The 115343-nt window shown below is 41.9% G+C and carries 106 protein-coding genes, 1 tRNA gene, 1 other RNA gene and 1 pseudogene (1 of these 109 running past the window's edge); 54 read left to right on the top strand and 55 right to left on the bottom strand.

From position 1 onward, the window contains the following. The 4 genes from ftsY to rpoH all read left to right on the top strand — a co-directional run. On the top strand, positions 1-1040 hold a 1040-nt coding region (gene ftsY / locus PR833_RS12950; RefSeq protein ID WP_272526194.1), incomplete at its 5' end, for a signal recognition particle-docking protein FtsY. A 6-nt stretch (positions 1041-1046) separates the two neighbouring features. Then, on the top strand, positions 1047-1712 hold the full coding sequence (gene ftsE / locus PR833_RS12955) for a cell division ATP-binding protein FtsE (RefSeq protein WP_004925727.1): 666 nt from the start codon (positions 1047-1049) through the stop codon (positions 1710-1712). Continuing rightward, on the top strand, positions 1705-2682 hold the full coding sequence (gene ftsX / locus PR833_RS12960; protein ID WP_004925722.1) for a permease-like cell division protein FtsX: 978 nt from the start codon (positions 1705-1707) through the stop codon (positions 2680-2682). Before ftsE ends, ftsX begins: the two co-directional genes overlap by 8 nt. A 206-nt stretch (positions 2683-2888) precedes the next feature. Then, positions 2889-3767 (top strand): RNA polymerase sigma factor RpoH, encoded by an 879-nt coding sequence (gene rpoH / locus PR833_RS12965; protein WP_272526195.1) that lies wholly within the window; start codon positions 2889-2891, stop codon positions 3765-3767. 81 nt (positions 3768-3848) lie between these two features. On the opposite strand, the gene PR833_RS12970 is transcribed toward rpoH, so the two are convergent. Further along, a complete protein-coding gene (locus tag PR833_RS12970; RefSeq protein ID WP_004925713.1) occupies positions 3849-4235 on the bottom strand; it encodes a VOC family protein in 387 nt (128 codons plus the stop codon). A 4-nt stretch (positions 4236-4239) separates the two neighbouring features. After that, positions 4240-4644, bottom strand: coding sequence for an aspartate 1-decarboxylase autocleavage activator PanM (panM, locus tag PR833_RS12975; protein ID WP_272526196.1), 405 nt, complete (start codon positions 4642-4644; stop codon positions 4240-4242). Between the two features lie 505 nt (positions 4645-5149). Here panM and PR833_RS12980 point away from each other — a divergent pair. The 5 genes from PR833_RS12980 to livF all read left to right on the top strand — a co-directional run bounded on the left by PR833_RS12980 (position 5150) and on the right by livF (position 10020). After that, complete coding sequence (locus tag PR833_RS12980) at positions 5150-6259, top strand: branched-chain amino acid ABC transporter substrate-binding protein (protein ID WP_004925706.1); 1110 nt, start codon at positions 5150-5152, stop codon at positions 6257-6259. A gap of 89 nt (positions 6260-6348) precedes the next feature. Beyond that, positions 6349-7275, top strand: a complete 927-nt coding sequence (gene livH / locus PR833_RS12985; protein ID WP_014657532.1) for a high-affinity branched-chain amino acid ABC transporter permease LivH — start codon at positions 6349-6351, stop codon at positions 7273-7275. After that, positions 7272-8555, top strand: a complete 1284-nt coding sequence (locus PR833_RS12990) for a high-affinity branched-chain amino acid ABC transporter permease LivM (protein WP_004925698.1) — start codon at positions 7272-7274, stop codon at positions 8553-8555. The genes livH and PR833_RS12990 overlap by 4 nt, the downstream gene beginning before the upstream one ends. Beyond that, the gene (livG, locus tag PR833_RS12995) at positions 8552-9319 is read left to right on the top strand and encodes a high-affinity branched-chain amino acid ABC transporter ATP-binding protein LivG (protein WP_171830702.1); all 768 of its coding nucleotides are present in this window, start codon (positions 8552-8554) and stop codon (positions 9317-9319) included. The genes PR833_RS12990 and livG overlap by 4 nt, the downstream gene beginning before the upstream one ends. After that, a complete protein-coding gene (livF, locus tag PR833_RS13000; RefSeq protein WP_004925693.1) occupies positions 9319-10020 on the top strand; it encodes a high-affinity branched-chain amino acid ABC transporter ATP-binding protein LivF in 702 nt (233 codons plus the stop codon). Before livG ends, livF begins: the two co-directional genes overlap by 1 nt. A gap of 48 nt (positions 10021-10068) precedes the next feature. Here livF and PR833_RS13005 read toward each other — a convergent pair whose 3' ends face one another. After that, complete coding sequence (locus PR833_RS13005) at positions 10069-11010, bottom strand: hypothetical protein (RefSeq protein WP_272526197.1); 942 nt, start codon at positions 11008-11010, stop codon at positions 10069-10071. Positions 11011-11503: 493 nt separating this feature from the next. Here PR833_RS13005 and hutU point away from each other — a divergent pair, with 493 nt between their 5' ends. The 7 genes from hutU to PR833_RS13040 all read left to right on the top strand — a co-directional run bounded on the left by hutU (position 11504) and on the right by PR833_RS13040 (position 20802). Then, complete coding sequence (hutU, locus tag PR833_RS13010; RefSeq protein WP_272526198.1) at positions 11504-13171, top strand: urocanate hydratase; 1668 nt, start codon at positions 11504-11506, stop codon at positions 13169-13171. A 52-nt stretch (positions 13172-13223) separates the two neighbouring features. After that, a complete protein-coding gene (locus PR833_RS13015) occupies positions 13224-14408 on the top strand; it encodes a CaiB/BaiF CoA transferase family protein (protein ID WP_014657538.1) in 1185 nt (394 codons plus the stop codon). Beyond that, positions 14405-15544: an acyl-CoA dehydrogenase family protein gene (locus PR833_RS13020; protein ID WP_004925677.1), complete on the top strand. Its 1140-nt coding sequence runs from the start codon at positions 14405-14407 to the stop codon at positions 15542-15544. Before PR833_RS13015 ends, PR833_RS13020 begins: the two co-directional genes overlap by 4 nt. A gap of 265 nt (positions 15545-15809) precedes the next feature. Continuing rightward, the gene (locus PR833_RS13025; RefSeq protein WP_004925674.1) at positions 15810-17276 is read left to right on the top strand and encodes a purine-cytosine permease family protein; all 1467 of its coding nucleotides are present in this window, start codon (positions 15810-15812) and stop codon (positions 17274-17276) included. 110 nt (positions 17277-17386) lie between these two features. Beyond that, positions 17387-18142: an electron transfer flavoprotein subunit beta/FixA family protein gene (locus tag PR833_RS13030; RefSeq protein ID WP_272526199.1), complete on the top strand. Its 756-nt coding sequence runs from the start codon at positions 17387-17389 to the stop codon at positions 18140-18142. A gap of 14 nt (positions 18143-18156) precedes the next feature. Then, complete coding sequence (locus PR833_RS13035; protein WP_272526200.1) at positions 18157-19107, top strand: electron transfer flavoprotein subunit alpha/FixB family protein; 951 nt, start codon at positions 18157-18159, stop codon at positions 19105-19107. Between the two features lie 12 nt (positions 19108-19119). Then, positions 19120-20802: an electron transfer flavoprotein-ubiquinone oxidoreductase gene (locus PR833_RS13040; RefSeq protein ID WP_272526201.1), complete on the top strand. Its 1683-nt coding sequence runs from the start codon at positions 19120-19122 to the stop codon at positions 20800-20802. Positions 20803-20914: 112 nt separating this feature from the next. Here PR833_RS13040 and PR833_RS13045 read toward each other — a convergent pair whose 3' ends face one another. After that, positions 20915-21631, bottom strand: coding sequence for a UTRA domain-containing protein (locus PR833_RS13045; RefSeq protein WP_004925662.1), 717 nt, complete (start codon positions 21629-21631; stop codon positions 20915-20917). 1177 nt (positions 21632-22808) lie between these two features. On the opposite strand from PR833_RS13045, the gene PR833_RS13050 reads away from it, so the two are divergent. Beyond that, on the top strand, positions 22809-24212 hold the full coding sequence (locus PR833_RS13050) for a tryptophanase (RefSeq protein ID WP_014657544.1): 1404 nt from the start codon (positions 22809-22811) through the stop codon (positions 24210-24212). A 64-nt stretch (positions 24213-24276) separates the two neighbouring features. Further along, complete coding sequence (locus tag PR833_RS13055; RefSeq protein ID WP_072502757.1) at positions 24277-25524, top strand: aromatic amino acid transporter; 1248 nt, start codon at positions 24277-24279, stop codon at positions 25522-25524. 140 nt (positions 25525-25664) lie between these two features. Here the strand turns inward: PR833_RS13055 and fis are convergent, their stop codons facing one another. From fis to acuI, 11 genes are all read right to left on the bottom strand, one after another. Further along, complete coding sequence (gene fis / locus PR833_RS13060; RefSeq protein ID WP_004258438.1) at positions 25665-25961, bottom strand: DNA-binding transcriptional regulator Fis; 297 nt, start codon at positions 25959-25961, stop codon at positions 25665-25667. Positions 25962-25985: 24 nt separating this feature from the next. After that, entirely contained in the window at positions 25986-26951 is a 966-nt protein-coding gene (gene dusB, locus PR833_RS13065) for a tRNA dihydrouridine synthase DusB (protein WP_014657558.1), read from the bottom strand. Positions 26952-27268: 317 nt separating this feature from the next. Beyond that, positions 27269-28153: a 50S ribosomal protein L11 methyltransferase gene (gene prmA / locus PR833_RS13070; RefSeq protein WP_004925579.1), complete on the bottom strand. Its 885-nt coding sequence runs from the start codon at positions 28151-28153 to the stop codon at positions 27269-27271. Between the two features lie 17 nt (positions 28154-28170). Continuing rightward, positions 28171-29634 carry a sodium/pantothenate symporter gene (gene panF / locus PR833_RS13075; RefSeq protein WP_004925575.1) on the bottom strand — a complete coding sequence of 488 codons (1464 nt, stop codon included), beginning with the start codon at positions 29632-29634 and terminating at the stop codon, positions 28171-28173. After that, the gene (locus tag PR833_RS13080) at positions 29624-29866 is read right to left on the bottom strand and encodes a YhdT family protein (RefSeq protein WP_004925572.1); all 243 of its coding nucleotides are present in this window, start codon (positions 29864-29866) and stop codon (positions 29624-29626) included. The genes panF and PR833_RS13080 overlap by 11 nt, the downstream gene beginning before the upstream one ends. A 141-nt stretch (positions 29867-30007) precedes the next feature. Beyond that, positions 30008-30310 carry a DUF202 domain-containing protein gene (locus tag PR833_RS13085; RefSeq protein WP_036943047.1) on the bottom strand — a complete coding sequence of 101 codons (303 nt, stop codon included), beginning with the start codon at positions 30308-30310 and terminating at the stop codon, positions 30008-30010. 8 nt (positions 30311-30318) lie between these two features. Further along, positions 30319-30675, bottom strand: coding sequence for a YidH family protein (locus PR833_RS13090; protein WP_004925566.1), 357 nt, complete (start codon positions 30673-30675; stop codon positions 30319-30321). Between the two features lie 139 nt (positions 30676-30814). Next, the gene (accC, locus tag PR833_RS13095; protein WP_272526202.1) at positions 30815-32161 is read right to left on the bottom strand and encodes an acetyl-CoA carboxylase biotin carboxylase subunit; all 1347 of its coding nucleotides are present in this window, start codon (positions 32159-32161) and stop codon (positions 30815-30817) included. 12 nt (positions 32162-32173) lie between these two features. After that, a complete protein-coding gene (accB, locus tag PR833_RS13100) occupies positions 32174-32650 on the bottom strand; it encodes an acetyl-CoA carboxylase biotin carboxyl carrier protein (RefSeq protein ID WP_004925558.1) in 477 nt (158 codons plus the stop codon). 39 nt (positions 32651-32689) lie between these two features. Then, a complete protein-coding gene (gene aroQ, locus PR833_RS13105; protein ID WP_004925554.1) occupies positions 32690-33133 on the bottom strand; it encodes a type II 3-dehydroquinate dehydratase in 444 nt (147 codons plus the stop codon). 231 nt (positions 33134-33364) lie between these two features. Continuing rightward, positions 33365-34348: an acrylyl-CoA reductase (NADPH) gene (acuI, locus tag PR833_RS13110; protein WP_272526203.1), complete on the bottom strand. Its 984-nt coding sequence runs from the start codon at positions 34346-34348 to the stop codon at positions 33365-33367. Between the two features lie 632 nt (positions 34349-34980). On the opposite strand from acuI, the gene PR833_RS13115 reads away from it, so the two are divergent. The 11 genes and pseudogenes from PR833_RS13115 (at position 34981) to PR833_RS13165 (ending at position 47280) form a co-directional block, all read left to right on the top strand. Beyond that, positions 34981-36024 carry a rod shape-determining protein gene (locus PR833_RS13115; RefSeq protein ID WP_014657562.1) on the top strand — a complete coding sequence of 348 codons (1044 nt, stop codon included), beginning with the start codon at positions 34981-34983 and terminating at the stop codon, positions 36022-36024. An 87-nt stretch (positions 36025-36111) separates the two neighbouring features. Next, complete coding sequence (gene mreC / locus PR833_RS13120) at positions 36112-37080, top strand: rod shape-determining protein MreC (RefSeq protein ID WP_004925539.1); 969 nt, start codon at positions 36112-36114, stop codon at positions 37078-37080. A 39-nt stretch (positions 37081-37119) separates the two neighbouring features. Further along, positions 37120-37608, top strand: coding sequence for a rod shape-determining protein MreD (gene mreD / locus PR833_RS13125; protein WP_004925536.1), 489 nt, complete (start codon positions 37120-37122; stop codon positions 37606-37608). Positions 37609-37648: 40 nt separating this feature from the next. Continuing rightward, positions 37649-38236 (top strand): annotated as a pseudogene (locus PR833_RS13130) (Maf family protein). Then, complete coding sequence (gene rng, locus PR833_RS13135) at positions 38233-39702, top strand: ribonuclease G (protein WP_004925530.1); 1470 nt, start codon at positions 38233-38235, stop codon at positions 39700-39702. The pseudogene PR833_RS13130 and the gene rng overlap by 4 nt, the downstream one beginning before the upstream one ends. A 22-nt stretch (positions 39703-39724) precedes the next feature. Then, on the top strand, positions 39725-43519 hold the full coding sequence (gene yhdP / locus PR833_RS13140) for an AsmA2 domain-containing protein YhdP (protein ID WP_071821175.1): 3795 nt from the start codon (positions 39725-39727) through the stop codon (positions 43517-43519). After that, on the top strand, positions 43519-44373 hold the full coding sequence (gene nit1, locus PR833_RS13145) for a deaminated glutathione amidase (protein ID WP_004925524.1): 855 nt from the start codon (positions 43519-43521) through the stop codon (positions 44371-44373). The genes yhdP and nit1 overlap by 1 nt, the downstream gene beginning before the upstream one ends. A 5-nt stretch (positions 44374-44378) precedes the next feature. Beyond that, a complete protein-coding gene (gene tldD, locus PR833_RS13150; RefSeq protein WP_014657565.1) occupies positions 44379-45824 on the top strand; it encodes a metalloprotease TldD in 1446 nt (481 codons plus the stop codon). Between the two features lie 14 nt (positions 45825-45838). After that, on the top strand, positions 45839-46324 hold the full coding sequence (locus tag PR833_RS13155) for a ribonuclease domain-containing protein (RefSeq protein WP_040132454.1): 486 nt from the start codon (positions 45839-45841) through the stop codon (positions 46322-46324). Between the two features lie 12 nt (positions 46325-46336). Further along, positions 46337-46624 carry a barstar family protein gene (locus PR833_RS13160; protein WP_004925519.1) on the top strand — a complete coding sequence of 96 codons (288 nt, stop codon included), beginning with the start codon at positions 46337-46339 and terminating at the stop codon, positions 46622-46624. Between the two features lie 59 nt (positions 46625-46683). Beyond that, a complete protein-coding gene (locus PR833_RS13165; protein ID WP_113532846.1) occupies positions 46684-47280 on the top strand; it encodes an RBBP9/YdeN family alpha/beta hydrolase in 597 nt (198 codons plus the stop codon). Between the two features lie 41 nt (positions 47281-47321). On the opposite strand, the gene PR833_RS13170 is transcribed toward PR833_RS13165, so the two are convergent. Continuing rightward, complete coding sequence (locus tag PR833_RS13170; protein ID WP_014657568.1) at positions 47322-48905, bottom strand: hypothetical protein; 1584 nt, start codon at positions 48903-48905, stop codon at positions 47322-47324. A gap of 172 nt (positions 48906-49077) precedes the next feature. Further along, positions 49078-49410, bottom strand: a complete 333-nt coding sequence (locus PR833_RS13175) for a low molecular weight protein tyrosine phosphatase family protein (RefSeq protein ID WP_004925512.1) — start codon at positions 49408-49410, stop codon at positions 49078-49080. A gap of 490 nt (positions 49411-49900) precedes the next feature. Between PR833_RS13175 and PR833_RS13180 the strand changes: the two genes are divergently transcribed. Further along, positions 49901-51457: a leucine-rich repeat domain-containing protein gene (locus PR833_RS13180; protein WP_181710224.1), complete on the top strand. Its 1557-nt coding sequence runs from the start codon at positions 49901-49903 to the stop codon at positions 51455-51457. A gap of 56 nt (positions 51458-51513) precedes the next feature. On the opposite strand, the gene yjgA is transcribed toward PR833_RS13180, so the two are convergent. Further along, positions 51514-52059 (bottom strand): ribosome biogenesis factor YjgA, encoded by a 546-nt coding sequence (yjgA, locus tag PR833_RS13185; RefSeq protein WP_004925504.1) that lies wholly within the window; start codon positions 52057-52059, stop codon positions 51514-51516. A gap of 173 nt (positions 52060-52232) precedes the next feature. On the opposite strand from yjgA, the gene pmbA reads away from it, so the two are divergent. After that, entirely contained in the window at positions 52233-53573 is a 1341-nt protein-coding gene (pmbA, locus tag PR833_RS13190) for a metalloprotease PmbA (protein ID WP_014657572.1), read from the top strand. Between the two features lie 196 nt (positions 53574-53769). On the opposite strand, the gene rnk is transcribed toward pmbA, so the two are convergent. The 11 genes from rnk to kdsD all read right to left on the bottom strand — a co-directional run bounded on the left by rnk (position 53770) and on the right by kdsD (position 61603). Then, the gene (rnk, locus tag PR833_RS13195) at positions 53770-54180 is read right to left on the bottom strand and encodes a nucleoside diphosphate kinase regulator (RefSeq protein ID WP_004925498.1); all 411 of its coding nucleotides are present in this window, start codon (positions 54178-54180) and stop codon (positions 53770-53772) included. A gap of 188 nt (positions 54181-54368) precedes the next feature. After that, a complete protein-coding gene (npr, locus tag PR833_RS13200; RefSeq protein ID WP_004925495.1) occupies positions 54369-54641 on the bottom strand; it encodes a PTS phosphocarrier protein NPr in 273 nt (90 codons plus the stop codon). Further along, the gene (gene rapZ / locus PR833_RS13205; RefSeq protein WP_004925493.1) at positions 54641-55492 is read right to left on the bottom strand and encodes an RNase adapter RapZ; all 852 of its coding nucleotides are present in this window, start codon (positions 55490-55492) and stop codon (positions 54641-54643) included. Before rapZ ends, npr begins: the two co-directional genes overlap by 1 nt. A 168-nt stretch (positions 55493-55660) precedes the next feature. Beyond that, positions 55661-56128, bottom strand: a complete 468-nt coding sequence (ptsN, locus tag PR833_RS13210; protein WP_004925489.1) for a PTS IIA-like nitrogen regulatory protein PtsN — start codon at positions 56126-56128, stop codon at positions 55661-55663. A 260-nt stretch (positions 56129-56388) separates the two neighbouring features. Beyond that, on the bottom strand, positions 56389-56676 hold the full coding sequence (hpf, locus tag PR833_RS13215; protein WP_004925485.1) for a ribosome hibernation promoting factor: 288 nt from the start codon (positions 56674-56676) through the stop codon (positions 56389-56391). 22 nt (positions 56677-56698) lie between these two features. Then, positions 56699-58144 (bottom strand): RNA polymerase factor sigma-54, encoded by a 1446-nt coding sequence (gene rpoN / locus PR833_RS13220; RefSeq protein WP_272526204.1) that lies wholly within the window; start codon positions 58142-58144, stop codon positions 56699-56701. 45 nt (positions 58145-58189) lie between these two features. Further along, positions 58190-58915, bottom strand: a complete 726-nt coding sequence (lptB, locus tag PR833_RS13225) for an LPS export ABC transporter ATP-binding protein (protein WP_004925481.1) — start codon at positions 58913-58915, stop codon at positions 58190-58192. Between the two features lie 5 nt (positions 58916-58920). Beyond that, complete coding sequence (gene lptA / locus PR833_RS13230) at positions 58921-59469, bottom strand: lipopolysaccharide ABC transporter substrate-binding protein LptA (protein WP_004925478.1); 549 nt, start codon at positions 59467-59469, stop codon at positions 58921-58923. Continuing rightward, positions 59453-60046 (bottom strand): LPS export ABC transporter periplasmic protein LptC, encoded by a 594-nt coding sequence (lptC, locus tag PR833_RS13235; RefSeq protein ID WP_004925475.1) that lies wholly within the window; start codon positions 60044-60046, stop codon positions 59453-59455. Before lptC ends, lptA begins: the two co-directional genes overlap by 17 nt. A gap of 15 nt (positions 60047-60061) precedes the next feature. Further along, positions 60062-60622: a 3-deoxy-manno-octulosonate-8-phosphatase KdsC gene (gene kdsC / locus PR833_RS13240; RefSeq protein WP_272526205.1), complete on the bottom strand. Its 561-nt coding sequence runs from the start codon at positions 60620-60622 to the stop codon at positions 60062-60064. A 12-nt stretch (positions 60623-60634) separates the two neighbouring features. After that, positions 60635-61603, bottom strand: a complete 969-nt coding sequence (kdsD, locus tag PR833_RS13245) for an arabinose-5-phosphate isomerase KdsD (protein WP_014657575.1) — start codon at positions 61601-61603, stop codon at positions 60635-60637. Positions 61604-62086: 483 nt separating this feature from the next. Here kdsD and mlaF point away from each other — a divergent pair, with 483 nt between their 5' ends. The 7 genes from mlaF to murA all read left to right on the top strand — a co-directional run bounded on the left by mlaF (position 62087) and on the right by murA (position 66963). Next, positions 62087-62890, top strand: a complete 804-nt coding sequence (gene mlaF / locus PR833_RS13250; RefSeq protein ID WP_004925466.1) for a phospholipid ABC transporter ATP-binding protein MlaF — start codon at positions 62087-62089, stop codon at positions 62888-62890. Positions 62891-62896: 6 nt separating this feature from the next. Beyond that, positions 62897-63679, top strand: coding sequence for a lipid asymmetry maintenance ABC transporter permease subunit MlaE (gene mlaE / locus PR833_RS13255; RefSeq protein WP_004925463.1), 783 nt, complete (start codon positions 62897-62899; stop codon positions 63677-63679). Between the two features lie 3 nt (positions 63680-63682). Continuing rightward, on the top strand, positions 63683-64192 hold the full coding sequence (mlaD, locus tag PR833_RS13260) for an outer membrane lipid asymmetry maintenance protein MlaD (protein WP_004925461.1): 510 nt from the start codon (positions 63683-63685) through the stop codon (positions 64190-64192). Between the two features lie 34 nt (positions 64193-64226). Then, a complete protein-coding gene (gene mlaC / locus PR833_RS13265) occupies positions 64227-64853 on the top strand; it encodes a phospholipid-binding protein MlaC (protein WP_004925458.1) in 627 nt (208 codons plus the stop codon). 4 nt (positions 64854-64857) lie between these two features. Next, complete coding sequence (gene mlaB, locus PR833_RS13270; RefSeq protein ID WP_004925456.1) at positions 64858-65148, top strand: lipid asymmetry maintenance protein MlaB; 291 nt, start codon at positions 64858-64860, stop codon at positions 65146-65148. A gap of 140 nt (positions 65149-65288) precedes the next feature. Next, complete coding sequence (ibaG, locus tag PR833_RS13275) at positions 65289-65543, top strand: BolA family iron metabolism protein IbaG (protein WP_004925453.1); 255 nt, start codon at positions 65289-65291, stop codon at positions 65541-65543. Between the two features lie 157 nt (positions 65544-65700). Further along, positions 65701-66963 carry a UDP-N-acetylglucosamine 1-carboxyvinyltransferase gene (gene murA / locus PR833_RS13280; protein ID WP_004925449.1) on the top strand — a complete coding sequence of 421 codons (1263 nt, stop codon included), beginning with the start codon at positions 65701-65703 and terminating at the stop codon, positions 66961-66963. A gap of 94 nt (positions 66964-67057) precedes the next feature. On the opposite strand, the gene degS is transcribed toward murA, so the two are convergent. The 3 genes from degS to zapG all read right to left on the bottom strand — a co-directional run bounded on the left by degS (position 67058) and on the right by zapG (position 70545). After that, a complete protein-coding gene (degS, locus tag PR833_RS13285; protein ID WP_004925447.1) occupies positions 67058-68122 on the bottom strand; it encodes an outer membrane-stress sensor serine endopeptidase DegS in 1065 nt (354 codons plus the stop codon). 187 nt (positions 68123-68309) lie between these two features. Beyond that, positions 68310-69704 carry a Do family serine endopeptidase gene (locus PR833_RS13290; RefSeq protein WP_164457004.1) on the bottom strand — a complete coding sequence of 465 codons (1395 nt, stop codon included), beginning with the start codon at positions 69702-69704 and terminating at the stop codon, positions 68310-68312. A gap of 436 nt (positions 69705-70140) precedes the next feature. After that, positions 70141-70545 carry a Z-ring associated protein ZapG gene (zapG, locus tag PR833_RS13295; protein WP_004925439.1) on the bottom strand — a complete coding sequence of 135 codons (405 nt, stop codon included), beginning with the start codon at positions 70543-70545 and terminating at the stop codon, positions 70141-70143. 221 nt (positions 70546-70766) lie between these two features. On the opposite strand from zapG, the gene zapE reads away from it, so the two are divergent. The 5 genes from zapE to sspB all read left to right on the top strand — a co-directional run bounded on the left by zapE (position 70767) and on the right by sspB (position 74789). Continuing rightward, positions 70767-71900 carry a cell division protein ZapE gene (zapE, locus tag PR833_RS13300; RefSeq protein WP_272526206.1) on the top strand — a complete coding sequence of 378 codons (1134 nt, stop codon included), beginning with the start codon at positions 70767-70769 and terminating at the stop codon, positions 71898-71900. Positions 71901-72176: 276 nt separating this feature from the next. Then, on the top strand, positions 72177-72605 hold the full coding sequence (gene rplM / locus PR833_RS13305; RefSeq protein ID WP_004925433.1) for a 50S ribosomal protein L13: 429 nt from the start codon (positions 72177-72179) through the stop codon (positions 72603-72605). Between the two features lie 15 nt (positions 72606-72620). After that, complete coding sequence (gene rpsI / locus PR833_RS13310) at positions 72621-73013, top strand: 30S ribosomal protein S9 (RefSeq protein WP_004258235.1); 393 nt, start codon at positions 72621-72623, stop codon at positions 73011-73013. Positions 73014-73647: 634 nt separating this feature from the next. Further along, the gene (sspA, locus tag PR833_RS13315) at positions 73648-74289 is read left to right on the top strand and encodes a stringent starvation protein SspA (protein ID WP_004925425.1); all 642 of its coding nucleotides are present in this window, start codon (positions 73648-73650) and stop codon (positions 74287-74289) included. 8 nt (positions 74290-74297) lie between these two features. Further along, positions 74298-74789, top strand: a complete 492-nt coding sequence (gene sspB / locus PR833_RS13320; protein WP_014657579.1) for a ClpXP protease specificity-enhancing factor — start codon at positions 74298-74300, stop codon at positions 74787-74789. 1166 nt (positions 74790-75955) lie between these two features. Here sspB and PR833_RS13325 read toward each other — a convergent pair. Together PR833_RS13325 and gltB are read right to left on the bottom strand one after the other, a co-directional pair. Next, positions 75956-77371 (bottom strand): FAD-dependent oxidoreductase, encoded by a 1416-nt coding sequence (locus tag PR833_RS13325; protein ID WP_004925414.1) that lies wholly within the window; start codon positions 77369-77371, stop codon positions 75956-75958. A gap of 10 nt (positions 77372-77381) precedes the next feature. Continuing rightward, positions 77382-81845, bottom strand: a complete 4464-nt coding sequence (gene gltB / locus PR833_RS13330; RefSeq protein WP_040132450.1) for a glutamate synthase large subunit — start codon at positions 81843-81845, stop codon at positions 77382-77384. A 961-nt stretch (positions 81846-82806) separates the two neighbouring features. Here gltB and arcB point away from each other — a divergent pair. The 3 genes from arcB to mtgA all read left to right on the top strand — a co-directional run bounded on the left by arcB (position 82807) and on the right by mtgA (position 86770). Beyond that, the gene (gene arcB / locus PR833_RS13335; RefSeq protein ID WP_272526207.1) at positions 82807-85152 is read left to right on the top strand and encodes an aerobic respiration two-component sensor histidine kinase ArcB; all 2346 of its coding nucleotides are present in this window, start codon (positions 82807-82809) and stop codon (positions 85150-85152) included. A gap of 233 nt (positions 85153-85385) precedes the next feature. Next, positions 85386-86036 (top strand): isoprenoid biosynthesis glyoxalase ElbB, encoded by a 651-nt coding sequence (gene elbB / locus PR833_RS13340; RefSeq protein ID WP_014657583.1) that lies wholly within the window; start codon positions 85386-85388, stop codon positions 86034-86036. An 8-nt stretch (positions 86037-86044) separates the two neighbouring features. After that, positions 86045-86770, top strand: coding sequence for a monofunctional biosynthetic peptidoglycan transglycosylase (mtgA, locus tag PR833_RS13345; RefSeq protein ID WP_053109775.1), 726 nt, complete (start codon positions 86045-86047; stop codon positions 86768-86770). A 60-nt stretch (positions 86771-86830) separates the two neighbouring features. On the opposite strand, the gene dolP is transcribed toward mtgA, so the two are convergent. The 4 genes from dolP to PR833_RS13365 are packed head-to-tail and all read right to left on the bottom strand — an operon-like array spanning position 86831 to position 90214. Then, positions 86831-87406: a division/outer membrane stress-associated lipid-binding lipoprotein gene (gene dolP, locus PR833_RS13350; RefSeq protein ID WP_004925393.1), complete on the bottom strand. Its 576-nt coding sequence runs from the start codon at positions 87404-87406 to the stop codon at positions 86831-86833. A 9-nt stretch (positions 87407-87415) separates the two neighbouring features. Further along, positions 87416-88006: a DnaA initiator-associating protein DiaA gene (diaA, locus tag PR833_RS13355; protein WP_004925390.1), complete on the bottom strand. Its 591-nt coding sequence runs from the start codon at positions 88004-88006 to the stop codon at positions 87416-87418. A gap of 20 nt (positions 88007-88026) precedes the next feature. Then, positions 88027-88410 carry a YraN family protein gene (locus tag PR833_RS13360; protein ID WP_004925388.1) on the bottom strand — a complete coding sequence of 128 codons (384 nt, stop codon included), beginning with the start codon at positions 88408-88410 and terminating at the stop codon, positions 88027-88029. 49 nt (positions 88411-88459) lie between these two features. Continuing rightward, positions 88460-90214 carry a penicillin-binding protein activator gene (locus tag PR833_RS13365; RefSeq protein ID WP_036943084.1) on the bottom strand — a complete coding sequence of 585 codons (1755 nt, stop codon included), beginning with the start codon at positions 90212-90214 and terminating at the stop codon, positions 88460-88462. Between the two features lie 60 nt (positions 90215-90274). Here PR833_RS13365 and rsmI point away from each other — a divergent pair, with 60 nt between their 5' ends. The 3 genes from rsmI to PR833_RS13380 all read left to right on the top strand — a co-directional run bounded on the left by rsmI (position 90275) and on the right by PR833_RS13380 (position 92974). Continuing rightward, positions 90275-91150 (top strand): 16S rRNA (cytidine(1402)-2'-O)-methyltransferase, encoded by an 876-nt coding sequence (gene rsmI, locus PR833_RS13370; RefSeq protein ID WP_036943087.1) that lies wholly within the window; start codon positions 90275-90277, stop codon positions 91148-91150. A gap of 49 nt (positions 91151-91199) precedes the next feature. Further along, an RNA gene (gene rnpB, locus PR833_RS13375) (RNase P RNA component class A) lies at positions 91200-91572 on the top strand. A 229-nt stretch (positions 91573-91801) separates the two neighbouring features. Beyond that, positions 91802-92974: a tetratricopeptide repeat protein gene (locus tag PR833_RS13380; RefSeq protein ID WP_004925379.1), complete on the top strand. Its 1173-nt coding sequence runs from the start codon at positions 91802-91804 to the stop codon at positions 92972-92974. 592 nt (positions 92975-93566) lie between these two features. On the opposite strand, the gene dagF is transcribed toward PR833_RS13380, so the two are convergent. The 10 genes from dagF to PR833_RS13430 all read right to left on the bottom strand — a co-directional run bounded on the left by dagF (position 93567) and on the right by PR833_RS13430 (position 102555). After that, positions 93567-94307 carry a 2-dehydro-3-deoxy-phosphogluconate aldolase gene (gene dagF / locus PR833_RS13385; protein WP_272526208.1) on the bottom strand — a complete coding sequence of 247 codons (741 nt, stop codon included), beginning with the start codon at positions 94305-94307 and terminating at the stop codon, positions 93567-93569. 1 nt (position 94308) lies between these two features. After that, on the bottom strand, positions 94309-95421 hold the full coding sequence (locus PR833_RS13390; RefSeq protein WP_004925369.1) for a DgaE family pyridoxal phosphate-dependent ammonia lyase: 1113 nt from the start codon (positions 95419-95421) through the stop codon (positions 94309-94311). After that, a complete protein-coding gene (locus tag PR833_RS13395) occupies positions 95405-96544 on the bottom strand; it encodes an amidohydrolase/deacetylase family metallohydrolase (RefSeq protein WP_272526209.1) in 1140 nt (379 codons plus the stop codon). Before PR833_RS13395 ends, PR833_RS13390 begins: the two co-directional genes overlap by 17 nt. Before the next feature lie 25 nt (positions 96545-96569). Then, entirely contained in the window at positions 96570-97220 is a 651-nt protein-coding gene (locus PR833_RS13400) for a DUF4310 family protein (RefSeq protein WP_004925362.1), read from the bottom strand. 2 nt (positions 97221-97222) lie between these two features. Continuing rightward, on the bottom strand, positions 97223-98014 hold the full coding sequence (locus PR833_RS13405) for a DUF4311 domain-containing protein (protein WP_014657591.1): 792 nt from the start codon (positions 98012-98014) through the stop codon (positions 97223-97225). A 27-nt stretch (positions 98015-98041) separates the two neighbouring features. Beyond that, complete coding sequence (locus tag PR833_RS13410; RefSeq protein ID WP_004925357.1) at positions 98042-98338, bottom strand: DUF4312 family protein; 297 nt, start codon at positions 98336-98338, stop codon at positions 98042-98044. Further along, a complete protein-coding gene (locus PR833_RS13415; protein WP_004925354.1) occupies positions 98338-98703 on the bottom strand; it encodes an SFCGS family glycine-rich protein in 366 nt (121 codons plus the stop codon). Before PR833_RS13415 ends, PR833_RS13410 begins: the two co-directional genes overlap by 1 nt. 18 nt (positions 98704-98721) lie before the next feature. Continuing rightward, positions 98722-99060 carry a transcriptional antiterminator gene (locus tag PR833_RS13420; RefSeq protein WP_004925351.1) on the bottom strand — a complete coding sequence of 113 codons (339 nt, stop codon included), beginning with the start codon at positions 99058-99060 and terminating at the stop codon, positions 98722-98724. Between the two features lie 648 nt (positions 99061-99708). Further along, a complete protein-coding gene (locus tag PR833_RS13425) occupies positions 99709-101670 on the bottom strand; it encodes a BglG family transcription antiterminator (RefSeq protein WP_004925345.1) in 1962 nt (653 codons plus the stop codon). A 183-nt stretch (positions 101671-101853) separates the two neighbouring features. Then, positions 101854-102555 (bottom strand): pirin family protein, encoded by a 702-nt coding sequence (locus PR833_RS13430; protein WP_004925342.1) that lies wholly within the window; start codon positions 102553-102555, stop codon positions 101854-101856. Positions 102556-102691: 136 nt separating this feature from the next. On the opposite strand from PR833_RS13430, the gene PR833_RS13435 reads away from it, so the two are divergent. After that, positions 102692-103588 carry a LysR family transcriptional regulator gene (locus tag PR833_RS13435; RefSeq protein WP_004925339.1) on the top strand — a complete coding sequence of 299 codons (897 nt, stop codon included), beginning with the start codon at positions 102692-102694 and terminating at the stop codon, positions 103586-103588. A gap of 94 nt (positions 103589-103682) precedes the next feature. Here the strand turns inward: PR833_RS13435 and PR833_RS13440 are convergent, their stop codons facing one another. The 5 genes from PR833_RS13440 to PR833_RS13460 form a co-directional block, all read right to left on the bottom strand. Further along, a complete protein-coding gene (locus PR833_RS13440; RefSeq protein ID WP_004925336.1) occupies positions 103683-104078 on the bottom strand; it encodes a DoxX family protein in 396 nt (131 codons plus the stop codon). 231 nt (positions 104079-104309) lie between these two features. Further along, entirely contained in the window at positions 104310-104609 is a 300-nt protein-coding gene (locus PR833_RS13445) for a YqjK-like family protein (RefSeq protein ID WP_014657593.1), read from the bottom strand. Continuing rightward, entirely contained in the window at positions 104602-105000 is a 399-nt protein-coding gene (locus PR833_RS13450) for a phage holin family protein (RefSeq protein WP_004925329.1), read from the bottom strand. Before PR833_RS13450 ends, PR833_RS13445 begins: the two co-directional genes overlap by 8 nt. Before the next feature lie 5 nt (positions 105001-105005). After that, on the bottom strand, positions 105006-105311 hold the full coding sequence (locus tag PR833_RS13455; RefSeq protein WP_004925327.1) for a DUF883 family protein: 306 nt from the start codon (positions 105309-105311) through the stop codon (positions 105006-105008). 259 nt (positions 105312-105570) lie between these two features. Continuing rightward, the gene (locus tag PR833_RS13460) at positions 105571-106239 is read right to left on the bottom strand and encodes a DedA family protein (protein ID WP_004925324.1); all 669 of its coding nucleotides are present in this window, start codon (positions 106237-106239) and stop codon (positions 105571-105573) included. Between the two features lie 623 nt (positions 106240-106862). Here PR833_RS13460 and PR833_RS13465 point away from each other — a divergent pair. After that, complete coding sequence (locus PR833_RS13465; RefSeq protein ID WP_036943093.1) at positions 106863-107822, top strand: TerC family protein; 960 nt, start codon at positions 106863-106865, stop codon at positions 107820-107822. Between the two features lie 273 nt (positions 107823-108095). Beyond that, a complete protein-coding gene (gene sstT, locus PR833_RS13470) occupies positions 108096-109349 on the top strand; it encodes a serine/threonine transporter SstT (RefSeq protein ID WP_036943096.1) in 1254 nt (417 codons plus the stop codon). 84 nt (positions 109350-109433) lie between these two features. On the opposite strand, the gene PR833_RS13475 is transcribed toward sstT, so the two are convergent. Next, positions 109434-111455: an NADPH-dependent 2,4-dienoyl-CoA reductase gene (locus PR833_RS13475; RefSeq protein WP_272526210.1), complete on the bottom strand. Its 2022-nt coding sequence runs from the start codon at positions 111453-111455 to the stop codon at positions 109434-109436. Positions 111456-111704: 249 nt separating this feature from the next. On the opposite strand from PR833_RS13475, the gene PR833_RS13480 reads away from it, so the two are divergent. After that, a complete protein-coding gene (locus tag PR833_RS13480; protein ID WP_272526211.1) occupies positions 111705-112301 on the top strand; it encodes a GNAT family N-acetyltransferase in 597 nt (198 codons plus the stop codon). A 371-nt stretch (positions 112302-112672) separates the two neighbouring features. Next, positions 112673-112749: transfer RNA gene (locus PR833_RS13485), tRNA-Ile, on the top strand. A gap of 1938 nt (positions 112750-114687) precedes the next feature. Here PR833_RS13485 and PR833_RS13490 read toward each other — a convergent pair. Beyond that, positions 114688-115343 carry the 3' portion of an MFS transporter gene (locus tag PR833_RS13490; protein ID WP_272526212.1) on the bottom strand. The gene runs 532 nt beyond the window's last position, so the window shows 656 of its 1188 coding nt (coding positions 533-1188); its start codon lies beyond the right edge, outside the window — the gene reads right to left on this strand; it ends in the stop codon at positions 114688-114690.

Consider the following 115343-nt stretch of genomic DNA (forward strand, 5'->3'; position numbering starts at 1 on the left):
AACGTCAGCGCCAAGCAGAAGAACAAGCTAAGCTGGAAGCTCAAGATATCGTCGCGTTACGCGATGAGGTTCTGAGTGAGCAAGAAGAGCCGAAACAAACAGAGCAAGAAAAACCTAAAAAGGAAGGTTTTTTTGCTCGATTAAAGAAAGGGCTACTGAAAACACGTCAAAATTTAGGCTCAGGTTTTCTTGGGTTATTTACTGGCAAGAAAATTGATGATGATCTTTTTGATGAATTAGAAGAACAATTATTGATTGCCGATGTGGGTGTTGATACAACACGTAAAATTATTGATAACCTGACCGCTCACGCAAGCCGTAAAGAGCTAAAAGATGCAGAGGCGCTATACAGTAAATTGCGTGAAGAAATGTCTGATATTTTAGCGGGAGTGGATAAACCGCTAGTCATTGAAGACAAGAAACCCTATGTTATTCTTATGGTTGGGGTCAATGGTGTTGGTAAAACGACCACGATTGGTAAATTAGCTCGCCAATATCAATCTGAAGGTAAAACCGTCATGTTAGCGGCAGGGGATACTTTCCGCGCGGCGGCTGTTGAGCAATTACAAGTTTGGGGGGAACGTAACCGTATCCCTGTTGTTGCGCAACATACTGGCGCCGATCCTGCATCAGTCATTTTTGATGCAATCCAATCAGCTAAAGCTAAAGGCGTGGATGTTCTGATTGCAGATACTGCTGGGCGTTTACAAAACAAAGCACATCTGATGGAAGAATTGAAAAAAATTGTCCGAGTGATGAAAAAACTGGATGAAGAAGCGCCACATGAAATTATGCTAACACTAGATGCAAGTACTGGACAAAATGCTGTCAGTCAGGCAAAACTTTTTAATGATGCTGTAGGTCTGACAGGTATCACATTGACTAAACTCGATGGCACAGCAAAAGGTGGTGTGATCTTCTCCATTGCTGATCAATTCGGTATTCCTATTCGTTATATCGGGATTGGTGAGGGTATTGAAGACTTACGTCCATTTAAAGCCGATGACTTTATCGAGGCTCTATTTGCCCGAGAGGAATAATTTTCGATGATTCGCTTTGAACACGTCAGTAAAGCTTATCGAGGTGGCCGGCAGGCTCTCCAAGGGGTAGATTTTCATCTACAACCAGGGGAAATGGCTTTTCTTACTGGTCACTCAGGAGCTGGTAAAAGTACGCTACTGAAGCTTATTTGTGGTATTGAGCGCCCGAGTGCTGGGCATATATTGTTTAATGGCCATGATATTAGTCGTTTGAAAAATCGGGAGATCCCTTTTTTGCGTCGGCAAATTGGGATGATTTTTCAAGATCATCATCTGTTATTTGATAGAACGGTGTACGACAATGTTGCAATGCCATTGATCATTTCGGGCGCAAGTTCCGAAGATATTCGCAGACGAGTTTCAGCAGCATTGGACAAAGTGGGTCTACTTGATAAAGCGAAAAATTTTCCAATTCAGTTGTCGGGTGGTGAGCAGCAGCGAGTTGGGATTGCGCGTGCTGTCGTAAACAAACCAACCATGTTACTTGCGGATGAGCCAACGGGGAACCTTGATGGTGAACTATCAGAGGGGATCATGCGGTTATTTGAAGAATTCAACCGTGTTGGAGTGACGGTTCTCATGGCAACCCATGATGTTGCTTTGATTGAGAGGCGTAATTACCGTGTACTGACTCTGAGTGAAGGGAGAATGATCGGAGGTCAACATGGCTAAACACGTTCGCAAATCTAAGTCTGAACGCCCTATGCAATCAAAAAGTAAGGCATTGAAAGGTGGGTGGCGTGAACAATGGCGCTATGCTTGGTTGAATACATTGGCGGATATGTTAAGACAGCCGTTAGCAACCTTTTTAACGGTGATGGTCATTGCGATTTCTCTGACCTTACCAAGCCTTTGTTATATTGTCTGGAAAAATGTGGCCCAAGCAGCTGCTCAATGGTATCCAACACCACAATTAACTGTTTACCTTGATAAATCACTGGATGAACAAGGTGGGCAAAATGTGGTAACTCAGTTGCAAGCGCTTGATGGGGTAGAGCACGTAAACTACTTATCTCGCGACCAAGCGATGAGTGAGTTCCGTAGTTGGTCTGGTTTTAGTACCGCCTTAGACATGCTAGAGGAAAACCCATTACCTGCTGTGGCAATTATTACGCCAAAATTGGATTTTCAAAGTTCTGAAGTGTTAACAACACTGCGTGATCGAGTAAGCCAAGTTAATGGCATTGAAGAAGTTCGTATGGACGATAGCTGGTTCTCTCGGCTGGCGGCATTAACACAACTTGTCGGGCAAGTCGCTTCGGTGATTGGTATTCTAATGATCATTTCACTATTCCTTGTTATTGGTAATAGTGTGCGTTTGAATATTTTTGCGCGTCGAGACACCATCAATGTGATGAAGCTCATCGGTGCGACAGATGGCTTTATTATGCGGCCATTTTTACACGGTGGCTTGTTAATGGGGGCACTGGGCGCGGTAGTATCGCTGATTATGTCAGCGCTACTGGTGTGGAAGTTATCCGATGTTGTAGCACAAGTTGCGAGTGTTTTTGGTACGCAATTTCATATAGAAGGCTTGCTATGGGAGGAATCTTTATTAGTGATCCTTATGTCAGCCATGATTGGTTGGGTGGCAGCTTGGCTAGCGACAGTCCAGCACTTACGTCATTTTACGCCTGAATAATCCTTTTTATCGGCATAGTTTATCGCTATGCCGATAAAAATGGCACAGCTTGGGAACTTTTGAAGTCTTGATTTGTCTGATATTAACCTGTCGCTATCGCACAAGTAGAATTTATTTAACTCAGTAAAACTGGTAAACTACGGTTTTCTAATCTTATATATCGCATCAAATTAATCTCTTTTCTTTATTTTTCAAAGAGGATCTGAATGACCAAAGACATGCAATCATTAGCACTTGTTCCGCAGGGAAGTATTGAAGCTTATATGCGGGCTGCCAATGCTTATCCTATGCTCACCGCTGAGGAAGAAAAGGAACTTGCTGAACGGCTGCATTACCATGGTGATCTGGATGCGGCAAAGCAACTGATCTTATCGCACTTACGTTTTGTGATACATGTTGCTCGTAGCTACGCAGGTTACGGTTTACCGCAAGCAGATTTAATTCAGGAAGGGAATATCGGCCTGATGAAAGCAGTGCGTCGGTTTAACCCTGAAATTGGTGTTCGCCTAGTTTCCTTTGCGGTCCATTGGATCAAAGCTGAAATTCATGAATACGTGTTGCGCAATTGGCGTATCGTTAAGATCGCGACAACAAAATCGCAGCGTAAGTTATTTTTTAACTTGAGAAAAAATAAAAAGCGTCTCGGTTGGTTTAATCAAGATGAAGTTGATATGGTGGCTAAAGAGCTGGGCGTGAGTACCAAGGATGTACGTGAAATGGAATCACGCATGGCGGCTCAAGATATGGCTTTTGATATATCTGATGATGATGATAGCGGTGATTTAGGGCAACCTATTGCCCCCGTACTGTTCTTACAAGATAAATCATCTGATTTTGCAGGCTCTATCGAAGAGGACAATTGGGAAAGTCACGCAACAGATCGGTTAGCCGACGCATTAGATTCATTAGATGAGCGTAGCCAAGATATTATTCGTGCTCGTTGGCTAGATGATGATAATAAGACAACATTACAGGAATTAGCCGATAAATATGGCGTTTCTGCCGAACGAGTCCGTCAGCTCGAAAAAAATGCCATGAAAAAATTGCGTGCCGCAATGGAAGAAGGCGAAGAAGAGAGTTATTAAAATCGATTTCCTTCCTGATTCACTGTTACTGCATTTATTGTCGCCGCCACGCGCGGGGCAATAAATGCAGAATACGCAGTATCATTCACTGTATAATTCTAAGGGGAGTCCATCCGGATCGGCAAAAAAAGTAAACCTTTTTTGTGTGTAGGGATCGATTCGTGGTGCTTCACAATCAACATTATGCTGCTTTAAATATTCAATCCATCCGTCAAGATCGTCCACACTAAACGCCAAATGCCTCAAACCACAAGCTTCAGGGTAACTTGGTCTAGCTGGTGGCGTAGGAAAACTAAATAATTCAATTTGGTATTGGTTGCCGAGCGCTAAATCTGCTTTCCATGAATCAGACTCTGCTCGATAATGCTCTTCTAATAAGGTTAATCCAAGAATTTTGCAGTAAAAATGTTTACTGGCAGCATAATTGGAGGCAATGATGGCAACATGGTGAATCCGCTTTAATTTCATAGTATTAAACTCGTTTTTCCCATCGATGACTTTCTTGTGTTGGTGTGAAGCGACAAGCTAATAAAAATTGCTCCATCACGATTTTATCCGCATCTAAAACCCCCTCTAAGCTGAAATACCAATGGGTTATTTGAGGCTCTTGTCGGCATATTTCGTCGAGTAAATAGAGCCCTACGCCACGGCGACGAGTGACCTCGCGCACTAAAAAATCGTAGATAGTACCTGTGTGTTGTTCTCGATGAATTTTGGCTGCGGCTAATAGGCGATCATTAAAGCGTGCCGCATAGATTTTTTGCTCTGATTGGCATTGATGAGCAAGTTGGTCTGGCTTCTGGTCAGGCCAGATTTTGTACAGGTCAAGATATTGTTGCTCAGTAGGATTGACCAAAGGAATGATTGTTAATTTCATAATTTTTCTATCTATATTAGTGAGACACCAAGCTGTAACTCATTGATTATTGCTGCTGTATGTAATCACATAGCCATGTTTGTCATTAAGGATATGCTTAATGGCTACCAAGCTGCAACTCGCATTATTTAGAGTATGCCCTTTGCTTATTTTTCATTCATACTCATCGACAGAGTGATCTGTAACCGATTTTTTGATTTTAGAGATGAAGATTTTGTCTTGGTTGATCTTCCGAGTTTAGCTCGGATTAATTTAAATTTAACTAGAATATAACACTGGCATTTACCAAAAACCCACGTAATAACATTAGATTTTTATTCTGCTGATTATGTAATTACCTGCCATATACATTTGCTATTTAGCATATTTATCTTGTTTAATGTCATGAAATATATAGCCTTATTGGCTATGTTTTTAAATATTAGGCATTCGATAATGCCAATCATAATAATTGACTATAAATCAAACACAAACATGCAGAACCACAGAAGATGGGGACGACAGAATGAAAAAAATGAATAAAATGTTACTGGCAGGATCGATTGCGATGGTGTTTAGCCAGCCGATATGGGCTAAAGAGGTGAAGATCGCAGTTGTTGGTGCTATGTCTGGCCCTGTTGCCCAATATGGCGACATGGAGTTCACTGGTGCTCGCCAAGCAGTCGCTGATATTAATGCAAAAGGTGGGATCAACGGCGATACTTTAGTTGCAGTTGAATATGATGATGCTTGTGACCCAAAACAAGCTGTCGCTGTTGCTAACAAAGTGATCAATGATGGGATTCGTTATGTTATTGGTCATCTCTGCTCTTCTTCAACACAACCTGCATCCGATATTTATGAGGATGAAGGGATTATCATGATCACGCCGGCTGCAACCAATGCTGATCTAACCACGCGTGGTTATCAAATGATCATGCGTACAACAGGTCTAGATTCAGACCAAGGCCCTACCGCAGCGAAATATATTGTCGATGAGATCAAACCAAAACGTATCGCTGTTGTTCATGACAAACAGCAGTACGGTGAAGGTTTGGCGCGCTCTGTCCGTGAAAATCTAAACAAAGCGGGCGTTAAAGAAGTGATGTTTGAAGGGATCACCGCGGGCGATAAGGACTTTTCTGCACTGGTAGCCAAACTGAAAAAAGAGAATGTGGATTTTGTCTATTTTGGTGGCTACTACCCAGAAATGGGGCAAATTTTACGTCAAGCGAAGCAATCGGGTTTGAATATTCGCTTTATGGGGCCAGAAGGAGTAGGTAACTCATCACTTTCAAATATTGCTGGGGAAGCTTCAGAAGGGATGTTAGTAACATTGCCTAAACGCTATGACCAAGTCCCAACTAACAAACCTATTGTGGATGCGATTAAAGCGAAAAAAGAAGATCCAACCGGTCCGTTCGTTTGGACTACGTATGCGGCAATTCAAGGCTTGACGACAGCAATGGAGCGTACAGGGAGCCGAGAGCCAGAAGATTTGGTTAAGGATCTAAAAGCAAATCCAGTCGACACAGTGATGGGGTCATTGACTTGGCAGCCTAATGGAGACCTGAAAGGTTTTGAATTTGGCGTATTTGAATGGCATGCGGATGGTACATCCACTGCAGTGAAGTAATTTCACTATTCAGACGCTGAACCGGGAGTTGGCTTACCAACTTCCGGCTCCTGCCCTGTTTAGGGATGGTAGTATTAAAGGATAGTCCTATGTCAGATCAAATTCTTTATTTTATCCAACAACTCCTCAATGGCTTAACCTTGGGCAGTACCTATGCATTGATAGCGATTGGCTACACAATGGTTTATGGCATTATTGGTATGATCAACTTTGCTCATGGTGAAGTTTACATGATTGGTAGCTATGTCTCCTTCATTGTCATCGCTGGGCTAATGATGCTAGGTATTGATGTTGGTTGGATCCTTATTGCTGCGGCATTCGTGGCTGCGATTGTTGTTTCAAGCTCCTATGGTTGGAGTATTGAACGCGTCGCATACCGGCCTGTTCGCCATTCAAAAAGGTTGATTGCACTTATCTCTGCAATTGGAATGTCAATTTTCCTACAAAACTATGTCAGCTTGTCACAGGGATCACGTGATCTGGCATTACCGAGTTTGATCACAGGTCAGTGGGTATTAGGCGAAAGCGATGGCTTTGAAGCGAGCATTACAAAAATGCAGCTGACCATTTGGGTGGTTACCTTACTTGCTATGTTGGCATTGACCCTATTTATCCGCTATTCCCGTATGGGAAGGGCGTGTCGTGCCTGTGCTGAAGATTTAAAAATGGCAAGTTTATTAGGCATTAACACAGACCGAGTGATTTCATTAACTTTCGTGATTGGTGCCACAATGGCAGCGGTAGCGGGAGTACTACTTGGGCAGTTTTATGGGGTCATAAACCCTTATATCGGTTTTATGGCTGGAATGAAAGCCTTTACCGCAGCCGTACTGGGGGGAATTGGTAGTATTCCTGGCGCTATGCTAGGAGGCATCATTCTCGGTGTTGCGGAAGCAATGACATCGGCTTATTTAAGCACGGAATATAAAGATGTTGTGTCATTTGGTTTATTAATTGGTGTATTGCTGATCATGCCAACCGGCATTCTGGGGCGCCCGGAGGTCGAGAAAGTATGAGAAAAGAAAATTGGATTAATGCCATTGTCGCGTCTGTGATGTTCTTTATTCTCTCTGTCTTTATGATGGGTCTGCAATTGACACTTGATGGCACGAAACTGGTTGTTTCAAGTGGTGATTCGGTACGCTGGAATTGGATTTTTGCAGGGATTGCAGTGATCTTTATTTTTCAGCTAATACGCCCTTCATTGGTGAGAGTGTGGCAAGGTGTTCCGAAACAATCGTGGTCTATACCTGATTTTGATGGCTCGACAGCGAGGCAAAAGATCCTTGCATTAGTTATTGTTATTGCTGCAATTATTTGGCCTTTTGTTGTTTCTCGAGGTAGCGTCGATATTGCGACATTAACCTTAATTTATGTGATGTTAGGCCTTGGTTTAAATGTGGTTGTCGGGCTATCAGGCTTACTGGTTTTGGGGTATGCAGGGTTTTATGCAATAGGTGCTTATACTTTTGCATTATTAAACCATTATTACGGGTTTGGCTTCTGGGAAAGCCTACCTATTGCTGGGTTAACAGCGGCCTTAGCTGGGTTTTTATTGGGGTTCCCTGTATTGCGGCTAAGAGGCGATTATTTGGCGATTGTCACCTTAGGTTTCGGTGAGATTGTGCGTATTTTATTGCTCAATAACACGGAAATCACGGGAGGACCAAACGGGATTAGCCAGTTGCCTAAGCCAACGTTGTTTGGTTTAGAGTTTAGCCGCACAGCAAAAGAGGGTTGGGATACTTTCCATAATTTCTTTGGCCTTGATTACAACGCAGGCGATAGGATTATTTTCCTCTATTTTGTGGCTCTGCTGCTGGTGCTATTAACGCTGTTTGTGATCAATCGATTATTACGTATGCCTTTAGGACGGGCTTGGGAAGCATTACGGGAAGATGAAATCGCCTGTCGCTCTTTAGGTTTATCACCGACAAAGATCAAGTTAACCGCCTTCACGATCAGTGCTGCCTTTGCTGGGTTTGCGGGAACGCTTTTCGCGGCTCGCCAAGGCTTTATCAGCCCTGAATCATTCACTTTCGTTGAATCTGCTTTTGTACTAGCCATTGTCGTGCTCGGAGGGATGGGCTCACAAACATCGGTGATATTAGCGGCGATTATACTGGTTGTCTCAAGAGAAATGATGCGTGATTTGAATGCTTACAGTATGTTGCTATTAGGGGCATTGATGGTGCTGATGATGATTTGGCGTCCACAAGGGCTATTACCAATGAAACGTCGCCAAATGAAGCTAAAAAATAGCGAGCAAGTCGCCAGTGAGGGGGAAAAAGTATGACTCCTCTATTACAAGTCAACGGTCTAACCATGCGTTTTGGTGGGCTATTAGCGGTAAATAACGTTGAGCTGAGCTTAAATCAAGGTGAAATCGTTTCCTTGATTGGGCCAAATGGTGCAGGAAAAACGACAATTTTTAACTGCTTAACCGGGTTTTATAAGCCAACTGGCGGCTCAATTCTATACCGAGAAAAGCATTTGGAAGGCTTATCGGGTCAGGCGATCGCTCGGCTTGGGGTGATCCGAACTTTTCAGCATGTACGCTTATTCAAAGAAATGACCGTGATTGAGAATCTGTTAGTTGCTCAACATCAACATTTGAAAAGTGGTATTTTCTCCGGGTTACTGAAAACGCCAGCCTTTCGACGAGCGGAATCAGAAGCGATCGACAATGCAGTAAAGTGGCTTGAAAGGGTCGAGTTATTGCAATTTGCTAACCGTCAAGCTGGTAACTTAGCGTATGGTCAACAGCGTCGGTTAGAGATAGCTCGCTGTATGGTGACACGGCCTGAAATTCTTATGTTAGATGAACCCGCGGCCGGCCTAAACCCGAAAGAAACTGATGACCTTGATGAGTTAATTGCTGAGTTACGCTCTCATCACCAAGTATCTATCTTATTGATTGAACATGATATGAAGCTAGTGATGGGAATTTCAGATCGCATTTATGTGGTGAACCAAGGCACGCCTTTGGCGAATGGAACACCTGATCAAATTCGTCAGCACCCTGATGTGATCAAAGCTTACTTGGGGGAGGCTTATTGATGTTAGAATTTAAACAAGTTTCTGCCCATTACGGAAAAATTCAAGCATTACATCAAGTGAGCCTGAATATTCAAAAAGGGGAGATCGTCACATTAATCGGTGCTAATGGTGCGGGTAAAACGACGCTACTGAGCACATTATGCGGTGACCCGCGAGCCTCAGAAGGGCAAATTCTCTACCGTGATGTCGATATTACTCAGTTGCCGACCGCGAAAATTATGCGTGAAGATATTGCATTAGTACCCGAAGGTCGCCGCGTTTTTTCACGAATGACCGTCGAAGAGAATTTAGCGATGGGGGGCTTTTTTGCTAATCGCCAACAATATCAAGAGCGCATAGAGCGCGTTTATACGCTGTTCCCGCGTTTGCATGAGCGCCGTAGTCAACGCTCTGGCACCATGTCTGGTGGTGAGCAGCAAATGTTAGCGATTGGTCGTGCACTGATGAGTCAACCTGAGTTGTTGCTACTTGATGAACCATCATTAGGTCTAGCGCCAATCATTATCATGCAAATCTTTGATACCATTTTGCAACTGCGCGAAGCGGGAATGACTATTTTCCTTGTGGAGCAAAATGCCAATCAGGCATTAAAACTGGCTGATCGCGGCTATGTTCTTGAGAATGGGCGTATTGTATTGGAAGATAGTGGTAAAGCGTTACTCGCTAATGAAGCAGTACGTAGTGCCTACTTAGGCGGCTAAACAATCCCCCTTCATATCCTCTATTGGATACTGAAGGGGCTTAATAGTTTAAGGTATTTTTATTAATGTCGGATTGGTTTCGAGTTCAATCTTTATGGTGAGCTTATCTAGATTATCAAATTTTAACGTATGATCTTTATTCACGTTGAAACAAGTTGCTCTCTTTATCTCAATAATAGATCCGGAAATTAATCGTTGAGGCTCAATTTGTTCAAGTTGATAACGGCAATGGGATGTTATTAAATATCCATTTTCCGTTATTTCGATTTGGACTGTTCCTTTATTCTCTCTTTGAGAGATATTGATTTTATCACGGTTTTGATTTGTGTTATATATATCGATATAAGCGTTTAAAATATGCTTTTGGTTCGCAATGTTACATAGATGACTAATGTGCTCAGGTGGTAATTTTTTAAAAGCATAATAAATGTCATTTATTGAATCTAATACAATTGACGAGCCATTCTCTGATTTGAAAATAATCTTCATTGCACCTATATCACGGGATATCTGCTCAAGGCATGAAATCTTATCTTCTGATTTTATTGTTATTTTTGAATTTTCATCCTCTATAATTTCATCCCCTTTACCCCACCGCCTTATCTGATAGTTTAATGCAGCAATCAATTCATTTTGTGTCATCATAATATCTGTTTTATCTTGATTTTCCTCATTGAAATAAGAGGAGATCTCTTTGTTAAATTCAATAGTAACTTTTTGGTTATCTAATGATAATGACTTTAAACTTAACTTTGTATCGGGTTTATTTGCTATATTCTCTGGTAGGTGAAAATATTGATTAATAAAATCAATGGCAGATTCTTCATCCGTGATTTTAGGTTGCCAATGTGTATTTTCAGCTTGGTTTATTTTTGAAGTTTTAAAAGGAAAAGAGTGATCACTATTTTTTACTTTAGCTATTTTTGATTCATGAGTGTGATCGTTATTGAGCCAAGAAGTAAGGCTATAAAATGGATTTTTAATCTTCATAAGTTATCACCAATAAAATTTATTTGCGATAACTTACAATAGGTTTGATGCGAAAGATTGCAATAATCGAGCATCCTATCGCTCATAGTGGGCTTTTCATGACTAGTTTATGTGAAGCGTCTCGCATTTCAGCTATTTACTTGTTTCTGCATATTAAATTAGTTGTCTATACATCTTCCTTCGAATAAACAGCAAGCTATCACTCATTGTATAGCTCATCACCTCCCTAGCTATCTAATCTTTGTGCAAAAATTCAAATTTAAATGTATATACTTTGTGAATTAAATGTATATATATTTAAAGACAACAAGATAAATGATTTGATAAAAATGATAGAAAATTAGTGCTGAGATAACTTCAACTGATTGAATATCAATAAGTTGAAGGAGGTTTGAAATCAATAAATCTATCAGTGAAAAAATAATGACTAATGAGAAATATCATTGATTGTTACAAAAAAGTTACATAAAAAGGATAAATAGGGGATACACCGATGCTAAACCGTACTGACTCTACACGCGTTATCCGCTCCCCACGTGGCAGCGAAAAAACTTGCAAAAGCTGGCTGACAGAAGCCGTGTATCGCATGATCCAAAATAACTTAGATCCGGATGTTGCTGAGCATCCGCAAAGTCTAGTGGTGTATGGCGGAATTGGACGTGCTGCTCGTGATTGGGAATGTTATGACAAGATTTTAGAAGTATTGAAAACGCTTGAAGATGATCAAACGTTATTAGTGCAATCAGGCAAGCCTGTTGGTGTTTTCCCGACTCACCCTGATGCCCCCCGCGTATTAATTGCTAACTCAAATATCGTCCCTCATTGGGCGAATTGGGAACATTTCAATGAGCTAGATAAAAAAGGCCTAATGATGTATGGCCAAATGACGGCTGGCTCTTGGATCTATATTGGTTCACAAGGCATCGTACAAGGGACCTATGAGACTTTTGTATCTTTAGCTAAGCAACATTTTAATGGTGATCCAGCCGGACGTTGGATCCTAACGGGAGGACTCGGTGGAATGGGGGGCGCACAACCTCTTGCTGCGACCATGGCCGGCTTCAGTATGATTGCTGTTGAATGTGATGAAAGCCGCATTGATTTTCGTTTAAGAACACGTTATGTCGATAAAAAGGCCACTTCATTAAATGAAGCGCTGCACTATATTGAGGAAGCGAAACAGAGCGGTAAGCCAGTTTCAGTTGGCTTATTAGGTAATGCTGCCGATGTTTACAGCGAATTGGTAAAACGTAACATTACCCCAGACTCAGTAACTGACCAAACGAGCGCGCACGACCCCGTTCATGGCTACTTACCTCAAGGTTGGACATTGGCGCAATGGCGTGAAAAACAACAGACTGCTGCCGATGAAGTGACTAAAGCTGCGAAGAAGAGTATGGCAGTACAGGTTGACGCTATGCTGACTATGCAAAAACGTGGCTCAGCAGCCTTTGACTATGGTAATAACATTCGTCAAATGGCGAAAGATGAAGGTGTGAGTAATGCCTTTAATTTCCCTGGCTTCGTTCCTGCCTATATTCGCCCTCTATTTTGTGAAGGAATTGGCCCATTCCGTTGGGTGGCATTATCGGGTGATCCAGAGGATATCTATAAAACAGATCAAAAAGTAAAAGAGCTGATCCCAGACGATAAACACTTGCATAACTGGCTGGATATGGCCCGTGAACGCATCGCATTCCAAGGGCTGCCTGCTCGTATTTGTTGGGTTGGCTTAAAAGATCGTGAAAGATTGGGTCGAGCATTTAATGAAATGGTGAAAAATGGCGAGTTAAAAGGGCCTATTGTGATCGGTCGTGATCACTTAGATTCAGGCTCTGTAGCAAGCCCACATCGTGAAACCGAGTCGATGAAAGATGGCTCTGATGCAGTCTCTGATTGGCCTTTACTCAATGCGCTATTGAACACCGCGGGAGGAGCGACATGGGTGAGTTTACATCACGGTGGTGGTGTCGGAATGGGCTTTTCACAACACGCGGGTGTCGTGATTGTCTGTGATGGCACTGATGCCGCGGATAAACGTCTAGCACGAGTTTTACATAATGACCCAGCAACAGGGGTGATGCGCCATGCTGATGCGGGTTATGACATCGCAATACATTGTGCAAAACAGCAAGGTCTGAATTTGCCGATGGTCAAGTAGCACCTTTGGCCTGCCTCAGATTAGGGGCGGCCTTATTTAGAAGGGGATCAGTATGAATACGATGTCAAAGCCAAAAAGAGTAGGGCCATTATCAGGGATCAAAGTTATTGATCTAAGTCGCGTACTTGCCGGTCCTTATTGCACAGGCATGATGGCCGATTTAGGGGCTGAGGTGATCAAAATTGAGGTGCCTGATCATGGTGATGATAGCCGCCATTTGGGGCCGTTTATTGATGGTGAGAGCGTTTATTACGGGCTGATTAATCGAGGCAAACGCAGTATTGAGTTAGATCTAAAATCAGAGACTGACCGCGAAATCCTTTATCAGTTAGTCAAAGAGAGTGATGTCGTCGTTGAGAATTTTCGACCGGGGGTAACCGCGAGGTTAGGCATTGATTTTGACAGCCTAAAACAGCACAACCCAAAATTGATTTACGCCAGTATTTCCGGATTTGGTCAAGATAGCCCACTGGCTAATTACCCCGCTTATGACATTGTGGCACAAGCGATGTCAGGGTTAATGAGTGTGACAGGCTTTCCGCAAACAGGCCCAACCCGTAGTGGAGAATCGATAGGTGATGTTTGCGCTGGCATATTCGCTGCTTGGGCGATCAGTAGTGCACTATTTGCACGGGAAGCTCACCAAGAAAAAGCACAATATATTGATGTTGCTATGGTTGATGTGCTGCTAAGTATGCAACTAACAGGGTTATCTAACCTATTTGCAAATGGTACAGCGCCCAGCTTAGTGGGTAATCGACACCCTGTATCCACACCGTTTGATACTTATCAGGCACAGGATGGTTTAGTGGTTATTGCTATCGCCAGTGAAAAGTTATTTCAGCGTTTTTGTGAGTGTATGGGGAAACCTGAATTACGCAATGACCCTCGTTATAAAGACGATCCTACAAGAACGCTTTATCAGGCTGAACTTCGAAAAGAAATCGAACGTTGGACATCACAAAGAACGGTCGAAGAAGTTTGTGATTTGCTGCTAAACGCTGGGGTTCCTGCTTCGCCAATCCATGATTTGCAGCAGGCAACTCAGAGCGAACATGCAAAGGTACGTGCTGTTCTTACTCATCTTGATGATGGGGGAACACCATTAGTGTCTCAACCTGTTTTCTTTAATGGGTACAAACCTCATGTGACGCAAAGGGCACCTAGCTTAGGTGAAGCGAATGCTGTTTATAAATCGGCAAATCTCACAATAAAAAATGCGGAGACAATACAATGAGCTTTCAAATTGATGAAACAGAACAAGCAATTGTAGATGCTGTTGAAAAGGTTTGCCGGGATATTCTGCAAGCAAATGCGCAGCGTTACGATGAAACAGAAACCTTTTGTGCAGAAAGCCTAGCAGCACTGGGTGAAATGGGCTGCTGGGGGATCAACTTACCGGAACAATACGGCGGTTTTGGCATTGGCAGTATAGCAATGAGTATGATCGTGGAAGCAGTGGCAGCGGCTTGTGCATCAACATCATCGGCTTTAACGGCACACTTTCTCGCAACAGACTCAATTTTGATTGGGGGAACGGAGGAGCAAAAACAGTATTGGTTACCGAAAGCGGCAAGCGGTGAAATGCTAGGGGCGTTTGGCCTAACAGAGCCAGCGGCGGGATCAAACCCTGCTGACATGCGTACTATCGCGACCCGTGAAAATGGTGGTTGGCGAATTCGTGGCAATAAACACTACATTACCAATGCCAAAGAAGCTGATTTTATCGTGTTATACGCCAAAACGAATCCAGAAGCCGGCGCTCGTGGCATTAGTGCATTTATGATCCCAAAGGGAACTGAAGGCGTCGAGTTTTCTTCACCTGAGAAAACGATGGGGCTACGTGGGAGCACAATCTATGAACTAGCTCTGAATTGTTGGCTGCCTGAGTCGGCGCTATTAGGTGAAGAAAATAAAGGTTTCCATACCGCAATGGAAGTGTTGGATAAAGGTCGCGTGGAAGTTGCGGCGACTTCATTAGGTATTGCTCGTGCTGCCATGGAATGTGCCTTAAATTGGGTGAAAGAGCGCCAAATCGGTAAAAAGCCATTAGCGGCTTACCAAGGAACACAATGGCGACTTGCAGATATGCATACTCAATTAGAAGCCGCGCGTATGTTGACATGGCGTGCTGCGGAGTGTCGAGATTCAGGCGAACGTTTTAGCTTGCAATCGGCAACAGCAAAATTATTTGCCGCGGAGTGTGCTGGTTTTGTTACCGATGCAGCATTACAGCTTCATGGTGGTTATGGCTATATTCGGGATCTACCTTTGGAACGCTATGTACGTGATGCAAGAATTTTACGTATTTTTGAAGGTACTTCAGAAATCCAAAAAATCATTATCTCACGTGCGGTTTTAGATGCTGTTTAATGTGAGATAGGGAAATGCGAGTGGGCAGACAGGGTCCACTCGTAATGAGTAAAAACTGCAATAGGATGAACGACCTGATAACAGGATCATGGAATTAAAAACACAACAACAACCAGGTTTAAGAATGTATTTCAATTTTTAATGGCGGGTAGTTTATAAAACAACAATAACATCCGTCTTAACGTCTCATGGCTGTATCCTACGACAACCATTGCGACAAATTGGTCCATTCTTTAAGCCAAGCCTTGCTTAAAGAGGAGTTACCATGACAGTTTCAAACGACATAATCGCAGATAAAAAACATCGGCAGGATAATGTTCCTTTAATCGAAGCACGCTCTATTGACTATATCCCTGAATCAGAACGGCATGGCACATTATCAAGTCAATTTACTCTCTGGTTTGGGGCAAACTTACAGATTACCGCTATCGTGACTGGGGCACTCGCTGTCGTGTTAGGTGGCGATGTATTTTGGTCATTAATTGGTTTGTTTATCGGGCAACTACTTGGTGGTGCAGTGATGGCACTGCATGCTGTTCAAGGGCCAAAGCTAGGGTTACCACAGATGATCTCAAGCCGTGTTCAGTTTGGTGTCTATGGCGCGGTGATCCCGATCCTTCTAGTGTGCATGATGTATGTTGGCTTTTCAGCGAGTGGCACAGTATTAGCGGGTCAGGCCGTTGGGCAATTGCTCAATGTTAGTGATTGGGTCGGTATCTTGATCTTCGGTGCTGTGATCATCGCGATTACGATCTGTGGCTATCGTATCATCCATATGCTAGGTAAAGCGGCCAGTGTGATCGGTGTAGTTGCATTCTTTTATCTATTTTTCCGCTTGTTTTATATGAATGACGTTTCGGTTTTATTAGAAAACCGTCATTTCACGTGGACCAATTTCTTACTTGCAATGTCACTCTCAGCATCATGGCAAATTGCATTTGGCCCTTATGTTGCCGATTACTCTCGTTATCTACCTACCAAAACGCCGACAATCAAAGCGTTCTTAGCAGTAGGTTCGGGAACGGTGATTGGCACTCAAGCATCTATGATCCTAGGCGTCTTCGCTGCTGCTTTAGCCGGTAACGCATTCGCAGGTCATGAAGTGGCTTATATTGTTGGTCTGGGTAGCACAGGGCTTATTGCCGCGCTGCTCTATATCAGCATTTTCTTTGGTAAGGTGACGATCACTGCACTAAACGCGTACGGTAGCTTTATGTCGATGGCAGCCATCTTCTGTGGTTTCCGTGGCAAGCAGCAAATTTCTCGCAGGCAAAGGCTGTTTTTCATCATATTGATGGTCAGCTTCTCAACGGCTCTGGGCTTAGCTGGGCAACATTCATTTCTAAAACTATTTTCAGCTTTCTTACTGTTCTTACTGGCATTTTTTACCCCATGGAGCGCAATCAACCTTGTTGACTACTACTGGGTAACGAAAGGTCGTTATGACGTGCCTCAGCTATCGAACCCGAATGGTCGTTATGGGCGCTGGAATAAAGTTGGCATCATCACTTATGTGATTGGCGTTATGATTCAATTGCCTTTCATTGCGACAGGTTTCTACACCGGACCATTAGTAGAGAAGCTGGGAGGCGTTGATATCTCATGGATTGTGGGCCTCGTTGCCACCAGTATTATCTACTATGCTGCGATTAAAATATGGCCAATGTCCGTTGCAGATAGGCTAATACTGCCGTCGTCAAATGAAATACTGGACAGCAAATCAGCTAATTAACAAATCACGTTAAAACAAAAATAAGAGGGGATGATAGCAGTGAATATTCACTGCTAAGGCTCCCCTCAGCCTGAAAAACACTTTCTGGCAGAGAGTAATTAGGAGTAATTATGAAAATTTTAGTGGCTGTTAAAAGAGTTATTGACCACAACGTCAAAGTACGAGTGAAAGCAGATGGTTCAGGCGTCGAATTAACGAATGTCAAAATGGCAATCAACCCGTTTGATGAAATTGCCGTTGAAGAAGCGGTGCGCCTAAAAGAAGCTGGAAAAGCGGATGAAGTGGTTGTTGTATCAATCGGTGATGCTCACTCACAGGAAACGTTGCGTAGCGCGATGGCGATGGGTGCCGACAGAGCCATTTTGGTTCAGAAACCGAGTGATTTAGTGTTAGAGCCACTGGATATTGCTCGCTTATTGCAGCAGGTGGTGGTTTCAGAGCAGCCGGACTTAATTTTGCTTGGAAAACAGGCTATTGATAATGACTGCAACCAAACAGGGCAAATGTTGGCTGCACTTCTTAAGTGTGGGCAAGCGACGTTTGCTTCCTTGATTGAAATTGATGGTACATCACTGCAAGTCACTCGTGAAATTGATGGTGGATTAGAAACATTAACATTATCGTTACCAGCGGTAGTGACAACCGATTTACGTTTAAATGAACCTCGCTATGCAACCCTCCCTAATATCATGAAAGCAAAGAAAAAACCGCTTGAAGTGCGCGATATTTCAGCGCTGGATTTTACGCCATTAGGGCAAGTAAAAACATTGATGGTTACGGAGCCGAAAAAACGTACAGGACAATGCACATTATTTAATGATGTCAAAGCATTAGTCAGTGAACTGCAAGCTAAAGAAGTTATCTAATCGGGGAGAGCGCCATGAGCCAATTATCAGTATTAGTTGTGGTAGAACATGACAACCAAACTATTAAATCGTCAACATACCATAGCGTGACAGCGGCTAAACAGATCCTTGCAGGGCAAGGGCAATTGCATCTACTCGTTGCTGGTAGCCAATGCGCTAGGGTTGCAGAGCAGGCGGCTAGCATTGCAGGGGTCGAAAAAGTGATCCTTATCGACCATGTAGAGCTTACTCATCAACTCGCAGAAACTGTGACTGACTCAGTGATTTCGATAGCTAAACATTACAGTCACTTAGTTTTTCCCGCGACCACTTACGGTAAAAATGTTGCTCCACGTGTAGCGGCAACGCTAGGTGTTGCACAGATTTCCGATATTACTGACGTTATTGATGCACAAACCTTTGTGCGTCCTATTTATGCGGGCAACGCATTAGCCACAGTACAAAATAATGGGAACCAAGTGGTGTTAACAATTCGTAGCTCTGCTTTTTCTGCTACGACGGAAACTCAGCCGGCGGCTGCCATCGAAGATTATTGTGCAAACAGTTTTAACCCATTATCTCAACTGAAAAGCCAATCTTTAACCCAAATGAGCCGTGCTGAGCTTAGTTCGGCAAAAGTGGTGATATCGGGGGGAAGAGGGCTAAGTTCTGGTGAAAACTTTGCTTTACTTGAAACCATTGCCGACAAATTAGGGGCTGCGGTTGGGGCATCAAGGGCTGCTGTTGATGCAGGTTATGTGCCGAATGATTATCAGGTTGGACAAACAGGTAAGATTGTTGCCCCCGATCTCTATATTGCCGTTGGAATTTCTGGGGCGATCCAACATATTGCTGGCATGAAAGAGAGCAAGGTGATCGTCGCAATCAATCAAGATCCAGAAGCTCCTATTTTCCAAGTTGCGGACTACGGCATTGTTGGTGATCTGTTTGAGATCTTACCTGAATTAGATAAAGCATTAGCCTAATTAGGGGGAAATATGACTATCGACAATAGTGTCAATATCAATGAGGCTCCAGAGCGCGAATCGATGGAATTTGATGTCCTGATTGTCGGTGGTGGACCTGCGGGACTATCTGCGGCAATCCGCTTAAAGCAACTTGCCTTAGAAAAAAACAGTGAATTATCTGTCTGTCTGATCGATAAAGGTGCTGAAATTGGAGCGCATATTCTATCGGGTGCCGTGATCGACCCCCGTGCCCTTGATGAGCTACTACCCGACTGGCAGCACTTTGTCTCCAGTGACTTAACGGCAGTCACTGAAGATCGCTTTTTGCTCCTAAAAGAGCATAAAGCGAACCGGTTACCACTTGCTCTGTTACCAACCAGTTTAAAAAATGAAGGAAATGTAATTGGTAGTCTAGGGCGGGTATGTTCCGCCTTAGCATCACAAGCCGAACAGCTCGGGGTCGACGTATTTGCGGGCTTTGCGGCAACAGAAGTTATATACAGCGAGTCAGGCTCAGTGATAGGGGTGACGACGGGGGATATGGGGCTTGATAAATCAGGTAATCCGACCTCAATGTATCAACCGGGCATGAATTTATTAGCAAAAATGACGTTTTTTGCAGAAGGGTGCCGTGGGCAATTAGGGAAGCAACTTATTGAACATTTTGACTTATCAGCTGGCCGTGGAAAGCAAACCTATGGTCTTGGATTAAAGGAAATTTGGCAAATACCTAAAGAGCAGCATCAAGCCGGTTTGGTCGTTCATTCAATTGGTTGGCCTTTAGATAATAATACTTATGGTGGCGGCTTCGCTTATCATTATGGTGAAAATCTGGTTGCTGTTGGTTTAGTGGTAGGGTTGAACTACGAAAATCCTTATTTATCACCGTTTGATGAATTCCAACGTCTCAAAACTCACCCAGCGTTTAGCGCTTTTTTACAAGGTGGTGAACGAGTGAGTTATGGGGCTAGAACCTTGGTTGCTGGAGGACTTTCCGCATTACCAGAACTGAGCTTTCCTGGAGGAGCATTGATTGGTGATGATGCAGGCTTTTTGAATGCGGCTCGGATCAAAGGTAGTCACTGTGCAGTGAAAAGCGGTGCACTTGCGGCAGAAGCCCTGTTCGGATCAATGCGCGATCAATCTATCGATTATGCGGAATTTAAAACACAATATCGTCAAAAATTTGCACAGAGTTGGCTCTATCGTGAGTTATACCAAACTCGTAATTTCAAACCCTATATGAAAAAAGGTTTGTACTTAGGGTCGTTATTATTTGGTGCAGAACAGCTGCTTTTAAAGGGGCGTACACCGTGGACGTTAAAGCTAAAGCAAGCAGACCATGAAAGTTTACAAGAGGCTAAAAACTTTCAACCGATTGAATACCCCAAACCGGATGGCATTTTGACTTTTGATAAGCCTTCGTCGGTATTTCTATCAAACACTAATCATGAAGAAGAACAGCCGTGCCACTTAAAATTACAGGATAGTCAAATACCTATTAGCGTTAATTTACCTCGATATGCGGCACCAGAGACCCGTTATTGCCCCGCGGGGGTCTATGAAATAGTGAGTGAAAAAGAACAACCAAAGTTACAAATCAATGCGCAAAACTGTTTGCATTGTAAGGCGTGCGATATCAAAGACCCAACGCAAAATATCTGTTGGACAGCACCACAAGGGGGAGAAGGGCCAATTTATCAAGGGATGTAACTGGTTTTGTTGTGATGTATTCCCGCCAATAGAAGCGCGGGTGTGGTTGTGCTTTATTTTATCAGTCGCTTTGGGGCATTTTGTGAATTTGCCCCATTTTTTTGTTTATGTGTTATGGGGTATCAATACGTGAATGTAACTTTAATTTGTAACGAGAGCCTGCTGTTATCATATTGACATAACTAATTAAAATAGAGCCTGTCCAGGTACGGCGGCTAAGTTGTAAGCAGGGGGAACCTTCTTTAATAGAGAGGGATTGGGCAATGGCCTTAGTCGCTAAAGCGGCTTCGATGGTATGCTCCATTTCACTCACGGGAAAATGCCGCTGCAAGTATCCACTTGGTGTTTCTGTATCGCCAAAGTGTTGTTTGACAAAATCAGGAACGATAGCGTGATTGACATAACGCTCCTCAAGCATCAAAGGAATGTCATTTTCAAAATGGAGTACCTTGCAATAGCCGATATCACTTCCTTCCATCACTCCAAGTTGTAACGCAATTTCAGGCGAAGCAGTAATAATTTTAAGTTGTAATTGATGACCGCTATATTTATTACCGCTTAATGATATCTCATCAAAAATATCAAAAGCTTTGGTTACAGGCAGCTCATGCTTTTGGGTCGCAACAAAGGTGCCTTTCCCAGCAATACGATTCAGAATACCTTTTTGGCTTAGCTCAGAAATGGCTTTATTCACCGTCATGCGGCTGACATTAAATTGGGCGCAAAGCTCTAGCTCTGTGGGTATTTGAGTTTCAGGTTTGAAGATACCTAAATCAATACTACGCAGAATATAAGATTGAATTTGCTTGTATGCTGGTTGTGAAGTCATCGTGATTATTTTATTAATAATAAGGTGTTAGAAGAATCCGTTAATCTTCAGTTGTTACCATACCTAATCGGCGGTTTGCCCAAGTTTACCAGCAAACCTGCATCATTGTGACAAAAAAGTGTATTAAAGTACCGTAATGCTATTCAAAATAAGAAACACTGTAATTACCTGAATTTTATTAGTAAAGTCTAATTGTTATTAGGTGCATAATACGCCCTGACTATGATAGTGAAATATTAATAAATAAGATAGGCTCTACGTATGGGGGCAGTACTTTTATGCCACTTTATCCGAGTATGATTATCGGTATGTTAGCCCAAAAGTAGGGTTCGATTGATAGCATCTGATTTAGTATTCTTTTTTACTCTTGAAAGTTATTAAAAATAGCAATATTTTTTGAAAAAATTTTAAAAGTGGCAATAAATTGGTGAGTTGTACGGAAAGCAAATCGATCGAATTGATTGGTTGAGTTGGCTATTCCATCAACCAAAAGGCCGTTTAAAGCTTATGGCGTGAGTAATGCAGGGAACAAACACACTATTTTTCAGACTCAATAATAGGTGAACTTGGTATTTTATTAAGGGGGAAGTTTGCCAAAATATAAAAAATAATGAATAACGTATCGCAAACTTTATTAAGTGACATAAGGTATTTTTATTGATTTCATTTGACTTAAATCTATTTTAACTTAAGTAAGATGTTACTTTAATTTAATAAAATAAACTTAAATCTTAACAAGCTATAATAAAATTTCCTTGTTAATGTTTTTATTAAATTGTTATAAAATTCAGTGTGTTGCTTTTATTTTTACGGGTTTTGGATTTCAATAAATAATGTGATGAGCGTCATGTTGTTGTCGATAAATTATTCAATATTGTGATGCGTGTATAATATAATGACAACAGAGATTAAAATAACCAAATAGTTGTTATATATCTAAGCTCGACGGTAGTACTAATCCCTTAATTGAGGAGGCATAGTATGTTATCATTACATAAGCTAGTAATATCGAGGAGTTTCTTCTATATGAAGAAATGGTTCAATATTGATATTCCTTTAGCCTTCTTTTTTCCTCATCGATAATTCCAACGTTTTCTCTTAATTAATCGTTATCTTATTAATCATAATAAGTACGAATTTCTGTTTTTATTATTTAATGAAAATTAAAGGTATTATCATGGCTAAAAGAATCGTAGAACCGTTCCGTATTAAAATGGTAGAAAATATTCGTATTCCATCTAGGGAAGAGCGAGAAGCTGCATTAAAAGAAGCTGGCTACAATCCATTCTTATTACCGAGTAGTGCTGTTTATATTGATTTATTAACCGATTCCGGTACTAACGCAATGAGTGATCAGCAGTGGGCCGCGATGATCACAGGGGATGAAGCGTATGCAGGGTCTCGTAACTATTATGATTTAAAAAATAAAGTTAAAGAGATGTTTGGCTACGATTACACTATTCCTGCTCACCAAGGGCGTGGTGCAGAAAATATGTTGTTCCCCGTATTATTGAAAGCTAAACAACAGGAGGGAGGAGCTAAGAATCCAGTCTTTATTTCTAATTTCCATTTTGATACAACAGCCGCACATGTTGAATTAAATGGGTGTAAAGCGATTAATATTGTCACCGAAAAGGCTTACGATTCGGAAACATATGATGACTGGAAAGGTAATTTTGATATTCAGAAGTTAAAAGATAATATTGCTAAATATGGGGCTGAAAACGTTGTCGCGATTGTTTCTACCGTCACTTGTAATAGTGCTGGTGGTCAGCCCGTTTCTATGGCGAATTTAAAAGAAGTCTATGAAATCGCTAAGCAGCATAATATCTTTGTTGTCATGGATTCCGCTCGTTTTTGTGAAAATGCCTATTTTATTAAAGAGCGTGATCCAAAATATAAAGATGCCACAATCAAAGAAGTTATTTTTGACATGTACAAATATGCCGATGCATTAACCATGTCTGCGAAGAAAGACCCGCTATTAAATATTGGTGGTTTAGTTGCTATTAAAGATGATGAAAATATTTTCACCTTAGCAAGGCAACGCTGTGTTCCAATGGAGGGGTTTGTCACTTATGGCGGTTTAGCCGGACGCGATATAGCGGCGATGGTACAAGGGCTTGAAGAAGGAACTAGGGAGGATTATCTACATTATCGTATTGGTCAAGTGAGATACTTAGGTGATCGCTTACGTGAAGGGGGGATCCCTATTCAGTACCCTACAGGGGGACATGCGGTATTTGTTGATTGTAAAAAGTTAGTTCCACAAATACCGAGCGAGCAATTTCCAGCCCAAGCAGTGATTAATGCACTTTATCTTGAGTCCGGTGTTCGTGCTGTTGAAATTGGTTCATTTTTACTTGGTCGTGACCCTGAAACAGGGAAACAGAAACATGCTGATATGGAGTTCATGCGACTCACTATAGCAAGGCGTGTTTATACCAACGACCATATGGACTATATCGCAGATGCCTTGATTGGCCTTAAAGATAGATTTGCAACGTTAAAAGGGTTGGATTTTGAATATGAGCCACCCGTATTAAGGCATTTTACCGCTAGATTAAAACCTATTAAATAATAGTCAATACTTCAGGTTCCCGTGCAATGCGGGAACTTTACCCTTATTTTTAAGGTGAATAACCATGAATAATTCGTCAGAGAAGAAGGAACCCTCCATATTGGTAGGGGGCTTTGTGCTCGGTGGCGCTATGATAGGGGCGGGCATGTTTAGCTTACCCACAATTATGGCAGGAGCATGGTTTATAAATTCAGTCATTGTTCTATTCGTTGTTTGTTTTTTTATGTTTCATTCAGGGATATATATTCTCGAATGTATTTCTAAATATGGATCAGGAACAAATTACTTTTTTATATCAAAAGAACTATTACCTAAATGGGCTTGTTATATTGCAAATGCAGCATTGATTTTTGTCCTCTATATTTTAATCTATGCGTATATATCTGCTGCTGGATCTGTAATTAAAGAATCAGCCTCCATTTATGGCTTCGATATTAATTTAAGAATTATATTTATTATTTTTACGTTAATATTAGGTGCAACTATTTGGTGGAGTGGTATTGGAGCTAGCCGTTTAACATCAATATTCTTATTGATAAAAATAGTATTATTTGTCTTAGCTTTCTCAGGTCTTTTCTTTGTAGTAAAAACGGATTTACTTTTAAAACTTCCAACAGGAGATACACAAACCTCTCTTTTACCGTTTGTCTTTATTATCATTCCTTATGCAATCACTTCTTTTGGCTACCATGGTAATGTGTGTAGTTTATATAAGCTGTACCATGAAAATGAAAGAAAAGTGGTAAAAAGCTGTGTCATCGGTTGTATTCTTGCCCTTGTTCTCTATTTCCTATGGGTATTAGGAACGATGGGAAATTTACCTAGAACAGAGTTTTTAACCATCATCAATAAAGGTGGCAATCTTGATGCTTTTATTGAGTCACTTTACGCAGTTCTGAATAGCAAGCATATTGCGACATTTTTATTGTGGTTTTCAATCAGCGCCGTATTTTGCTCATTCTTAGGGGTAGCAATCGGTTTATTTGACTACATCTTAGCATCGTTGAATTTCCAAGATAACAGCTCTGGACGTATGAAATCTGCACTACTTTGCTTCTTACCTCCATTAATACTCTGCATGTTATTCCCTAATGGGTTTTTAGTTGCAATTGCCTATGCCGGTATGGCGGCCTGTATTTGGGCGATTATTTGTCCTGCGGTGATGGCACTTAAAGCTAGAGAGCGTTTTCCTGAATCAACGTTTAAAGTATGGGGAGGGAAGGGGTTAATATATGCAGTCATTGTGTTTGGGGTTGTAGGGATTATTTGCCAGCTACTTGCTCAGTTTAATTTGCTACCAATATATCGTTAATTGTTTAATCTCCTTTTATGCTAACTGTCAAAGGCACAGCAATTTTGCTGTGCCTTTTTACTATGGCTTTAACCATAACAAAAAAGCACTCCTTGAAAAACAAGAAGTGCCTTTAAAAACACTGCATTAACCGACTAGGATTAGTTCATGCCGTATTTTTTCAGCTTCTTACGCAGAGTACCGCGGTTGATACCCATCATCAGGGCTGCACGGGTCTGGTTTCCACGGGTATATTGCATAACCATGTCCAACAAAGGCTGCTCTACCTCAGCCAATACCAGCTCATATAAATCATTAACATCTTGATTGTTTAATTGAGCAAAATAGTTCTTCAGTGCTTGCTTAACTGAATCACGCAATGGTTTTTGAGTTACTTGATCTTGTGAATTTACAGTAGCAACGGTTAGTACGTCAGAATTTACGCGTTGTTCGAACATAGTTCTGTCAGCTCTTATCTTTATTTACGCAAAATATTCAAAAAATGCTTCCAACACCTCCAGCTGTTCGCTGGCGTCCTCAATGGCGTTGAATGAGCGCCGGAACTGGTCATCAGGTGCATGCTCTTTTAAATACCAAGAGACATGTTTGCGCGCTATACGGGCTCCTTTGCCTTGACCATAAAAGTCGTGCAACTCCTGTACGTGCGCAATCATAATGCGCTTCACCTCTGCCATAGGCATGGGGGGCAACATTTCACCTGTGTCCAGATAATGCTGGATTTCCCGAAAGATCCAGGGTCTTCCCTGAGCTGCTCGTCCTACCATTAGGGCATCAGCCCCCGTGTAATCTAAGACAGCTCTGGCTTTAAGCGGGTCAGTAATGTCACCATTGGCGATAACCGGTATGGCAACAGTCTGCTTAACTGCCCGTATGTTGTCGTACTCAGCTTCACCATTAAACAAACAGGCACGAGTCCTGCCGTGAATGGTCAGCGCTTGAATACCACAATCTTCGGCCAATTTGGCAATTTCTATGCAGTTTCGTTCTTCAGGTGACCAACCTGTGCGGATCTTCAGTGTAACAGGCACATCTACTGCTTTTACGACTGCCGACAGGATAGACTTCACCAAATCGGGATAGCGCAAGAGTGCAGAGCCTGCTAACTTACGATTCACTTTCTTAGCTGGACAGCCCATATTGATATCAATGATCTGGGCACCACTCTCAACATTAATCTGAGCCGCAGCAGCCATTTCATCGGGATCATTGCCAGCTATTTGAACGGAACGCACCCCCGGTTCATCGCGATGGATCATTCTTAGTCTCGATTTGTCAGTCTTCCAAACCTGTGGGTTAGAAGAAAGCATTTCTGATACCGTCATCCCCGCACCCATGTCATAACAGAGGGACCTAAATGGTCTATCCGTAATGCCTGCCATGGGGGCAGCAATAAGACAGTTTCTCAACTGATATTGTCCGATTCGCATAACTAAAGGGGGCCATACTGTGACTGCAAGGGCGCGTATATTACGCATTTTTTTCGAGATATGAAAGGACAAACTTTGAGCAAACCGTTATTTATCACTAACTTTTTTATCTTGATTTTTTCAAAATACAACTATTAGTCTTTTATAACAATGGGTTAGGTATGTTTGTAAAAAAGCACACGAAAACCGCTGTTAGTCCGTTCAAATCTCAAGCAGGATAGAATATCACCAGCAGTTGAACAATATTTGAGCTATAAGATAATCTATTCCTGCCCTAATTTCAAAGAAATTATTCACTGATTTTTATTATAAATTTGTCAAAAACGCTTGACACCAGTGATACGACACCATTCATCTTTTTCAGCGATAGGGTCTATCTCAAACAGTTGACGATAAGCATCGGCCACCCCTTCTGCTTGGGTAGCAAGGACACCTGAAAGCCCTAATAAACCTCCTGTACGAGGCAATACGCTTATCATAGGCGCTAACTCACGTAATGGGCCAGCTAAGATATTGGCGACCACGACATCGGCTTGTAGCTCTTTTGGCTGGTCTTTAGGCAAGTAGAGTGATAGGCGTTCTGAAACACCGTTGCGCTCTGCATTATCACGACTTGCGATAATCGCCTGTGGATCAATGTCGATCCCGATAGCTTGTGCAGCACCTAATTTTAATGCGGCGATCGCAAGAATACCGGATCCACAACCAAAATCGATGACGGTTTTACCTTCAAGATCAAGTCCATCCAGCCACTCTAGACATAACGACGTTGTTGGATGAGTACCTGTACCAAAGGCAAGGCCAGGGTCTAACATGACATTGACTGCGTTAGGATCTGGAACATCACGCCAGCTTGGGCAGATCCACAGGCGTTGCCCAAAGCGCATAGGATGAAAATTGTCCATCCACTCTCTTTCCCAGTCTTTATCTTCCAGTTGCTCGATTTTGTGAACAAAACCTTTTTCGAGCAGAGGGCTGTTTTCAAGTTGTGCCACAACCATGTTCATGTCAGTTTCAGCATCATAAAGGCCGATAACATCCGTATCGCCCCATAGTCGTGTTTCTCCCGGTAACGGTTCGAAAACAGGGGTATCATGACTATCTTGAAAGGTGACTGACACTGCGCCACTTTCAATAAGTTCATCGCCGAGAGCTTCGGCTTGTTGGCCTGTTGAGTTGAGTCTGAGTTGTATCCAAGGCATAGTTATTCTCTTTTAACTTAATTTTTTGCGGGCGTAGCCTGCTCATTGGGCGCCGATTGTACTGGATTTTTACCGAAAAGATTACCAATTATAAAAGCAATCAAGCTAAATAGTAGTGAAGGCACGATGGCGTGGAACCCCATGATTTCGATTTTAAATGATGCCAGTAGAGCATAAGAGACGCCGCCTACAATCATACCGCTAATCGCTCCCTTGCTGTTGGCTTTTTGCCAATATAGGCCTAAAACCAGTGGCCATAAAAACACTGCCTCCAGTCCACCAAAGGCCAGCAAGTTGAGCCAAATGATCATTTTGGGGGGATCCCATGCCGCGAACAGCAGCAAGATACCGAGTATTAAGGTTGAAAAACTCGAAATACGGGAGAGCTTTTTCTCATTCTTAATTTGTTCGGGGGCGGCGCTTAAATAGATATCTTTTACAATCGTAGCTGATGACTGCAATAGCTGTGCGTTGATGGTTGACATGATTGCTGCCATTGGTGCGGCTAAGAAAATACCCGCCGCAAAAGGTGGTAGCACTTGCACCATCAATGTTGGAATAACCTGATCTGGAATAGTGAGATCAGGTAAGACGGCGCGGCCTAAGGCTCCGGCAAAGTGCATACCAAACATGAGTATTGCCATCACGATTGTGCCTATTACGATACCACGGTGAACGGCTTTACTGTCTTTGTAGGAAATACAGCGTACAGCCGTGTGTGGCAAACCAATCACCCCAAAACAGACTAAAATCCAAAAAGAGGCAAGGAAAGGGCCACTAAGAATATCATCGGCACCTTCTACGGAAACCAGTTTAGGGTCAATGGCCTGAATTTTTTCGACTGCCGCGCCAAGCCCACCTGCATGGTAAATGATCGCAACAAGCAAAATAACCGTACCTAACAACATAACGAGGCCTTGTAAGGCATCATTGAGCACACTAGCTCGAAAACCACCGATAGCGGTATAGAGTGCGATAGAGATACCAAAAATCATTAAGCCATAGGTATAAGGGATACCCGCAGCGGTTTCGAGTAGTCGTGCACCGCCAATAAATTGCACGGTCATTGCGCCGAAAAAGGCGACGAGCAAACTGATACTTGCAAACCCAACTAAAAAGCGGCTTTGGTAACGTGCATAAAGCATATCATTGAGTGTTACTGCATTGTATCGGCGAGCTAAGATGGCAAATTTTTTCCCTAGTACACCCAGTGATAGCCAGATAGCAGGAAGCTGGATCATGGCAAGTAGTACCCAACCTAGCCCATATTTATAGGCTGCTCCTGGTCCACCGATAAATGAACTGGCGCTGACATAGGTTGCTGTGATCGTCATGGCGAGCACAAAACCCCCCATAGAGCGATTCCCTAAAAAATACTCATTGAGGAATTCTCCCTTTGTGCGTTTGCGATAAGCGTACACAGATAGCAAGAATACGAGTGCAAGATAACCAATTAGAGGTAGTAGAACTTCAGTCTGCATCCCTATCCTCCAGCGGAATATCTTTAAAAATAATTTTGACCATCATAATACACAGTAAAATGAAAATGACCGGTAGGATGAGACATGACCATTCAAACCATAAAGGTAAACCTGTCAAGCCAATCGCATTACTCGGAAGATAGGCACAAATAACCCAACCAACTAAATAGGCGAGCGTCAGATAGAGTGACCAGCGAGCTTCCCTGTTTGATTGAAGAAAACGTTTATCCATACGTATTTCCCCCTCATAGAAATAAAAATAATCAGGGATTGTACGATAAACCTAGGAATGTGTGTAAAAAAACAGACCAAGGAAAGCCAAGGTGCTTAGTTTACAACCAAAGATAATTTTGAGTATGTAGGATAGTAAGTACTATTTATCTACCAGCAGGTGCACAATCAATAGGATGGACATAGTAAAAATAGCAAAAGCCGTAATATAAAGAAAAAGTGAGCTATCTATCTTAAGTCCACTATTTTGATACGCTGTTGAAATACTCCTTTTGAAGCTAATTAAGCACAGTAGGGCGATCGCAATGACAGCTCCTAATAACGCTAGCCATGACGAATGTATTAGCCCTAGTCGTAAGAATAATAACCCATTGATTGCTAACAGGAGCAAAGTACGGCTCCAGGCTTGTTGTGTTCTTTCCGGCTGTAAACCAGGATCACGCATGATAGTGCCTATAGCAGAACGTAGAAGAGTGAAATGACGGCAATGACGGTAATGAATAGCGTCATCATAGTAAGAAAGGAGGTGTATTGTAACGGCTCCTCTTTGCGCATAGCGATTTCGTTTTGTCGCCAGCGATAAAGGGCCATAATGGCGGTAATCCCCCCCGCAGATGCAAGAAAAACCGCTAATAAGGTTCTTAGCCAAGGGGCGGCAGCCTCATGTAGGAGCTGTTCAATGGCAATAGCACCCGCTAATAGTGCTAACGCGGTTCTGATCCATGCTAGAAATGTTCTTTCATTCGCCAATGAGAATCGATAGTCTGGCGTTTTTCCAATGTTTTTCCACTTATTACGTTTAAAAGACATGGTTTTTTCACTATGTTGATTGTCGTGGTGGTGTTTGGGGTATGTGATTCATGATAGCTTGATTATGAGATAAAAAAATACCGGAAAGGTGACTTTCCGGTATTTGATGAATGAGAGGTGAATCTCAGTGTTTCAGTCATTACTCCTGAATACCGAGTTTTTTCTCCAAATAGTGGATGTTAGTGCCACCTTTTTGGAAGTTTTCATCATTCATGATCATTTGGTGCAGTTCAATATTGGTTTTGATACCATCGATGATCAGCTCATTAAGCGCATTCTTCATACGCATAATGGCGATTTCACGAGTTTCACCGTAGGTGATCAATTTACCAATCATTGAGTCATAGTATGGCGGTACGCTATAGCCTGCATAAATGTGAGATTCCCAACGAACACCAAAGCCGCCTGGTGAATGGAAACGGGTGATCTTACCTGGGCTAGGCATAAAGGTATTCGGATCTTCAGCATTGATACGACATTCAATCGCATGACCACGAACGATAACATCTTCCTGTTTTACTGATAATGGTAAACCAGATGCGATGCGTAACTGTTCTTTGATCAAGTCAACGCCAGTGACCATCTCTGTTACTGGATGCTCAACCTGAATACGGGTGTTCATCTCAATAAAGTAGAATTCACCATTCTCATAGAGGAATTCGAAAGTACCTGCACCACGATAGCCAATTTCGATACAAGCATTAGCACAACGCTCACCGATATTGCGGCGAATTTCAGGAGTAATACCTGGTGCTGGGGCTTCTTCAACGACTTTTTGGTGGCGACGTTGCATTGAGCAGTCACGCTCTGCCAAGTAAATGGCATTGCCTTGACCATCAGCCATAACTTGAATTTCAACATGACGAGGGTTTTCAAGGTATTTTTCCATGTAAACCATATCATTATTGAAGGCCGCTTTAGCTTCTGCACGCGTCAGATTGATGGAAGATTCCAAATCTTTTTCGTTACGCACAACACGCATACCACGACCACCGCCGCCGCCAGAGGCTTTGATGATAACAGGATAGCCGATACGTTGTGCGATAGCTTTGTTTTTATCAGTATCGCTGCCTAGTGGACCATCAGAACCTGGTACACAAGGAACACCGGCAATTTTCATCGCTTCGATAGCGGAAACTTTATCGCCCATTAGGCGGATGGTTTCAGCTTTTGGTCCGATAAAAATAAAGCCTGAACGTTCAACTTGTTCAGCAAAATCAGCATTTTCAGACAGGAAACCATATCCTGGGTGAATAGCTTGAGCCCCTGAAATCTCTGCCGCTGAAATGATAGCGGGAATGTTCAAGTAGCTTTTTGCGGAGGCTGCTGGGCCGATACAAATAGTCTCGTCTGCCAACAGCACATGTTTTAAATCACTATCTGCCGCGGAGTGCACAGCTACGGTCTTAATGCCTAACTCTTTACAGGCACGAAGAATACGCAGTGCGATTTCGCCACGGTTAGCAATGACAATTTTTTCCAGCATGGAAACGCCTCGTTATTCGATAACCACCAACGGCTGGTCATATTCAATTGGCTCGCCGTTCTCTGCCAGGATTGCTTTCACAACACCTGCTTTTTCTGCTTCGATTTGGTTCATCATTTTCATTGCTTCGATGATGAAAAGTGGATCACCGACGTTGACAGTTTGGCCAACTTCAATAAATGGTTTTGCTTCAGGGCTTGGTGAACGGTAGAAAGTTCCCACCATAGGTGAGCGAACTTGGTGGCCCGCAACAGCAGCCGCTGCTGGAGCTGGGGCAGCCGCCGCCGCTTCTTGAGCAGGTGCAACAGCGGTAGCTAATGCTGGCTGAGCTGCTGGCGCTGAATAAAATTGTTGAGGAGCCGTCATGACCTGAGAAGTAGCTGAAACGCGACTGATGCGTACTGATTCTTCACCTTCAGAAATTTCCAGTTCAGAAATACCAGACTCTTCGACCAGTTCGATCAGCTTTTTAATTTTACGAATATCCATGGATATGATTCCGTACTCTTATATTTGGATTTAATTGATTTATGACAGACGGTTAACCGCTGCCTGTAACGCGAAACTGTAACCGTCAGCACCAAGACCACAAATCACACCGACAGCTTTATCGGAAAGATAGGAGTGATGGCGAAACGGTTCTCTGGCATGCACATTAGACAGATGGATCTCGATAAACGGGAGTGCAACTGCTAATAATGCATCACGTAGGGCAACACTTGTATGTGTGAATGCCGCCGGGTTAATCAGAATAAAATCTACGTTATCTTTTGCAGCATGAATTTTTTCAATCAACTCATGTTCTGCATTAGACTGAAAATGACTCAATTTTACACCTAGCTGTTCCGCTTCTGCGGTTAACTTGGAGACAATATCTACCAGAGTTTGATTACCATATTTCTCTGGCTCCCTTGTGCCAAGTAGGTTTAGATTCGGTCCATTGAGGAGTAAAATGTGAATATCTTCTGTCATTGTGGTGCTAACTCCGACGATATGTCAATAACCTGACAACATAACCTGATGTTGGCGGTTTGTCATCTTTTATCATAAAAATAAATGAAATCTTTATCGATAAAAAACGCTATTATAATTATTTCGTGGCATATGACAGCAAAATACTGGTCTTATCAGAGAAATTACCCGAATTTATTTTTTGAATTGTGCGGTAATCCAAATTTCTGAATATCTCCGCACAAATTCAAATTATGAACGCGAAATGTTCACCAGTGTACGCCCTGTTATCTGATTTTTTAAGATCTTTTGTGCGTACTCAATGGACTGCGTTAAGGTAATTTCTGAGGTAACCTGTGTATAAAATGACTCAGGAAGTAATTGCGAGAGGCGTTGCCAAACGGCGGAGCGCTTCGCGGCAGGGTAGTAAACAGAATCGACGCCTTGCAGGCGAATATTGCGCAAAATAAATGGCATGACAGTCGTCGGTAATGAAAATCCTCCGGCTAGGCCACAAGCCGCGACAGCGCCATTATATTGTGTTTGGGCTAATATATTCGCGAGTACCTCTGCGCCTACCGTATCAATTGCACCAGCCCAATATTGCTTATCAAGTGGTTTGGCCGGGGAGGTAAATTGGCTTCGTGGTAGCACTCTTTTCGCCCCTATTTGCTGCAAATAGTCACTGTTTTCGGCGCGTCCTGAGATGGCAACGACATCATAGCCTAACGATGATAAAAGCTGTATTGCGGTAGAGCCGACACCGCCGCTAGCGCCACTGACAATAATTTCCCCTCTCTCTGGCGTGATCCCAGCATCTTCTAATGCGTTGACACAGAGCATAGCGGTGAAGCCTGCCGTACCGATAATCATCGCTTGGCGTAGTGATAGATCTTCAGGAAGCGGGGTGAGGTAATCTGCGGGAACACGAGCTTGTGTCGCCAGTCCACCCCAGTGCGTTTCGCCTACACCCCAGCCTGTGAGTAAAACATGTTGGCCGACACTAAAGCGAGGATCTTCGCTGTGGTGTACGACACCCGAGAAATCAATGCCGGGCACCATGGGGTATTGACGTACAATCCCTGCCTTACCACTGATAGCGAGGGCATCTTTATAATTTAATGTGGACCAATAAATATCCACGATAACATCGCCAGCAGGAAGTTGTTCAGTGGGAATGGATTGGATATCGGATATGAGTTGGTCATCGTGTTTCTGTAGGACGAGGGCTTTCATACTTCGCTCCTAATTTTGAGGGGATTTTTTAGTCAATTTAAGAATAATGAATGATATCTATCATGGCAACTTTATCGCAACCGAGTGAGTTGTGACGCTCGTATCATTACTATTGTAATTAATTTGTAAAAATGTAATTTTTTCTGGCATAAACACTGTTTTATCGTGCAAAATATCACGTTACGAAGATTTCTGTTTGTGAATAAGTACCATTACCTAGTTTCTTTAGTGAGTAATGGAACTAACATACAGAAAATGCACGTGTTTAGCTGTGAAGCTAGTCGATGTGCAACAATAAAAAAAATAACAAAATATTATTTGAACTTGTAGCTATAAAAACTTGTCAACACAGGGTGGAAGAGAAGACGGCGTATATAACAACCAAAGTGCTATTGTCTGTTGATAAATTTATGCATAAATAAGTTAAATTTACTCACCAATAAATGGCCCTTTTTAAAGGTTGTTATCTGCTTCGTTTTCTAAAGAGGCATGTACAGTCATTTGTGCTGTAACAACAGATGGATTAACCATATTTTTCGAAGCGGCTCATTAACGCCTTGAGACAGCTTCAAGTGGTTGGTAGAGTAGACGGGTTTTTATTCGTCCCCAGCTTGCAGGATAACCCTTTCGTTATGTTTAAAAAATTTCGTGGCATGTTTTCTAATGACTTGTCAATTGACTTGGGTACGGCCAATACCCTTATTTATGTCAAAGGACAAGGCGTAAAATTAAATGAACCTTCTGTTGTCGCTATTCGCCAAGACCGCTCAGGTACGCCAAAAAGCGTCGCGGCTGTTGGTGGTGAAGCTAAGCAAATGCTGGGGCGTACACCAGGTAACATTTCAGCGATAAGACCAATGAAAGATGGTGTTATTGCAGACTTTTTCTTAACTGAAAAAATGCTTCAGCATTTTATCAAACAGGTTCATAGCAATAGTTTCCTTCGCCCAAGCCCTCGCGTGCTGGTCTGCGTTCCTGTTGGCGCAACTCAAGTTGAACGTAAAGCAATTCGTGAATCTGCGTTAAGTGCGGGTGCACGTGAAGTCTTTTTAATTGAAGAACCTATGGCTGCGGCAATTGGTGCTGGGTTGCCGGTTTCTGAAGCGACAGGTTCAATGGTTGTTGATATCGGTGGTGGTACTACCGAGGTAGCGGTTATTTCGTTGAATGGTGTTGTCTATTCTTCTTCTGTTCGCATTGGGGGTGACCGTTTTGATGAGGCGATCATTAACTATGTTCGTCGCAACTATGGCTCTTTAATTGGTGAAGCAACCGCTGAGCGTATTAAGCATGGTATCGGTTCTGCTTACCCAACTGATGAAGTTTATGAAATAGAAGTTCGTGGTCGTAACCTCGCTGAAGGTGTGCCGCGCGGCTTCAAAATGAATTCAAATGAAATTTTAGAGGCATTGCAAGAGCCACTAACCGGTATTGTTAGTGCTGTCATGTTAGCATTAGAACAGTGCCCTCCTGAATTAGCTTCTGATATTTCAGAACGCGGTATGGTATTAACTGGTGGCGGTGCTCTGCTACGTAACCTTGATCGCTTACTAATGGAAGAGACAGGTATACCTGTTATCGTTGCTGAAGATCCTTTGACCTGTGTTGCTCGTGGTGGCGGTAAAGCACTAGAGATGATTGATATGCACGGTGGCGATCTGTTTAGCGATGACTAAATAACGCTATAGGCAAGCTGGGGCTTTGGCCCCGGCTGCTGATTTGCCTATTTTTGTTCCTCCGAACTTAGTGAAACACAGCCATACATGAAGCCGATTTTTAGGCGAGGTCCATCGCTCCAGCTGCGTATTTTTATTGCTGTTATTGCCGCAATCGCACTGGTCGTGATCGATCATCGCTTTGAGCCTTTCAATAAAATCCGTAACTATCTAGACACGGCGGTTAGCCCATTTTACTTTTTGGCTAATGGCCCACGTCAATTTCTTGATAATATTTCGGAAAATTTCTCCTCGCGTGAACAACTCCAGTTTGAAAATAAGGCATTGCGTCAGGAATTGTTGTTGAAAAAAGCAGATAGTCTTTTGCTCGAACAATTAAAGCAAGAGAACGCTCGCCTGAGAGAATTACTTGGCTCACCGCTCCGTCAAGATGAGCACATGATGGTCACACAAGTGATCTCGGGAGCGAACACGCCTTATCGAGACCAAGTCGTTATCGATAAAGGTGAAAATGATAATGTGTACGAAGGGCAGCCCGTCATTAGTGATAAAGGGGTTGTAGGGCAAGTCGTTGGTGTTAGCCAATTTAATAGTCGCGTCTTGCTGATTTGTGACACGACCCATGCGCTACCGGTACAGGTATTACGTAATGATATCCGAGTGATCGCCGCGGGGTCGGGGTGTGCCGATGACTTACAGTTAGAGCCACTGCCTGAAAATACGGATATTCGCGTTGGGGATGTTTTGGTCACATCCGGTTTAGGTGGTCGTTTCCCTGAAGGCTACCCTGTGGCCGTTGTCTCTAATGTTAAGCACGATACTCAGCGGGCTTATACGATTATTAGCGCAAGGCCAAGTGCTGAGTTGCAGCGCTTACGCTATTTGTTACTATTATGGGGTAATGATAACGATGCCGTTACACCATTACAGCCTTCAGAGGTCTATCGCGCTGCCAATGAGCGTCTGATGAAGGTGCTCCCACAAGTATTACCAAACCCGAGTGAAATTCAGGGTCCACCGTTACCTCCATCAATGTCTCAAGAAGCCCAACCATAAAGGAAGGTATAATGGCTATGGGTAAAGAGGGTTAGTTAAATGGATGAATATCGCGGTAATGGTCGCAGTATTATTTGGATTTCTTTTTTCATTGCATTGATTTTGCAATTGGTCCCATGGCCGGAACAATTTACGTTTTATCGGCCATCATGGTTACTTTTGATCCTTATCTACTGGGTTATGGCGTTACCGCACCGTGTAAGTGTGGGAACGAGCTTTATTCTTGGCATTATTGTTGACTCTATTCAAGGTTCGGCATTGGGGGTTCACGCCCTTTCATACAGTATTATTTGTTATCTTGTCTCCTATAAATACCAATTACTGAGAAATATGGCGCTGTGGCAGCAAGCCTTAATCATTGTGTTGCTGACAATCATACTGGATATGACTGTTTTTTGGGCTGAATTTGTCTCTTCTCAGGTATTATTCCACCCTCAAGTATTCTGGAATAGTCTCGTAAATGGTATTCTGTGGCCATGGCTGTTTTTGCTATTACGGAAAATTCGTCGTCAGTTTTCAGTGTGTTAAGATTTTTACCGGCTGGCAATTATCTCTGGAATATCGTTTTATGAGTTATATTTATTTGGCTTCTGGTTCGCCGAGAAGAAGAGAGCTTGTGCAACTATTAGGATATCATTTTGATATCTTGCTTCCCAACGTTGAGGAACAATGGCAACCGGGTGAAACTCCTGAAGCGTATGTTCAACGTTTGGCGCGGGAGAAATCACAGGCGGGGGTTAAAATAGCGCCGAAAAAATGCCCGGTAATTGGGGCAGACACCATTGTTGTTCTTAATAATCAAATCCTAGAGAAACCTCGCCATGAACAGCATGCTTAAGAAATGCTGTCAGCCCTTTCGGGAAATACGCACCAAGTGATGACGGCTGTCGCAATCTCGGATATGGATCGCACACTCAGCGCATTGATTGTGACAGATGTGACGTTCCGCGAGTTATCTTTAACTGAAATACAGGATTATATAAAGTCAGGGGAGCCTATGGATAAAGCTGGAGCCTATGGGATCCAAGGTAAGGGTGGCTGTTATGTAAGGCGTATAAATGGCAGCTATCATGCAGTTGTTGGTTTACCGTTAGTAGAAACAGATGAATTAATACAACGATTTTTAGCGTTAAGTGATGGTAAGGGGATGTCATGACGGCTGAGTTACTAGTAAATGTTACACCATCTGAAACGCGCGTTGCTTATATTGATGGTGGGATTTTGCAAGAAATCCACGTAGAGCGAGAAGCAAAAAGAGGAATTGTAGGGAATATCTACAAAGGTCGTGTGAGCCGTGTGTTGCCCGGTATGCAGGCGGCCTTTGTTGATATTGGTCTGGATAAAGCTGCCTTCTTACATGCCTCCGATATTATGCCTCATACCGAGTGCATTGCTGGGGATGAGCAAAAGAATTTCCATGTTAGAGATATCGCTGAACTTGTTAAACAAGGGCAAGACTTGATTGTTCAAGTCGTGAAGGATCCCTTAGGCACGAAAGGTGCAAGGCTCACGACAGATATTACATTGCCTTCTCGCTATCTGGTATTTATGCCGGGAGCTTCACATGTTGGTGTGTCACAGCGCATTGAAAGTGAAAGTGAACGCGAGCGTTTAAAAGAGTGCGTGTCTCAATATTGTGATGAAAATGGTGGCTTTATCATACGCACCGCTGCTGAAGGGGTGGGTGAAGATGAAGTGAAGCAAGATGCGGCATTTCTCAAACGTTTGTGGGCTAAAGTCATTGAACGGAAGAAACGTAATGTCACTCGCACCAAAATTTATGGCGAATTATCACTCGCTTACCGAATAATTCGTGATTTTGCGGGGGCTTCATTAGATAGAATTCGTGTGGATTCTCGTCTAACCTATAAGGAGTTACAGGAGTTTATTGAAGAATATGTTCCTGAAATGACAGCTAAGCTTGAATTGTATCAAGGTAACCAGCCGATTTTTGATTTGTTTGACGTAGAGAACGAGATCCAACGCGCGATGGATCGGAAAGTCGAATTGAAATCAGGTGGTTATTTGATTATCGATCAAACTGAAGCGATGACGACAATCGATATCAATACAGGGGCGTTTGTAGGGCATCGCAATCTTGAGGAGACCATCTTTAACACCAATATAGAGGCGACCCAAGCGATTGCTCGTCAGTTAAGGCTGAGAAATTTGGGCGGTATTATTATTATCGATTTTATTGATATGAGTGATATCGAGCACCGTCGCCGTGTTTTAGCCTCTTTGGAGCAGGCGCTTAGTAAAGACAAAGTAAAAACCACGATCAATGGCTTTTCTCAGCTAGGGCTAGTGGAAATGACGCGTAAGCGTACCCGAGAGAGCCTTGAACATGTTTTGTGTGATGTGTGCCCAACTTGCCAAGGGCGTGGCACAGTAAAATCGGTTGAAACCGTGTGTTATGAAATTTTACGAGAAATTGTTCGTGTTCATCGCACAATCGATGCAGATAGGTTCTTAGTTTATGCTTCCCAATCAGTGGTTGATGCACTGACTGGTGACGAGTCTCATGCCCTTGCGGAAGTGGAAATTTTTGTCGGTAAGCAGGTTAAAGTTCAGACTGAATCGTTATACAGTCAGGAACAGTTTGATGTCATCATGATGTAGTTTTTACGTGAAGGAGAAACGGGTGAAACGACTGCCACGGGTAGTATGGATGACGACGGCTATCGTGCTGCTGCTTGGTGCATTGCTGCTCACTGGGCTACGTTTCTTCTTACCGAATATCAACTATTACCGGCAAGATATCATTGGCTATATTGAAAAAAACACGGATATCACCTTACAAATAGGTGAAATTGAGGGGGCATGGCAATCGTTTGGGCCGGTTCTGACCTTAACCGATGTGGTTGTTCGCAATGAAGAAGTCGATGCAAAAGCCAGCAAAATCGCCGTTGAACTCGATATTTGGAGCTCGTTACTTTCCTTAACATGGCGTTTTCGTGACATCACTTTCTACCAGCTCAATGTCGATTATAAAGTGCCTTTTAGTTTTGAAGGCCGTGCACAACCCATTGATAGTGATAGTATTGAAGGGCTATTTCTAAAGCAATTTAACCATTTTACTCTCAAAAATAGCCAACTGACCTTTCTGACGCCATCAGAGCAAAAAACAACCCTGATTTTACCTGAATTAACTTGGTTGAATGAGCAACGCCGCCACCGTGCCCAAGGGTTTGTTAGCTTAGAAACGATCAACAAGCAGCATGGTTTTTTGCAAGTCAAAATTGATATTAAAGATAAAAACGGCATCTTGAGCGACGGCACCATTTATCTACAAGCTGACAATATAGATATGCAGCCATGGTTAAGTCGCTGGTTACGTGAAAATACTGGGCTGCGCGATGCCAATTTTAGCTTATCCTCTTGGGTTACCATCAAAAATAATCGTATTGATAGCGGCCTCTTGCAGTTACGACAAGGCGAAGCGAATTGGGGGGAAGCCCCTTTAGCGCAAAACCTACAAGTTAATGACTTACTCATCCGCATGAGAAGGCAAGGGGAAGGCTGGTTATTTAATATTCCTGAGTTAGATACATTAAAAACCAATGAATATATTTGGCCGAATGGGAGTGTTTCGGTACTTTATCTGCCTTCATCGATGAAATACCACCAAAAAGATCACTGGCGGATCCGAGCTAAAAATATTGAGTTAGAGCGCCTTAGTGAAATCTTACCTACTTTTTCATTTGTGACGCCAGAAACGGTGCAAGAATGGCAGCATCGCCAACCGAAAGGTTTATTATCCGTTTTCGCTCTAGATATTACTCCCGATCAACTTGAGCACACGCAAATTGATATGGACTGGCAGGATGTCAGTTGGAAAAAATGGAAACAACTCCCTTCGGTTGATCACTTCACGGGTGTCTTGGTCGGGAATGCGCAGCGAGGGGTTCTCTCTGCGACATTAGATAAGAGTTATGTTGACTATGAGCCTCAATTTAAAGCCCCTTTTCAAATTGATAAAGCACGCGGACAACTGTATTGGCAAAATGATGACAATCAATTCAAGTTGTGGAGCGACCAACTGGATATACAGGCCTCTTCATTATGGGCGAATGGGCAGTTTAGTTTTTATCAGTCGAAAAAAAGTGATGATACTGACCTGAGCATCTTAGCGGGCGTCAATATTGATAATGCGGGAGAAGCGTGGCGCTATTTCCCGCAACAGTTGATGGGGGAAAGCCTCGCGGACTATCTATCAAACGCTATCATCGCAGGGCAAGCGAAAGATGCGACAGTCGTCTTCAAGGGTGACCCTAAACATTTCCCATTTAATCAGAACGATGGTCAGTTCCAAGTCTTTGTGCCCTTACGCAAAGCGACCTTTGAGTATGATAAAGGTTGGCCTGCTTTATCTAATTTAGACATTAACCTTGATTTTAAACGTTCAGGTCTGGCAATGCGTGCAGACAGTGTCAAATTAGGTGAAGCAACAGCCACACAGCTAACCGCTGATATTCCGAATTATCAAAATGAAATGCTATTTATTAAGGCTGATTTAGCGGGTACAGGCTCACAAATACAGCAGTATTTTAGTATGACACCACTGAAAAGCTCGATTGGCAATACGTTAGATGAGTTGCAAATTGGAGGCATGGTAACAGGTGATCTCGCTTTATCTATTCCGTTAGCACACGGCAAGGAAGTTAACGCGAAAGGGAATATCAATCTGAATAAAAATGATTTATTGATTAAGCCTATCGACAGTAAGCTCACGGAGTTGACGGGGCAGTTTAAATTTAACAACGGCGATTTGGTCGGTGATAAATTAAAAGCACAATGGCTGGGGCAACCTGTCGACGTCAATTTTTCAACGGTTGATAACCCTAAAGATTACCAAGTGAAGGTGGATCTAGGGGGAAATTGGGATATAGCAAAAATTGCTCAATTGCCTGATTCATTAAAGCAAAAAGTGGCGGGAACCAGCGATTGGAACAGTCATATTGAAATTACACTTCCACATTCGCCGTCCGATGATATGGCTCTTGCCGTGGAATTCTCCGCTGGTTTAAAAAAACTGAAAAGCCGCCTCCCTGCATTGGACGATCGCTTACTTAAAGAGTTAGGGACGGTCAATGCAACAGCTAAAGGCTCATCGACACATTTAAATATAGGCGGTGATATTGGTCGGCGTATTGGTTTCAACACGCGTTGGGATCTGAGAGCACCACAATTACGTTTAGAAAAAGGCACTCTGGCAAAATGGAATGGCAAGCCACCAGAGTTACCGCAGTCATCAATGCTACTTGCTGATTTGCCAGTGATTACTAACCCACAATGGTTAAAAACAGTCGATACATTTTTTTCAGCAGATCAAGGTGGTAAATCGATAAATATTGGCTTACCTGAAACAGTGAGAGTGAAGACACCATCCCTATCTTTAGGTGGACAAGCATGGCAAAATTTAGACCTCTCATTTAATTTGTTGGCTAAAGAGCAGCAAATTAAGGTATCAAGCGAAAATCTTAAAGGGGAATTACAGATTTTTGCTCAACAGCCTTGGGTGCTGAATATCGATTACCTGTATTACAACCCAATGGCATTCCCTGGAGAACAAACAACCAGTAGCAATGACTCTTCCTCATTCAATTTTAGCCATTGGCCTGAAATGACGGTTAATTGCCAAGATTGCTGGGCAGGTGGACAAAAATTAGGGAAATTGAGTGCCCACTTGAAGCCGCAAGGAAATACATTGCAACTAAGTGGTGGAACATTAAGTAATAGCGCCACTCAATTAAAATTAGATGCTTTATGGCAAAGCGGTAAACAAAACCGTACACAAATTGCAGGCTCCTTAAGTGGGGAGCAATTTGATGAAACAGCCGCTTACTATGGTATTTTAGTTCCTATTATCGGTTCACCTTATACGCTTGATTTCGAACTCAATTGGCAAGATGTGCCTTGGTCGCCAGATATTGCAACCCTTAATGGCGCGTTATCAAGTAAGCTTGGTAAAGGCGCGATCGCTAAAATGGGCGGAGGGCGAGCGGGCCAACTGTTACGGCTAGTGAGTTTTGATGCACTATTACGCAAACTTCAATTTGATTTTCGCGATACCTTTAGTAATGACTTTGACTTTGACTCAATTAAAGGTAATGCCAAGATCCGTAATGGTATTCTATCAGCAAAAGATGTGTACATTGATGGGTTAGTTGCCGATATTACGTTAAGTGGGGAAATTGATTTGGTGAAACGCCAAATTAACGGTGAAGCGGTCGTGACGCCCGAAATATCTGCTACAGTAGGAGTAGCAACGGCATTTGCAGTTAACCCGATTGCGGGTGCAGCGGTTTTTGCTGCATCAAAAGTATTAGGTCCGCTATGGAGCAAAATTTCTGTGATACGTTACCGTGTGACAGGAAGCTTGGATGAACCCAAAATTGATGAAGTATTGCGTCAGCTAAAGGAGACTCAAGAGTAATGAAAAATGGCAATGTTGCACTTTTGCAGTTATGCAGCGGTAAAAATACGAAACATAATTTGGCACAGATTGAGCAGCAAATTAAGCAGTTGCCAGAGACTGTTGAGCTAGTATTGACACCTGAAAATGCCTTGTTGTTCGCAGATGCGGCGACTTACCGTAAACAGGCCGAAAAAGAAGGGCAAGGCCCTTTACAAGAAGCTATTGCCAATATGGCGAAGCGCTACAATGTCTGGATTTTAATTGGCTCAATGCCATTGATCAGCCGTGAGGATCCTGAACGCATTACGAGCAGCAGTATTTTAATTGATTCCCAAGGGCAGATTCAGGCGCGCTATGACAAGATCCACATGTTTGATGTGAATATTGAAGATGAGCAGGGAACCTATAATGAATCGGTTATTTATCAGCGTGGTGAACATATCACGGTGGTTGATACGCCTGTAGGTCGATTAGGTATGACAATCTGTTATGATCTCCGCTTCCCTGGTTTATTCCAAGCCTTGCGTGAGCAGGGGGCTGAGATTATCTCTGTACCTGCCGCTTTCACGCGTTATACCGGTAAAGCACATTGGGAGCCACTGCTGCGTGCAAGGGCGATAGAGAACCAATGTTTTATATTAGCGCCCGCTCAAGTTGGTGTACATGGTACGCGCAGAACGTGGGGCCACACCTTAGCCGTCGATGGTTGGGGTAAAGTTATGAAAAAGAACGTTGATGCTGTAGCATCGACGGTTTTAAATATTCAAACTGAAAATTTAAGTGGGATGCGGGAACAAATCCGAGTGGTGAAACATAACCGCTTTAGGCCGCAACTGACTTCATTGATTAAAAAAGACACAATAAAAGAGTAACCAATATGAGTTTAGCTTCTGTCAGCGAACATTTGCTGGCCGCCAATGGTCTTGACCATCAAAAACTGTACGACACACTAGGCTTGTTATCTGAGCGTAAAATTGATTATGCGGATCTCTATTTTCAATCAAGCTACCACGAAGCGTGGGTATTAGAAGATCGCATCATCAAGGACGGCTCTTATAACATTGACCAAGGCGTCGGTGTTAGAGCGATAAGTGGCGAAAAAACGGGATTTGCCTATGCCGATCAGGTTTCGTTGATGGCGTTACAGCAAAGCGCGACTGCGGCACGTAGCATCGTCAGCGAGCAAGGTAACGGTAAATCACAAATTTTGACTGAAGTGGGCTACAAGAAGCTATACTCAGAAACGGATCCACTGCAAAGCTTGTCACGAGAGGACAAAATTGCGTTATTGCACCGTATTGATCAGGTTGCAAGAGCAGAAGATCCGCGAGTGATCGAAGTCAATGCAAGCCTAACGGGTGTTTATGAGCAAGTATTAGTAGCAGCAACGGACGGTACGTTAGCGGCCGATATTCGCCCATTAGTTCGTTTATCTGTCAGTGTGCTGGTGGAGCATGAAGGTAAGCGTGAGCGCGGTGCTAGCGGCGGCGGCGGGCGCTATGGCTACGAATATTTTCTTGAAATTCATCAAGGACAAGTGCTTGCAGAGCAGTATGCGAAAGAAGCGGTACGTATGGCACTGGTTAATCTGTCAGCGATTGCAGCGCCAGCTGGTATGATGCCTGTTGTATTGGGGGCAGGCTGGCCGGGCGTATTGCTTCACGAAGCGGTAGGACATGGCTTAGAAGGTGATTTTAACCGTCGCGGCACGTCTGTTTTCTCAGGGCAAATTGGTGAGCTGGTCGCATCTCCTCTTTGTACTGTCGTTGATGATGGCACAATTGCAGGCCGTCGAGGCTCTTTAGCCATCGATGATGAAGGTGTACCGGGTCAGTATAATGTCTTGATTGAAAATGGTATTTTGAAAAATTACATGCAGGATAAATTGAATGCACGTTTAATGGGGGTCGCACCAACCGGAAATGCGCGTCGTGAATCTTATGCGCACCTACCAATGCCTCGTATGACCAATACCTATATGTTGCCGGGTACGTCAACGCCTGAAGAGATTATCTCTAGCGTGGATAAAGGCATCTACGCACCTAATTTTGGTGGTGGTCAGGTTGATATTACTTCCGGTAAGTTTGTTTTTTCAACTTCTGAAGCTTATCTAATTGAAAATGGCAAAATTACCTCTCCGGTTAAAGGCGCAACGCTCATTGGTTCTGGCGTTGAAGCAATGCAGCAAATCTCCATGGTAGGTAACGATCTTGCGCTCGACAAGGGAGTGGGTGTGTGCGGAAAAGAAGGGCAAAGTGTGCCTGTTGGTGTTGGGCAACCGACACTGAAATTGGATAAAATGACTGTTGGCGGCACCGCATAAATTGGAATTAAGCAATGAATAAACGGATTATTTCAATGCTGTTGATGGCGGTCTTGATCGCGCTTAGCTTATATTTTAATGCGGGTGAACAACAAGACAAAAAACAGGCCGAAAGGCCTGCTTCAGTGCCAGCGCAAACAACAGAACAACAGCCGCATCCCCAGAAAATTGATGAACTAACCAAACAGGCAAATGTGGTGAGCTATATGCAAAAACATCAGCAATTGCCGAGTTTTTACATCACGAAAAAAGCGGCTCGTCAGGCTGGTTGGGAGCCGAAACAGGGTAACCTGTGTGATGTACTACCTGGGAAAGCGATTGGGGGAGATAGGTTCTCTAATCGAGAGAAGCGGTTACCCATCGCTCCGAATCGTCAATGGTATGAGGCTGATATCAATTACAACTGTGGGCACCGTGGTGCAGACCGTTTGCTATACTCCTCCGATGGCATGATTTATGTCACCACAGATCACTATAAAAGCTTCCAGCAGGTAAACTAAGAGATAGCAGCGATGAACCAAAAAATAGTTTTTGACTTTCGGCAGATCAAAACAGTTGAAGACTTTTATTTGCAATTTTCACAACGGTTCTCGCTGCCAAATTGGTTTGGTCACAATCTTGATGCTCTTTGGGATATGGTCTCTGCGGGGCTAGAGCTGCCTATTACCATTGTTTTTAGCCACATGACATCAACTCAGCGGATAGAATTCTCGGATATTATTGATGTAATGAATGATGCACAAGATATGTGGGAAGATGAGTTTATTTTCGCCCTAGATATAACGAAAAATTCTAAATAACCATTAAACTATGCATGGTATAGTATATGCCAACTGATTAGGGTTATGGAGAAATAAAAATGGCAAATGACGTTTCTCAAAATGAGTCATTGAAAGGTAAGAAGTTTGTCATTGTGCATGGTTATACCGCTTCACCAGAAAAAAACTGGTTTCCATGGTTAAAGGCTGAGTTGACGTCGTTAGGCGCGTTAGTGTATGTACCTGAAATGCCTGAACCGCTATCACCCGAGCCATTAAAGTGGCAACAACATCTCAAAAATTTAGCAATTGAGATTGATGAAAATACCCTATTTATTGGGCATAGCCTAGGGTGTGTGACCGTATTGCGCTTTTTAGAGCAGCAGGTTGCAAAAGGCAATAAAGTCGGTGGCTATATTTTAGTAGCGGGTTTTGATCAGGAGCAAAGCACACTACCTGAATTAAAGCCTCACACGTTGAGCCGATTGGATTACCCATATTTAATTGATATAGCAGATAAAAGGATTTCAATTATCTCTACCAATGATTGGGTCGTTTCACCACAATCATCACAAACACTCGCCAAGGCATTACAAACCGAAGTGATTATTGAGGAAGAAGCTGGGCATTTCCTTGATAGAGAAGGGTATACAGAATTCCCAACATTACTTCACTCAATAAAAACTCAATTTAACTGAATATAAAATAAGGCTGATTGAAGTCAACCAGCCTGATTTTATTAATCTTCAAGTGGCTCGCCCCGTAAGAGGGCTGCAAATCTTGCCTTGGCTTCGTTATCCGGCTCAATGGCATGACATTGAGTCAGCAATGGCTCTAAGTCTTGAGGCCAATCTTCTCTTTTCCAATTCGCTAATGCCCTAAGAGCCATATTACGGTTACGCACTACAGGGCTTTGCAACCCACAGAGGATCATAGATAAACCGACACCAGGAAAACGCGGTAATTCTTGTAAAATAAAATCAAGTTTTCCATGTTGTACATAGCCAGCACCAAGACCAAGGCTATCACTCGGCCCTGTCGATATTGCTTCTAATGGGAGCTGCTGCTCTGCTAAGGCTATCACTTGTTTGACTTGGTCTATATCGTTCGTTTTCATTAACTCAAACCACAAATCATTCTCAGGATGATTTAACTGTTTTTCGTATAGATAAGGGAAGATATCTTGACCACGGGCTCTGGCTATACTGGTGCTATTACGGAATAAGATATCATCATCACTATTTAAACCTTGAGCGATTAATTTATCCCATATAGGGTTATCCAATATAGTTTGTGCTAATGAAGTGATGGCTGTGCTATTTTCAAATTTCTCGCTATTTTCTTGAAAATAATCATTAATGCCGAGTACAGTAAAATAATAGTCTAATAAATAATCTTGTTCTAAAATGCGGCTCAAGTAATTGAAGCAACAACGAAAAGCATCATCATAGTCATTGATATCACGTGCCGGTCCACCGCCTAGCAACGCTTGAATAATATCGGATGAGGCTACTAATAATTGGCTATCATTTTGTGTTTCTAATGCATCTGCCAAGTGGCAATAGGTTGCACAGTGCCAAGCGGTATATTCAACCATAACACTATTTTGATAGCCTGTAGTCAGTATCCATTGCTTGGTTTCCTCACTTATTTCATCGGGTAGATGTTCAATAAGATGTACGCGCCCCCAGCCTTCAACACGTTTTGCTAACTTTAGCCACATTGCATCATAGTCAGATGTGGATGTGAGCATCGCATGGATTGGGATAATAGTGTAAAGCGTGAATTCATCATGGCAAGCAAGACAATAAAGTGTCTTAAGGCGTTCATCACTTGGAAAAAACACAGTAAAGGAAATGGCCAATTTAACCACATTAGTATCGGGGCTATTGTGGAGTAACCAGTCGGTAAAGGCTTCCAATTTTGGCGCATGGATCTCTTGTTTATCGACGATTAAATGGATTAGATCGTCGATATAAGATAACGGGCTTTGTTCGGCGACTTGCTGATAGAAATGATAAACCGATTCTTTGTCGTTTTTCTCCAGCGCTCTTTTTAGTGAAGTGTAAATTTCGCTAGCAGTGATTTCAGAAGCCCCCATTCCGTGGTGGCTGAATACACCATCTTCAGCGCCATTAGCCCAACGAATTGTATTTTCATCGACTTCAGTTGTATCTGGGAGCTCAGACAGTGATTCAGGGAGTGGGGATAATTCGTTTATCCAAGGCAATAAATGCTGATAGATTGGCGTGATATTCGTATTCCAAACGACAGGATAATTTTCTTGTCCTTTTTTAAAAAGAGAGGCTAACCATTTTTTCATTTTTGATAACATCCTATTGTGTTTGAATTTGGGTTTTTATATTGAATAAGCCAATAAAATGTTTTTTTAATCATAAAATAGATAACACGGTAGGTTCGATGTTGGCTCAATCAATTTTGTGATAAAACCTTCTTTAAGGGTAATTAAAAAAGGTTTCACTTATCGTCATTTCTTACGGGATAAACTCGCTGAGATAACTTGGAACAATATCTTTAAGTATCTCAATTAATTGCGGGTCCATGTATTGATACTCATCAGGAATATCGAGTACATAAAGTGATTTGTGTTCGAGTAGGCGAGTAAAATTGGCTTTTAGCCGATCTTTATGTTTTTGTTCCATGACAAAAATAACATCAGCCCAACGGAGCAAATCTGCGGTAATTCGGCGTCTTGCATTGCTACTGGTGCCAGCAGAGCGTACCGACCAGCTTGGATGGTGGCGCCAAATTTGCTCTGCGGTTGGGCTACGCCATTGGTTACGACTACAAATAAATAAAATATTCATTTACTGTTATGTATTTCCTCCAAACCTTTCAGAGCAAGCTGTCTGTTACTGATTTGGGGGTATGCCATACCTAGCTGTGTCGCGCGAATAATTTTTTCCTACGCCCATACATCTGTTTCCAGTTTTTCTCAGCGGGAAAGCGATCTCGTTTTTTTCGCGGCGAGTGGATTCTATTTTTGGCTCTACGCCATGCTCGATTTCTTGAATTATCCATATCTTCCACATAAGGTTATCGGGGATAGCAGCCGCGATAATACGGGTAAGAATATGATTAACGTCAGTATCATACGGAGACATTGTATGACTATCAAGCAAATGCAAGATAGCTAACGTTTTTTAGGATTATTACGTTATTTATATCCTAATAATGATTATTCTACTGTTATTGGGTTTAATCATTTTACATTTATCGCAAGGTTAATGATAATTGAATATTTATGACTAAAGCTAGATTTATTATAATAAAATAATGCTAAATAAGGTAAGGGAAATGAATTTTTTTGAAAGAATAAACATCAGTTTTTCCGATTGTGTTAAAAAATACCATCTCGAGTTTCTACCTAGTTATCTTGAGGATTATTATAACGGTCGACTTTTACGGGTCAAAGAAAGTGTCACATTGGACTCTTTAGAAATTGATGATATAGACGAGATGGGAGGGACTATTATTCTTTTTGAAAAAGACCTTATTATCGAAAATGCGTTAACTCAAAGTAATGTAGATTATGGTCCAACCGTTATTGTAAAAGGGAATGTATCAGCTAAGAACATAGCATTTGGGGGAGCTTGTATTATCATCAAGGGGGATGTGACCGTTGAGCAAACCATGATAGGAATTTATAATCATGGAGTGATAAATATAACAGGTAAAGTCACAGCGGAATATATTATTTCGGATGACCACTGTTTTTCAATCTATGATAAGGGGAGTAAAGGTATCTTTTTAGGTTTCCAAGATTTAAGGTATCATGCAAAAGACGTATTATCTGGAAAGTATTATGATGACGCCGAAGAAAATATCAAAATAGATAAAATCATTGAGGCGATAAAAAAAGGTAATTCGATTAAGAAAAATGGTAATATAGTAAGTCAAGTTCAGAAGGCAATAGATAAGTTTAAAGCATCAAAAAATGCTAAACTTAATTTGTCTAACCTAAATCTTACAGAAATACCCGAAGAAATATTTCAGCTTGAAAATATTAAAGAGCTAGATTTATCAAATAATCCGCTAAAAAAATTATCGTTGAAGGGCATGCAGACTGACCATTTAAAATCCATTAATTTAGCGTGCTGCTCGTTGACTGAATTTCCAATAGATATATTAAATATCAATCAGATAGAATCCATTGATTTAAGTTTTAACACTATTTCAAGTTTACCCGAAAGACTACCTGTACTCAATCAACTGAAAAAACTGCTGTTAAGCCATTGTAATTTTACCGAGTTCCCTTGTATTTTATATCAGGTAGTCAATTTAGAATATTTAGATCTTGGTTTTCAAGATGAAGAAACCTTATTTCTTATCGATAAAGCACTTCAAAGTTTAAAGGTGTTACTGCTATCGGGTAATGCAAATATCAATATTACTGCACCACAACCCAAATTATATGAACTGAATATCAGCCATTGTCTAATGGATACTTTTCCAATTGCATTAACCAAGTCAACACATCTTACACACTTGGATATGAGTTATAATCATAAAATGAGATGGCTACCTGATGAGTTTTCTGAGTTAAAAAAATTAAAAAAACTCTCTTTTTCAATTCTCTATATGGAAGAAAGTCATATCAATATTTTACAAAAACTTCCTAAGCTACAATATATCGCTAATTTTCTAAAGAGTGATAATCCGTTCTATGGTAATCAGGTGGCTCAAGCACTATTAGCCGTCAAAAATTGGAATACATTGGTTATTGATAGTGTCTTAGAAGATCAAACAATTATTGATGCAATCGTACTCAGAGAGAACCTTAAAAAATTCATTATGGGTGAATATGAAGTTGATATAAAAGAAGCAAGGCAATGTTTAGGGGTTAGTTTTTAATCTATTTTTGACATCATCCCCTATAGCATATTGTGAGTGGTATAGGGGATGGTGATTTAAGCGCTTTCGGACAGCTCTTTTAAATATTGAAAAACTTGGCGGAAGGCTTTTGGTGGCTTATTGCCTTCACGCTCTTTTTTAGCGTTACGTACCAATGCCCTAAGTTGTTGTCTATCTGTATGGGGAAACAGAGCAACGACTTCTTCGATAACATCATCACCATTTTCAATAAGGCGTGTACGCAGGTCTTCAAGCTTATGCAGAATAACAACTTGCTGATTATGGCGATTTTTCAGTTTATCTAAAGCCTCTGTGATGGGGTCAACGTCTCGAGAGCGTAGCAACTTACCAATATATTGTAGTTGGCGACGACGGCCTTCACGCTTGATTTTTTGTGCCAGTTCAATGGCATCGAGTAACTGAGCATCAAGTGGAATGCGCTCAAGTTCATTTTTGCTTAATTCAACAAGTTCGGCCCCCAGTTTTTTGAGAACTTCAGCATCGCGTTTAATTTCGCTTTTACTGACCCAAATGATCTCATCATCGTCTTCATCTTGCGGCGCTGGGACATCATCCAGCCAGTCTTCAGGCTGTTTGGCCATATATCGATTTCCTTTTTACAGAACGCAGCGTGTAATTGCATGACCTGCCGCGTTGTGGATGTTAACATTCATATATTATGTATTGTAACTGGGAAAAAGCCCTGATGACACCCGACATTTGTGAGTTGGTGTAAAAAAAGCCGGGTTTCCCCCATTTTATGTGGATTGAATCGATGAATTTAACTGAACAAGTCAGCGAACAACGTAAAAATTTAGAAGAGGCGGTTGCACGGGCGCTTCATTTTGCAAAAAGTCGTTGTGATGCCGCTGAAGTTGCTGTGAACAAAAGCACTGGAATTAGTGTCAGTACCCGTCAAGGAGAAGTCGAAAATGTTGAATTCAATAGTGATGGCGCACTTGGGATCACCGTTTATCACAACCAACGTAAAGGGAGCGCCTCTTCAACAGATTTAAGCCCCGAAGCGATTGAGCGTACAGTGCAAGCTGCGGTAGACATTGCCCGTTACACATCGGAAGACCCATGTGCAGGCCCTGCTGAGAAGTCACTATTAGCCTTTGATGCCCCTGATTTACAACTATTCCAAGCCAGTAATATCACTCCTGAAGAAGCAATTAAATTGGCGTCACAAGCGGAAATGTCGGCACTTAAGGTTGACCCGCGTATTGTGAATACGGAAGGGGGAAGCTTTAATGGTCATTATGGCGTGCGGGTTTTTGGTAACTCTCACGGTATGCTACAAAGCTATTGCTCAAGCCGTTATTCGATGTCGAGTTGTGTGATCGCAGAGCAAAATGGTGAAATGGAACGTGATTATGCTTATACCATCGGGCGCAGCTTAAGTGCTTTGAAATCGCCTGAATGGGTGGGGCAAGAGTGCGCTCGTCGTACATTGGCACGCCTCTCACCGAGAAAGCTGCCAACGATGAAGGCACCTGTTATTTTTGCTGCTGAAGTGGCGACAGGGTTGTTTGGTCATCTTGTTGGGGCAATTAGTGGAAGTAGTATTTACCGCAAATCTTCTTTTCTACTCGATAGCTTAGGTAAGCAAATTTTACCTGATTGGTTAACCATCACTGAACAGCCGCATTTAATCGGTGGATTAGCGTCATCGCCATTCGACAGTGAAGGGGTTCGCACCACTGAGCGCAATATTATTGAAAATGGTGTGTTGCAAACGTGGCTAATGACCTCTTATTCAGCCAGAAAGTTAGGCTTACAAAGTACAGGGCATGCTGGAGGGATCCATAACTGGCGTATTGCTGGTCAGGGGCTGTCATTCGAAGCATTGCTAAAACAAATGGGAACAGGACTGGTTGTTACTGAACTGATGGGGCAAGGGGTCAGTGGGATCACCGGAGATTATTCACGTGGTGCTTCCGGTTTTTGGGTGGAAAATGGTGAGATCCAATATCCTGTCAGCGAGATCACAATAGCAGGTAATTTAAAAGATATGTGGGCAAATATCGTCACGATTGCCGATGATATTGAAACTCGCAGTAATATTCAGTGTGGCTCTGTATTGTTACCTGAAATGAGTATTGCGGGAGAGTAATTTGCTCAAATGAATAAGGCACTCCTTTTGAAGTGCCTTATCAATAAACAGAATAGATTTATTTTTTGCCTGATAAAGTGGCTTCAAGCGCTTTGCCTGCAAAGCCTATCGTGGAAAACCCATTTTTTATTCTGTTAACGTCAGCCTGCTTATTTAATACATTGATGTTATTGCTAAGTTAGGCGATTTTATACCATTAACGATGGTATTCACCCGCGGCTTCTGGCTGATAAATAATTTCGAGTACTCTTACGCGTGTTTCAACACCATTAGGCAATGCCCAACTGATCTCATCATTAACATGCAGACCAAGCAAAGCCGCACCGATTGGCGCCATAACAGAGAGCTGCTCAGCACTATCTTTTAAAGAGGCTGGGTAAACTAAAGTGCGTGTGCGTTCTTCATTGCTAATCAAATCAAGAAAACGCACCGTACTGTTCATTGTGACGACGTCAGCAGGAATTTCCTGTGGTGACAGGATGTCTGCACGATCAAGTTCATCATTCAGTGCGTCAGCAACTGGGGTACCCGCATAAGCTGCTTGTTCCAACAGTGCATCTAGGCGTTCTGCATCTAAATCATTGATAATAATTGTTGGCTTTGTCATACCACACTCCAATAGAGACGTACAAAGCAAACACCCCCCACCCAATAAGGTAGGGGGTGTCGCTGTGATAAAATTGTATAAAATATTAGGCTCTTCAAGCTCCAAAAGGAAGAGATCATGATCACGATCTTTGAGCCAATACTTGTAAAATTATTGATATTTAGTTCATAAATAAATGGTGGATTATACTAGCTTTCATCAAATCCACTTTCGAACAGGTTAATAATCGCGGATAAAGCCTGATCCTCATCAGGGCCGCTAACCTCAATATCAATGGTACTTCCTTGCTCTGAGTCTAACATCAACATCGCAATAACGCTATCGGCCTCAGCCTCAATCTGATTATTATTGCGTAAAATAACCTTAGAGTTAAATTTTTTAACTAATTCATAAAGTAACATTGCCGGCCTAGCATGCATACCAAGCCGGTTTTTTAATGTGATTGTCGCTTTTAAGGTCATTACTTGCGTTTTTCTAGGGTTCTGTGGCGAGATTGTACATTCTTACCACGAGAACGGAAGTAATCAGCTAATTGCTCAGCGACATAGACCGAACGGTGTTTCCCTCCGGTACAGCCGATTGCCACCGTGAGGTAACTACGGTTATTGGTCTCAAGCATAGGCAGCCATAATTCAAGGTAGCTACGTGTTTGATAAATAAAGTTGTGTACCTCTGTGTGCCTATCGAGGAATGCGGCAACAGGGCGATCGAGGCCTGTCATTGGGCGCAATTTCGGATCCCAATGTGGGTTCGGTAAAAAGCGCACATCGAAAACATAGTCTGCATCGATAGGAATACCATGTTTGAAACCAAAAGATTCGAATACCATGGTTAGCTCTCGTTCACGTTTACCCATCAAACGTGTTCTGAGCATCTCGGCTAATTCATGGACTGACATTTCTGAGGTATCAATCACTAAATCAGCGCGTGACCGTAAAGGCTCTAAAAGCTCATTTTCTTCATCGATAGCACTTTCAAGTGACAAGTTTTTGCTCGAAAGTGGATGTAATCTACGAGTATCACTATAGCGGCGAATTAATGTGTTGCGATCGGCATCCAGAAATAGCAATTGCGGCGAAAAGCTAGAAGGTAATCTACCTAAAGCCTCTTCAAAGATTTCTGGGTTGTCAGGCATATTACGCACATCAATGCTCACAGCAGCTGAAATATTACGATCTGCGAGTGAATTGGCCAGTTCTGGAAGCAGCACAACCGGCAGGTTATCCACACAATAGAAACCCATATCTTCCAGCGCACGTAAGGCAACGGATTTTCCCGAACCGGAACGGCCGCTGACAATCATCAGCACCATGAGCTAACTCCCTTTTGTTTCTTTTCGGTGATCATAGGACCCCGATAGTTGAATAGATCGTTTGCTTACTTATCAGAACATCACAGTCTATGTCAGTACAGCTATATAGAAAATATCAAAATTTCATAGACATGTAACCCTGTGATGACGAAGTTATTTAATTATAGGCTACTCAGTAATAATACTATATAACTCTGCATCGCTTTGTGCCGATCTCAGACGCTTACAAAGAGATTTGTCGGCTAATTTTTTCGCGATTAATGATAAAGTGTGTAGATGCGTTTTACACTGATCTGCGGGCACTAATAGCGCAAAAAGCAGATCAACAGGTTGGTTATCAATGGCATCGAAGGCGATTGGCTCTTCCAGATGCAAAAAAACACCAACAGCTTGTGTATGTTCACCTTCTGCTAGCTTGCCGTGAGGGATGGCGATTCCTCCGCCAATACCTGTTGTTCCTACTTTTTCTCTGGTGAGTAAAGCTTCAAATACCGTGTTTTCCGGTAATCCCAACTCTGCGGCAGCCAGTTCACTAATAATCTCAAGTGCTCTTTTTTTACTAGTACAAGTAAGGTTATTGCGTGTACAAGCTGAAGATAATACGGCGCTTAATTGGATTTCTATATCACTGTTCATTTTATTGTTCACTTAGGACTACAAAACCAGATGGTGTATGCCACCATCTGGTTTAAGCCATTTATTAGTTATACACCACAGTATGATTTGGGATTGTTGTTAACAAACTGAGAACGCATACTGTTGTTCGCGTTGTTTCATACGTTGAAAACCAACCGTTTGGCTTTCGACGCTTATTTTTACAATCCCTAATGACCGCCACTAAACATTGAAGGTCTGGTGAAGGCCTGAAATCAACCTGTGATTTCACCATAAATGTATTAGTGTTGTCTCAGTTTTTCTTTATGTTTAGTTAATTGGCGTGACAGTTTGTCTACCAGTTGGTCAATTGCAGCGTACATATCACTTTCTTCCGCTGACGCATGGAGTTCAGCACCATTAACCTGCACAGTTGCTTCAGCAATTTGCTGAACTTTTTCAACTTTCAGAATGACTTGAATACCGTTAATGCGATCAAACAATTGTTCCAATTTTCTGATCTTTTTCTCAACAGTTTCACGTAATGCAGGGGTGACTTCAATATTGTGTCCAGTAATCTGAAATTCCATACAACCTTCCTTATTTTATCAATTAAACCAACTGTTTGCGTTGGTTTGAGGGCGGAATAGATAACGATTCACGGTACTTAGCGACAGTTCGACGTGCAACCTGAATGCCCTGTTCGGCTAGCATGCTTGTCAATTTACTGTCACTTAATGGTTTTGCTGGGTTTTCAGCAGCAACCAGTTTTTTCACTAACGCACGTATTGCCGTTGAAGAGGCTTCACCTCCTGTATCGGTACTGACGTGGCTAGAGAAAAAATACTTCAACTCGAAAATTCCTCGCGGGCTATGGAGAAACTTTTGAGTTGTCACTCTCGAAATCGTTGATTCGTGCATATCCACTTGATAAGCAATATCTGCCAATATCATGGGTTTCATGTACTCTTCACCGAACTCAAAGAATTCTTGTTGTTGCTCTACAATACAAGTCGCCACTTTTAACAAAGTTTCATTACGGCTTTCTAAGCTTTTTATCAGCCATTTGGCATCTTGTAAGTGACTACGAATATATTGTGAATCACTTTCGTTCACTGAATCTTTTATCAAAGAAGCATAGTGATTATTGATACCTAATTTAGGGATGCTATCTGTATTTAATTCAACTTGCCAGTGCCCGTTGATTTTTTTCACCAAAACATCGGGAATAACATATTCCGACTCTCCGGTATTGATAGATTGGCCCGGTTTAGGGTTCAACGTCAATATCAGGTCAATAGCGGTTTTTAAAGCATCCTCTTTTAGACGGGTGAGTTTACTGAGCTGGCGAAAATCACGATTAGCCAGTAAATCAATATGTTGACTAATAATCAACCGAGCCTCATCTAGCCCGTCAGTATCTTTTGGGTAAAGGGATAGCTGGATCAATAAGCACTCTTTCAGATCTTGTGCTGCCACACCAAGCGGATCAAAATGCTGAATGCGTTTTAAAACAGCGACCACTTCTTCAAGTGTGATATCTGGGTTATTGATACCTTCGTGGATCTCTTTTATTGGCGTTGTCAGATAGCCAGAATCATCAATTGAGTCAATAATCGCGGTAGCAATCGCTCTGTCTGTGTCTGTAAAAGGCGTTAATTCAGATTGCCATAACAAATAGTCTTGCAGCGTTTGTGTGGTTTCCCCTTGATAGACGGGTAACTCATCAAAGCTATAGTCATTATTTGTACCCGATGGCGTACCCGCAGTATAAATTTCATCCCAATTCGCATCCAAAGGAAGCTCATCTGGCATATCACCTTTTTCAAGGGCATCTTTAGTATCGATTTCACTGCTGTCAGTATGAATATCGAGACTATCAAGGGAGTCTAAGTCAGAGGCGTTTTCTTCTTGTTCCAGAAGCGGGTTAGTTTCTAGGGCGAGTTGGATCTCTTGTTGTAGCTCAAGCGTAGAAAGTTGCAACAGACGGATAGCCTGTTGCAATTGAGGAGTCATTGCAAGTTGTTGACTGATTCTGAGCTGCAAACTTTGCTTCATGAATGTGCTTTTATCTCCACCTCAATTGAATGCTTAACCAATGACTTACAACCGGAAACCTTCCCCTAAATATACCCGTTTTACTTGTTCGTTTTCTAGGATCATTTCAGGTGTGCCATGAGCAATTAAGTGCCCTTGACTGACAATATAGGCTCTTTCACAAACATCGAGCGTTTCACGTACGTTATGGTCAGTGATGAGTACTCCTAAGCCATAATCACGTAAATGTTGGATAATTTTTTTAATATCTAATACCGAAATCGGGTCAACACCTGCAAACGGTTCATCTAATAGAATAAATTTCGGGTTTGCTGCTAATGCACGAGCAATCTCTACGCGGCGACGTTCCCCACCAGACAACGATTGGCCAATGCTATCACGCAAATGGGTAATGCTAAATTCTTCCATTAACTCTTCTGCACGCTCTTTGCGTTGCTCAGTGTTGAGGTCATGGCGTATTTCTAGCACTGCCATTAGATTATCATAAACACTCAAACGACGGAAAATCGACGCCTCTTGAGGAAGATAGCCAATACCACGGCGCGCACGTTCATGAAGCGGAAGGAGACTAATATCTTCACCATCAATGGTAATTTTGCCTGCATCCCGCTGGACGATGCCGACGACCATATAAAAGGTGGTCGTTTTTCCCGCACCATTAGGGCCTAAAAGACCAACAATTTCGCCAGATTTCACCTCAAGGCTAACATCTTCAACGACCTTGCGTTTTTTATAGGCTTTTGCCAGATTCTCTGCGGTTAATGTCGCCATAACGATTATTTACTCTTTCCGTTGTTTGCCGCTGGGCCTTTTTCTTGTAGCTGTGATGGCAATAATACTGTCGTGACACGTTTCCCTTTGTCACTAAACGCTTCCATTTGCTGCGTTGGCACGATATAGGTGATCTTATCACCTTTAATATTACTGTCTAACTGCTCAAGATAAGCATTGCCAGTTAATGTGAGGAGCTCTTTATCCACCTCATAGCGTGCTTTTGACGCTCGGCCTTTAATTGGCTTACCATCATCTTGTAATTGATAGAAGGTCACTGGGTTACCAAACGCTTCTATCGTAATTTTATCTGAATTACTGCTAGGGCGCGTCACAACCACCTTATTTGCTCGGATATCAATAGAGCCTTGCTTAATAACGACATCATCAGTAAATGTGGTGACATTTTTTTCTAAATCAAGGGATTGCTTGACTGAATTAATCGTCATTGGCTGTTGCGTGTCAGTTTTTAATGCAGAAGCTGGTACGCTAAGAGCAAAAATTGCGCTGGCAACGGCTCCTTGAATAAAACGCTTTTTATTTACTTGATTCATTTTTTTGCTCTTCTTTTTGTAGCACGTAATGTGTTTTTACATCTTCAATTAACTCTGCGGTTCTTGAGCGCAGGTTACCGCGCATTTTTAGACCGGTAGAATTAAGGCCTTGCCCGATAATAGTGACTTTGTCATCTGATGAAACATCTTGTGTTATCAGGTTAACGACGGCACTTTGGGTTGAAATCCGTTGGATTTGGGAATCCGGGCTTAAACTATCGGCCTGTACATCGTTATACAGATAGAGCACTCTATCATTTGTTAACTTGGCTTTTAGCGCCCGTACAGTCCAAGTGGGTACACCGACTTCGTTGTATGTTGTTAAAACAGGGTTAGCAAACCAAGTGATTTTTTCAGCCGTATAATTATCAATTTTATCTGATACTAATTTATAGGCCAAATCACCCGCTGGATTATAGACAAATGTCACTGAATCATCGGTTTGATAATTAGGTTGGCTGTTATCAAGGACACTGTTTGTGGGCGTGTCTGTGTCAAGACCGGCAAGGTTCCAGCCGATCAGACCAAGTGCTATCAATGATAACAGGATAATTAACCACTTTTTAGCGTTACTCATGGGTGTCTTTATTCTTTAAATCGATAAGCCTTTAGCTTCTTCCAGTTTATTTTGCGCTAGAAGGATGAGGTCGCAAAGTTCACGTACCGCCCCTTTACCCCCACCAAGACGTGTGACGTAATCTGCCTTTGGTAGTAATAATGGATGTGCATCAGCAACCGCTGCCGATAGCCCAACTTTTGCCATAACAGGCCAATCAATAAGGTCATCCCCAATATAGGCCGCTTCTTCTTCTGTTATCTTCAGTGTATCTAACAGTTCATGATACGCCAAAAGCTTATCGCTTTGACCTTGGTAAAGATATGTAATCCCTAATGTCTTCGCGCGATCTTCAAGCAATTTGGCTTTTCGACCGGTGATAATCGCCACTTCGATACTAGAGGTGAGTAAGCAGCGAATACCGTATCCATCACGGACATTGAAGGCTTTGAGTTCTTCGCCGTTATTACCCATATAAATCAGTCCGTCAGACATAACACCATCGACATCACAGATTAATAATTTAACTTTAGCGGCTTTCTGCAATACTGTCTCGGCGACTGGGCCATAACAGGTATCCTGATAGTGCGGATCCATAATCATTCCTTTTTATACCACGCCTGCTTGTAAGAGGTCGTGCATATGCAAGACACCCACTAATTTATTACCTTCAGCAACCATTAACGAAGTAATATGTTTAGACTGCATTAGGTTGAGTGCTTCTACTGCTAGCATATTCTGTGACACTCTAATTCCACCACGGGTCATTACATCGGCGATTTTGGCATTATTAAGATCGATGCCCATGTCGAAAATACGACGCAAATCACCGTCGGTAAAAATACCAGCAATATTCATTTCGTCATCACAAATAACCGTCATACCCAATTTTTTGCGAGTAATCTCAATTAAAGCTTCACGTAACGTTGCTGTTTGAGGAATATGCGGAATATCATCGCCAACGTTCATTAAATCACGAACTAGTAGTAAAAGTTTGCGCCCTAGTGCGCCACCTGGGTGGGAAAGGGCGAAATCTTCTGGCGTAAAGCCTCTTGCCGTCAGTAGCGCAATAGCTAAAGCATCCCCCATTACCAGCGTTGCTGTTGTACTGGTGGTTGGTGCAAGTCCCAGTGGGCAAGCTTCTTTTGGTACTTTGATGCATAGATGGATATCTGCATATTTGCCCATACTGCTATTGGGATTATTGGTCATACAGATCAGCGGAACTTTAATTCGCTTTAAAACAGGCAGCAGCGCAAGGATCTCACTTGACTCTCCTGAATTAGAAATCGCCAATACAATATCTTTATTGGTGATCATCCCTAAGTCACCATGGCTGGCTTCTCCGGGGTGAACAAAGAAAGAAGGGGTACCTGTGCTGGCTAATGTTGCTGCAATTTTTCGCCCAATATGTCCCGATTTCCCCATGCCCATCACAACAACCTTCCCTTGGCAGGCAAAAATGCGCTGGCAAGCGTGAGTAAAGTCATCGTTGATATATTGTTCTAAGTTTTTTAGGCCTTCACTTTCGATATGGAGAACTTCTTTGCCTACTTGCTGAAAATCGATGTTTGACATTTTCTGTTCCATGCGTAGCTTTTCAGTTAATCGGATTAGCGAGCGCGAATTGTATAACGAATACTTACTATCAGTAAGTGCTTTGTCAAATTAGTCGAATATTCATTGTACTTTAATGAATACTAACGGTGTTGTGATTAACAAAAACTTAAGTCAAAGAGCGCTTTGCATTTATTAGCATCATAAACCAAATAAAAGATGATAAACTTTAGTATTCTCAAACGATAACAAATTTTTAAAGTCTAAGAGCTATCTGCTTTAATTGCGTAAAAATCTGGTTAACTATAAGTCGTTGAACTGTTTTATGTTCCTTTTAGTTATATAAATACACATTTTGAACATCAACAGACATATTTCGAACGTTATAATACTATAAATACAATCAGATGCGATATTAGACGATTTTCGGTTTATCTTTCTGTAAGATCGTGCTCTTGGTGCGTCTAAAAGACAAAATTCATGGTGTAATGAGCTATCAAACAAATGCAAGCACAGACAGACAACTTAATTGAAGTACGTAACATGTCTTTTACCCGTGGTAGTCGGAAAATATTCGAGGATATTAACCTAACCGTACCACGCGGTAAGATAACGGCAATTATGGGGCCTTCAGGGATTGGTAAAACCACCTTATTACGTCTCATTGGTGGTCAGTTACGCCCAGAACAAGGTGAAATTTGGTTTGATGGTGATAATATTCCAGCGTTATCACGTTCAAAATTGTACCAGTCGCGTAAAAAGATGAGCATGCTTTTCCAGTCTGGTGCGCTGTTTACGGATATGAATGTGTTCAATAACGTCGCATTTCCGCTGCGTGAACATACCAACTTACCTGAGTCATTGATCCACACAACGGTGATGATGAAACTAGAGGCGGTTGGTTTGCGTGGTGCTGCGAAATTGATGCCTTCAGAGTTATCAGGCGGGATGGCAAGACGAGCTGCACTAGCTCGAGCGATTGCACTTGATCCTGAACTGATCATGTTTGATGAGCCTTTCGTTGGGCAAGACCCCATTACGATGGGAGTTTTGGTCAAATTGATTGATGAGCTTAATCAGGCGTTAGGCGTGACTTGTGTTGTGGTTTCTCATGATGTTCCTGAAGTACTGAGCATTGCGGATAAAGCCTATATTGTGGCTCAGCAGCATGTGATTGCGAAAGGAACGGGGGATGAACTACGTAACAACCAAGACCCGCGTGTTAGGCAGTTTTTAGATGGTATTGCTGACGGGCCTGTACCGTTCCGTTTCCCCGCCAATGATTATCTGGCTGATTTATTAGGGTAAAATAAGATGATAGTAGAGGCAATTGCTGCCCTCGGACGTCGGTGGATTGAAATTTTTTCGGCCTTTGGGCGAGCGGGTTATATGCTATTTCGCTCATTAATTGGGAAACCTGAGTTTTCCAAGCAGTGGCCATTATTAATTAAGCAGTTATATGCTGTTGGTGTGCAATCACTCTTGATTGTCGCTGTCTCAGGGCTATTTATTGGTATGGTGCTTGGGTTACAGGGCTATTTAGTTCTGACAACGTTTAGCGCAGAAGCCAGCCTTGGTATGATGGTGGCACTATCTTTGTTGCGTGAACTTGGTCCGGTTGTGACAGCCCTTTTGTTTGCAGGGCGGGCAGGCTCTGCATTGACGGCTGAAATTGGCTTAATGAAAGCAACAGAACAAATTTCTAGCCTTGAAATGATGGCGGTGGATCCTCTTCGTCGAGTGATAGCACCGCGTTTTTGGGCTGGTTTTATTAGCATGCCATTGCTATCACTGATATTTGTTGCAGTAGGTATCCTAGGTGGTGCATTGGTTGGCGTTGATTGGAAAGGGATTGATGAAGGGTTCTTTTGGGCCTCAATGCAATCCTCCGTTGATTGGCGGATGGACATTGTAAATTGCTTTATCAAGAGCTTAGTGTTTGCCATAACGGTGACTTGGATTGCGTTGTTCAACGGCTATGACGCTATCCCAACATCGGAAGGGATTAGCCAAGCGACAACACGAACCGTGGTCCATGCATCGTTAGCGGTTCTTGGTCTAGATTTTGTACTTACAGCACTGATGTTTGGGAACTAAGTCATGCAAAGTAAAAAAAGTGAAGTATGGGTAGGTTGTTTTATATTGCTAGCGATTGCGGCAATTATTTTTCTGTGCCTAAAAGTGGCGGATATAAAATCGCTCGGTAGCCAATCGACTTATCAGATTTCGGCCTCTTTTGAAAATATTGGTGGCTTAAAAGAAGGTTCCCCAGTGAAAGTGGGGGGCGTTGTGATTGGGCGCGTTGCTAGCATTACGCTTAACAAAGAGACCTATGTGCCTGATGTTAAAATTGACCTACTAAGTGAATATAATAATATTCCTGATACCAGCTCATTATCTATTCGTACTTCCGGCTTACTCGGTGAGCAATATATTGCGATGAATATCGGGCCCTATGGTGAAGGTCTCGATGCAGAATTATTGAAAGATGGTGGACGTATTGAAGATACCAAACCTGCGATGGTTTTAGAGGATTTGATAGGTCAATTCTTGTATAAGAGCGGCGATAGCCAAGGCGCTGAATCTCAACCTGCTCCTGCTGCTAATTGATTCGATGTTAAGACGAATTTAGAAGGAATAACTTATGTTTAAGCGCTTAATGATGATAGCAATGTTAGCGATTGCACCATTTGCAATGGCGATAGATCAAACCAACCCGTATAAGCTGATGGATGAAGCGGCTGAAAAAACCTTTACCCGTTTAAAGAATGAGCAGCCGCAAATTCGTAAAGACCCTAACTACCTGAGAACTATTGTTCGTGAAGAATTATTGCCATATGTACAAATTAAATATGCAGGGGCTTTAGTCTTAGGCACTTACTACAAGAACGCGACGCCTGCGCAGCGTGACGCTTACTTTACTGCTTTCGAAGCGTATCTTGAGCAAGTTTATGGTCAAGCACTCGCGATGTACCATGGTCAAACTTATCAGATAGCACCAGAGCAACCTATTGGGAATAAAAACATTGTTGCTATTCGAGTCACCATCATAGATCCAAATGGCCGTCCACCAGTACGCCTTGATTTCCAATGGCGCAAAAACAGTAAAACAGGTAACTGGCAGGCCTATGATATGATTGCAGAGGGCGTCAGTATGATCACGACTAAACAAAACGAATGGGGTGATATCCTGCGTAAACAAGGCATTGATGGCTTAACAAAACAGTTAGAAATCAGTGCGAAAGCACCTATTACGCTGGAAGAGAAATAGTCAAATGAGTCATGATCTTACGTGGGAAAAGTCATCATCGGCATTGTTACTGTCCGGCACATTAGGCCGAGACTCTTTGCTGGTGTTCTGGGAAAAGCGAAAATCATTACTTGCTGAGGTTGAGCAAATCGATGTTTCGGGCTTGGAACACGTTGATTCAACAGGGCTAGCAATGCTAGTGCGCCTAAAAGGCGAATTGGCAACAGAAAAACGCTCACTGAAGATAGTCGGTATGAGTGATAATCTAACAACCTTGATGGAGCTTTATGGTGTTAAGTCATTATTGCTAAGTTAAGGTCAGTTTGTGTAAAGAAAGGCGCCTCTGCGTGTTTTTGTGCACCAGAGGCGTTTTCTTTGGTTTAAGAATTGTGACGGATCCTTTAGGATAGACGTCTATTTATACCCGTAACCAATGATTATAAAATTGAGTCATATATGGAACCCAACGAAATAAAACAAGTATTGATGGATAAGCTATCTCTGGATGAGGTAATTGTTAATGGTGATGGCAGCCACTTTCAGGTTATTGCCGTCGGTGCCATGTTTGAAAATATGAGCAGAGTCAAACAGCAACAAGCTGTTTATGCCCCTTTAATGGAGTATATCGCGGATAATCGTATTCATGCGCTTTCAATAAAAGCATATACCCCAGCAGAGTGGGCTCGCGACCGCAAGCTAAACGGTTTTTGATAAAAAATCCGCGAACAGTATTTAAAATCTATACTCCAAATATTTCACGTTGCCTGTTGTCGCTCAATAAAAGGAAGTTCTAGCAAGCCACTGGACCAAGGAAGTCGATTACATCCGCAACTTGAAGTATGGCGAGTGTGAATACGAGAGTAACCGAATGGATAAATTTTTAGTTAAAGGGCCTACCCGCTTAGAAGGTGAGGTAACAATTTCTGGTGCGAAAAATGCCGCATTACCAATTCTGTTCGCTGCGCTGTTGGCTGAAGAGCCGGTAGAGATCCAAAATGTACCTAAGCTTAGGGATATCGATACAACGATTAAGCTGCTGAATCAACTCGGAACGAAAGTTGAACGTAATGGTTCCATTTATGTTGATGCCAGAAATGTCACTGAATACTGTGCACCTTATGATCTGGTCAAAACCATGCGTGCTTCCATTTGGGCTCTCGCACCGCTAGTCGCTCGTTTTGGTCACGGGGAAGTTTCTTTACCGGGAGGCTGCGCGATTGGCGCTCGTCCTGTTGACCTACATATCTCAGGCTTAGAGCAGCTCGGCGCGCACATTATCCTAGAAGACGGCTATGTGAAAGCGACGGTTGATGGGCGTTTAAAAGGCGCTTGTATTGTCATGGATAAAGTGAGTGTTGGCGCTACGGTGACTATTATGACCGCGGCAACATTAGCTGAGGGCACGACAACTATTGAGAATGCCGCTCGCGAGCCAGAAATTGAAGATACGGCTAATTTCTTAAATACATTAGGTGCCAAAATTACCGGTGCTGGTACTGACCGCATTGTTATTGAAGGGGTTGAGCGCCTAGGTGGTGGTACCTATCGTGTACTGCCTGATCGTATTGAAACAGGTACTTTCCTTATTGCAGCAGCAGTTTCAAAAGGGAAAGTGGTTTGCCGTAACGCTCGTCCAGATACACTAGATGCCGTTTTGGCGAAGCTGCGCGAAGCAGGTGCTAAAATTGAGGTGGGCGAAGATTGGATCAGTCTTGATATGCAAGGCAAACGCCCTAAAGCGGTTACTTTGCGTACTGCACCGCATCCTGGCTTCCCAACAGATATGCAGGCTCAATTTAGCCTATTGAATTTAGTGGCTGAGGGTGCAGGGATGATCACAGAAACAATTTTTGAAAATCGTTTCATGCATATTCCTGAATTAATTCGTATGGGCGCGCATGCTGAAATCGAAAGTAATACTGTGTTATGCCATGGTGTGGAAAAGCTAACTGGAGCACAAGTCATGGCGACAGATTTGCGTGCATCAGCAAGCTTAGTCATTGCAGGTTGTATCGCGGAAGGTACTACAACGGTTGATCGTATCTATCATATCGACCGCGGATATGAGCATATTGAAGATAAGCTGCGTGGTTTAGGCGCGAATATCGAACGGATCAAATCTGACGATTAATTCGTGGATGAGAGCGATAAGATAAACATAAAAAGTTGTTCAAATTGAACAACTTTTTTTTGTATTGCTGTGGGGGAGACTCTCAGAAAATAGCCTAGCCCGCTTGCCCTTCAGGTATCTCTTCGATGATCACATCGACATCTTTTACTTCACCATCACGTAAGATTTTTACTGGTACTTTGCTACCGGGGCGGATCTCTGCCACTAAGTCCATCGTTTCAGCGGCTGATATTGCAGGCTTATTATCGACGGATAAAATAATATCCCCTTGGAGAATGCCGGATTTAGCCGCTGGGCCATTGGGAGCAACTTGGAAAACGCGCAAACCTTTAATCTGATCGATATTGTTGTTGTTGGTTCTAATTTGCGGTAATTCACGTGCGGTGATCCCAATATAACCTCGGATCACACGCCCATCACGGATCAGTTTTTCCATAATTTTTGTAGCCAGTGCTGTTGGGATAGCAAAACTTAGGCCTTCTGAACTAACCCCTTGGCCTGCACTGAACGAAAGCGTGTTAATACCGACAAGCTCTCCTTCGCTATTAATCAAAGCTCCCCCTGAATTACCTGAATTAATCGATGCATCGGTTTGTAAAAAATTTTGCCTCCGAGTGGAGCTTAACCCTACACGACCTGTTGCACTGATAATCCCTTGGGTGACGGTTTGACCAATATTATATGGGTTGCCGATAGCGAGCACGACATCGCCTACATGGGTGACGCGGAATTTATTAATTGGGATAACGGGAAGATTTTCTGCATCAATTTTTAGTACAGCTAAATCAGTCAGAGCATCTGAGCCAACTAATAGCGCATCAAAAATAGAGCCATCCTGTAAGGCGACTAAGATTTGATCAGGGTTATCAACCACATGCTTATTGGTGATGATATAGCCATTTGAACTCATGATCACACCCGAGCCAAGTGATTTCAATTCGCGGCCTGATTGAGAAAAACTGCCTTTTGAGCTGCTATAAACATAAACAACGGCTGGAGCGGCTTTACGCACAGCCTTATTATAACTGACAGGTTCGCTATCTATTTTACCATAAAGCAAATCTGCTAAGCCTTGAGGACGTAGGGAAGGAACCGCAACGATAATAATCATAGCGATTAATAGGCCTAGCATTGCTGCCCAGATAAGCTTTTTCACCATAAGATATCGAATTATTCAGGTTGTTGATGTTAATAAAGGGAACTTGAGCATAACATAAAAAAACAGGCACAGCAGTTTGTCCTGTACCTGTTTTGATCTTTTACAACAATTTTGTGTAACGCTCTAAATATTTCGAGTTAAAGGAAGCCATATGTAACTGACAGTCACTCGAAGTACAGAGGGCTAATTAGTTTTTCATCAACAGATATAAGGTTTCACCACCACGCAGAACCTTCATAGCAAGTACTGGTGGTTTAGCATCAATGACTTTACGGAACTGTTCGATGGTTTCGACACGAACATCGTTTACACCGTAAATGAGGTCACCTTTCACTAAACCGACAGCCGCTGCTGGTGATTTAGGTGTTACGTTATCGATCTGTACACCTTTGGTGTTATTAACTGTTGCGTTAGATAATGTTGCACCAAGTAATGATTCACTCAGTTTTTCCGCTTTAGTGGCTTCGCCTTCATTGTTTTCTAAAACCACTTTAACATCCATTGGTTTTCCTGAACGGATCAAACCAATCGTGATCTCTTTACCAATCTGGCTAGTACCAATTTTGGCTCTCAGCTCAGCAAAGCTGTTGATACGTTTACCATCAACAGACACGAGGACGTCGCCTGATTTAATGCCTGCTTTTGCGGCAGAAGATTTAGGCAGAACTTCACTGACGAATGCGCCGCGTTGAGCATCGATATTAAAGGCTTTAGCAATATCTGAATTCATTTCGGTGCCTTTAATACCCAAAATACCGCGTCTTACTTCACCGTGCTTAATTAACTGCTCACTGAGGTTTTTCGCCATATTACTTGGGATAGCGAAGCCGATACCGATGTTACCACCGCCTGGAGCTAAGATTGCGGTATTGATACCAATCAATTCACCGTTTAAGTTAACCAGAGCACCACCGGAGTTACCGCGGTTGATAGAAGCATCGGTTTGGATAAAGTTTTCTAACCCTTCAAGGTTTAGACCACTACGACCCAGTGCCGAAATGATACCTGAAGTTGCTGTTTGCCCTAAACCAAATGGGTTACCAACGGCAACGGCAAAGTCACCAACACGGAGTTTATCTGAATCTGCCATGCTAACGGCGGTAAGGTTTTTGATATCTTTCGCATTGGTGATTTTCAGTAACGCAATATCGGTTTGCGCGTCTTTACCAATGAGTTTGACATCAATTTCACGCCCATCATTCAGTTGGATTTGGATCTTATCCGCGCCATCAATCACGTGATTATTCGTTAAAATGTAGCCTTGTTGTGCGTCAATAATAACGCCAGAGCCTAAGCCCTCAAATGGCCTAACACTTTGTTGTTGTGAAGGGATATTTGGGCCAAAGAAGAATTTTAATTCTTCTGGGATCTGCTGATTTTGAACGCGCGTACCAGAAACATGGATATTCACCACCGCTGGCAGTACTTTTTCAAGCATAGGTGCCAAGCTTGGCATATTTTGGCTTTGTGCCGTTGCTGGTAATGTCGCAGGCAAAGCAGCACTGCTAATTGAAGGTAAAATTGAAAGGGATAACCCTAGGCTCATTGCGACTGCAGTGAGAAAGAAATTTTTTCTTTTCATCATTCCGTAGATTCTCTCAAGAATAAAATTTATCAGGTTGTAGCCTTGCTACACCAATCAGGATATTTTTCTCATATCAGATTTGATTTTACTGATAACTATGACCATGGATTATGCGCAAAAGTTCATACAACGGGTAGCGGTTATCCATTATTTTACATCTATTTACATGTATTGTAGATGAGGACTTAATTTCTATACAGTTTTGAAATAAAAAGAAATATTTAATATGAAACGATATATTGTGAAATAGAGTTAACTGATTAATTTACAGCAGCAAACTCGTTGGTTTAGTGTAAATAGAAAATGATATTTGGTATCCACCAGCAAATTGCTTTGCTGGTGGTTCGACTCGTTATATTTTAAGTTGCAGCTTGCTGGATGAAGCTATTGTTCGCGCGCTGCCCCTCAAATACTTTAGAGCATAAATGAATAATTACTTCTCTTTTTCGTCAATAGGACGGAATAACCCTGATGCCCCATCGGAATAATCTCTTGGTGGCATTTTGACGGGTGCTTGGTCATTATCCGCTTCTGATTCTGTTAAGCGATAATTGAACGGGTTATCTTGCGCTGGCATATCTGGCATTAACTCAGATGAGCTTTGAGCCATATGCTGATATAGCTGACGATAATCACGAGCCATATTATCAAGTAATTCTGCACTGCGAGCAAAATGACCGACTAGCTCCTTACGGTACTCTTCTAGCTCAGTGTTTTTCTTGTCTAATTCAGCTTGTGCTGTTTTTTGTTGACGAAGTTTTGGGTTCCCATAACGGACAACTAATGCGCCGATGATGAAACCAATAACTAATCCAATTAGTGCATACTCCCAGGTCATGCTGACTCCTTCGTTTACTTCACTGTTCGCAGAAATTAAGCTTGGCTACCTATAACTATACCTGTTAATCACTAAAGAGTGGAATACTAAGGTGAAATTCCTTACTCTATTTAGCATTCGTTAACTAGACGTTAAATAATAAATGAATCTGGTTATAATAAGGGCAGTGTATACCATATAACGGTAAAAAAACCGAAAATTTTTTAAGGATTATTCAGTTAATGTCGCCGATGTCTCCTACTATGCGTTATCAGCAGGCTCTTGCTGAAGGTCACTACCAGCCTGATGACGTACAAAAACGTGCTGTAGAGCGTTTAGATGAAATTTATCAGCAACTGATCGCGTCATCCTCTTCAAATGAACAAAAGGAAAAGCCTTCTGGGTTGAAAATGCGCTTAGAACGTCTACTAGGCAAAAAGCATGCTGCTGTGACTGAACCTGTACAAGGGTTATACATGTGGGGGGGAGTTGGTCGAGGTAAAACTTGGCTTATGGATATGTTTTATGAAAGTTTACCGGGAAACCGGAAACTTCGTTTGCATTTTCATCGGTTTATGAAAAAAGTCCAAGAAGACTTGATGGCTCTGCAAGGTCAAGAAAACCCGCTAGATATTATTGCTGATGATTTTAAAAAACAGACGGATGTCCTTTGTTTTGACGAGTTTTTTGTCTCTGATATCACGGATGCGATGATTTTAGGCACATTGCTTGAGGGGCTATTTGCCCGAGGCATCACGCTTATTGCGACATCCAATATTATCCCTGATGAGCTGTATCGTAATGGTCTGCAACGCGCTCGTTTTCTACCTGCAATTGAACAAATTAAAAAATATTGCGAAGTGATGAATGTTGATGCTGGGGTTGATTATCGGCTAAGAACATTAACTCAGGCTCATCTTTTCCTCTCTCCAATAAATGAAGAAAATCGCCAGCATCTCAATGAAATTTTCGTGAAGCTGGCAGGTAAGCGAGGCGAACAACAACCTGTATTAGAAGTGAATCATCGCAAAATGCAGGCTATCAGCAGCGCAGAAGGGGTACTTGCGATTGGTTTTAAAGCATTGTGTGATGAGCCTCGTAGCCAAAATGACTATATTTATCTAGCCAATTGTTATCACACTGTCATTTTATATGATGTGCCAGCGTTAGATTCCAAACAAGAAAATGCAGCACGGCGATTTTTGGCGTTAGTGGATGAGTTTTATGAGCGTAAGGTTAAATTGATCATTAACGCACAGGTGCCGATGGAATCGCTGTACCAAGGTAATTTATTAGCCTTTGAATATCAGCGCTGCCTTTCTCGTTTACAGGAAATGCAAAGCGAAGAGTATTTAAAGATCCCGCATTTGGCTTAAGTCGATTAAATGCAGGCATGCTATTCGCACAAAAAAGACGCAGTTCACCGCGTGGTGAAAAAAAATGTGTTTTGGGGTCGATTTTTATTGCTGACTTCTCTATAATCTTGCGACCCCACGTTACAGCGATATTTTCTTATTTCCCAAGAAATATCGCATAATGCCGGCTAGGCTGCTCGAAGGGGTAGGTTTGCTGGACAAGAGTCGTGTGAACCTCACAAAGCTTATGAACATGAGTGTTCACCAACGTGTAACTTCAATATTGGGTAAGTTTTAATGAAAACTTTTACAGCTAAACCAGAGACCGTAAAACGCGACTGGTACGTTGTTGATGCAGATGGCAAAACTTTAGGTCGTCTTGCAACTGAATTGGCTCGCCGTCTGCGCGGTAAGCATAAAGCGGAATATACTCCGCACGTGGATACTGGTGATTATATCATCGTTCTGAATGCAGAAAAAATTGCTGTTACCGGCAATAAGCGCGAAGACAAAATCTACTATCGCCACACAGGCCATGTAGGTGGAATTAAGCAAGCGACTTTCGAAGAAATGATTGCTCGCAGTCCTGAGCGTGTGATTGAAATCGCGGTTAAAGGCATGTTGCCAAAAGGGCCTCTGGGTCGTGCAATGTACCGTAAACTGAAAGTTTACGCAGGTAACGAGCACAACCACGCGGCACAACAACCGCAAGTTCTTGACATTTAATCGGGATTATAGGCAATGGCTGAAAATCAATACTACGGCACTGGTCGCCGCAAAAGCTCTTCCGCTCGTGTCTTCATTAAGCCAGGTAGCGGTAACATCACAATCAATCAGCGTACACTGGAACAGTACTTTGGCCGCGAAACTGCGCGCATGGTCGTTCGTCAGCCGCTAGAGTTGGTTGAAATGTTGGAAAAACTGGATCTGTACATCACTGTTAAAGGTGGTGGTATTTCAGGTCAGGCAGGCGCAATCCGTCACGGTATCACTCGTGCACTGATGGCTTATGATGAGACTCTTCGTTCTGATCTGCGTAAAGCTGGTTTCGTTACCCGTGATGCGCGTTCTGTTGAACGTAAAAAAGTTGGTCTACGCAAAGCACGTCGTCGTCCACAGTTCTCCAAACGTTAATTTGTTGCCCTTTGGGCATAAAATTGATGACAAAACCCGTCTTTATGGCGGGTTTTTTATTGCCTTGAATTTATCATTGTGGGGGAGCGGATCTTTTAGGGGAATGGTATCCAATATGTTGTAACGCTTTATCTTTTTAGGCTGGAAGAGATTGAATATTATTTATTGTGGTGAAAAAGGGTAAGTGATTCGCTAATATAAATCTATTGCATATAAAAATTATGCAAACAGTATATTGTTAGTCTCAGTTACTGATCTTTAGGTAATTTACTCACTTTTGAGAAAAACCATTTTCTTTCTGAAAATGATAACTTTAGAGTTAACTTCAAGGTTTATATGCTAATAAGTTTTCATTAAGTATGTTAATGCTCTATTTTTTATGTTTTTATTTGTCTTAAAAGACATTTAGTTATGATTTTTTCATCAACATCCCCCTAAGTTGCACAAAATCTGCTAGAATATGCGACTGCTTTTTATTTTCTTATTTCTCGCAGCATTATTGCGAGAGGGTTGTGCTGGCTTTCAATATGGATAAATGAGAGTTTTAGCACAGGGGATTTTAAAATGAGCGGGCTCGTAATTATTAAAAAACTTATTACAGTTTAGTTCATTTTTATGCAACTTGGAGGTTTTAATGGCTGTCGCTCCTAACAAACGTTCGGTAATGACATTATTTTCAGGGCCAACCGACATCTTTAGTCATCAAGTCCGTATCGTTTTGGCTGAGAAAGGGGTTAGCGTTGAGATTGAACATGTCGAACAAGGTCATCTGCCTCAAGATCTGATTGATCTAAACCCATACCAGAGTGTTCCTACTCTTGTTGACCGTGATCTGACCCTATATGACCCACATATCATCATGGAATACCTTGATGAGCGTTTCCCTCATCCTCCATTAATGCCTGTTTATCCAGTTGCGCGTGGTACTAGCCGTCAACTGATGCATCGCATTGAAAAAGATTGGTATTCTCTGATGTACAAAATTGAGAAGGGAAGTGCACAGGAAGCCGATAACGCGCGTCGCCAATTAGCTGAAGAGCTGATTGCGGTGTCACCCGTTTTTGCTGAAATGCCTTTCTTTATGAGCGAAGAGTTCAGTCTCGTTGATTGCTATTTAGCACCGCTATTATGGCGTTTACCTGTATTGGGTATTGAACTGAAGCCTTCAAGCAGCAAGCACCTGCAAATGTATATGCAACGTGTTTTTGAACGTGACGCATTTTTGGCTTCACTGACTGAATTAGAGCGCGAAATGCGTCTTTCGGCACGAGGCTAAGTGTCATGATGGAAATGGCACCAATGACACCTCGACGCCCGTATCTGTTACGCGCGCATTACGAGTGGCTGCTCGATAACGATATGACGCCGCATTTGGTAGTTGATGTCTCCGTTCCTAATACCAACGTACCAATGGAATTTGTTCGTGATGGGCAAATTGTCTTGAACGTGGCGCCGCGTGCGGTTGGTAATTTTGAGATCACAAATGATGAAGTACGTTTTAACGCACGATTTGGTGGCGTACCTCGTCAGGTGTATGTTCCGATGGCTGCGATTATCGCTATCTACTCTCGTGAAAATGGGGCTGGCATGATGTTCGAACCTGAAACAGCCTATGAAGAGCAATTATCAGGTGAGCCAGAAGTGGTTGAAGATAACCCAGCGGATAACATCATGTTAGTTCACGAATCAGAGCCGACAAGTGATGAATCTACAGCATCGGATGATGAACCAACGCCACCCCCTAAAGGTAGGCCATCTCTCAGAGTTATCAAATAGTTGGTAAGTTATCTAGGTTAAAAAATAGAGGGAAGAGCATCTTCGACGCTGATCAATAAAGAAAAAATTGGCGAAATGGCTGATGACCCTTTGAATATATAAAATCCGATATTAAGGAATATAATATCGGATTTTTTTATGGTGTTGCTGATTGAGTCTACTTACTTCTAGCATCGGTGATGCTGTCCACTCCTTATTAATTGAGATACACCAATTTATATTAACCAGTTAATCAGTAAGCTGCTTGATATCGCGTTCAAGAAGAACTACAGCATCAATTTTCCAGCCAGATAAACCTTTTAATAATTCAACTAGCGATGCTGGATGATACGTATAATTACTGAAAACTACTTTTACTTTGGCTTTATCTAGCCTCTTCTACAGTTATATTTCTTAGTCAAAAATCACATATATCTTGGGCATCAATATAATAATCCCAACTGATATCACGAGAGTGGATCTGATCTTTTATTCGTTGAGTGAGATAAATATCAATAATATTGTCACTTATTTCAACATAATCGGTATAGATAGCGATTAAATCATGCCGATAAACACTCTCAGTGACCTATTTAGGCGATCACTTCGAGATAGCCATTTGTATATTGATATTATCTTTATACAAATGGTTTTATTCGTAATACGCATAATTGAAAAATATTATCGAGAAAAGAAAGCGTCTGATGAATTGTAGACTTTATTATCCCTTATCAGTAAATGAGACGAGTTACCCTCTATAGCCATTTAACGAAGCTTAAGGCTTAGATAAAATAGTATCGTGCTGTAGCACTTTAGATGGGACAAACACATATAGCTAAAATTACTAATAAGTAGTCGAAGCCACTCATCAATATTTGTTATGAACGTTATATAACCATTCCTAATATAATTAAATAGCGGCTCTCATGACTATTGATAAATCGAACCGCACTATTTTTTTATGGGTTTGTATTTGTGTGATGAGATTGACTCGCGAGATAGATGAGCTTTAGGTTGAAAACGAAACAAACTAGAAAACGCGAAAATCGGTGTTTTGCAATACATGGATAAGCCATAAATCTAAATCCGATCAATATCCTGACAAGAAAATGCCAGTCAGTTTAGCTGACTGGCATTAGGAGGGGGTATCACTATGGCCTATCGGTCGCTTACTAAGGCGTTAGCAATTAGACTCCCATAAAACATAAAATACCATCGGCAGCTTTACGCCCTTCAGCGATTGCGGTGACAACCAAATCAGAGCCTCGGACAATATCCCCCCCTGCAAATATTTTGGGGTTTGAAGTCTGGTAGGCCAAAAGCGCATCATGACTCGCGATAATACGCCCTTGATTATCCAGTTGCACATCGTGATCTGCGAGCCAAGGCATAACATGTGGACGAAAACCAAAGGCGGTGATCACGGCATCTGCGGGGAGCAAATGCTCAGACCCTTCAATGATTTCAGCTTGAGCACGACCATTTTTAGATGTGCTCATACTGGTTTTCACCACCTTAACACCACATACTTTTCCTTGTTGATCGACTTCAATACTGACTGGCTGCACATTAAATAAAAATTCAGCGCCTTCTTCACGCGCATTTTTTACCTCTCTAGGCGACCCTGGCATACTCGCTTCATCTCGACGATAAGCGCAGCTAACTCTTTTAGCACCTTGCCGAATAGCAGTACGGACACAATCCATTGCAGTATCACCACCACCAAGCACGACAACATGCTTATTGTTGAGGTCGATATAAGGTGCATCCTGTAACTCCTCAAACCCCATTAAATGACGCGTATTGGCAATCAGATACGGCAAGGCATCATGGACGCCATGGGCATTTTCATTGGCTAGCTGCCCTTTCGTTGATTGATAAGTTCCTGTACCTATAAATACGGCGTCATATTCATTGAGCAAATCACTTAAAGTCAGATCTTTGCCAATTTCCGTATTCAGTTTGAACTCAATTCCCATAGCGGTGAAAATCTCTCTACGGCGAGACATAATCTCTTTTTCGAGTTTGAAGGCAGGGATACCAAAAGTGAGTAATCCCCCAATTTCAGGGTGGCGATCATACACGGTTGCTTGAACACCATTGCGCGCTAAAACATCGGCACAGGCGAGACCAGCAGGGCCAGCCCCGATAATTGCAACACGTTTATTGACTGGCACAACATGGGAAAGATCGGGACGCCAGCCCATTGCAAAGGCAGTGTCATTAATATAACGCTCAATATTACCGATAGTGACAGCACCAAACTCATCGTTTAGGGTACATGCGCCTTCACATAGGCGATCTTGAGGACACACTCGACCACATACCTCAGGCAGGCTGTTGGTTTGATGAGAAAGCTCAGCGGCTTCAATAATACGCCCTTCATTCGCTAGTTTTAACCAATTAGGGATATAGTTGTGTACAGGGCATTTCCATTCACAGTATGGGTTGCCGCATGAAAGGCAGCGATCTGCCTGTGTTTGTGCTTGGATCGCGCTAAAAGGTTCATAGATTTCCACAAATTCAATCTTACGAACATTTAATGTTTTCTTCGGCGGGTCAACACGCTGTAAGTCGATAAATTGATAAACATTCTGGCTCATTTTTCTCTCCTTACTGTGCTTGGACGCGTAATTCGGCTGCTGAACGGCTACGATGGCCTAAGAGCGCATTGATGTCACTGGATTTGGGCTTCACCAATGCAAAACGGCTTACCCAGTACTCCCAATCAGCTAAGATAGCTTCGCCACGGGATGAATGTGTTAAGCGGACATGTTCAGTGATGAGCCCACGTAAATGCTCTGCGTGGATAGGCAACTCATTGACGGATAGCAACTCAACCATTTCATTGTTAACTCGACGTGAAAAGTTATCTTCTTCGTCAAGAACATAAGCGAATCCGCCTGTCATACCAGCCCCAAAATTGATCCCTGTATTACCAAGCACACAGACGATCCCACCTGTCATATATTCGCAACCATTATCACCAATCCCCTCAATGACGGCGGTTGCACCTGAATTACGTACCGCAAAACGTTCACCAGCTAGACCCGCTGCATAGAGTTTACCGCCTGTGGCGCCATATAAACAGGTGTTACCCGCGATGGTGGTTTTATGTGTTGCAAAGGAAGAGCCTACCGGTGGACGGATCGCGATAATCCCTCCCGTCATGCCTTTGCCAACATAATCATTAGCATCACCCGTTAAAATCAACTCGACACCACCTGCATTCCACACGCCAAAGCTCTGCCCCGCTGTTCCTGTAAAATAGAGTTGTAACGGTGTTGCTGCAAAGCCTTGGTCACCAAAACGACGAGCAATTTCACCAGAGAGTGCGGCACCAACGGAACGATCGGTATTCATGATATCGTAGAAAAAGGTTTTTGATTGTTTTTGGGCTAAATAAGGCTCTGCATCACGTAAAATACGTTGGTTTAATAAACCTTCATCAAAAGAAGGGTTCTTTTCAGTACAAAACACCGCTGTGCCAGCCTGTGGTACGCTCGTCGCTAATAGGCTTTGCAAGTTAATTTTGCTCTGTTTTGCCGTAGTACCTTCAATAATTTCAAGTAAATCTGTGCGACCAATTAAATCAGTCAGTTTAGTCACACCCAATGCCGCCATTAGCTCGCGGGTTTCCCTTGCAATAAATCGAAAGTAATTAATCACCCGCTCAGGTAACCCATGATAGTGATGTTGCCTCAGGGAATCATCTTGTGTTGCAACACCGGTTGCACAGTTATTGAGATGGCATATGCGTAAGTATTTGCAACCTAATGCAACCATGGGGCCTGTGCCGAAACCAAAGCTTTCGGCGCCTAATATAGCGGCTTTGATGATATCAAGGCCCGTTTTTAGGCCGCCATCTGTTTGTAGCCGAATTTTATGACGTAACCCATTGGCGACAAGAGCTTGCTGCGTTTCTACAAGGCCAAGCTCCCATGGGCACCCAGCGTATTTAACCGAGGTAATTGGACTCGCTCCAGTTCCGCCATCATAACCTGCGACGGTGATCAAATCAGCATATGCCTTTGCAACCCCTGTCGCTATAGTGCCAACACCCGGCTCAGATACCAGTTTGACGGAAATAAGAGCGTGAGGGTTGACTTGTTTGAGGTCAAAAATAAGCTGTGCCAAATCTTCAATTGAATAAATATCGTGATGTGGTGGTGGTGAAATTAAGGTGACGCCGGGCACGGAATAACGTAAACGTGCAATATACGGGGTGACCTTGTCTCCCGGTAATTGCCCACCTTCACCCGGTTTCGCACCTTGAGCCACCTTGATTTGAATGACATCAGCATTGACTAAATAAGCCGGAGTGACGCCGAAACGCCCAGAAGCGACTTGTTTGATACGTGAACGTTTTTGTGTACCGTAGCGTGCGGGGTCTTCTCCACCTTCGCCTGAATTGGAAAAACCACCGAGCGTGTTCATTGCGATGGCTAACGCTTCATGTGCTTCTGGGCTTAATGCCCCAATCGACATTGCAGCGGTATCAAAACGTGAAAATAGCGCTTCTTCAGGCTCTACATCGTCCAGCGAAATTCCATTATCTGAAAATTTTAAGGCGAGTAAATCACGGAACGTCGTGACTGGGCGATTATTCACCAGTTGCGCATATTTTAGATAATCATTGTAGTCACCACTGTGGACGGCTTGCTGTAAGGTTTTTACCACATCAGGGTTGTAGGCATGGTACTCACCATTGTGCATATATTTGAGTAAACCGCCTTGCTCTATAGGTAGACGCGGTAGCCATGCTTTACGGGATAAATTAAATAGGTCTAATTCAAAGTCACTAAAGTTAGCTCCACTAACTCGACTGACTACACCGTCAAAGCACAGTTGGGTGACTTCTTCATGTAAGCCAACGGCTTCAAACAATTTTGAACAGCGATATGAGGCCACTGTCGAAATCCCCATTTTCGACATGATCTTATATAGCCCCTTATTAATACCATTGCGGTAATTCAGCAAAACGTTACCAAGAGGCTTATCAAACAGCTGTTTTTCCGCCATTGCTGCGAGTGATTCATAGGCTAAGTAAGGGTAGATAGCCGTTGCTCCAAAACCTAATAACACCGCAAAGTGGTGTGGGTCTCTGGCGCTGGCTGTTTCGACAATTAAGTTAGCATCGCAACGTAAATGGTTTTCAACTAAACAGTGCTGGACGGCACCTACGGCCATTGCGGCAGGAATAGGCAAGCGCTCTGGTGAAATATTACGGTCAGAAAGCACTAATAATACGGCGCCATCACGCACTTTTTGCTGTGCTTCTTGGCACAGATTTTCAATCGCTTGTTTTAATGAATAAACAGAAGGTGGATAGGTAATATCGACAGTGGCTGTTTGATAGTAGCGACTATCTTGTTGGCATAATTGCTGGAAATCAGAATAGAGCAAAATAGGGGATTTAAAACTGAGCCGATGCGCTTGCCCTTCCGCTTCACAAAACACATTCATTTCTCGCCCAATACAGGTGGCAAGTGACATCACATGTGCTTCCCTAAGTGGATCGATAGGGGGGTTAGTGACTTGTGCAAATGACTGGCGAAAGTAATCATAAAGAATGCGTGGACGCTGTGAAAGCACGGCAAATGGGGTGTCATCCCCCATTGACCCTGTGGCTTCTTGGCCATTTTCACCAAGGACTCGGATAACTTGCTCTAACTCTTCGCTGCTGTAAGCAAATTGCTTTTGATATGAGGCAAGGGTTTGGTTGTCCATGGAGCGTTGCCCTACCGCATCTTGCGCTTGCTCCATGGCTTCAAATGGCGTTAACCGAATAACGTTTTTTTCAAGCCACTCTTTGTACGGATGACGACTCTTTAGGTCATTATCCATTTCCGCACTGTGCAAAATACGCCCCTCTTGGGTGTCGATTAGCATTAGCTCACCGGGGCCAACACGGCCTTTTTCAACCACCTCATCAGGTTGATAATCCCAAATGCCAACTTCAGAAGCGCATGTAATGAGCTTATCTTTGGTAATCACATAACGGGCTGGGCGTAGGCCATTTCTATCTAGGTTACAAGCAGCATAACGGCCATCAGACATGACTAAACCTGCTGGGCCATCCCAAGGCTCCATATGCATGGAGTTGAAGTCAAAAAAGGCTTTGAGATCTTCATCCATGTCGGGGTTATTTTGCCAAGCGGGGGGAACAAGTAAACGGATCGCTCGAATAAGATCCATCCCTCCATTGAGCAATAATTCGAGCATATTGTCGAGAGAGCTTGAATCTGATCCGGTTTCATTGACAAAAGGTGCCGCTGTTTGCAAATCGGGGATCAGAGGGGTACGAAACTTGTATGAGCGCGCCCGCGCCCATTGGCGGTTGCCTGTAATGGTATTAATTTCCCCGTTATGCGCTAAATAGCGAAATGGCTGGGCCAGTGGCCAACGTGGTACGGTATTGGTTGAAAAGCGCTGGTGGAAAAGGCAGATAGCAGATTCCATTCGTAAGTCGGCGAGATCAGGGTAAAAACGGGGCAGATCCGTTGCCATACATAACCCTTTATAAATGGTGACAAGGTTAGATAGGCTACAGATATAAAAATCATCGTCATGAATACGTTTTTCGATACGACGACGGGCAACGAATAAGCGTCTTTCAAGGTCTCGTGGTCGCCAGCCGGCAGGGGCATTGATAAATAGCTGCTCAATTTTCGGGAGGCTAGAAAGTGCAATGCTGCCAAGAATTTCACGGTTAATAGGAACTTCACGCCACCCAACAATCGCTAAGGTTTCATCTAAGATCTCTTCTTCAATAATACGTCGGCAATCTGCTGCAATGGTTTCATCTTGACTTAGAAAGATCATCCCAACGGCATAGTTACGTGCTAAACGCCACCCTTGCTCTTGTGCCACTAAATGGAAAAAGCGGTCAGGTTTCTGTAACAATAAGCCGCAACCATCGCCTGTTTTTCCATCAGCGAGGATTGCACCGCGATGCTGCATTCTGGCGAGTGCATGGATAGCGGTTCTGACGATTTTATGGCTAGGTTCACCTTCGATATGGGCAATCAGGCCAAAGCCACAGTTGTCTTTCTCTAATCTTTTATCGTACAGCATAGATTCTCCGTCGTCTTTCGTACTACAACGTTATTGCTATGTTTTTTCCGCTGAATAGAGAGTGTTGCTCTACTTTCAGGGAACCGGTTCTTTATGCCTAGTTGTAGCGTGAAATATCTAGGAAATAGCTACCGTAGAGGTTTTAACTACAACTGTATTGGCGTACTTCTTTGCTCTTCACTGTAAATAAATTCAATGGGTTATCTTGGTTTCTTCTATTTATTACTCTGGCTTATTGCTTTAGGTTAATTCATTCATTTACTCATCTTTTTTGCTGGTTATCTTTTGAGCACACCAAACAACAGCGCCAATGAGTCGCTGTTTCTATTCTTAATAAAAAATAAACAGTGTATGGGAGTAATTGTTATGTATACGTCATCAGCAGAGAGGGCGGTACACGGTCAGGTTTTAACTTAGCGAGATTCTTTTTCTAGGTCAAATAGTGCGTAATAAGCATTATTTGCAAGATAAAATAATGTTATTTATTTGATAAAGAAAGAAAAACTTATCAAAAATGCTTTTGTGATGCATGTCTTGTTTTTGTAAATACTGTGATATACATCACCAATAAATTGATTTTTTTTGCGCTAACTCTATCGAGTTTTACTTATTAAATAATTAAATGTTTTTAGTTTAAGAGTTAGGCTGGTTTTTTATTCTGTTTTTTGTTGTTTTATAAAATTAATAATGTAGTTGTTTGTTATTATAAATGCTTATATTTTTGAAAAATAAAGTGTATTTTAGATAAGGAACGTGCTTCAATTAAAGAATATCGCGTATTATTTTATTTTTGAATAATAAGGTATCGAGCATAAAGACCGTGAATAAAGAGGGGTGGTAATCGTATGAGTAACAAAAAATCCCTTTTATTGATGAGCAGGATCGACATTTCTTATCAACAATGACTCGGATTTGCCTTATTTGATATATGATTCAATGAGTATCATATTAAGGGGTGGTTATGAAAGTACTTCGCGGTCTTGCGCAATATTATGTCGATTTAATGATGAAGCTCGGACTCGTCCGGTTTTCGCTCTTACTCGCATCTGCATTGGTTGTTCTCGCAATGATAATGCAAATGGCGGTGACAATTGTATTGCGTGGTCAAGTTGATAGCCTTGATTTGGTTGGCTCTATTTTCTTTGGTTTAATTATTACACCATTAGCTGTCTATTTTTTATCGGTGGTGGTTGAACAACTTGAAGAGTCTCGGCAGCGCCTTTCTCGCATGGTCGATAAGCTGGAAGTGATGCGTAAGCGCGATGCTGAACTTAATACGCAATTGCAAGGCAACATAGAGCAGCTTAATCAGGAAATTATTGAGCGGGAAAAAGCGGAAAGCGCGCATCTTGAATTGCTTGAGCAATTAAAACAAGAAATGAAACACCGCGAGCAAACACAAATTGAGCTTGAGCAGCAGTCCACATTATTACGTTCGTTTCTTGATGCATCGCCAGATTTGGTCTATTACCGTAATGAAAACAATGAGTTTTCAGGGTGTAACCGGGCAATGGAGCTGTTAACAGGTAAGAGTGAAAAACACCTTGTTGGGTTAACCCCGTTAGATATTTATGATGTTGAAATCGCCTCTAAGGTGATGGAAACCGACGAAAAGGTATTCCGCCACAATGTTTCTCTCACCTATGAACAGTGGCTCGTTTATCCGGATGGGCGAAAAGCGTGTTTTGAGCTACGTAAAGTGCCGTTTTATGATCGGGTTGGTAAGCGACATGGTCTAATGGGCTTTGGGCGTGATATTACAGAGCGTAAGCGCTATCAAGAGGCATTGGAGAACGCAAGCCGCGATAAAACGACATTTATTTCAACAATTAGCCACGAACTTCGCACACCGCTCAATGGTATTGTCGGGCTAAGCCGTATTCTGTTAGACACAGACCTAACGGTGGAACAAATGAATTATCTGAAAACCATCCATGTTAGTGCGGTCACATTAGGGAACATTTTCAATGACGTGATCGAAATGGATAAGATAGAACGTCGTAAAGTTCAATTAGATAATCAACCTGTTGCTTTACCTCAATTTGTCAATGACTTAGAAAATCTCAGTGGTCTTTTAGTTCAACCGAAAGGGTTGAAATTTGTCATGGATGTGGCGGCTGGACTGCCTGAAAAAGTGCTGACAGATGGTACCCGACTTCGTCAAATTCTCTGGAATCTCATTGGAAACGCCGTCAAGTTCACTCAGCAAGGTGAAGTTAAATTGAGTATCTGGCGAGAAGGGGAAGATAAGCTATTCTTCCGTGTTCAAGATAGCGGTATTGGTATTCCGAAAGATGAGCTAGATAAAATTTTTGCGATGTATTACCAAGTAACAGACAGTGCGGGTGGCAAACCCGCAACAGGCACAGGGATCGGGCTGTCGGTATCACGTCGCCTCGCACAAAATATGGGCGGGGATATTCAAGTTGAAAGTGAAATTGGGCAAGGCTCAATTTTTACGCTATCCATTGTAGCACCTGTTATTGAAGAAGAAGTGATTGATTCACAAGTCAATGACGATGAGTATCCACTACCTGCTTTACATATCTTGCTTGTGGAAGATATTGAGCTAAATGTCGTCGTAGCCTGCTCTGTGCTGGAGAAATTAGGAAATACCGTTGATGTTGCCATGAACGGTAAAGAGGCATTAGCGATGTTCGCTCCTGGTGAATACGATTTAGTGCTACTAGATATTCAACTGCCAGATATGACGGGAATTGATATTGCTCGTGAATTGAATCAACGCTACCAGAAAGAGGATCTCCCTCCATTAATCGCACTGACGGCGAATGTTTTGAAAGATAAGAAAGAGTATTTCGATGCAGGCATGGATGGCGTATTAAGCAAGCCATTGGCCGTCTCAGCCCTTAAACAGGTCATTGAGCAGTTCTGGGGTGAGCATGCGAATGAAACGCCTCAGAAGGGCATACAAAGCGTTTGCGGCGATACTGATGAGTCCGTGCTAGATTGTGAGATGCTGGAACAGTATATGGAGTTGGTTGGCCCGCAAGTTATTTATGACGGCCTCGAAGTCTTTGAAAAAATGCTACCAAGCTATTTAGCGATTTTAGATTCCAATATGGTGGCAAAAGATCAGAAAGGTATCGTCGAAGAAGCGCATAAAATTAAAGGGGCCGCAGGCTCTGTAGGATTGAAAAATTTGCAAAAAATTGCACAACAAATTCAATCACCTGAACTACCTGCTTGGTGGGATAATGTACAAGAGTGGGTGGATGAGTTAAAACAGGATTGGAAGTCGGATATAGAAACTTTGAGAAACTACGTTGACGGGCGTGCAAAAAAATAACCCCAACCGAAGTTGGGGTGCGCGAATACTGCGCCAACACCAGGGAAATCGTTGATCTACCTATGGTTTTCTTTTTGGGCAGACCTTTAGAATCTGTTTACTGCTTAAGAGAATAATACCAAGATACCAAATATTAGCGAATTTGTTACAAGATTCATTAAAATCTGTGATGAAGATTGATGTTTATTCCCTTTTTGCGGTTCAGTGATAATTTACTACAAATGGAGCGAGATATGAAATCAATTGCGGTTATTTTAAGTGGATGTGGTGTTTTTGATGGAAGCGAGATCCATGAGTCAGTATTAACTATGCTAGCTTTAAGTAAAAAAAATGTCGAAGTCCACTTTTTTGCACCAGATGAAGATCAACCTACTGTTATAAATCATATTACTGGTGAAGTAAAAACAGAAAAACGCAATCAAATGGAGGAGGCTGCAAGAATTTCTCGTGGGAAAATAGCGCCTTTATCCTCTGCGGATGCAAATAAGCTAGATGCCCTCATAATTCCTGGTGGTTTTGGTGCAGCAAAGAATTTATGTGATTTCGCGGTTAAAGGAAGTGACTGTGAAATTAATAAAGAACTATTAAGTTTAGTCCAACAAATGCACCAACAGAAAAAGCCATTAGGCCTAATATGTATTGCGCCCGTTATGCTTCCTAAGCTTTTAAATACATCAGTTGAATTAACAATTGGTAACGATAAGGAAACGATTGCCCACATTGAAAAGATGGGAGGTAAGCACATTACCTGTACTGTCGATAATATTGTGGTCGATCATGCTAACAAAGTCGTTACAACACCTGCTTATATGCTGGCTCAATCGATCTCAGAGGCTGAAATCGGTATTAATAAGCTCGTTGAGAAAGTATTAGAAATGGCATGATCAACTAAATGAGAGTGAAAATTTCTCTATTATGGCGCTGGTTAAGGAAAGTTTTTCTTTCATTAGCCGCTTTTTGGTTTTTGACTGTGATTGCATTTAAGTTCTTACCAGTGCCATTTTCTGCCGTCATGATAGAAAAGCAAATATCTGCATGGATAAACTTAAACTTTTCTTATGTTTCTCATTCTGAGTGGGTTGATGAAAATCACATTTCTCCCTATCTGTATTTGGCGGTAATAGCCGCCGAAGATCAAAATTTTCCTCATCACTGGGGTTTTGATCTCGAAGCGATAGAGAGGGCTTATAAGCATAATATGAGTAAAAAAAAGACGATTCAAGGCGCGTCAACTATCTCTCAACAAACAGTAAAAAACCTTTGGTTATGGAATGGGAGAAGTTGGATAAGAAAAGGGCTTGAAGCAACGATGACTCCTATTATGGAAGTTATGTGGTCTAAAACACGAATCATTACTGTTTATTTAAACATAGTTGAGTTTGGTGATGGGGTTTTTGGGGTTGAAGAGGCATCAAAAAAATTCTTTAAAAAGTCAGCAAATCAATTAACTATGGAGGAAGCTGCACTATTAGCAGCAGTTCTACCAAATCCTCATCGATTTAAGGTAGAATCACCTTCTTCTTATGTGTTAAAGCGGCAGGCTTGGATCTTGAATCAGATGTACCTTCTTGGAGGTAGGAATTATCTGAAAAGCAACGCTATTGGTCCGACCAAATAAAAAAGTCATGAATTTTTACTCATGACTTTTGTTTTTATAACAATATATTATTGTTTATGATTAATTGAGATAGGTAAAAGCGGTCGTGACACGACGGACACCATCTGTTTCACTGGCAATTTTTGCAGCAGCATCACCTTCTTGCTTAGTTAAAACACCTAGCAAGAATACTTCACCATTTTCAGTAATCACTTTCACACTGGAGGACTTCACTGCATCGCTAGTGAGAATTTTGGATTTGATTTTGGTTGTGAGCCAAGTATCTTTTGACGCTGTTCCTAAAGTAACGGGCTCTCCTTGGCGAACCTCATTATAAACCGCATTGGTTCCCTCGACATTTGCTGCTATCTGCTTCGCTCGCTCAGCCCATGACATATCAGGACTTTGGCCGGTTAGCAGAACATTTCCCTTATATGCTGTCGCAATAATGCGCGCTTTGCCTGTAATGTCTTTATCTTTGTTGAGTTGACCACTGACACGAGCTTCTAACGTGCCATCATCAACTTGCTGACCGACCGTACGAGGATCTGTCGCACTTTTGGTGGCAACCGCCGCTGAACCAACAACGGCAGCGCCAATACAGCCTTGTAGCATTGTCATGCTGACAACAATGGCTACTATTGGGAGTAATCGCATTTTTGCTCCTTAATCATCCTGATGGGGGAAAAGTGTATTATCGATGAGATCACAAAGACAATTCACGGTAAGAAGGTGGACCTCTTGGATCCTGACACTACGTTGTGATGGAATGCGTATTTCCACATCTTGAGGGCCTAAGAGGCCAGCTAGCTCGCCACCATCATAACCCGTCAGTGCTACAATCGTCATATCCCGCGTCACAGCAGCTTCAACCGCTTTGATAATATCGCTACTATTTCCATGTGTTGAGATAGCCATTAAAACATCACCATGCTGACCCAGTGCTCTCACTTGTTTAGCATATATTTCAGTTGGTTGTTTGCTACCAGAAATCGCGGTTAAAACGGCATTGTCCGTATTTAGTGCGAGTGCGGGAAGACTCGGACGCTCAGTTTCAAACCGATGGATCATACTCGCGGCAAAACGTTGTGCTGTTGCCGCTGAAGCACCATTTCCACAGCACAAAATTTTATTACCATTTAGCAGTGATTGAACCATCATCATTGCTGCCCGTGATATTGCATCCGGCAATGCTTCTGCCGCTGCTATCTGAGTTTGAATACTTTCTGTAAAACAGACTTTAATTCTATCCAGCACTTGCTTATTTTCCTGTGAAATTAACCAACATGTTCACTATCGTTAAAGGCATTCTGTATCCATTCAAACTGACGACCAGTAATCGCACAGATATCAAAACGACATGCGGTAGTTTCGAAGCTTTCTTGTTTTTCGGCAAGCCAATATTTAGCGGTGGCAATCAGTTTTCTGCGTTTGCACCGATCAATTGATAACAGTGCTCCACCATATTGCTTATCTTGGCGAAAACGTACTTCAACAAATACCCAACCAGTGCTATCACGCATGATAAGATCAATTTCACCATGGCGATTTCTGGCATTTCGTTCAATAAATGTTAACCCCTGTTGTTGCAGGAAAGCCAGTACCCGATTTTCATAGTACCGGCCAGTTAACCATTTTAATGTTTTTTTGAGAGGTTGCATGACGTCCTTGTCTTAAAGTTTGGCAATTATCCTAATTGCGCGACAAAATTTATTTTGCCAATTTGATTTGCCCTTGATTGAATTGCAACCAAGGAAGATCGCGGTATACAACACAGTTTTTATCGACACTTAAGGCACCAGATGCACCTTGTAAGCGGAATTGAGCATTGTGTTGTAATTGATCATAGTTATTCGCGAGTGCCCAAGCATCGACCCCTAACGCATAAAGACGTAATAGGGAATAGTCATTGTTGAGCTTTTGTTGAGCTTGTTTGCGCAAATTATTATTTGCACCCGCTAACAATGGAATATCACTGAATTTAACCCCTTCCATTTCGAAACGGAAATCAGCGCCATTACCTGCTTGGTTACTGCGTGAGCTAGCATAGAGCGCAGGGCGTTGGCGGCTACTAATCGCCATTTCAATCATTGGTTTGATTAAAGTTAATTCATCACGAGTCGCCACAATATAGACCGCATCAACGGCACTCGCTGAACTTACTTGCGGCTCAGGCTGAGTAAGCTCAGGATAATTTTGTCCATCGATTGATTTTGCCGCCACTTGCTGATTAACAATAACAGGTATACCTGTCATGCGAATACCCGCACCGCGGTTTATCGACTCTTTGAGCGATGCAGTAGATCCAAAGGACTGTTTGAGTACGGTTGCGCCACCTTTTGATTGCCACTCTTCAGCGAATGCTTTAGCAATACGCTCACCAAAGGCATTTGAAGGAACGAGAAGCAATGGAGCACGTTTCCCATCGGCCATCATATGTGCAGCAGCATTTTTGGCCTCATCTTCTGGCGACAAGGAAAAATAGCAAAGATTTGGGCGTGGCTGTAGCTTATCGGCATCTAATTCATTCAGTGCCAATACACTTAATGGCGATCCTGCTTGCGCAATCGCTTGTACTTCAGGTTTCAATAGTGGACCAACCACTAACGTGAAGCCTTCACTTTGTGCTTGTTGCAGTAACTGAGGCAGTGACTTCCCATTCGTATCAAAGACTTTGACACTTTGGGTATTGGTTGGCGCGGGCGCAATGTTCAACGAAGGATTGACCACTTCAGACTCACTGCTTGGGCTACTATTACCTGTGGTCGCTGCAACTTCCGCATAGATTTGCTCTAATACATCATTACCGCTATTTGCCTCAGGTGTTGCTACTGGTGCACTATTGCTGGTTGCCACAGGTGCTTGTGGTAAGCCTTTTTGTGCATCCATAAAGCCCCGCATAATAGCTTCACCAAAGACTTTCCCTTGACCGCTCATAGGAAGGAAAAGCGCAATTTTTGGTGAGGTTCCAACTGGTGGTTGCAATGACTGAGTAAGTTGATTTGGTGGGGTTTTTACCGCTGGGTGATCCGCATAACGGATTTTCCAGTCATTAATACCGGCACGTAGTGCATCAATATCGTCACGGTTATTGAGGTAGATATCCAACAAATCAACCCATCCAGCGAGGGTATTTTCTTCGACTCCAATTCCCTCCACCTGATTAGGTGTCATTTGTGTTAACATTTGCCACGTACCATCGATATTTGCCTGATGAGCAGCTTGTTCTGTTAGCAATGGCTCTTGGCTGATATAGGCACGTAAAGCCTCAACGGAAGGCTTACCTTGTGCAGAATCAATGATAGACTGATAACGACTGACTTCAGAGCTGATTTGCTCAGGTGTCGTTGGGGTGATCGGTGCTCTGTTATCCCCTGTGAGTTGACAGCCTGACAACACTAAAGCAGATAGCATTGCCGTGCAGATTAACCCTTTTTTTACATGCAAAAAAATTGAAGGACGCATACTGTATCCAGTGGTGTATTTTCAGTTGCTTAATTTTAAACCGGCTATTCGGATGAAACAATGAATCAACCTAATCAAGCAGTGGTTATGGCATCCACGCTGTATATTGTGCCTACCCCTATCGGTAATATGGGCGATATCACGCAACGTGCGCTGGATGTTCTTAAACATGTTGACCTTGTCGCTGCAGAAGACACACGGCATTCAGGAATGCTGTTGCAGAATTTTGCCATTAATGCACGCATGTTTGCCTTACATGATCATAATGAACAGCAGAAGGCAGATCAATTAATTAGCAGACTTCAACAGGGTGATAGTATCGCATTAGTTTCCGATGCAGGTACACCTTTAATTAACGATCCTGGTTATCATTTAGTCACTCGCTGCCGTGAAGCCGGGATCCGCGTTGTTCCATTACCGGGAGCATGCGCCGCTATCACTGCTCTCAGTGCTGCGGGGTTACCTTCTGACCGTTTTTGCTATGAAGGTTTTTTACCCGCCAAAAGTAAAGGTCGTAAAGACGCCCTTAAAGCACTTGAACGAGAAACTCGCACATTAATTTTTTATGAGTCAACACATCGCTTACTCGATAGTTTAGCAGACATGGTTGAAGTGTGGGGGCCAGAACGGCATGTTGTACTTGCTCGTGAAATAACCAAGACTTGGGAGTCAATCGAAGGGCGTCCTGTCGGTGAATTATTAGCGTGGGTTAAAGAAGATGAAAACCGTCATCGAGGCGAAATGGTGCTGGTTGTTGAAGGCTATAAAGCGAATCTAGATGAGGATGATATTTCACCGGAAGTGATCCGTACCTTAAACTTATTACAGCAAGAGTTGCCACCGAAAAAAGCGGCTGCGATTACCGCCGAAATATACGGGGTGAAAAAGAACCGCTTATATAAATTGATGCTTGAACAATCAAGTGACGAGGAATAACGGTACAAACCCCTATACATGAATAGATAAAGTGCCTATAATCCGCCTCGGAGTTGGCTAGACAACCGCTGCTTTATCGTTGTCCTTTGGGAGACGGGTAGAGGGGAGGAAAGTCCGGGCTCCACAGGGCAGGGTGCCAGATAACGTCTGGGAGGCGCAAGCCTACGACTAGTGCAACAGAGAGCAAACCGCCGATGGCCTGTTTACAGGCTCAGGTAAGGGTGAAAGGGTGCGGTAAGAGCGCACCGCGCGGCTGGTAACAGTCCGTGGCACGGTAAACTCCACCCGGAGCAAGACCAAATAGGGGTTCATATGATGCGGCCCGCATTGAACTCGGGTAGGTTGCTGGAGCCAGTGCGCAAGTGCTGGCCTAGATGAATGGTTGTCCACGACAGAACCCGGCTTATCGGCCGACTCCTCAAATAAACGCCCCAACGTGCATGAGTACGGTGGGGCATTTTTTATACTCATATGCGATAGTGCCTATCTTTTGGGGGCCTAAAGGCTGCATCTTTTTTCATTGGTACGTTTTTATAGGGTGTCATGCATACCAAATTTTTATAGTAAATTATCGTATTCGAATAATATTGGTAATACCATATAATGAAGTCCGATAAGAGAAATATCCCATTCTAAAAGAGAGTTTATACAATGAAATATCTCGCTTTATTTCTAAGTCTTATAGTGATAGACGCGAATGCTTATTTACTTGATTATAAGCCAATTGATATAGAATCAATAATAAATGAAAAAGCGACAACACAAAAAATTAATCTTTTTTCAATAATTGAAAGTTGCGATAATGTTAATTTATTAAAAGAACAAGTCACAGAATTAGAAAATACTAAATTTATTGACTGTTCAATGATTGATGGGCGAGATTTCCTTGTGCTTGAAACGTCGATTGATTTAGGGGGAAGTTCATCACCAAAGACATTATCACTTCATGCAAATGGTAACGATGAATTTGGATTAGACGTCAATGATGAATGGATGATGAAGCTCAATGAAATTGCTCATAACTATTTATTTCTAATTAAATTAAAAAATAATAGTGATAAGCATTATCAAAGTGTATCAAGTACATCTGCCCCCATATTCAATAATTATCCTTCTAATGTGAATCGTCATTGGCTAAAGCCTGACGAAGAAGTCAATGTTATCGTTCCGTTATTATCGCCTAATTATAAGCCATTAATGGAAGGGCAAAAATTAAGAGAACCCTCTAAGCTGTTTATTAAAACCAATAAACTGGCAGATACTGGGAATGCTGAGGCGCAGTATCAGCTAGGTAACATGTATGAAAAGGATACCGTTCATATTCAGCGTGATAGAGATATGGCATTTGAATGGCATAAAAAGGCGGCAGATCATGGGGATGCTATTGCGCAATATATCACCAGTGAAAACGATTATTGGATGGCTAATGTTAAAAATAAGGTCAATATGAAACGCCTCAGCATTGAATATTTAAACAAATCAGCCGCTCAAAATGACCCCGTTGCACAAAAACATCTTGCTGAACATTATCTAACTGGGAGCTATCTTAAAAAAGATCCGCAAAAAGCATTATTACTATTGAAAGCCTCGGCGGAACAAGGAAATGAGCGCGCTCAAACAGAATTGGGGCGACAAACTTTTAACATGGGAGATAAAGTTACAGGTTACGCATGGTATTCGATAGCTGCTTATTCCGTTAAATACGATGAGGATACGTTAAATAACATGGAAAAACAGATGACCATTGATGAACTAAGAAAAGCAACGATATTATCGAAAGAGCTTAAGCGCAAATACCCAGTGAAAAAATTTGCATATGAATAGCTAATTAAATAACTCATATATAATAGCGTATTGCCCGTCAAATAAGCTATATTTTTGCTTTGTGTATTTCTTTTTTTGCCTTTTTATAATGTGTAAGTTGAGCGCTTTAAAAATAATAAAAACGTTATCACTATTAAAGATAAAGTAATGCTGGAAAAGTGATGAGTAGAAAATAGTATATTTAGTCATAAATGGGGATTAAGTCAGTTAGATGGAATTTAAAAGTGTCGTTTGTTTAAGAAGTAATAAATAGGTGAGCCAGTCATTATTAATGATACAGAAAGAAAAATACGCAACTATCATGATGAAAAGAAACTCTTTAATTTAGATATAGTCTATTACAGTAAAAAATTAATAGAATTTTTTGCGAATAAGGATACTCATTACTTTATTAGAAAAATGAGCGAGATAAAAAATTATCGGTCTGATTTTGGTTCCGGTGGAAAAGCGATATACCAGTCAACATAGTTATGGGCGATTAATAGGGGGAGCTATGGATATGAATTTTATTCTTTATGATAGACAAAATAATAGATGTTTATTGTAGAGGGGAAAATATCCCCCTCTACTCTTTGAGGCAAAGTGATTAACGCTATTTTAGTGCTTGTTTAACCATTGTGAGCAGTTGGCGTACATCTTCTGGACGTGTATTTCCACTCTCTTTATCAATGATTGAACTATAGATATGAGGGATGATTTTTTTCACACCAGCATCTAATGCAATCTGTAAAATTTGGGAAAAGTTTTCCAAATCAATCCCCCCTGTAGGTTCAAGGGAAAAGTCAAATTTGGCACAGGCTTGTGCAACGACTTTATACTCTTCAATATAAGTTAACCCTTTCATATTAAAGAATTTGATTGAACTAGCTCCCATGTCTTTAAGCATCATAATCGCCGTTTCTACCGGCACGATACCATCAGGTGCTTGGGAGCTTAATGGCCCCGTTGATATTTTCACCATGCCTTTTGTTCCACTTGGTGAAACCAGCGCATTGACAAAGGTTTCATCCTGCCCAAGCAGGGCGCGGCTAATTGGAGCGCCTGTGAAGACTTGGTTAACGTGTTGCGGTTGGATCGCTTTTGAAATCAACGAAACCATTGTGGATTGGTTAGGGTCACCGGCCCCTAAACCAACAGAAAGCGCATTATTGGTTTCTTTTGCATAGATGCGCATATCTGCAATGGCACTGGTTAAATCAGGGTAATTTTTAGAGAGCACGCCAACGACCACAAAGGTTTCCGCGGCTTCATAAATATCTTTGGCATTTTGATGGCTGCCTGAGAGTACATTTAAACATACCCGATCTTGATAAAAATTTGGTGATAATTTCATACTACATTCCTTTAACTAACAATCGGATACGTTCAGCAATCGTATTAAGTTGCTCATTGCTAACACTACGAATATCAGCTTCCACTTTGCCTTCATTCGCTTTGTATTCACGGAAATAGATTGCCGTATCCCCTTGTTTTAATTCATTCATGATTTGGTAAGTTGTTTTACCTATCATTTTTTCATCGAAACTAATTTCAGCACGTGCAATATCACGTCCAGCCGCATCCCAAACGATACGTGCTGAAATGGCAGGCAGCGAATTGAGTGCTTCGATAAATTCACCCATGCGCTCAACCATCTCCGCGCCAGTTTCTTTAGTGGCTGTCAAATATTGCTCGATCGCGAGCGTCAGGCCTAAAATCCCTTCTTTTCCGACTTTCATGGCTCGGCCAATACCTTGGCTCTGACGTTTTACCCATTCCACATAGGTTTTTTTACCGATCACTAACCCACTTGTAGGGCCTTCAATGGCCTTTGCGCCACTGTAAATAACTAAATCAGCGCCGGATTGGTAGTAACTGGTGAGATCTTCTTCCGCAGCAGCATCAACAATTAAAGGAAGATTGTGTTGGCGAGCAACGGCAGCCGCTTCGCTAACACTGAGCATACTTTTTTGAACTGTATGGTGAGATTTAATATAGAGGATGGCTGCTGTTTGTGGCGTTACCTTAGCTGATAGTTGTGTAGGTGAGCACTCATTGGCAAAGCCCGCTTCGATAACCTTACCACCACCTAGTGCCACCATAGTATCGACAGGCGCACCGAAATTCACATTATGGCCTTTCGGTAAAATGATTTCCCGTGGTACGTTTTTTGACGATGAGTGCAGATTTAGCAGTAAATCATCATCATCACGCACGATCACCGCAGCAATCGCCTGTGCTATCCCTGCTGAAGCACAAGAGACGACAACGGCGCTTTCGACATTGAGCAATTTGGCAATATAATCGCCCGTTTTATTAACCAGATCTTTGATCTCAAAGTAATGGTTTAGGCCGTAAGCTACGCGTTCGACAACTTCTGGACTCGGCGTAGAGACGCCGAGTATGGTCATGCGGCCAGAGGCGTTAATCACATGTCTTAGCTGATATTTCTCATAAATCGATTGCATATTCAGATTCACCTTCTGCATGAACAATATGTTTTCCGCCAATAATTGCCGCTATAGGCACAAAGCGATGAGTGCCAGTACGACATTCTCCTTCTGCATCCGTCAGCTCTGTGCGTTCTTCTTTCAGGTCAAATAGCGTGATATCAGCATCAAAACCAGGTTTTAAGTAACCTTTTGCGGGAAGCGCTAATAAATCGGCAGCTTTTTCTGTTACACAACGAATTATTTTTTCAGCACTAAAGCCCATGCAAAGGAATTTCGTCATCACAAATGCAAGGCTGTAGACAGGGCCATTAACGCGGTTACGGTGGTAGATATCGGAACTAATAATGTCTGGGTAGGTACCAATACGCATGGCTTGTTCGGCGACTTTAAAACTAAAGCTTTCAGCGCCATGACCCACATCCAAAATCACTCCTCGAGCTAATGCTCGGGCAATAGAGGGTTTTAAGTTACCATCACTACCGAGAATTTGATTCGGTTTACCGTTGAAACAGTGAGTAATAATATCGCCGCGTGTTAAGAGATCGGCAATTTCATCAATATTGGGTGGGTTATTACCGATATGTACCATAAGTGGCAGTCGATGTTTTTTCTGCATTTGTTTCGCTTTAAGCAGCGGTTCAATACCGTTATCACCAACAACACTTTTACTCATGCGAGCCTTCATACCAACGACAAAACCCTCATGGCGCTCAATCGCTTGCTGAAAACAGGTTTCATCAATATTCTTCATATCTGATAACTCATTTTGCGCGATAATACCGATACGAGAGATATTTAATAATGAAAAGACGTTGGTTTGGGCTTTTTGGGTTAATTGATAAAATTTGTCGATATCATCAGCACCAACACTGCCTGCATCAACTAATGAAGTAACACCTCCTGCAGCACCGGCTAAATCTGGTTGATCGAAATAGATAGGAGACTCAACAAAACAGTGAGCATGTGAATCAATCCATCCGGCACTGACGTAGATTTTTCCTTTCAGATCAATCCATTTTTCAGCTTGTTGGTTGCAGGCCAACTCAGGGCCTGCAGCTTCGATTTTTCCATCTTTAATAAGAATATCAATGCGTGTTCCATCGATACGTTTACCCTGTTTGATGATTAGAGAATACATAGTTACCTTCTTTTTTATCATGAGGTTAGGCTGCAAGAGGGAAGAAATACCCAAATAGCATTGCCCCTAAAATTGCGCCACCTGCGACGGGTTTTTGCCATACATAGAAGATCAATGAACCAATTAGTGACCCAATACCAATTGGTATCGATGCAGCCATAGCGGCGAGGATAATCAAAGGCCCTAAGAAGCGACCTGAGGTATTACCAGCCCCCATCATGATGTCTGCACCAAAGGTGGAGTTGGCTTGTGCAATGGTAAATTTACGCGCAAAGATAATGATCAGACCGATAATTAAACCAAGCACTAAACCCGTGACCAGTGAGATCCAGAAATTGGTAACTAAAATATCCCATCCGGCGGCAAGGAACAGTGCAGGAACACCGAGGCCTATCCCTGTTTGTAGTGCACCGCCAATATCTAAAATACCAACCAATGAACCTTCGATAATACGAGCAAATAGGAAGCTGGCACCAAATGCGGCGACCGCACCGTAAACCCCCGTATCTAAGCCGGCTTTTAACATTGCCACGAACGCAACTTCGTTAAATGCCCCGAACCCATAAACAACATACATATGAGTACCGGCAAAAATTCCAGCAGATAACAGTCCGACAAAGATTGGGAAGGACCACTCCGCGTACCAAAAATCTTGTTTGTTAATTTCAGTTGTCATGATTATTTCCCGCTCAATAGTCCATGGATGTATTCAAGCCACAGAGGTTTATCCAGATGGAAAGAGGTGATCATCTTCAAGTCAAATTCACGGAAGAAGCCACTCAAAACAAACAGCAATACGACAGTGATCATCATTGTACGTGTCACACGGTTCCAGCCGTTATCATCAACGCCTTTACCGATCAGGATACCGAGGACTAAACCTGGGATAGCATTTCCCATAATCAGCTGAGCACAACCACCGAAAAGGGTTGCCCAGAAGCCAGAGCGTCGACCTGCATCCATAGCGGCTAGCCAGAAAATCACAGGCATCACTGTGTTAACCAACAGGTTTGCCGCAGGAACTAACACATTAATTGCGGTTGTTTGCAGCGCAGCAGGAACAGCAGAAGCGGTCGTATTTAAGAACGCGACGACTAAGGCCCCGATCACGGTACAGGCAATCGCCATTTTTTTCGGGTTATGCAGTGTTTCAGCCACATTACGATTTTTGGATAATAAAGCGGCTGCCCCCCAGTTAGGAATAATGCGGTGATCAACGTCTTGTGTGAATGCACCCGCGGCAACGGATGATGCCCATGCGTTGAAAAAGAATCCTAAACCGAATGAGAAGTGAGATGCGGGATCTCCTTCACAGGCATTAAGTTCCCCAAGTGTACGGAATGCCCCCATTCCTTGCACTGTAGGGGCATGGAACATACGAGCAGCCCCTGCACCAAGGCCAAAGCCACATAGGCCGCCGATGATGAGGGACATACCCAATATTTCTAAGAAAGATGCAGTTTCACTCATAGAAATGCCTCCAGACCTGAATTGTTTTTATTGTTCTGTAAATGGTATTTCGTTGACAGAAAGTAGGGTGACATCTAGCGAAACGTCGAGCACCACACGGAAATGTTCACGTTTACGCGGCAGAAAGACGAAAAGAAATTTTTCTGTCCGCGAGTGCGAGTGTGCACTTACAACGGCAACATCCTTAGGTTCGATTCGCAGGATTATGTCATTGCTCTCTTTTAGTACCGTGCGTTGAACCGAGTTCAGTGCATCAGCGATCGCTTTTTGCTTGCTGTCACCTTGCCCCGAGACTCGCACAACCGTTTCGATAGATTTCTTCATTACGCGTCGCCGTATTTTTTGATATAAGCTTTAACCAAGCGCTCACCTAATTCTTCTTTATCCATAAAACCGAAACCTAATACAGTGCAGCCTTCTGCGATGGCGGTTTCTCCTTCTTCAATTGAACGCATACCGTAACGTGCTTTGTAGCCATATTTGGTTTGTGCAGTGATGGCTCCAGCGCCGCCACTACCACAAAACGAGATCCCCAAATCAGCGTGTTCGGCATTCATGACATCACCTAGCTTCATATCAGCGGCAACGCCAGGCACAACAATCGCTTTGCCACCTGCTGCCTCTACACCTGCGGCAACTTTTTGGCCTTTCCCTAAACGATCTCCGATAGCAACAACAACTTGTTTCATAGTGATATTCCCCAAAAATTAATCATTCGAACGGATAACTTCAAAGTGAACAGAGAGTAAAAATGTCTCTTCTGGCGCTAATCCAGGAAGTGCATCGACAACACGTTGTGATAATGCTATCGAGTGCGCCGAAATCTCATCGAACAAACTGATATCGACTTCTGGTAACGCTTCACCCGTTTTTGCTCTCGCAACCATGGCTCTCAGATGAGACTCCAACATCTGTTGTTGTACATCGGTGGTGTAGCAATCTTCTTGTTGAAGCCAGCCACTAATGATGACCAACAGCTCCTGTGTTACTTCATCGATATCGAGGTTATCTTCCGACATCTTGAAAACGACAACTGATTCACTCATAACTGTTTAAAATCCAAGGTAATAATGCAATTAAACCGCTTTGTTCCTTCATGATGAATACCTTAGTCGGTTCTATAGGAGTTGTGCAGACATTGAATTTCCACTTGTAAGTGGAAATAAATTGGAAGGGAAAATAAGTGTAATGCGTATAAAAATTAAACCAACCGGAAATAAAATGGAAAATAACTCAATATTGGAGTGTCTAAAATAGGCATAACTAAGTAATTTATTTATTAAATCTTTTGAAATTCAAATTATTAGCAATGTAATGATAGAACTGGAAAGGCGAAATAGCCGCTGTAAATAAAGTGGAAATCGAAAAGTGGAAATAGGTATAAAAGGGAACTGAGCATTTCCACTTAGAGAGATTAGCCCTGAAACAGGCGATTTTTGGTGAAAAACAAAATAACAGAATTGCGGTTATGATCACGCAAAATAGTCGATTCTTCCCTTTTCCGCTAACAAGTGGAAGCGAGCGATGATCTGCGTTAAAAGTTGCTGTAGCCACAAAGATGTTGAACTCATTTCAGGCAACCGGAGGCCCTTGTGATTCGAGAGTAGGAAGCTACCGTTTTATCACACTGAATTTTTGCCTATCGTTTAATACGCAGTGAGATAGGCAAAGTGATTGATAAATCGAGCAAACCACTAGATACGCGCCAGACTGTCTTTAGCGATCACTTGGAATTCATTGAAATTTTTAACCGTAATCAGCCTACGGGTGGTTTTCTCTTTTACGAAGGTAACGAAAAGATCATAAATCGCCATAGCCTCCTCATAGTCAGCCTTGCTAATCGCCAATAGGAAAACCACATAGGCGTTTTCTTTCGTCTCTTTGTTCCATTCAATACCTTTAGGGGCAACAATCGTCACGACAACCGTTTTATTTGCCAATAATCCCAGTGAATGAGGAAGCGCAATTCCTTCGCCTAATAATGTAGAAACAATCGATTCGCGCTCTTGTAATGATGGATAAAAATCCGCAGTCACATAGCCATCTTGTTGTAATTTATGGCAAACCGTTTGGAATAATGTTTCTTGGCTGATTTTGTCATTAATCACCATAAAGTAGCGTTCATCAAAGAAGCGCTCAATAATATAGGGGCGGGTTTGATCTATCATGGCTAATTTGCCGATCTGCTCTAGTTGATAAGGCGTCGGAAATGGCGCTATCTTGATCACGGGTTTATTTTTTTCAGAAATACGAACGGTGGTGATCACAAAGTCTTCTTCGACTTCATCTAATGACTCATATTCTTGTAGAGTTAACCCTCGGCTAAATTTGAGTTGCGGAAACTCACGCATGATTTTTGATTCAACGACTCGAAATGTGGAATTTCCCGCATCGGTGACAACCAGCACTTCTGTCTGGCGAATAGAGCCGGCACCATAATTCCTTTCCAAACTAACACCAATGTGAACGGCAAGGTAACCAAGCTCATCTTCATTGATTGGATAAGGAAGTAATTGCTTACTTGCACTGGTCAGTGCACTGAGCGTGACATCATAGGCGAAAGGATAATATTGCTTGATATCACTTAACAAAGGGTTAGGGGTAATAATGTGATATTGCAGACGTGTCATCAGGGCCGCAATATGGGTATTGAGATCCTTTTTGAGTTTCTCATCATCACGTAAGTCATAATTATATAATTCATTAATATAATTAAGAATATATTCAACCAATTCATGATGATGATGATTTTTTTGTTGAGTAATATCTTGGTGGCCAATGCGCTGTGCGATGATTTGATCATGCAGATAGCTGAGTTCTGCACTTGATAGATCACTGCCAAGAAAATAAATAAGCCCTTTCGAAACTTCTTCACAGGCTTTACGTAGCGTCTCTTCACTATCATGATCTTTAACGACAGATGTGAGTTCATGGCCTCGAGTGATCCGCAAAATAGTGACAGCGCAATTAAATACCAGATATAGATGCCCTTCATTACTTAAACGAACATCAAAACGGTTCATACTGTTATGGAGAACTTTATCGATATAGGTCAAATCAAGGTTATCTAAACATTCAGGCTGGAAAATGGATAAGTCTTGATTAATTTGCTGTGAAAAGCGGCGCCATAGGGTTTCGGTCATGCAAGCTCGGATGGCCCACTCACTACCGTTAAGACGGATCCCTTGATGTGGAATGCTTTCTAATAAGATCTGGTATTTTTGTAGATGCTCTCTTACAACACTCATATCTTGCTGTAGCGTTCCACGGCTAATAAACCACTCTTCCGCGATATCGTCCAATTTTACGGGTAAAGAGAGCATCAATAGTTTTAGCAATAACGCATCAACACGCTCTTTACTGGTACGAGGAATACTATTTTCGACTTGGTTTTGCTGGGTAAGTTTAGCAAAAAGCGCTTCATCATCGACTTTTAAACGGTAACCATGGCCTCGCTCATAGAGGATATGAGCGCTGTAATTTTGTATGAGTGCATTTATCTCATTAATGTCAGAGCGAATTGTTCGGGTTGATACCGAAAAACGCTTAGCTAGCTCATCTTGAGGCACTACCTCATCAAGGATACTTGCAAAAATTTGATTGAGTCGCTGTTGAGTGAATAAAGCCACGAAAATACCTTCTCGACCTAAAACCATAAGCTTAATAGCCAAAATAGTTCTTTTATTTTGGCTGACTATGGATTGGACTCTATCATAAGCCTATCAACATACCGAGTATGGCAGATCATAAATTTGAGAATATCTTCGCAAAAACCGAGAGATTTTAAGAAATAGTGCACTTTTTGTATGGGCCAAAAAGGTCATTTGGCCCGTTGAAGATCATGCACCGAGGTCAATGAGTAAAGCGCGCATTGATTTTGATGATGAGAGTGTTAGTGCATTTTCATTTTGAATAAATACACCATCATTACAACTCATTTCTATGGTTTCGCCATTTTCTGCTTGGAGAGTCGCTCCTCCACGAATGGATTGGAGATAAGCATTTTTCCCCTTAAGCTTAATATGTTGAGCACTTTCAGGCGTAATATTGAGCTGTGTAATCCAAATTTGTTGACGTAATTGAATGCTCTCATTTTCGCCATCAGGTGAAGCAACTAACATATTACTATCAGGCGGTAATTGAATTTTTTGGGCCGGATAGTACTCTTGCTGTGGGCAAGCATTTAGCCATAACTGCAAACGAGTTAACGGCTTATATGGACACATATTATGTTCACTGTAACTTAAATCAGGACGAGGTGAGAAACGAATACACTCGCCTTCACTTACATTGATTTTATTACCTAAACTATCGCGATATTCGGCACTTCCTTGTAGTATAAAGTTAAGAATATCGACATGTGGGTAGCTTTTAGGCTGAAACGCACTTTCAGGCGCAATAACTTCCTGATTGAGTACTCTTAGTGTCTTAAACCCCATAAAATCAGGGTCAAAATAATGGCCGAAGGAAAACGCATAACGTGCCTGTAACCAGCCATAGTCAGCCTTTCCACAGTGCTTAACTGCCCTTAATGTCATCATGGTGGCTAACCCTCCTTCGCTCGACAAAAATACACAAAAATTGATAAATTTATAGAGTTATCATAAATAGCTGGACGTTGAATTGTTAGCCAGTTAATCTGTTTACTTCATTCAAATTTCCTGAAAGAGATATCCCATGAGTAAAGAGAGAGCATTAACACTTGAATCATTAAGGGTGATGGATGCAATCGACCGGCGTGGTAGCTTTGCTGCTGCTGCTGACGAATTGGGCCGAGTGCCCTCAGCACTCAGTTATACCATGCAAAAGTTAGAAGAAGAGTTGGATGTTATTCTATTTGATCGTTCAGGACATAGAACAAAATTTACGAATGTCGGTAGGATGTTGTTAGAACGAGGTCGAGTATTACTTGAAGCCGCAGAAAAATTGACATCCGATGCAGAAGCGCTCGCTAAAGGTTGGGAAACTCACCTTACCATTGTTTGTGAAGCATTAGTTCCTGCGTATTACTTATTCCCGTTAGTGGATAAATTAGCTGAAAAATCCGAAACGCAACTTTCTATTTTAACTGAAGTACTTGCAGGGGCGTGGGAACGGTTAGAAAGTGGAAAGGCGGATATTGTTATCGCACCGGATATGCACTTTCGTTCCTCCTCCGAGATAAACTCTAAGTCGTTATACAGCGTTAACCATGTCTATGTTGCTAGCCCTGATCACCCGATCCACCAAGAGCCAGAGCCGCTGTCAGATACGACACGTATTAAATATCGAGGTATTGCGGTGGCCGATACCGCACGTGAACGGCCAGTTATTACAGTACAGTTATTAGATAAACAGCAAAGATTAACGGTCTCCACTATTGAAGATAAGCGTAGTGCGCTATTAGCAGGGTTAGGTGTAGCAACGATGCCATATCCAATGGTAGAGCAAGATATTCGTGAAGGGCGCTTGCGTGTAGTCAGTGCAGAATATAGCCATCAGACGAATATTATTATGGCGTGGCGCAGAGACAGTATGGGTGAAGCAAAATCGTGGTGCTTACGAGAAATACCTAAATTATTTGCTAATAAATAAAGAGTAAAAAAGCACCTCTATATAGCACTATAGAGGTGCAACCAAATTCGGTTATCAATTTATCAAGTAAAGGTTAATGATGAAAAAGCAACTTTTACCATTTTCTATTCAATAAATGGTCAATACTAAATTTACCAGGGCCTGTGACTGCCAGTAATAAAAAGCCACCTGCAATAGTCATGTTCTTCATAAACATCAAACTATTTGGCTCTACACTGAAATTAATGTGGAAGAGCAGGGATGTTAATACACAAAAAACAGCAGTAAAAATAGCCACTGTTCTGGTGAGGAAACCAAAAAGCACAGCAAGCCCGCCACCCAGTTCTAATAAAATAGTCAGGGGAAGTAAAAAGCCGGGAACACCCATCGCTTGCATATATTGTTGAGTGCCTGCATAAGCGTCACCTAACTTACCATACCCAGCAACAATAAACAGAATCGGCATCATAATGCGGGCAAGTAATAGCACGCTATTTTCTAAATTTTTCATTAAGATTCTCCAGCTAACTAGGTCAGCAAGTGTCAATAAAATGAGATACACATCGCGATATAAATTGTTTTTTTAGCATTAAATGACAAGAAATCACCTAACGATGCTATGGTAGTGATTTGCGGGTTCAATAAAAAGCAAAGGTTATTAACAAAGATGGACAAAAATATTGAATAATGGCAGAGAGAGGAAACCTGAAATGGTCAGATTTCAGGTTTGGAGCAGAGTAGGTTATTTTTTACCCGTATTAACAACGCTTTGGAGGGTTCGCACTAAACTCCAAGCGGCAATCGCTTTTTTGCCTAGGGAAAAAATACGCTGAGGCCGTTTAATGGTATAAAGAGAAATAAGACCGGCAGCGGCAACAAAAATAGGCCGGAAGGTGACAAAGATTTGCCATGAGCGATCGTAAGGCTCTGTCATCTGTAACCAATCTTTGGAAGCCGCAGAGAGTTCAGAACGCTGTTGCTCAATTTGTTTGATTAAACGCTGTTTCTTTTTAACCAATAATAGGCGCTTGCTTTTATTCATCTTTTGACCCCATTAACGCTTTAGAATCTTCCTTTAACTGCTCTCGAGTTGCGCCGAGTAAGGTCGATTGTCTCGCTTTTTTTAGGGTCCAAATTGCGCCAATAATAGCGAGTAATATTAAAACGCCTGTAGTAATCGCAAGGGCTTGATAGCGATAAATAGGATCAACTGACCAAAAGATCAAACCAATGAGGCACATTAGACCAAAGGCAGTAAAAAGTAGGGTGATACCCGCCATTAAAATGAGTTGAATAAGAGTGGTTTTTTCTTCCTCTAATTCAACTGCGATTAATTGGATCCGAGTTTCCACCATTTGCACGGCGATACCGGCGATGCGTTGTAAGGTATTAAGGACCCCTTTTCCGGGGCCCTGACGCTCTTGTTGTTCCATAAAAATTAACGCTTAGCGAGTAATACGCCAAGAACGACGCCAACAGCAGCACCGATACCGATGCCAGTCCACGGATTTTCGCGCACATAATTATCCGCACGACCCGCGATTTCTTTTGTTTGCTCGGTGATTTTATCACCCGCATTGCTCAGTTTGGCGCGTGAAGCGTGTAAGGCATCTTGAGCTTTTTGCTTCAGGCTGTCTATTTCTTCTTTCGATTTGTTTCCAGTATCGTTTAGCATCGCTTCGAGAGAGTCAGCCAGTGCTTTTAGTTCTGCGCGTAGATCTTCTGATGAGTTATTCGATGACATATGGAACCTCCTATCAATAGAAAAATATAGTTAGCAGCTTTAACAATAGCTATTTTTACAGTAAGTGCAATGAGGAGAGGGGGAATTATTGATTAAATTAATGTAAAAGAATGTTTTATTTCAAGTAAGAGAGAATAATATTATGTTTATGTTAAATAAAAAACGAATTTATATCCAAGACGGATGCTCTAATAAAGATGTATTTACTGTCAGAGAGAATAAACGAGAGGCGTAATTTGCCTCTCGCCTCGTGATGTGATCAGTTAACTTTTTTTGTGGAAAGTTTTTTCTTAATGACGACGGCAATACTTCCGATAAGACCAATGATAAGTAGGCCGACAGGGATCAGCATCAACACGTTCATAATATGCTGTTCATACTGTAGAAATATTGGGCTTTTCCCAAAACCAAAACCAATAGCTGTTAAGATTAAGACCCAAAGAAGACCACTTAGCCAGTTAAATATTTGGAAGCGGCCATTCTGTAGCCCTGCTAGACCAGCAATTGTAGGCAGGAGCGTCCTGACAAAAGCTAAAAAGCGACCAATCAATAATGCTGCTAAACCATGGCGATGGAATAAGCCGTAAGCACGTTGATGATAATGCTCAGGAAGATGGGCTAGCCAACCTTTCACCAGTTTCGTGTTGCCAAGCCATCGACCTTGAATATAACCAACCCAGCAACCAAGGCTAGCGCCCGCAGTCAAAATAACAATCGTCAATGGATAACTTAGTGTACCTTTTGCTATGAGAACACCAACGAGGATCAATAAGCTGTCACCTGGTAGGAATGCGGCAGGGAGAACCCCATTCTCAAGAAAAAGAATAGCGAATAACATAAGGTAAATAGCCCAAACCAACGTAGGGTTGGAGAGCGTGACATAGTCTTGATGCCAAAGGGCAAAAAATAATTCTTTAACTAATTCCATTAATGTTTCCTAAACGGCAATAACAGCAACAATTTTATTGTTGGGTAGGGAGACATGGATTATGCGAATACCTAAGTGAAAAGTCATGTTTCCTCAGGCTGTTAGTTCAAAGCCTCTCCACTTTAACAAAACAAAAAATAACTAAACAGCGAATTCTCGTTCTATTTTTAGAATTCATTTAAGTTTTGCGGAAAAACGCAATCTTCTTCCTCGCGTTTTTTCTACAATAAATGGTGTGAAAATGGGCTTTACCAAGATGTTTCTTGACAAAAATGGTAAAAAAAGGTGTTTCCTTATTCAATAGTCTTTAAATATTTTTACTCAAATTATACCTATGGATTATTGATTTTTAGGACTAATTACCCTAATTTATCAGTCATAGCAAAGGGGAGTAACTTCTTCTTGTCGGTTTATCGTCATTACGGTGCTCATCATATTGTACCCGGTAGCCGAGCACCACAATTTCCTAACCTAGGATTATTGTGTTGTAAGTGAGACCTTGCCAGAAGGCAAGGTTTGCTCATCGTTTACAACCAAAAGATAGTCACTCTAGGTTAAAAACAGTTAAGCGGCTGATGCCTTCTGAGGTGTCAGCCGTTTTTTTTTGTAATTAAGGAAATTATATGCACTCTGTTGGTAGCCCTATTTTATGGGGAAGTTTCGCGGTTATCATTCTCATAATGTTGCTTGTTGACCTATTATGGCAAGGCAAACATAAAGACCAAGTTATGTCGATGAAACAAGCGGCGATTTGGAGCACGGTGTGGGTGACGCTAGCATTGATGTTTGCTGGGGGATTTTGGTGGTATCTCAAAGATACGGTAAGCCTTGAATTTGCTAATAGCCAAACAACGGCTTTCTTAACGGGTTATGTATTAGAGAAAGCTTTAGCGGTTGATAACGTATTTGTGTGGTTAATGTTGTTCAGCTATTTTGCGATCCCAGCGAACCTACAAAGACGTGTTTTAGTTTATGGGGTACTCGGTGCGATTATACTGCGTACCATTATGATCTTTGCAGGCAGTTGGCTCGTATCTCAATTTAGTTGGATTCTTTACATTTTTGGCCTGTTCCTTCTCTTTACAGGTATCAAAATGGCTTTTACAAAGGAAGATGACTCTCCAATTACCGATAAGCCCTTGGTAAAGTGGGTTCGTTCTCATTTACGCATGACTGATGAATTACACGGTGAAAAGTTTTTCATTAAACGAAATGGGTTACTTTTTGCTACACCACTTTTTTTAGTCTTGATCCTTGTTGAAATCAGCGATGTGATTTTTGCGGTAGATAGCATTCCCGCTATTTTTGCTGTCACCACGGATCCGTTTATCGTATTAACCTCAAATCTTTTTGCTATTTTAGGCTTACGTGCAATGTATTTCCTACTGGCTGGGGTCGCTGAAAAATTCACTATGCTTAAGTACGGTTTGGCGGTGATTTTGACCTTTATCGGTGTGAAAATGCTTTTAATGGATATTTATCACATTCCAACGATCATCTCTTTGGGGACGGTTGCAACAATTTTAGTCGCCACTTTAGTGATTAATGTTATCGTTAATAAAAGAAACGCTTCTAACGGCTAATCTTTCACTGCTTAATTAACTCAAGCACTCGGCATAAAAACCGAGTGCTTTTTCTCTTTAACAGACTGAAAAATATCATAGATTTCTCAGTTTCCTATCCTACTATAAGAAACAAAATACAATTAGGATCACAGATATGTAAATATATTGTTAAAATAAAAAAATTATTGTCTATATTTAAAATAATCGCCTTTCCATAAGGTATTTATTCCTTATACTGGCAGAGCAAACACATTTAATTCCTAATAAAGATAAATAATGTATGGGTCTCTTATGGAAACAAACAAAACAGGGTTATGGCAGGTTATTACGAGCGGTAGCTTAGTTAAGCAAATACTCGTAGGCCTGATCGCAGGTATTTTATTGGCATGGTTATGGCCATCAGCAGCAAAAAATGTTGGGTTATTGGGCGATTTGTTTGTTAGTGCGCTAAAAGCGGTTGCTCCTATACTCGTTTGGGTACTGGTCATGGCATCCATTGCGAATCATCGCAAAGGGCAAAAAACCAATATTCGTCCTATCTTAGTATTGTATATATTAGGTACGTTCTTCGCGGCGTTGGTAGCCGTTATTGGTTCTTTTATATTCCCATCCAGACTGGTATTAGCACTCGGTGATACTCAGTTAACACCTCCTGGAAATATTGCAGAAGTGCTTAAAGGCTTGTTAGTGAATATTTTTGCTAACCCAGTCGATGCATTGATCAAGGGGAACTATATCGGGATCCTCGCATGGGCGATTGGTTTAGGTATCGCTTTACGCCATGCTAGCGAGACGACTAAGAACCTGATTCAAGACTTCTCAGAAAGTGTGACACAGCTTGTTAGAGTGGTGATCCGCTTAGCGCCTCTTGGGATTTTTGGTCTCGTTTCTTCAACAATCGCAATAACAGGTTTTGCAACATTAAAAGGCTACTTCCATGTTCTCGCTGTGCTTATTGGTTGTATGCTGATTGTGGCATTAGTTGTTAACCCTCTGATTGTATATTGGAAAATTAAACGTAATCCGTATCCACTCGTTTTCGCATGTTTACGTGAAAGTGGTGTAACCGCCTTCTTTACGCGTAGCTCTGCTGCAAACATTCCAGTGAATATGGGGATGTGTCGTCGCATGAATTTGCATGAAGATACCTACTCGGTTTCTATTCCTCTGGGTGCGACGATCAATATGGGCGGGGCTGCAGTTACCATTACAGTACTGACCTTAGCGGCAGTGCATACTTTAGGGATCCCTGTTGATATTCCGACAGCGCTCTTACTGAGTGTGGTTGCTGCGGTTTGCGCATGTGGTGCTTCTGGTGTTGCTGGTGGCTCCTTACTGCTCATTCCATTAGCCTGTAACATGTTTGGTATTTCGAACGAAATCGCTATGCAAGTAGTTGCTGTTGGGGTGATGATTGGTGTGCTGCAAGATTCAGCAGAAACAGCACTTAACTCTTCGACTGACGTACTATTTACAGCAGCGGTTTGCCTTGCTGAAGATGAGAAATTGGCTGATCCTACAGCGCAATTATCACAAAAAGACTAGTTTAGTCTCGGTAAATATCCATAGAAAAACCCGCTGACGGATAGCGGGTTTTTTTATAGGTTAGCATTATAAATATGGCGCTTTTTATAGCTGATAGGCTACTTTCATTCCTTGTTCAATTGCTCTTCTTGCATCAAGCTCAGCAGCGACATCAGCGCCACCAATGACGTGAGCTTGAATCCCATGCTCTGCGAGAGGCTCTTTTAATGGGTGATATGGCTCTTGGCCTGCACAAAGAATGACATTATCGACGGGGAGGCAATGTATTTTATCTTGATAGCGAATATGCAAGCCATCATCATCAACTCGCATATATTCAACACCATTAAACATCTGCACGCCACGCTTCATGAGTGATAAACGATGAACCCAGCCTGTGGTTTTACCTAGCCCAGCGCCAACTTTACTGTTTTTGCGTTGTAACAAATAGAGTTGGCGAGAAGAGGGGATAGGATGAGGAGATTGGCTCAATATTCCTCCGGTCGAATTGATGCTGGTATCAATATTCCACTCTTGATTAAATAACGATATATTCAAACTGCTGCTTGGGCCTTTTTGGCTTAAAAACTCAGCAATATCAAAGCCAATTCCCCCGGCACCAATGATAGCAGCTGAACGGCCTACCATGCGCTTTCCAGTTAGTACATCAATATAGGAGAGTACCTTCTCGTGTTCACGCCCTTCTAGATTAATGGTTCTGGGCACAACCCCCGTTGCAATAACAACTTCATCGTAACCAATAAGGTCACGAATATGCGCTTGATGTTCAAGCTTGACTTCAATATTTAGAATTTCCAGTTGGCGGCAGAAATAGCGGATTGTTTCGTGGAACTCCTCTTTTCCGGGGATCTGTTTAGTCATATTAAATTGGCCACCAATTTGATTGGCTTTTTCAAATAAAGTCACTTTATGACCGCGCTTGGCTGCATAAATGGCACAAGAGAGTCCGGCAGGGCCTGCACCAACAATGGCTACTGTTTTTATTTGTGTCGCCTGTTCATCGGGATAATTCAATTCTTTTACGGCCCGAGGATTCACTAGGCAGGTAGCGAGCTTGCCATTAAAAATTTGATCAAGGCAGGCTTGATTGCAGCCAATGCAAGTATTGATTTCATCAGCACGATTTTCTTGTGCTTTCCGAACAAATGCTTCGTCGGCAAGGAATGGGCGAGCCATCGATACCATATCCGCTTGACCTGAACTAATGATCCGTTCGGCAACAAAGGGATCGTTGATCCTATTCGTTGTGATCAAAGGAATGGTGACTTTTCCCATTAATTTTTCTGTTACCCAGCTAAATGCATGACGTGGTACTTGTGTTGCAATAGTTGGGATCCTCGCTTCATGCCAACCAATACCTGTGTTGATCATTGTTGCGCCAGCTTGCTCAATCGCTTTCGCTAAATATTCAATTTCTTCCCAGTTGGAACCTTCCTCTACGAGATCTAACATTGAGAGGCGATAAATAATGATAAAGTTTTCACCCACTGCCTGACGGATTTTACTGACAATTTCGAGAGGGAAACGGATCCTATTATCGTAGCTTCCTCCCCATTCATCAGTTCTATGGTTTGTGCGCTTGGCGATAAATTGATTAATAAGGTAGCCTTCTGAGCCCATTATTTCGACGCCATCATAGCCTGCTTGCTGTGCGAGTTTTGCTGTGGTGACAAAATCATTAATCGTTTTATTAATTTGTTCTGTTGTGAGAGCGTTGGGGGTAAATGGAATGATCTCAGCTTGGATGGCACTAGGGGCAACAATATGAGGATGAAAACCATAACGACCCGCATGTAAGATCTGCAAAGCAATTTTACCGTCAGCGCTGTGTACTGCTTGGGTGATTTCTTGGTGAAAAGGCAACTGTTCCGGAGTATTGAGCACCGCGCCATGAGCGGTTAAGGCACCTTCTTTATTTGGTGCGATCCCTCCTGTAATTATTAAGCTAACACCATTTTCTGCGCGTAACCGATAAAAATGAGCCAAACGCTGGCTTCCTTCCGGATGTTCTTCAAGCCCCGTATGCATGGAACCCATTAAAATACGGTTTTTTAGTACTGTGTGCCCCAAATTCAGTGGGGTAAAAAGATGTGGAAAATTGCTCATATTTTTGCTCCCCTGCGGGATTTTATTAACAGGTCAGATGAGTTAACTCTAGCGCAATGATGGGGACAATAGAAAAATATGTTAAAAAAATGTGATATTTATCATATGATTTATTGGTAAATTGCAGGTAGTCTAGGTCGGCACAGGCGATTTTATTTTTTTGTCATAATTGGCGTGTAAAACAGGGTGGCTATTAGGGAACTTAACCAGTAAAGATATTTTACCATTGTACGAAAAAGGATGGTTACGATGAAAACGATTTGCGAGGCTATAGAACTTGAAGGGGGCTTTGTAAAACTGGAGCTGCTGTCCCACCAATATGACTCTGAGTTTATGGAAATTATTCAAAGAGATAGTTTACATAAACTATGGTATACCTCAGTACCTGAACCAGAAAACCTTGCTAAAGATGTTGAACGGCGTTTAAAGCTATATCAGCAACAAGAAATGCTACCCTTTGCAGTGATCAATAAAAAATCAGGTAAAGCTGTTGGGATGACCGCCTACAATAAAATTGACCAAGAGACTCGTCGAGTTGAAATTGGTGCAACCTGGTATAGTCGAGAAGTTCAACGAACTGCAATTAATACAGAAGCGAAATTCTTGTTACTCCAACACGCGTTTGAAACCTTATCTTGCGTTGCCGTGGAATTTAGAACTCATTTTTTAAATCAGCAAAGTCGAAGGGCGATAGAGAGACTGGGCGCTAAACTTGACGGGGTACTAAGAAGTCATATGTATACTCGTACTGGTGAATTACGGGATACCTGCGTATACAGTATTATTGCGTCAGAGTGGCCATCGATAAAACACCATCTACAGTGGCAATTGGAGAAACCTCGCTAGTAGCCATTCGCTGAGTTTATAAAAAATAAGTCTCTGTGATTAATCAATAAGAGAGGTTGGTTAATCGGTGCTGTTTTCTGTTTAAGAAATAGTCATTATCAATTAAATCGTTTGATTTTTATATAGTTAGACTAATTTTTTTGATTTTTTATGCATAGCATTTGGTTGTTATCAGTGCTGAGTTGTAAAAATACTTGTTTAAAAGGCAGAGGGAAGAGGGATAAATGCGGCTCTTTGAACAAGAGTTATCATTTTGAGTAATGATATCTTGCTGAATGATAAAGTAGAAAATGGAATTGCGTAGAAAATCACCATACAGTTTTGAAAGACTAGACCTGAGAGAAAACAGCACGTATAATCGCTTCCACTTTGGCCCCTTAGCTCAGTTGGTTAGAGCAGTCGACTCATAATCGATTGGTCACTGGTTCAAGTCCAGTAGGGGCCACCAAATTTTAGCTGTTAAATCAGCATATTAAGCCACTTCTTAGCAAGTGGCTTTTTTGTTTCCATCCTATTCCTTTAGTTCAAGAAATCTCTTCACTGAAGTTCTCCCTATCTATTGAAAATAATGAATTTAAACTATTCGCTTTAAGATTAATTAGGTATCCGTTCCAGTTAAGAACCTAATGATAAAAGTATTTCTTTATGCTGCTAATGGGAGTTTGACTTCTACAAGATATGGTTTATTTTTATTTAATTGTCATATATAGACTATCTATTTAAGGTTAGTTGAGTAATATTTATTTTTAAATGAGAAAGAAGTATTCCCATAATCATTAAAACTATTCCTTTATGAGTGTTTAATTAATTATAAAAATCACCATTGAGAATGTTCTTAATAGTGATCAGATTGATAGATTTTATAGGTGTTTCGTGATGACAACTTTGTTGTATGTTTAATCATGCACATTGGTTTAAAGAAAATCTCCTCATAAAAATCACGATTAATTTTAAAAAGCATATATCTGTTAAGATCTTAAATTATATTATTAATTAAAATTTAAAGTGAGAAAGAAATATTTTTATATAAAGAAGTGTTTTTCTTGTTAATTGGTCTAATTTTTTATAATTAATGGAATTTAAAAATATATTATGGTATTTATGTGGTGTTTAAATCTATTTAGTTATCCTTTATTGCGTTTTTATAGTCTGTAATTGTAGTTTTTTGTATTTTTATAGTTGTTTTTACTTATGTGGTTGTTGTTCTATGGTGAGATTAGTCTTAAATGGTGTTTTTTTATTTTTTGAAATCTTTTGTAATAAGTTTGTTTTAATTTATTCTAGCTTCTTAAGTTTATGATTATTAATAAGTATTTTTAATTTTATAATTTAACTATTACAACTTTAAAGGGTTTTTGGGGAATTTTAAGCTATTGAATATTTAAAATTGCTGGAATATTATTAATCCCGAATTAGGTGTAACGACGATTGAAATATATTGTTTAAATTTAGTTTGCACATAAATGTATATAAAGTGTTGTCCTCCCAGGTTTTACTTTAATATGGTTGTTGTGCACTCTGAAGTTTAATTTTTTGTCCATGTTACTATTTCTACAATTACAATAATTTATTAACGCTTGGTTACTATATTTTGTGTTGTAGAAATAGTTTCTTTTTGAAAATAACTGTAGGAGTTAGGTAAAAAGCTCCTTAATGTTAAGGCGCCTACCTTAATCATACAATCATAATCTTATCAAGTTGACAAAAGCGAACTGAGAATGAGTGATTTTATATGTTCGTTATCGGTCGGTATATTTTTACAGCTATAAATATTTGAACGTTTCGATAAATAAATTGTTTTTGATAGCGACTATCTATTTGAATTGCTACCTTGGCGGTATTATTGTTTTCACACAGAAGGAAATGGTGCGATTGTCGTGATATAGCTAATTTAGCAACTTGAACTAGGGAACGAGTATTTCATTACTCAACAGAGGATATTGATAACATATCAGGTTCACGTAATCTCAGTGCTGAATTTTAACTTGGGGTCACTTAACGGGGTCTAGGCTAAAATAACACTGTATCTAAAGCTATCAATGCGTTAATCAACCATAGATGAATAGCAGGCAGTTCAAGTGAAAGCCTAAAGGCATTCACAATAAGCCTCACCGATGAATAAAAAAATCAGCCGGTTGCAAGCACACAATACAATTCAAGAAAGCTACCGCACTGCTGATACTAGACCTTCTGTATAATTCGCGATAGCTCAAGTGCTGTGGGCAAATTTTATTGACCATGACAATTTTGAGAGAAAACCACTTTCCAATATTTCCTCATAAGACAAAATGAGCTTACTGAAAATGGATAGAGTCATACGTTATCATTAATGTGAAGAAAACCTCGACTTATCAAAAGTAAGAAAATTATTATTTTATAACTTAAATTATGACGTTGACTGTTTTATAAAGTAAGCAACTAAGGCGAATGAGCATAGGGTGCATAACGCTGCAAAACTAATAAAGGTCAACATTTGTGTCGAATTGACTAAAATATATCCACCAATGGCAGGGCCAATAGCCATTCCACCACCAATTACCAAATTTATGTTATTCATGAGCCTACCGCTGGTATCAAGCTGGGAAACCGCTCCCATAATAAAAGGTAAGACAAATGTCCATGTGAATTTAAACAATAAGGCGGCAACAATAAACCGTATTACGGTAGGTGAACCAATCAATAACAAGATACTTGCCATTAATAATCCATATCCTAAAAACACTAATTTATTGGTTTTAAACCGATTAGAAACAGTTGCCGCAATCACCGCACCAACCATACCTAAAATGGTGGCGATCGCTAAAATCTGACCATTCTCTTCAGCATCTAGCCCGCTATTTTGGCCAAATACACCTATGAATGTCCAAACTTGGCTCAAACAAATATAGAAAATGAGTATCGCAATAATGGCCATCGCCTTATTAATAAATGCATTTCGCGGGTGAGTTGATGAGTGATGATGTTGATCTTTTTCCATTATCACATTAGGAAATGCTCGAATTAATGGAAAAAAGATGACCATAAAAGCAGCGAGAATAAAGT

The sequence above is a fragment of the Providencia sp. PROV189 genome (genome assembly GCF_028480065.1).
GTDB lineage: Bacteria > Pseudomonadota > Gammaproteobacteria > Enterobacterales > Enterobacteriaceae > Providencia > Providencia stuartii.

Bases quoted from the DNA above. Each gene is read 5' to 3' on its own strand.
- ftsE (WP_004925727.1), top strand. From the start codon at position 1,047: ATGATTCGCTTTGAACACGTCAGTAAAGCTTATCGAGGTGGCCGGCAG.
- ftsX (WP_004925722.1), top strand. From the start codon at position 1,705: ATGGCTAAACACGTTCGCAAATCTAAGTCTGAACGCCCTATGCAATCA.
- rpoH (WP_272526195.1), top strand. From the start codon at position 2,889: ATGACCAAAGACATGCAATCATTAGCACTTGTTCCGCAGGGAAGTATT.
- PR833_RS12970 (WP_004925713.1), bottom strand. From the start codon at position 4,235: ATGAAATTAAAGCGGATTCACCATGTTGCCATCATTGCCTCCAATTAT.
- panM (WP_272526196.1), bottom strand. From the start codon at position 4,644: ATGAAATTAACAATCATTCCTTTGGTCAATCCTACTGAGCAACAATAT.
- PR833_RS12980 (WP_004925706.1), top strand. From the start codon at position 5,150: ATGAAAAAAATGAATAAAATGTTACTGGCAGGATCGATTGCGATGGTG.
- livH (WP_014657532.1), top strand. From the start codon at position 6,349: ATGTCAGATCAAATTCTTTATTTTATCCAACAACTCCTCAATGGCTTA.
- PR833_RS12990 (WP_004925698.1), top strand. From the start codon at position 7,272: ATGAGAAAAGAAAATTGGATTAATGCCATTGTCGCGTCTGTGATGTTC.
- livG (WP_171830702.1), top strand. From the start codon at position 8,552: ATGACTCCTCTATTACAAGTCAACGGTCTAACCATGCGTTTTGGTGGG.
- livF (WP_004925693.1), top strand. From the start codon at position 9,319: ATGTTAGAATTTAAACAAGTTTCTGCCCATTACGGAAAAATTCAAGCA.
- PR833_RS13005 (WP_272526197.1), bottom strand. From the start codon at position 11,010: ATGAAGATTAAAAATCCATTTTATAGCCTTACTTCTTGGCTCAATAAC.
- hutU (WP_272526198.1), top strand. From the start codon at position 11,504: ATGCTAAACCGTACTGACTCTACACGCGTTATCCGCTCCCCACGTGGC.
- PR833_RS13015 (WP_014657538.1), top strand. From the start codon at position 13,224: ATGAATACGATGTCAAAGCCAAAAAGAGTAGGGCCATTATCAGGGATC.
- PR833_RS13020 (WP_004925677.1), top strand. From the start codon at position 14,405: ATGAGCTTTCAAATTGATGAAACAGAACAAGCAATTGTAGATGCTGTT.
- PR833_RS13025 (WP_004925674.1), top strand. From the start codon at position 15,810: ATGACAGTTTCAAACGACATAATCGCAGATAAAAAACATCGGCAGGAT.
- PR833_RS13030 (WP_272526199.1), top strand. From the start codon at position 17,387: ATGAAAATTTTAGTGGCTGTTAAAAGAGTTATTGACCACAACGTCAAA.
- PR833_RS13035 (WP_272526200.1), top strand. From the start codon at position 18,157: ATGAGCCAATTATCAGTATTAGTTGTGGTAGAACATGACAACCAAACT.
- PR833_RS13040 (WP_272526201.1), top strand. From the start codon at position 19,120: ATGACTATCGACAATAGTGTCAATATCAATGAGGCTCCAGAGCGCGAA.
- PR833_RS13045 (WP_004925662.1), bottom strand. From the start codon at position 21,631: ATGACTTCACAACCAGCATACAAGCAAATTCAATCTTATATTCTGCGT.
- PR833_RS13050 (WP_014657544.1), top strand. From the start codon at position 22,809: ATGGCTAAAAGAATCGTAGAACCGTTCCGTATTAAAATGGTAGAAAAT.
- PR833_RS13055 (WP_072502757.1), top strand. From the start codon at position 24,277: ATGAATAATTCGTCAGAGAAGAAGGAACCCTCCATATTGGTAGGGGGC.
- fis (WP_004258438.1), bottom strand. From the start codon at position 25,961: ATGTTCGAACAACGCGTAAATTCTGACGTACTAACCGTTGCTACTGTA.
- dusB (WP_014657558.1), bottom strand. From the start codon at position 26,951: ATGCGAATCGGACAATATCAGTTGAGAAACTGTCTTATTGCTGCCCCC.
- prmA (WP_004925579.1), bottom strand. From the start codon at position 28,153: ATGCCTTGGATACAACTCAGACTCAACTCAACAGGCCAACAAGCCGAA.
- panF (WP_004925575.1), bottom strand. From the start codon at position 29,634: ATGCAGACTGAAGTTCTACTACCTCTAATTGGTTATCTTGCACTCGTA.
- PR833_RS13080 (WP_004925572.1), bottom strand. From the start codon at position 29,866: ATGGATAAACGTTTTCTTCAATCAAACAGGGAAGCTCGCTGGTCACTC.
- PR833_RS13085 (WP_036943047.1), bottom strand. From the start codon at position 30,310: ATGCGTGATCCTGGTTTACAGCCGGAAAGAACACAACAAGCCTGGAGC.
- PR833_RS13090 (WP_004925566.1), bottom strand. From the start codon at position 30,675: ATGTCTTTTAAACGTAATAAGTGGAAAAACATTGGAAAAACGCCAGAC.
- accC (WP_272526202.1), bottom strand. From the start codon at position 32,161: ATGCTGGAAAAAATTGTCATTGCTAACCGTGGCGAAATCGCACTGCGT.
- accB (WP_004925558.1), bottom strand. From the start codon at position 32,650: ATGGATATTCGTAAAATTAAAAAGCTGATCGAACTGGTCGAAGAGTCT.
- aroQ (WP_004925554.1), bottom strand. From the start codon at position 33,133: ATGACAGAAGATATTCACATTTTACTCCTCAATGGACCGAATCTAAAC.
- acuI (WP_272526203.1), bottom strand. From the start codon at position 34,348: ATGAAAGCCCTCGTCCTACAGAAACACGATGACCAACTCATATCCGAT.
- PR833_RS13115 (WP_014657562.1), top strand. From the start codon at position 34,981: ATGTTTAAAAAATTTCGTGGCATGTTTTCTAATGACTTGTCAATTGAC.
- mreC (WP_004925539.1), top strand. From the start codon at position 36,112: ATGAAGCCGATTTTTAGGCGAGGTCCATCGCTCCAGCTGCGTATTTTT.
- mreD (WP_004925536.1), top strand. From the start codon at position 37,120: ATGGATGAATATCGCGGTAATGGTCGCAGTATTATTTGGATTTCTTTT.
- rng (WP_004925530.1), top strand. From the start codon at position 38,233: ATGACGGCTGAGTTACTAGTAAATGTTACACCATCTGAAACGCGCGTT.
- nit1 (WP_004925524.1), top strand. From the start codon at position 43,519: ATGAAAAATGGCAATGTTGCACTTTTGCAGTTATGCAGCGGTAAAAAT.
- tldD (WP_014657565.1), top strand. From the start codon at position 44,379: ATGAGTTTAGCTTCTGTCAGCGAACATTTGCTGGCCGCCAATGGTCTT.
- PR833_RS13155 (WP_040132454.1), top strand. From the start codon at position 45,839: ATGAATAAACGGATTATTTCAATGCTGTTGATGGCGGTCTTGATCGCG.
- PR833_RS13160 (WP_004925519.1), top strand. From the start codon at position 46,337: ATGAACCAAAAAATAGTTTTTGACTTTCGGCAGATCAAAACAGTTGAA.
- PR833_RS13165 (WP_113532846.1), top strand. From the start codon at position 46,684: ATGGCAAATGACGTTTCTCAAAATGAGTCATTGAAAGGTAAGAAGTTT.
- PR833_RS13170 (WP_014657568.1), bottom strand. From the start codon at position 48,905: ATGAAAAAATGGTTAGCCTCTCTTTTTAAAAAAGGACAAGAAAATTAT.
- PR833_RS13175 (WP_004925512.1), bottom strand. From the start codon at position 49,410: ATGAATATTTTATTTATTTGTAGTCGTAACCAATGGCGTAGCCCAACC.
- PR833_RS13180 (WP_181710224.1), top strand. From the start codon at position 49,901: ATGAATTTTTTTGAAAGAATAAACATCAGTTTTTCCGATTGTGTTAAA.
- yjgA (WP_004925504.1), bottom strand. From the start codon at position 52,059: ATGGCCAAACAGCCTGAAGACTGGCTGGATGATGTCCCAGCGCCGCAA.
- pmbA (WP_014657572.1), top strand. From the start codon at position 52,233: ATGAATTTAACTGAACAAGTCAGCGAACAACGTAAAAATTTAGAAGAG.
- rnk (WP_004925498.1), bottom strand. From the start codon at position 54,180: ATGACAAAGCCAACAATTATTATCAATGATTTAGATGCAGAACGCCTA.
- npr (WP_004925495.1), bottom strand. From the start codon at position 54,641: ATGACCTTAAAAGCGACAATCACATTAAAAAACCGGCTTGGTATGCAT.
- rapZ (WP_004925493.1), bottom strand. From the start codon at position 55,492: ATGGTGCTGATGATTGTCAGCGGCCGTTCCGGTTCGGGAAAATCCGTT.
- ptsN (WP_004925489.1), bottom strand. From the start codon at position 56,128: ATGAACAGTGATATAGAAATCCAATTAAGCGCCGTATTATCTTCAGCT.
- hpf (WP_004925485.1), bottom strand. From the start codon at position 56,676: ATGGAATTTCAGATTACTGGACACAATATTGAAGTCACCCCTGCATTA.
- rpoN (WP_272526204.1), bottom strand. From the start codon at position 58,144: ATGAAGCAAAGTTTGCAGCTCAGAATCAGTCAACAACTTGCAATGACT.
- lptB (WP_004925481.1), bottom strand. From the start codon at position 58,915: ATGGCGACATTAACCGCAGAGAATCTGGCAAAAGCCTATAAAAAACGC.
- lptA (WP_004925478.1), bottom strand. From the start codon at position 59,469: ATGAATCAAGTAAATAAAAAGCGTTTTATTCAAGGAGCCGTTGCCAGC.
- lptC (WP_004925475.1), bottom strand. From the start codon at position 60,046: ATGAGTAACGCTAAAAAGTGGTTAATTATCCTGTTATCATTGATAGCA.
- kdsC (WP_272526205.1), bottom strand. From the start codon at position 60,622: ATGGATCCGCACTATCAGGATACCTGTTATGGCCCAGTCGCCGAGACA.
- kdsD (WP_014657575.1), bottom strand. From the start codon at position 61,603: ATGTCAAACATCGATTTTCAGCAAGTAGGCAAAGAAGTTCTCCATATC.
- mlaF (WP_004925466.1), top strand. From the start codon at position 62,087: ATGCAAGCACAGACAGACAACTTAATTGAAGTACGTAACATGTCTTTT.
- mlaE (WP_004925463.1), top strand. From the start codon at position 62,897: ATGATAGTAGAGGCAATTGCTGCCCTCGGACGTCGGTGGATTGAAATT.
- mlaD (WP_004925461.1), top strand. From the start codon at position 63,683: ATGCAAAGTAAAAAAAGTGAAGTATGGGTAGGTTGTTTTATATTGCTA.
- mlaC (WP_004925458.1), top strand. From the start codon at position 64,227: ATGTTTAAGCGCTTAATGATGATAGCAATGTTAGCGATTGCACCATTT.
- mlaB (WP_004925456.1), top strand. From the start codon at position 64,858: ATGAGTCATGATCTTACGTGGGAAAAGTCATCATCGGCATTGTTACTG.
- ibaG (WP_004925453.1), top strand. From the start codon at position 65,289: ATGGAACCCAACGAAATAAAACAAGTATTGATGGATAAGCTATCTCTG.
- murA (WP_004925449.1), top strand. From the start codon at position 65,701: ATGGATAAATTTTTAGTTAAAGGGCCTACCCGCTTAGAAGGTGAGGTA.
- degS (WP_004925447.1), bottom strand. From the start codon at position 68,122: ATGGTGAAAAAGCTTATCTGGGCAGCAATGCTAGGCCTATTAATCGCT.
- PR833_RS13290 (WP_164457004.1), bottom strand. From the start codon at position 69,704: ATGAAAAGAAAAAATTTCTTTCTCACTGCAGTCGCAATGAGCCTAGGG.
- zapG (WP_004925439.1), bottom strand. From the start codon at position 70,545: ATGACCTGGGAGTATGCACTAATTGGATTAGTTATTGGTTTCATCATC.
- zapE (WP_272526206.1), top strand. From the start codon at position 70,767: ATGTCGCCGATGTCTCCTACTATGCGTTATCAGCAGGCTCTTGCTGAA.
- rplM (WP_004925433.1), top strand. From the start codon at position 72,177: ATGAAAACTTTTACAGCTAAACCAGAGACCGTAAAACGCGACTGGTAC.
- rpsI (WP_004258235.1), top strand. From the start codon at position 72,621: ATGGCTGAAAATCAATACTACGGCACTGGTCGCCGCAAAAGCTCTTCC.
- sspA (WP_004925425.1), top strand. From the start codon at position 73,648: ATGGCTGTCGCTCCTAACAAACGTTCGGTAATGACATTATTTTCAGGG.
- sspB (WP_014657579.1), top strand. From the start codon at position 74,298: ATGGAAATGGCACCAATGACACCTCGACGCCCGTATCTGTTACGCGCG.
- PR833_RS13325 (WP_004925414.1), bottom strand. From the start codon at position 77,371: ATGAGCCAGAATGTTTATCAATTTATCGACTTACAGCGTGTTGACCCG.
- gltB (WP_040132450.1), bottom strand. From the start codon at position 81,845: ATGCTGTACGATAAAAGATTAGAGAAAGACAACTGTGGCTTTGGCCTG.
- arcB (WP_272526207.1), top strand. From the start codon at position 82,807: ATGAAAGTACTTCGCGGTCTTGCGCAATATTATGTCGATTTAATGATG.
- elbB (WP_014657583.1), top strand. From the start codon at position 85,386: ATGAAATCAATTGCGGTTATTTTAAGTGGATGTGGTGTTTTTGATGGA.
- mtgA (WP_053109775.1), top strand. From the start codon at position 86,045: ATGAGAGTGAAAATTTCTCTATTATGGCGCTGGTTAAGGAAAGTTTTT.
- dolP (WP_004925393.1), bottom strand. From the start codon at position 87,406: ATGCGATTACTCCCAATAGTAGCCATTGTTGTCAGCATGACAATGCTA.
- PR833_RS13360 (WP_004925388.1), bottom strand. From the start codon at position 88,410: ATGCAACCTCTCAAAAAAACATTAAAATGGTTAACTGGCCGGTACTAT.
- PR833_RS13365 (WP_036943084.1), bottom strand. From the start codon at position 90,214: ATGCGTCCTTCAATTTTTTTGCATGTAAAAAAAGGGTTAATCTGCACG.
- rsmI (WP_036943087.1), top strand. From the start codon at position 90,275: ATGAATCAACCTAATCAAGCAGTGGTTATGGCATCCACGCTGTATATT.
- PR833_RS13380 (WP_004925379.1), top strand. From the start codon at position 91,802: ATGAAATATCTCGCTTTATTTCTAAGTCTTATAGTGATAGACGCGAAT.
- dagF (WP_272526208.1), bottom strand. From the start codon at position 94,307: ATGAAATTATCACCAAATTTTTATCAAGATCGGGTATGTTTAAATGTA.
- PR833_RS13390 (WP_004925369.1), bottom strand. From the start codon at position 95,421: ATGCAATCGATTTATGAGAAATATCAGCTAAGACATGTGATTAACGCC.
- PR833_RS13395 (WP_272526209.1), bottom strand. From the start codon at position 96,544: ATGTATTCTCTAATCATCAAACAGGGTAAACGTATCGATGGAACACGC.
- PR833_RS13400 (WP_004925362.1), bottom strand. From the start codon at position 97,220: ATGACAACTGAAATTAACAAACAAGATTTTTGGTACGCGGAGTGGTCC.
- PR833_RS13405 (WP_014657591.1), bottom strand. From the start codon at position 98,014: ATGAGTGAAACTGCATCTTTCTTAGAAATATTGGGTATGTCCCTCATC.
- PR833_RS13410 (WP_004925357.1), bottom strand. From the start codon at position 98,338: ATGAAGAAATCTATCGAAACGGTTGTGCGAGTCTCGGGGCAAGGTGAC.
- PR833_RS13415 (WP_004925354.1), bottom strand. From the start codon at position 98,703: ATGAAACAAGTTGTTGTTGCTATCGGAGATCGTTTAGGGAAAGGCCAA.
- PR833_RS13420 (WP_004925351.1), bottom strand. From the start codon at position 99,060: ATGAGTGAATCAGTTGTCGTTTTCAAGATGTCGGAAGATAACCTCGAT.
- PR833_RS13425 (WP_004925345.1), bottom strand. From the start codon at position 101,670: ATGGTTTTAGGTCGAGAAGGTATTTTCGTGGCTTTATTCACTCAACAG.
- PR833_RS13430 (WP_004925342.1), bottom strand. From the start codon at position 102,555: ATGATGACATTAAGGGCAGTTAAGCACTGTGGAAAGGCTGACTATGGC.
- PR833_RS13435 (WP_004925339.1), top strand. From the start codon at position 102,692: ATGAGTAAAGAGAGAGCATTAACACTTGAATCATTAAGGGTGATGGAT.
- PR833_RS13440 (WP_004925336.1), bottom strand. From the start codon at position 104,078: ATGAAAAATTTAGAAAATAGCGTGCTATTACTTGCCCGCATTATGATG.
- PR833_RS13445 (WP_014657593.1), bottom strand. From the start codon at position 104,609: ATGAATAAAAGCAAGCGCCTATTATTGGTTAAAAAGAAACAGCGTTTA.
- PR833_RS13450 (WP_004925329.1), bottom strand. From the start codon at position 105,000: ATGGAACAACAAGAGCGTCAGGGCCCCGGAAAAGGGGTCCTTAATACC.
- PR833_RS13455 (WP_004925327.1), bottom strand. From the start codon at position 105,311: ATGTCATCGAATAACTCATCAGAAGATCTACGCGCAGAACTAAAAGCA.
- PR833_RS13460 (WP_004925324.1), bottom strand. From the start codon at position 106,239: ATGGAATTAGTTAAAGAATTATTTTTTGCCCTTTGGCATCAAGACTAT.
- PR833_RS13465 (WP_036943093.1), top strand. From the start codon at position 106,863: ATGCACTCTGTTGGTAGCCCTATTTTATGGGGAAGTTTCGCGGTTATC.
- sstT (WP_036943096.1), top strand. From the start codon at position 108,096: ATGGAAACAAACAAAACAGGGTTATGGCAGGTTATTACGAGCGGTAGC.
- PR833_RS13475 (WP_272526210.1), bottom strand. From the start codon at position 111,455: ATGAGCAATTTTCCACATCTTTTTACCCCACTGAATTTGGGGCACACA.
- PR833_RS13480 (WP_272526211.1), top strand. From the start codon at position 111,705: ATGAAAACGATTTGCGAGGCTATAGAACTTGAAGGGGGCTTTGTAAAA.